We start from the raw sequence: 115343 nt of genomic DNA, 5'->3' as shown, positions 1-115343 counted from the left end.
AGACGCGAACGAGGGGTAGGCCGCGTACGGAAGGGTCCGCGTCGCGGCGTTCGAAGCGCTGGTGCAGACGGGTGTGGTCATGGCTCCACGCTAGGTTCGCCCCCTACTCTGGCGGATCGGCCGCAGGTCCCGAAGCGGTGTCCCCCTCAGGTTGTAGGAGTGGGGTAGGCCCCACCTCCTGAGGGTGGACAAACGGCGCCTGCACCCTGAGGGTTCATCCCTGAGGGACGACTACCGTGGCGGTACGCGGCCGCAGTACCGACGGCAGGCGGCAGGACAGAGTTCCGGGCGTCGGTCAGGCGTTCTCAGGACTTCTCAGCCTCTCTCGGGCCTTCTCACCGGTCCGCTCCGAGAATGACCCCCGAGGTGGGAACCCCCGTGCCCGCGGTGACCAGGACGCGGCCGGCCCCCGGTATCTGGTTCACAGACGTGCCCCTCAGCTGTCGTACCGCTTCCGCCAATCCGTTCATCCCGTGCAGATACGCCTCCCCGAGCTGTCCTCCATGTGTGTTCAACGGCAGCCGCTCCTCTGCGACGAAGTCCGCGGCCTCCCCCGGCTTGCAGAACCCGAACTCCTCCAACTGCATCAGCACGAACGGCGTGAAGTGGTCGTACAGAATCCCCACGTCGATGTCCGCCGGAGTCAGCCCGGCCGTCCGCCACAACTGACGGGCCACCACGCCCATTTCCGGCAGCCCCGTCAGATCGTCCCGGTAGAAACTGGTCATCTGCTCCTGCGCCCGGCCCGCACCCTGGGCCGCCGCCGTGATCACCGCGGGGGGATGCGGCAGATCGCGGGCCCGCTCCACCGAGGTGACCACCAGTGCCTGGCCGCCGTCCGTCTCCTGACAGCAGTCCAGCAACCGCAGCGGCTCGACGATCCACCGCGAGGCCGCGTGCTCGGCGAGGGTGATCGGTCTGCCGTGGAAGTACGCCGCCGGGTTCGTCGCCGCGTACTTCCGGTCCACCACCGCGACATGGCCGAACGCCTCGGGTGTCAGTCCGTACGTGTGCAGATAGCGCTGGGCCGCCATCGCCACCCAGGAGGCGGGCGTGAGGAGCCCGAACGGCAGGGACCAGCCCAGCGCCGCCCCCTCCGCCGACGGCTCCCGCTGCTGTACCCCCGAGCCGAATCTGCTGCCCGACCGCTCGTTGAACGCCCGGTAGCAGACCACCACGTCGGCCACCCCGGTCGCCACCGCGAGCGCCGCCTGCTGGACGGTCGCGCAGGCCGCCCCGCCCCCGTAGTGGATCCGCGAGAAGAAGGACAGCTCACCCATTCCGGCCGCCTGAGCGACGGTGATCTCCGGGCTGGTGTCCATCGTGAACGTGACCATCCCGTCCACGTCTCCCGGCGTCAGCCCGGCGTCGTCGAGCGCTGCCCGCACCGCCTCCACCGCCAGCCGCAGCTCGCTGCGCCCCGAGTCCTTGGAGAACTCAGTGGCCCCGATCCCCACCACTGCCGCCTTACCACCGAGGCCGTCCTTCGTCCGTACGCTCACGAGGCGCCTCCTGCGGGGAGGGAGGTAGCGGGGGTGGGAGCGGAGGTGGGGGTGCCGGCACTGGAACTGGCGGGTGCGCTGACGTGGGCGCCGGCGTCGGCACTGGAGCTGACGTGGGCGCCGGCAGGGACGGTGCTCGGGACTGTCACGGTCACCGTGCCGGTGACGTGCTTGCCGACGCCGTTGGCCCCGACGATCTTCACCGTGGCCGTGTCGCCGTCGACCTCCTCGACCGTGCCGGTCAACACCATCGTGTCGCCCGGGTAGTTGGGCGCGCCGAGCCGTATGGCCACCTTGCGCAGGACGGCGGCCGGGCCGAAGTGATCGGTGACGTACCGCCCGACCAGCCCGTTGGTCGTCAGGATGTTCATGAAGATGTCCGGCGAGCCCTTCGCTCTCGCCAGCTCGGCATCGTGGTGCACGTCCTGGTAGTCGCGCGACGCGATGGCGCCGGCGACGATCAGCGTGCGCGTGATCTCGATCTCCAACGGTGGCAGTCGATCGCCGCGTCTCACCAGGCCGCGGTCGGGGCGCGGGTCGCGTACGCCAGCCCCTCGCCTCGGCGCCATGTCGTCTCGTACGCCGTCACCCATGTCCGCCCTCACCACCCTCCGCGCCACCGTCGGCAGCACCAGACCCGCTGACCGCGGAGACCGCACCGATGGCACGGGTGTCGTCGGCTCGGAACACCAGCAGTTCCAACTCATCGTCGTACCGCCGGAATTCGAGCCGTACCGGCATCCCGATCCGCACCTTGTCGTACGGCACCCCGACCACATTGCTCACGATCCGTACGCCCTCGGCGAGTTCGATCAGCCCGACCGCGTAGGGAGGGTCGAAGGCAGGGAAGGGTGGGTGGTGCATGACCACGTACGAGAAGACGGCGCCCACGCCGCTCGCCTCGATCGTGTCCCACTCCGGACTGCCGCACGCGTTGCACCCCGGCAGCCAGGGGAATCTCAGCGCCCGGCAGCCTGTGCACCGCTGGATCAGCAGCCGGTGCCGCTCGACGCCCTCCCAGAATCCTGCGTTGTCCCGGTTGACCACCGGGCGTGGGCGTCTGGCCTTCGGTTTCCGGTGTGCGGGCGCGTACTTGAGGATCCGGAAGCGGTGCGTCCCCGCGAGCTCGCCTCCCGCCCGTACGTCCATCCGCGTCGTGACGAAGTGCCCCGTGCCCAGCTTGGTCGTCTTGCGCTCGGAGACCGACTCGATCACCGTGTCGAAGGTGATCTCGTCCCCTGGGCGCAGTGGCCGCACGTACTCCTGCTCGCTGTCGGTGGCGACCACCGAGGTGTACCCGGCGTCGTCGAGCAGCCCGAGCAGCTCGTCGTATGCGCCCGAGCGCCCCGCGTGTCCGGAGAGGCCTCCCATCGCCCACACCTGGAGCATGGTGGGTGGCGCCACGGCGTCCGGACCCTCGTACGCCGGATTGGTGTCGCCCATCGCCTCGCACCAGTGCCGGATCATGGGCTCGTTGACCGGGTCCTTGCCCACGCCCGCGACGGCGGCCGCGCGCCCCTCGAACGACTTGAGCCGCCCCGCCCAATCGCCAGGCCCGTCACGCCCTTGGCGCCGGTCACGCGGGGCACGGCGATCTCGCCCGCCGTACCGGTCACCCTGGTCATGACGGTCGCGCCCGTCGTGGCCGTCGCGCGCGTCCCGCCCCTCCCTCTCGCCGCTCACCGCCGCCCCCTCGTCGTCCCGAGCCGCTTCGTTGCCACAATCTCCCGCTGCACCCGCTCACCCCGCCCCAGCACGTGTTGCTCTGCGCCGCCCTGTTCATCCGTTCCAGCTCGCCGTCCCCGAACACCTCCGGCGAACTGGAGCGGACCAGTGCATCCGCTCCCACAATGTCCTGACACATCTGGTACACCGCGACGGCCGGATCGGTTCCCATTCGGTTCCCACGACTTTCACGCCGCTCGCATCGCCGGGCGCCAGTCGACCGGCCTCCACGTCCCTGGCGCTCGGTGGGGGCAAGGAGCACGGCCGCGACGTTCCCGGACCTCGTACGAACCGCGCCCCTCCTGGACCGCGCACGGACAAGGAAGGCTTTCTGACTAGGCTTTCTGACTACCCGTCAGATATACGACTGTCCCGTCAGGCCGGCTTCCCTGTCAAGGTCACCGGCCCCTCTCACACGACACCCCGCCCTCCTCCCGTAAACACACCTGCGCGGCGGCACCGAAGTACCGCCGCGCAGACGCGTTACACCCCCACACAGAGCACTACCCCACAAGGGAGCTTCCGGGCCGATGTGTGCGCATCGGCCCCCGGCTCACCAGAGCTCGGTGAAGTTGATGACGGTGTTCGACTGGTCGATGGCCGTGAACGCGGAGCCGTTCACCTGGGCGGTGTTGCTCTGGTTCGAGGCACCGGAGCCGATCGCCTGCTGCTGAGTGGTGGAGGAGTTGCCGTAGTTGTCGTTTCCGACCCCGCTGCCGCTGACGGTCGCCACGCCCGCGTTCGATCCGTCGTCCGCGAAGGAGCCGTTGTCCGCGGCCGCGACACCCGTGAAGAGGGCGGCGGCGAGGGGCAGGGCCGAGACGGCGGCGAGGACGCGGGCGGTACGGATGCTTGCCATGTGAATTCCTCCAGAACCGGGTTGTACGCACCGGCGTGAACCGGGATGTACGTGAAATACGGCTTGTTCCCAGGCAGTTGGCCGACCGCCTCGGCGTTGTTCACGACGTCGCGAGTCCAGAGTTGCCCACGGAATCCCCGGCGAACCACCCCGGAAGCCGTGATTCGCCCTCAAGCGTGAGGACATGTCGATAAACCCTCTTCACATCCACAAACCCCCTGCTCAACCCTTGGCAGGCGGCTCAATCCCAGGCGCCGCAAGGGCTGAAGCGTTCCGGCACATTTTCAGCCAATCCCCCTCAACGCCCATCCCGCGCCCTCGCGTGTCCGGTGAGCCCTTCCTTTTTTCGAACACTCGTACGAACATAGATGCATGGCCACCATCGACCGGCAGGCCACGACGCTGGCCCTGGCCCACGCCCTGTCCGCAGCCGAGCGCGGACTGGCGGTGATCCCGCTGTCCCGAACGAAGCTCCCGGCCCTGCGCTCCCCCCACCGGAACGACCCCGATCCCCTCCCCTGCCACGGCGAATGCGGCCACTTCGGACACGGCGTGTACGACGCCTCGACCGACCCCCGGCGCATCCGCGAACTCTTCGCCGCCGCCCCCTGGGCCACCGGCTACGGCATCGCCTGCGGACTGCACCCCCACCACCTCATCGGCATCGACCTCGACACCAAATCCGGTACGGACTCCTCGGCGGCCCTCCGCGAAATGGCGCTGCGCCACCTCTTCACGATCCCGGAGACGGTGGTCGTCCTCACCCCCAGCGGCGGCCGTCACCTCTGGCTGAGCGGACCGCCGGACGTGGTCGTCCCCAACTCGGCGAGCCGCCTGGCCCCCGGCATCGACATCCGCGGCGCCGGCGGCTACCTCGTCGGCCCCGGCTCACGCACCGATCACGGCGTGTACGGCACCGCTCCGGGCACCGCCCATCTGGCGCCCGCGCCCTGCCCGCGCGAACTGCTGCGTTTGCTCACGCCCCCGCCCCGTACGCACCACCGCACGCCCCCCACACCCACGACGACCGGCCAACACGGCCAGGGCCTGGTCCAGTTCGTGCTGGCCGCCCATGAGGGACAGCGCAACACCCGCCTGTTCTGGGCCGCCTGCCGCGCCTACGAGAACGGCATCGGCCCCCAACTGACCGACCCTCTCGCCGAAGCCGCGGTCCGCACGGGCCTCACCGAACGGGAGGCCCGCTCGACGATCGCGTCGGCGGCGCGCATGACAGGCCAACGGCCGGGGGCCGCGCGGCACTGAGCCGCAGCGCCCCCGGCCGGGAGCGCGGATCAGCCCGCGAAGCGGTAGCCGAAGTTACTGGCCCCACTGGGACCGCCGAGGGTGCCCAGGTGGAAGCTGGTGGCACCGGTGCCGGTCACCCCCGCGGCGCTGGTGGTGAGCTTCCAGACCCGGCCTTTGTAGGCGTCTTCGCCGTTGCCGCCGACGTAGACCTCCGGGCTGCCGTCCGCGTCGGCGTCGAGCACGGCGTTCGCGATACCGAAGTGGTCTTCGTTCTCCGAGGTGCTGGGTATGCCCTTGGCGTTCTGGGTGAACGACGTGGCGCCTGCGGTGGTGATCCCGGATGCGCTGCCCCGCAGCACGGTGATCGCACCCGCGTGGATGGTGGCCGCCGTGTCGGATCCCGTCTCGTGCGAAACACCGACGACCACGTCCGGGTAGCCATCCATGTCGGTGTCGCCGATGGCCACCGCCGTACCGAACTTGTCGCCTTGCTCGTCCGCACCCGGGACGCCACTGCTGGCCTGGGTGTAGGTGCGGGTGCTCACGGTTCTGCTGACGCCGTCCGGACCGCCGTACGCCACGTAGATCTTGCTCTGGCCCGGATATCCGGTGACCAGATCCTGATAGCCGTCCTTGTTCAGGTCACCGAAGGCGGCGGGATAGTTGTTGGTGCTGAAGCTGTGGTACGAGTACGGGCCCGCGTACGCGCTGCCCTTGACCAAGCCGGTGGCGGAGCCCTTGAGCACCACTCCTCCCACCGCGCCGCTGCCGCCCACAGTCTCGCCGCTCACCACGATGTCGGCGGTGCCATCCGCGGTCATGTCACCCACGTAGAGCGTGGACGTCGCGACGCCGTCCTGGCTCGGGGTGTCCCGGTGCCACACACCCGCCGGCTTGCCCGTGGCCCGGTCGAGCGGGCCGAGCAGGACGGAGGCGCCGTAGGAGGTGCCGTTGTTGCCACGGCTGACGAAGTCGTCGATCCCGTCGCCGTTAACATCGCCCACCCCGATGCCGCCGCCGAGCAGCTTCGGGGACGTCGAGGTGTAGTTGCCGGCCGGCAGCGTGGTGCCCGCGCCCGTGATTCCGTTCTCGCTGCCCCAAAGGATCATGTTCTTCTCGAGCCAGTGGACGACCAGGTCGTCGTACCCGTCACCATCCAGGTCGCCGAAGCTCTTGACCTCTCGCCATCTCTCGCCCTTCGCGGGGCCGCCCGGGACGCCGTCCGTGGCCTTGCTGAGGATTGTGGCGGTGTCGTACTTCAGGCCGGCCGGCGAGCCATAGGCGACGGTGACGGCACCGGCCTGCGAGACGTCGCCCACCATCGCCGTGTGGGCACTGATGGACAGGTCCGCATAGCCGTCGCCGTTGAAGTCGGCGAAACGGCCCTTGCTCACGGTCGGCGCGGCGCTCGCCGCCGGCGCCAGGGCAGTGAGGCCAAGAACGGTGACCGCACAGATGGCGGCCGTGGTCAGCGCTCCCTTGCGCATGAGAACCCCCCCAGGTTCTTCGGCAGCCTGATCGGCCGCCCAAAGATCATGTCCTCCGGATCATACGGACCGGCACTGACAAGAGGGACCCGTGGGGCACGAGCACGCAGAAGGGGCACCTCGCGAACGAGGTGCCCCTTCTCTTCAGCTGCGCTGAAGTACCGCGGTGGGTGTGGGATTTGAACCCACGGTGACTCGCGCCACGACGGTTTTCAAGACCGTTCCCTTAGGCCGCTCGGGCAACCCACCCTTCGCCCCACCCCCACCAGGGGCGGAGCGGGTACAGCGTACCGGCCTCGGGCGCTTTGCGGGGTCCGAGGGCTCACGCCGGGCTGGCCACAGCATCGCAGTCCTGTTCCGCTTCTCTGCCAAGGCCATTCATCGCAACCAAGCGAGGGCCGACCAGCAGATCCAACAGACCCTCGACGCGATCGACGAGTACGCCGACGAGTAGGCGGTAATCCGGCTCATGGGGCGTCCCATGTGGGGTGCCCCTGCTGCCCGTGGGCTCTGACCCACTTGTGTAATGATCTTGCCTTCTGCCCGTTCCGCACTTTCATCGGTCAAGCGTGCGAATCGTGCATCCGGGATAGCTCTTTCGTGCATTTTGATCACCCGATCGCCGGACAGCCCCCTTTCCGACCGCGCTCGTTATGCGGGCGTGGCAGCGACAGACGGTTGCGGAGAAATGATCTTTCCGCCGAGCGGAAAGATCCATGCACTGACCGGCAGCGGCAACTACTCAGACCTATTGGATGATTTCCTGAACGAGATCAGGAATATTGAAACTGAATACCTGCGAGCAGCCCGCGATTGGCCTGGCGGAGCTGACGCCGCGCCGGTGACACGGTCCGGGGCCCGTGCTCTAGACGGAACATCCTGAACGAGGGGCACGGAGGAATCCCAGATGGACAGGTATAACGATGGGGCACACTTTTACAGCCCGCAGTACCCCCTGAGAACAGAGCACGACACGCTGAGCCCATACGACAGCATCCCCATCCCTGCCCAGCAGCCTTGGGACAGCCCCATCCCTGCCGAGCAGCCCTGGGACAGCACGGCGCCAGACGTCACATTGAACGGATGGAACCTGGACGAGGAACTGGCTCAGATGCTGTCCACAGCATCGGCCCCGGAACCGGCTCCCGCCCCCCTGGACCGACCACTCGGCAGAAGCGAACGGCGGCGAATGCAGGAACAGCCGAATTTCCATATTGGCGGTCATCGCATCACGCAGGTCACGATCCTCTTCGCCGCTATCGCAGTGTGTGCGTGCTCCCTGCTCAGCTGGTCCACTATCTATACCTACGGCCAACTCCGCACGATCGCCGAGTTCGTGCTGCCCGCGAAACTGGCGCAATGGTGGCCGCTCACGGTGTACGGGCCGTGGTTCGTGGCGGCTCTCTCAATTTTGCGGGCGACCGTTCAACGCCAGCGTGCGCTCCGCTCCTGGGGCGTCCTCATCGTGGCCTCGGCCATGGCGGTTGCCCTGTGCGTCAGCCACTCGTCCCGCTCACTGCTGGCATTCGTGACGCTCGGAATTCCACCGATCACCGCCCTGGTGTGCTTCTGGGAACTTGTTGGCCAGGTCTCCTCCAAGTACCAAATCCGGAAAGGGGCTCATGCACAGCGGAATTCCAAAACGTAAGGAACTCCGAATGCATGCCTACTGCGGTTGAACTCGCAGTGGCGGGTGGGGATCTGACGTTTCATGATCGTTGCGGTATGCCGGAGCTATGAGGTACGCGCAGGGAGGCGGGCTGACACCGAAGAAGCAGGCTGCTCGTGAACAGCTGAGGCTGGAGGCCGCGGAGCGGTTCGCGCGGGGGGAGAAGACCAGGGACGTCGCGCGTGAGCTTCGGGTCGGGGAGCGCCAGGTGGAGAAGTGGCGCAGAACGTGGCGTGAGGGCGGGGCGGAGGCGCTGCGGTCGAAGGGGCCGATGTGCGTGGAGCTTTTGAGCCCTGCTCAATGGGAGCGTCTCGTGCGGGAGTTGGAGCGCGGCACCCTGGCGCACGGGTGGGATGAGGAGCAGGGCTGGACGCTGGTGCGGATCCGTGCGCTGATCATCCGGTTGTTCCTGGTGGAGTACACGGTGCAGGGGGTCTGGAAGCTGATGCGACGGCACGGGTGGTCCCCGCAGGTGCCGGCCCGGCGGGCGCTGGAGCGGGACGACGCGAGTGTCGAGCGGTGGCGGAGCGAGGTGTGGGAGACGGTAAAGCCACCGCGGCGGCCCAGGACGCCTACATCTGCTTCGAGGACGAGGCAGGACAGGGGCTGAGGCCGCCGAAGGGGCACACGTGGGCACCGAGAGGTCGGACACCGCAGGTGCGAGTGCGTGGCTCGAACCGGGGACGGGTCTCCGTGGCGGGCGTGGTCTGCTACAAGAGCGGCGAACGATCCCGCCTGTTCTACCGGTTGCACATGTACCGGGGGCGGAAGGGCGAGGCGAAGAGCTTCGGATGGCAGGACTACCGCGACCTGATCGTCGTGGCGCACAACCAGCTCAAGGCCCCCGTGGTCTGGGTCTGGGACAATCTCAACGTCCACCTGGTCGACGAGCTCGCGCTGTTCTTCATGGAGAACGAGGAGTGGCTGACGGTGTTCCAGTTGCCGTCGTACGCTCCTGAGCTCAATCCGCAGGAGGGCATCTGGTCGCTGGTCAAGCGTGGCCTGGCCGACTTCGCCGCCGCCAACCTCGACCACCTGTCCCGCATCATGAAGCGCAAGCTCAAGAAGATCCAGTACCGCCCGGAACTGATCGACGGCTGCCTCACCGAGACCGGGCTGATCATGAGTGCCGGATGATCGCCGGGCCCGCCACCGCGAGTTCAACCGCAGTAATACTCCGGCCGGATCCTTGGGTGAGGTCGGCACCTGCTCGGGTGGAGTTCGATGGCCAGGGCCCTCCCGTCACGTTGGACGGAAGGGCCCTGCGGGACTGCTATCGCTCGCCATCTGGGCCACTCAGGGTCAGCTGTCGCCCTCGCGCTGTCCCAGGGTGACGTCTACGGTGTGGGGCTTGCCGTCGCGCGTGTAGGTGAGCTTGACCGTGTCGCCCGGCTGATGGGTCCAGATCTCACCGATGAGGGTCGGGCCGCTGTCGATCACGTGGTCGTCGAGCTTGGTGATGACGTCGCCGGGCTTGAGGCCGGCCTTGTCGGCGGGGCCGCCGGAGGTGACCGCGTCGGAGCCGCTCGCGCCCTGTTCGGTGATCTTCGCGCCGCCGGTGCCCTCCTCGAGGGAGACCGACGCGCCGATCACCGGGTAGACCGGCTCGCCCGTCCTGATCAGCTGCTGGGCGACATTCTTCGCCTGGTTGATCGGGATCGCGAAGCCCAGGCCGATGGAGCCGGACTGGCTGGTGCCGCCGAGGCCGCCGTTGCTCGACGACTGAATCGCCGAGTTGATGCCGATGACCGCGCCCTGCGCGTCAAGGAGAGGGCCACCGGAGTTGCCCGGGTTGATCGAGGCATCCGTCTGCAGGGCGCTCATGTACGAGGCCTTGCTGCTGGAGCTGCCGTCGCTGGAGGCGACCGGGCGGTTCTTGGCGCTGATGATGCCCGTGGTCACCGTGTCGGACAGGCCGAAGGGGGCGCCGATCGCGATCGTGGAGTCGCCGACGGCCACCTTGTCGGAGTCGCCCAGGGCGAGCGGCTTCAGGTCCGACGGGGCGTCCTTGAGCTTGATGACCGCGACGTCGTAACCCTGTGCGTGGCCGACCACTTCGGCGTCGTACTTCTTGCCGTCGGGGAAGGTCGCGTTGAGCTTGCCGCCGTCGACCGCGTCCGCGACGACGTGGTTGTTGGTGAGGATGTGGCCCTGCTTGTCGAAGACGAAGCCGGTGCCCGTGCCGCCCTCACCGTTGACGCTCTCGGCCTCGATGGTGACGGTGCTCGGCAGCGCCCTGGCGGCCACGTTCGCGACCGTGCCCGCGGCGCGCTTCACATCGCCGCTGGTGCTCGGGGCGGAGACCGTCGTCGAGTCGGTGGAGCCGTCGTTGTTCTTGGCCAGTGAGTAGCCGATGCCGCCGCCGACGCCGCCCGCGACCAGCGCGGCCACCAGGGTCGCGGCGACCAGACCGCCACGTCCCTTCTTCGGCTTCGGCGTGGGCTGCTGGTAGGAGGAGCCCCAGCCTCCGGAGCCCGAGCCACCGCCGTCCGCGTACGAAGGGGTGGGCGGCGGCGGAGGAGGCCAGCCCGCCTCGGCGGCGGAGCCGGGGGTCCCGGCGCCCTGACCGTACGGGTCGGCACCCTGGCCGTGCGCGGCGGACGCGTACGCCGACTGCTCCGGGTGCGCCGGCGCCTGCTCCGGCGCACCGGGGGCGCTCGGGGGCACCACCGGGATCGGGGCGGTCGGTGCGCTCCCCTCGGGCGCGGCGTTCTGCGCGGAAGCAGCGGGAGTTTCCACCGGCACAGGAGGTGCGGACGGGGCCGGGGGTACCGCGGTGCCCTCGTTCTCGGTGCTCACAGCTCTTCTCCTCGATCCACGGCTGTTGTTTCTCGGTCACGCTCGGTCACGCGCATTCACGCTTGTCGACGGTCCGGCGCGATTCAGCTGTGCATGTGCTTTTGTACTCCGTCAGCTTTTCCCACCGGACGTCAGAGCACCATAAGCGGTGGCTGTGGGTCCAGGGCCACCGTTTACAACGGACCTGTCGGTTGAAATAGACAAAATACCGACCTCTCCGGCCTCACGCCTACCCGTGCGACGGTGGCACCATGACGCGGTGACCCTCGCACGACAGCATCCGATTCAGGTCGTCGCCCACCGTGGAGCCTCCGAAGAGGCCCCCGAGCACACGCTGGCCGCGTACAAGAAAGCGATCGAGGACGGTGCGGACGCCCTCGAGTGCGATGTACGGCTGACCGCGGACGGCCATCTTGTCTGCGTCCACGACCGCCGCATCAACCGGACGTCCAACGGTCGCGGTGCGGTCTCGGCCCTGGAGCTCGCCGAGCTCGCCGCTCTGGACTTCGGCTCCTGGAGGGGGCACGACGAGGCCCCTGACTGGGAGTACGGCCCCGGGGACCGGGAGGACACCTCCGTCCTCACCCTGGAGCGGCTGCTCGAACTCGTCGCCGACGCGGGCCGCCGCGTCGAGCTGGCCGTCGAGACGAAGCACCCGACCCGCTGGGCGGGCCAGGTCGAGGAGCGGCTGCTGCTCCTGCTGAAGCGTTTCGGCCTGGACGCTCCCGAGTCCGCCGCCGAGTCCGCCGTACGCGTCATGAGCTTCTCGGCGCGCTCACTGCACCGCGTCCGGGCCGCGTCCCCGAACTTGCCCACGGTCTATCTGCTGCAGTTCCTCACACCCCGGCTGCGCGACGGACGGCTGCCCGCGGGTGTCCGGATCGCGGGCCCCTCGATGCGGATCGTACGCACTCACCCCGCCTACATCGAACGGCTGAAACGAGCCGGACACCAGGTGCACGTCTGGACCGTGAACGAGCCCGAGGACGTCGATCTCTGCGTTGAGCTGGGCATCGACGCCATCATCACCAACCGCCCGCGCGCGGTGCTGCGCCAGCTGGGCCGCTGATCTCGCCGCCCCCTAGAGGGAGCCACCCTCCTCACCCCGGGAATCCACCGGCAACCTCGGAATCCGCCAGTCGAATTCAAGCCACGCGATTACAGGGAGTGCACCGGCGCGTTCGTTCCGTATTCGATCGTTACGAGTGCGTCAGCAGGCGTGGATTGGCCGGTTTCCGGTCCAGTCCAAAGGGGCATCCACACCGTGGCGTGGGCAAAGGAGGTCTCGGGGGTGGCGTTGGTGGTGGCACAGGACGTGCCCACGTCGTCGAGCATGGCCGTACCCCATGGCCCTGCGGGCGTGGGGAAAGCGAGACACCGGATGCGAGATCAGCTCCGTTCCGGTGGCATAGCGGAAGCGGTCATCGACGACGCCGTACTGATCCTTTCCGAACTACTCAGCAACGCTTGCCGGCATGGCAGACCCCTGGGCAACGCCCAGGTCGGGGACGGCGACGTCCGCGCGGCGTGGCGCGTCGATCCGTCCGGAAGGCTCATCGTCGAGGTGACCGACGGCGGCGGTCCGACCCGTCCGGTTCCGGCCACGCCCTCGGTCACCGCACACGGCGGCCGCGGGCTGAACATCATCACGGCGCTGGCCAAGGACTGGGGCGTACGGGACGACGCCCGCGGCGAGGTCACGGTGTGGGTCGTCGTCCAGGACGACCTGGAAATCGCGCGCCGTCGCGACGATTTCGCTACGCGCGTCGCGTCACCAACCGTATCCGGGATACCCGACCTCGACTTCGCGGACGCCTTCGACGAACTGGACTGAGACGGACGCCGGAGGGGACAGACACCGGGTGGGACAGACACCAGGTGGGACAGACACCGAGTGGGGTACACGCCGATTGCGGCAGACGCGGACCGCGGCAGGCACCGGCCGAGGCACACGCAATCCGAGGCAGGCGCAGACCGCCGCAGGCACACACGGATGAACCACCGGTTCCGCGAGGACTCGGTGCGTTGTCCACAGGGTCCCGTCGGCCCCCGTACGAACGGCTAGGCTCGCGCCCGTACGAGACGAGCCGTGATCGGGAGACACCCACGATGGCCAAGAAGCGACCCCAGACGAAGGCCAAGCAGCCTCAGCTGAAAGACGGGGCCCGCGCCGCAGGCGCTGATGGGCACGTTCCGGTTGTCGGCGCACGCGAGCCCTGCCCCTGTGGCAGTGGCCGCCGCTACAAGGCCTGTCACGGCCGAGCGGCCGCGCACGCCGTGACCGAGTTGGTGCACCGCCCCTTCGAGGGCCTGTCGGGCGAGTGCGACTGGGTCGCGCTGCGCGAGCTGGTGCCCGCCGCGACGGTCGAGCTGAAGCTCAAGGAGGACCTCCCCGAGGGCGTCCCGTCGGTCACGCTCGCCACCGTCCTGCCGATGGCGTGGCCCGCGCTGCGCCGCGACGACGGCTCGGTCCTGCTCGGCCTGCAGAACGACACGGCGTCCGGTGACATCAGCCGCGATCTGGCCGACACCCTCCAGCGCGCGCTCACGGCGAAGCCCGGCACTCCGGTCGAGGGCCGGCGCGCCCCGGCCGACGGTCCGCGGCTGCAGGATCTGCTCGACCCCGAAGGCGCGTTCGAGCCAGTTGTGCACACCGGCTTCGAGTTCTGGGTCCCGGACGCGGAGAACGCGACGCCGGAGGTGGCCGCCTCCCTGGAGCGGGCCAACGCCGCCGCCATCCCGACCGTGAAGCTCACCGGAGTCGACGCCGCCTACTGGTGCGAGACCCCCGACAAGAACCACCTGCGGTGGGTCATGCCGCATCCGGAAGAGCAGCTTCTGGACGCGCTGGCACGGCTGCACGCGGCCGGCCGGTCGAACCTCGGGGAGGGCACGCGGCTGGTCGGCTCCTTCCGCGCGCACGGGCTCACGGTGCCGGTCTGGGACCTGCCGACGGGCGTCACGGCGGACGACATCGAGAAGCCGGCGGCCGAGTTCGCCGAGCGCCTCGCCACCGCTCTGGCCACGGACGCACCGCTCACCGCGGAGGAGCGCCGGGCGCGCGGCGGCCTCACCAACCGACAGGTGACCCTCAGCTGACACACAGGGAGAGAACTGACCGACCGGTCAGCTGGTCGGCGCCTCCCGGAACGGGTGACTCCTGTCACAACTCCCCGTTGTGACAGGTAAATCCGTGTCCGAATAGCCGAGATCGAATTTGCGAACCGCCGATCTCTTGTTACGGTTCGAGTAGCCCGGTTGCTGGTGCATCCCCCGTCGCCAGCAACCGGGTCTTTCCATGCGCGGAATCTCGTACGTCCCCTGCGCGACAGCCCGTACGGCGTCAACTGCCTTGCTCAGGCTCCGAGTTGCTGCCCGAGCGCAGCAGCAGCGGCCCGCGGGCCCCGGCGCCCTTCGCGAACTCCGCGACCGCCGTGTACGCCCCCACGCCCCCCGTCACACGCTCCCTGGGCGTCTCGCACACTCCCGGATCGTCCTCCGCGCCCACCGCGCAGTTCATCTGCACCGTGCGGCCATCAGGACCCATGAGGCTCAGTACGGAACTCAGCTCGTCGCCGGTCGCGTTGCGGTAGTAGGTGCGCGCCCAGGTCTCCTCACCCTGCGTGAGAACACAGGTCTGCGCCTCGATGCCCTCGGGCGAGGTGAGTTCGGGTCCGCACCGGGCGGCGGTGGCGACACCGAGACCGAGCAGCCGGGGCGAGCGTGTGGGCGCGGGAGCCGCCGCCCCCTTGTCGTCGGGCGCGGAATCGTCGGGCGCGGAATCGTCGGGCGCGGAGCCCCCGCGTTCGGAGCCGCCCCCTTCGGACGCGCGTACGGTCACAGAGCCGTCATGGATGTCGTAGAGGTCGCCGACAGACCCCGCGGATGCCGCGGCCAGCTGAAGGGCCACCGCGACCGCGAGGGCGCCCACGAGGGCGAGCAGGCGAGCTCTTCGGGGGTCCGGCCCGCCGCGTCGCGGCGATGAGGCTCCGTGTCCCCCAGAATGACGCTGCATAAAGGGGAAGATAACGAGCGGGGGCGGGCGCGCGGTTCACCGCGCGCCGGGCGCCCCTACAACTCGGGCGCGCTCACACCCGTACGAGTGAGCGCCTCGACCACGGCGTCCACCACGGCCTCGACATCGGGCACCCAGGGGGCGGCCGAACCGGGCAGCGGAGCGCGCTCCCAGCGGATCTGGCCCTGGCCGGTCTCGGACGGCGGCAGCGCGATATAGCCGCCGTCGCCGTGGAAGCGGAGGGAGCCGGGAACGAAGTCCTTGGCGTAGAGCAGCTCGCCGAGCTGCTCCATGGAGTACGGGGCGACGAGGATCGCCCAGCGCGTGGGCGCCGCGACGACCGGGCCGAGGCGCATGCCCTTGCGGTCGAGGGCGTCCAGGGCGCGGGCCGCCGCGAGGGCGGGCAGGCTGACCGCGCAGGGGGCCTTGCCTCCGGTGGCCAGCACGACGGGAGCCGACGGCCGCTTGGTCCACCACCAGCGCACCATCCGCTCGTCGGTGGTGGCCGCGAGGAGACCGGGATCGAAGGGATGGGCACCGGGCACCGTGCACTCCGGGTCGGGGCACCCGCAGCCGGCGCGCCCCTGCGGGTCCGCCGCCACGCCCGGGAGTACGGGCCACCGCCATTCGGTCGCGAAGGTCACGGCCGCGCCGAGCACCTCAGTCCTCCCATTGTTTCGCCTGGACAGGAGCCTGCGTCGCCTTCCGAGGATCTCGCGCATCAGCGCTCGTTCCTTTCCGTTGCACGCCTGGCAACACCGAGGACCACATCACACCATGTGTCGATCACTTCACTGTGCGTACCTGCTGGCGCATCACACCCCTGCCGGAGACAAGGGGAACCCATCTGGGCCGAGCGTTTGGCTGCGTCCACGTCCATACTGCGTCCATCTCAAGCATGGGCATCGCGTGGGGTGGCGGCGCCTGGCGTTTTTCCGTCCCGCGTACTTCTTGCCGCCTCCGCCACGGGAGGATGGGGCACGGTCGTCGGTGGTTAAGACGCCCGGGTCCGCTGCCAGGTTCCGGGCGGATCCCAACCACCCCTGGCCTTACCGAGTACGTACCCATCACGACCGCTGTGACGCTCTGTCGAACTAGGCCAGTCGACCTCAACAAGCCGTTGCCCGAGTCAGTTTTAAGCCAACTTTGCTTTCCCGCAAGGGTTACCGGGAGTCTCACGGACACCAGGAATCCCAGCAGGACAATGCTGGACATCCCATCACGAGTGCGTGTACATGTGGAGACACTGCTAGCGGCGCAGAACGACATGGGGGTTTGCGATGCTATTGAGCAATACGCACCGGTCGGAAAGCCGGACGCCATGAACGCCCCTCACCTTCCGAAAGTGGCCGGAATCGATTCAACGGTTCCTTCGCCCGCACACACTGCCGCGCCGACGCCTGCCCCCACGGGTGCCTCTCCAGCCACCTCTTCCACCGGCCCTGGAGCGGTTCTCCAAGACCGTCTGGCGGGCTGGGTCTCGGATCTCACCACGCTGCACGAACTCACCGAGCGCCTGGTACGCACCGCGACACTGAACGACGCGCTCCAGGAACTGCTGCGCGCCGGAGCCGCCCTCGTGGGCGCCCGGCGCGGTCTCGTCGTCATGGAACCGGGCGACGGACTCGGCCCCGACACCACGATCGGCCTGGGGCTCGCACGGGCGGATCTCGGCCACATCGAGACCGTGCCGCGCAGCTCCATGTCGTACGGGAAGATCCTGGACGGACTGCCGGGCGGCGACGGCGAGATCGCGCAGCCGGATCTCCTCTCCGAGGACGGGCTCGACCCCCGCCACCGCGAGGTGGCCGCCCGTCTCGGCTACGCCGCGAGCTACGCACTCCCGCTGGCCACCGAGGCGGCGGGCCGCCTGGGCGCCGCCGTATGGCTCTACGACGAGCCCGCCGAGCCGGTCGAGCGCCGGCGCCATCTCATCGGCCTCTACGCCCGGTACGCGACCGAGCACCTGGCACGGCTGCTGGAACTCGAGCGCACGCGCGCGTGCATGACGACGGTCTCCGAGGAGCTGCTTCCCCCACGGCTTCCCCGGGTCTCCGGCGTCCAGCTCGCCGCCCGGCACCGCACCGGGCCGCGCGGCGGCGGCGACTGGTACGACGCGCTGCCGCTGCCCGACGCCGCACTCGGGCTCGCGGTCGGCTCCGTCACCGGGTCCGGGCCCAGCGCGGTCGCCGCGATGGGCCGCCTGAGAGCGTCGCTGCGCGCGTACGCCGTGATGGAGGGCGAGGACCCCGTCGCCGTCCTGTCCGACCTCGAACTGCTGCTGCGGCTGACCGAGCCCGCCCGCTCCGCCACCGCCCTCTTCACCTACTGCGAGCCGGCGCTGCGCAAGCTCACGCTCGCCGGCGCCGGACACAGCCCGCCCCTGGTGATCGGCGCGCGCCGCACGGAGTTCGTGGAGACCTCCCTCTCCGCACCCCTGGGGATGCTCGCCTGCTGGGAGGCGCCGAGCGTCGAACTGGTCGCCGAGCCCGGCGAGACCGTGCTGCTGTACACGGACGGCCTGTTGCACCGCACCGGCGACCCCATGGACCGCGCCTTCGCGCGGCTGCACACGGCAGCGTCGAGCGTCCCCAAGGCGGTGCGCCACGATCCCGGCGCGGTCGCCGATCACGTCCTGCGGAGTGTGCTGCCGGGCGGGCTCGACGAGGCCGACAGCGCGGAGGACGTCGTACTGCTGGCGGCGCGGTTCGAGTGAGCCGTGGGCAAGCGGTTCCGGTGAGTTGTGCGCAAGCGGTTCCCGTGAGTTGTGGGCAAACGGTTCGAGCGAGCCCTGCGTAACAGGTCTTCCAACCCTGGGCCCCCTTCAGTGCGACCGTACGATGGACGGGGTCCAGTGACGTATCCAAGGAGGATGACCGTGGCGGAGGAGCTCCCGGAGACCCCGGAAACTGTTCCTGATCATGCCGCTGACGCGGCGGGCGAAGAGCCGGTCAAGCAGCGCAAGAACGGCCTGTACCCGGGCGTGTCCGACGAGCTGGCCGAGAACATGAAGTCCGGCTGGGCTGACACAGAGCTGCGCGGCCTGCAGCCGATCGCACAGGCCGAGCACACCGCCGCCCGCCGCGCCGCGCTCTCCGCGCGCTTCCCGGGCGAGCGCCTGGTGATCCCCGCGGGCAACCTGAAGACCCGCTCGAACGACACGGAGTACCCCTTCCGCGCCTCGGTCGAGTACGCGTACCTCACCGGCAACCTGACCGAGGACGGCGTCCTCGTCCTGGAGCCGGCCGCCGGCGGCCACAAGGCGACGATCTACCTGCTGCCGCGCTCCGACCGCGAGAACGGCGAGTTCTGGCTGTCCGGGCAGGGCGAACTGTGGGTCGGCCGCCGCCACTCCCTCTCCGAGGCCGAGCAGCTGTACGGCATCCCCGCCTCCGACGTGCGCGAACTGGCCGACAAGCTCAAGGAAGCCACCGGTCCTGTCCGCGTCGTGCGCGGCTACGACGCCGGCATCGAGGCGGCACTGACCGACAAGGTGACCGCCGAGCGCGACGAGGAACTGCGGGTCTTCCTCTCCGAGGCGCGGCTCGTCAAGGACGAGTTCGAGGCCGATGAGCTGCAGAAGGCCGTCGACTCGACCGTGCGCGGCTTCGAAGACGTCGTACGGGTCCTGGACAAGGCCGAGGCGACCAGCGAGCGCTACATCGAGGGCACCTTCTTCCTGCGCGCCCGGGTCGAGGGCAACGACATCGGCTACGGCTCCATCTGCGCCGCCGGGCCGCACGCCTGCACGCTGCACTGGGTGCGCAACGACGGTCCGGTCCGCTCCGGCGACCTGCTGCTGCTCGACGCGGGCGTCGAGACGCACACGCTCTACACCGCCGACGTCACGCGCACGCTGCCGGTCAACGGCACGTACTCGGAGATCCAGAAGAAGATCTACGACGCCGTGTACGAGTCCCAGGAGGCCGGTATCGCGGCCGTGAAGCCGGGAGCCAAGTACCGCGATTTCCACGACGCCGCACAGCGCGTGCTCGCCGAGAAGCTGGTCGAGTGGGGTCTCGTCGAGGGACCGGTCGAGCGCGTCCTGGAGCTGGGCCTGCAGCGCCGCTGGACTCTGCACGGCACCGGTCACATGCTCGGCATGGACGTCCACGACTGCGCGGCCGCGCGCACCGAGACGTACGTCGAGGGCACCCTGGAGCCGGGCATGTGCCTGACCGTCGAGCCGGGCCTGTACTTCCAGGCGGACGACCTGACCGTGCCGGAGGAGTACCGCGGCATCGGCGTCCGCATCGAGGACGACATTCTCGTCACCGAGGACGGCAACCGGAACCTGTCCGCCGCGCTGCCCCGCCGGTCGGACGAGGTCGAGGCGTGGATGGCCGCGCTGAAGGGCTGATCGAAGGGCTGATACGAGGCCGATGGCCGGGTACCTGCGAGGTGCCCGGCCATTCTCGTTGCGTGTGGACCTGACGGTGAGGAGGGCGTCGAGCCGGCCGTACGGTTCGGGCGCGCCGGCTGAGCGGGCGGTGGTGAGCGCGTCCAACGCCCGCCGCACGCGCGGGAATCCGGCACGTGCCTCACCCCGCGATCCGCTTGGCGGCCGCGGTGACGGCGCTCCGCGGGACCTAGGCCGTCACCAAAGAAGGGTCCTTCTTCCACTTGAGGATCTTGTCGAAGCTGACCACCGCGCCGCCCCGCCCCGGCTCGTTGCCGATGTGGACGTGGTCGGCGAGTTCCTGGATCAGGCACAGGCCCCGGCCGTGCTCGGCATCGCCGCGCGCCGGGCGGAGGGCGGTGCGGACACGGCCGGACGGGAAACCGGGGCCGGAATCGGCGACTTCGATACGGCACTTCTCACCGTCTAGATAGGCGGTCACCCGGTAAGCCCCGGACGAGGTGCCGTGCACCGCGTCCCCGCCGTGCTCGACGGCGTTGGCGCAGGCCTCGCTGAGCGCGACGGAGAGGTCGTAGGAGATGTCCGGGTCGACACCCGCGCTCTCCATCGTGCCGAGCAGCAGGCGTCTGGCGAGCGGAACGCTCGCAGCTTCGCGACGCAAATGGAGGGACCACCAGATGCTCATGCTCCAGCCTCCTGGCCGCGGCTCGACATACCGTTACGTATTGCCGCAAGCACCGGTGCGCAATCGCCCACTTGACGTGATGCCGCCCATACGGCGGATGCGCGGCGAATGGGATCGGTGTATGTACGGCGAACGGATCGGTGTCGTGCGGCCGGCGGACCCTCGTCAGTGCGGCCGTCAGGTCGGTGTCAGCGCTGCGGAGGGATCGGATTATTCATGGTGAATTGCCCCGGAATGGCGATGGATCCAGACCGTGATCTTCCGGTCGTACGCCGCCCACTTCAGGTCGTAAGGCACCTTGCGGACCTGCCGTAGGGGCCGGGTAAGCCCAGTGCGATGATGAGCCAGCCATGAGTGCCCCCCGCCAGCGTTCGGCGCGCTCCGGATGTGACCTCCGGATCCTCAGGGCCGCGGTGTTCGCCGCGGTCTGCGTCGTGCTGGCCGCGGCCGGGCATGGGCTCGCCTCCTGCACCACCGTCCCGCTGTGGACGCAGGGCGTCGGCTTCCTCGCGGTCTTCGCCGTCGCCGCCGTGCTCGCGGGGCGCGAGCGTTCGCTGCTGGGCATCGCCGCGCTTCTCGCGGCCGGCCAGACAGCGCTGCACACGCTCTTCGGGCTCGGCCAGAGCAGCGGTACTGCCATGGCCTCGGGCACGGCGATGTCCGACGCCTCCCTCGTCGAGCGGGCCGCACGGCTCGTGTGCGGCACGACCGCCGCAGCGATCACCCCCGCGCAGGCCCAGAAGATCCTCGCCGACGCGCGGATCGACACGGGCATGACCTCGGGCATGGCCCCGGGCATGCACCACCCGACGGACGCCCTGTCAGCCACGGCGGGCTCCTCGATGCCGGTGATGCCCTCCCTGTCGATGCTGCTCGGCCACGTCCTCGCGGCCGTCGCCGCCGGATGGGTGCTGCGCCGCGGGGACATGGCGTTGCTGCGTCTCATCCGGCTGTCCGCGCACGGTGCGCATGGGGTGGCGGAAGGCGCGCTCGTACATTCCCTGCGCGCCGCGTTCGCACTCGTACGCGCCCTGCGCACCGGACTTCCGGGGGCGCCCGGCGTGGCGCGCACGCCCCGCACTGCACTTCTCGCGCCACCGCAGCCTCGTACGACCGTACTCGAGCACACCGTCATCCGGCGCGGACCGCCCTCCTCCACCGCACTCGTCCTCGCCGCCTGACACGACGCGCCACTCCACGAAGGGGCCGCCGTCGTGCGGCACGCGCGCGTGCACGCCGTTTCGCCCCAGGGGCACGCCTCAGGGTCACGGTGTCGCACACGCATCCCTGTTCCTCGTACTGAGAGTGGAGTGTTCCCTTCCATGAAGGCTTCCCGTATCGCCGCCGCCGGCGTCGTCGCCGCCTCGGCCGTCCTCGCCCTCTCCGCCCCCGCCTTCGCGCACGTCACCGTGCAGCCCGACGGCGAGGCCGCCAAGGGCGACTACGCCACCGTGAACTTCAAGGTCCCGAACGAGCGCGACAACGCCTCGACCACCAAGGTCGAGGTGAGCTTCCCGACCGACCACCCGCTCGCCTCCGTCATGCCGCAGGCGGTCGACGGCTGGAGCGTGAAGATCACCAAGTCCCAGCTGGACAAGCCGATCTCGATGCACGGCGAGACGATCGACGAGGCCGTCACCAAGGTCACCTGGAGCGCCACCGGCAAGGGCGTCGAGCCGGGCTTCTTCCAGAAGTTCCCCGTCTCCATCGGCGCGCTCCCCGAGGACACCGACGAACTCGTCTTCAAAGCCATCCAGACGTACTCCAACAAGGAGGTCGTGCGCTGGATCGAGGCTCAGCAGGAGGGCCAGGAGGAGCCCGAGTTCCCGGCTCCGGTGCTCGCGCTCTCCGCCGCGTCCGAGGACGGCCACCACGGCTCCTCCAGCGGCGAGGAGGCCTCCGACGACAAGGAGGCGGCCGCCAAGGAGACCACCGAGGCCGCGGCCCCCGCCGACAGCACTGACACCACCGCCCGCGTGCTCGGCATCGTCGGCATCGTCGTCGGCGCGGCGGGCGTGGCCTACGGCGTACTGGCCGGTCGTCGGCGTACGAACGCCTGACGCCCACACTCTCTGTTCCGGTGCGCACCGGGAAGCGCCTACGACCTCGCTGTTCGGGCGTCGTAGGACCCCGGTGCGCACCGGAGAAATCACATCTGGGACATTTTTCCATGCGCAAGAAGACGTATGCCGTAGCAGCCCTGTTCGCCGCCGCCACTCTGACGCTGTCCGCCTGCGGCAGCAGCTCCGACGGTGGCACGCCGGTCGCCGACGTGTCCGCCGAGACCGGCTCCGCCAAGGCCGCGACGGTGCTCGACAAGCCGTTCGAGAAGCCTGACCTCGTACTCACCGACACGAACGGGAAGAAGTACGACCTGCGCGCGCAGACCAAGGGCCGGCCGACGCTGATCTACTTCGGCTACACCCACTGCCCCGACGTCTGCCCGCTGACGATGAACAACCTCGCCGTCGCCAAGAAGCAGTTGCCCAAGGCAGAGCAGGACAAGCTCCGCGTCGTGTTCGTCACCACGGACCCGGGCCGCGACACGCCCGCCGCGCTCGGCACATGGCTCAAGGGCATCGACTCCGAGTTCGTCGGCCTGACCGGCGACTTCGCGACGATCCAGGCCGGCGCCCGCACCCTGGGCATCTCCATCGATCCGACGTCGAAGGACAAGAACGGCAAGCTCGTCTCCGTGCACGGCACCCAGGTCGTCGCGTTCTCGCCGAAGACCGACGGGGGCTATGTGCTGTACGGCGAGGACGCCACCGTCGACGACTACACCAAGGACCTCCCCCGGCTCATCAAGGGAGAGACCCCGTGAGGCGTCCCGGACGTGTGTCGAGGCCTCTCGCCGGTTGCGCGGGTGTCATAGCCGCGGCGCTGGCCCTGGCGGGCTGCGGCTCGGGCGACGGTGACGCGTCCTCGGCCGAGCCCGAACTGAAGATCACCGGCGCCTACATGCCCGCCCCGAGCATGGCCAGCATGGCGGCCGGCTTCTTCACCGTCACCAACACCGGTGGCGCCGACACCCTGACCTCGGTCACCAGCGACCTCTCAGACAATGTCACGCTGCACTCCACGGAGGGCGGCGCGATGGAGGAGGAGAAGTCGTTCGCCGTGCCCGAAGACGGCACGCTCGACTTCGCGAGCGGCGGCAACCACCTCATGTTCGAAAAGCTCACCCACACCCCGAAGCAGGGCGAGAAGGTGTCCGTGGAGCTGCACTTCGCCAAGTCCGGCACGGTAAAGATCTCCATGCCGGTGAAGTCACCGACGTACACCCCGAAGTCCGGGCACTGAGGGAGGGATCACCTTGACGCAGACCATCGCCTCCCGCTTCCCGAACTTCCGCGGCTTGCAGAACTTCCGCAGCTTCCGGACCTTCTTGCTGCTGTTCCTCGCCGTATCCGGCGCGCTCCTGGCGGGCGCGGCGCCCGCCTCCGCGCACGCCGCGCTGACCGGGAGCGACCCGAAGCAGGGATCGGTGGTCGACAAGGCGCCCGCCCAGGTCTCGCTCACCTTCTCCGAGAAGGTCGCGATCAGCGACGATTCGCTCCGCGTGCTCGACCCCAAGGGCAAGCGGGTCGACACGGGCGAGGCAACCAACCCGAGCGGCACCACGTACGCCGTGAAGCTGCACTCGGGGCTGCCCGACGGCACGTTCACCGTCACCTACCAGGTGGTGTCGGCGGACAGCCACCCCGTCTCGGGCGCCTTCACCTTCTCCATCGGCGCGCCTTCGCAGACCTCCGTCTCGGTGTCCGACCAGACGGTTGGCGGCGGGGTCGTCGGCGCGCTCTACGGATGCGCGCGCTATGTGTCGTACACCGGCTTCATCCTCCTCGTCGGCGGCGCGGCCTTCGTGCTGGCCTGCTGGCAGCGCGGCGCCGGGGTCCGGCCGGTGCAGCGGCTCGTGGTCGCCGGATGGCTCGCGCTGACCGGTGCCACGCTCGCGCTGCTGCTCCTGCGTGGTTCCTACGTCGGCTCCGGCGAGGTCCGCGACATCTTCGACCTGACGCTGCTCGGGCAGGTGCTGCAGACCAAGTCGGGCGCGGCGCTGGTCTCCCGGCTGCTGCTGCTCGCCGCGGCGGCGCTGTTCATCGCGGTGCTGTTCGGGGCGTATGTGAAGCGAGACGAAGACGACACGGCCGACACGGCCGACGGGTCCGAGGCGGTCGCCACCGACGGGTCCAACGCGGCTGCCGACAGGGCCGCCGAGCAGAAGGACCTCACCTTCGGGCTCGCGATCGGCGGCGCCGTCATCATGGCGGGCCTGGCCGCCACCTGGGCGATGGCCGAGCACGCCTCGACCGGCATCCAGGCGGGCATCGCGATGCCTGTCGACGTGCTGCACCTGTTGGCCGTCGCCGCCTGGCTGGGCGGGCTGGCCACGCTGTTGGTCGCCCTGTTCCGGGCGCCGGCGGACGCGCAGATCGAGGTGGCGGCCGTACGCCGCTTCTCGCGCGTCGCGTTCGGCAGCGTCCTCACGCTGGTCGCGACGGGGATCTACCAGTCGTGGCGGCAGCTCGGCTCCTGGACGGCACTCACCGACACGACGTACGGGCAGTTGCTGCTCGTCAAGATCGGCCTGGTGGCGGTCCTTGTGGGCATCGCGTGGATCTCGCGGCGCTGGACCGGGCGGCTGGCCGAGGGTGCGGCTCCGGAGGCCGTGGCGGCGGCCGTGGTCGAACGGCGCGGAAGGGCGGGGGCGACGGCGGGGACGAAGGTCCTCACGGACTCCGGCGACTCGCGGCGCGGGAGCTCTTCAAGCTCTTCGAAGGGCTCTTCGGGCTCTGCGAAGGACTCTTCGGGCTCCTCGAAGGGCTCTTCGAACTCCGCGGACTCCAGGCGCGCCGCCCAACTCGCCCGGCAACGGGCCGCCATGGCCACCGCGCGCGACAAGCGCATCCGCGAGGCCGACCCGCACCGCTCGGGCCTGCGCCGCTCGGTGCTCACCGAGGCGGGCGTCGCCATCGTCCTGCTCGCGGTCACGACCGCGCTGACGACCGCCGAACCGGGGCGCACGGAGGAAGCGGCCGAGCAGGCCACCGCCTCGGCCTTGCAGCGCTCAGGACCGCTGTCACTGCAGATCCCGTTCGACACCGCCGGCGAGGACGGCAAGGGCACTGTGGAGGTCACTCTCGACCCGGCCCGCGTCGGCGGCAACGAAATGCACCTCTTCGTGGAGCGGCCGAACGGCAAAGCCTTCGACGTGCCCGAGGTTAAGGTCGCTTTCACGCTCGCCGCGAAGAACATCGGCCCGCTGCCGGTGACCCCCGACCGCATCTCCACCGGACACTGGTCGGCGAGCGGCGTGCAGCTCCCCATGGCGGGCGACTGGAAGATCGCGGTGACCGTGCGGACCTCCGACATCGACCAAGTGACCGTGAACAAGAACGCGCAGATCGGCTGAACCTCACCATGGCTGACCAGTCCACCCCGGAGGCATCCGTCCAAGGTCCTAGGAAGGCCGATGCGGAAAACGTCTCTCCTAGGGAGGCCGTTTCCCAGGAGTCGTCTTCGGAGCACTCTTCACACGCCGTCTTTTCGCGGCGGCGGCTGCTCGGCACCGCGGGCGCCACCGGTCTCGTCCTGGGCGCGGCCGGAGGCGCCGCGGGATACGCGGCGGCGCCCTCCGCCGAGAAGGCCACACCGCTGACCTCACTTGGCGCGGACACGGTGATGTTTCACGGGAAACATCAGCCCGGCATCACCACCGCCCTCCAGGCCCGCGGCCACCTCGTCGCCTTCGACCTGGCCGCGGGCGCGGGCCGCAAGGAGGCGGCCGCGCTCCTGCGCCGCTGGTCGACGACGGCCCAACGGCTGATGGCGGGCGAGGCGGCCGCGCACGACGACACGGATGTCGCCCGCGACGCGGGCCCATCGTCGCTGACGGTCACCTTCGGCTTCGGACACAGCTTCTTCGCGCGTACGGGGCTGGAGAAGCAGCGCCCGGTCGCCCTGGACCCGCTGCCCGACTTCTCCTCCGACCACCTCGACAAGGCCCGCAGCAACGGCGACCTGTGGGTGCAGATCGGCGCGAACGACGCCATGGTCGCCTTCCACGCCCTGCGCGCGATCCAGAAGGACGCGGGCAGCGCGGCCCGTGTGCGCTGGCAGATGAACGGCTTCAACCGCTCGCCCGGCGCCACAGCCCAGCCGATGACGGCCCGCAACCTGATGGGCCAGATCGACGGCACCCGCAATCCGAAGCCGTCCGAGTCCGACTTCGACCAGCGCATCTTCGTGCCGGCCTCCGGCGACCCTGCGTGGATGGCGAACGGCTCATTCGCCGTCGTACGCCGCATCCGCATGCTCCTCGACGACTGGGAGAAGCTCCCGGTCAAGGATCAGGAGAACGTCATCGGGCGGAAGAAGTCCACCGGGGCGCCGCTCAGCGGCGGCACCGAGACGACCGCGATGGACCTCGACAAGACCGACGCCGACGGCAACTACGTCGTCCCCATCAACGCGCACGCCCGGATCACCCGGCCCGACCAGAACGGCGGCGCCGCGATGCTGCGCCGGGCGTTCTCCTTCCATGACGGCGTCGACACGGACGGGGTGCCCGACGCGGGCCTGCTCTTCATCTGCTGGCAGGCCGATCCGCTGCGCGCCTTCGTCCCCGTCCAGCGCAAACTCGACCGCGGCGACGCGCTCTCCGCGTTCATCCGCCATGAGTCGAGCGGGCTGTTCGCGGTGCCGGGCGGGGCGGCCGAGGGGGAATACGTGGGGCAGCGGTTGCTGGAGGGGTGAGGGGCGCCGTTCGGGGCCGTGGTTGCCGGTCGGGCGGAGGTCGCCGCTCGGTGCGGCGGTCGCCGTTCGGAGCAGCCGTTGCTGGTCGGGCGAAGGTCTCCGTTCGGGGTAGTGGTTTCCACAGGCATGAGCCGGGTTGGACACGGCCCATTAGGGTGACGGTATGTCGGCGACGCGCTACACCTATCTCGGCCCCGAGGGAACGTTCACCGAGGCCGCCCTCCGCACGCTTCCGGAAGCCGCCACGCGGGAGCTGGTCCCCATGGTGTCCGTCCCGGCCGCGCTCGACGCGGTACGCGGCGGCGAGGCCTCGGGCGCGCTCGTGCCGATCGAGAACTCGGTCGAGGGCGGTGTCACCGCCACCCTCGACGAACTCGCCAAGGGCGAGCAGCTGATGATCTACCGCGAGGTCGTGCTGCCCATCGCCTTCGCCCTGCTGGTCAGGCCCGGCACGACCCTGAAGGACATCAAGACGGTCACCGGGCACCCGGTCGCCCAGCCGCAAGTACGCAACTGGCTCGGCGCGCACCTGCCGGACGCCTTGTGGGAGTCGGCGGCGTCGAACGCGGACGGCGCGCGCCTGGTCCAGGAGGGCCGGTACGACGCGGCTTTCGCGGGCGAGTTCGCGGCGGCGACATACGGGCTCGAACCGCTGGTGACCGAGATCCACGACGCGGCGAACGCCGAGACCCGCTTCGTGCTGGTAGGCCGCCCTGCCCGGCCCGCGGCCCCGACCGGCGCCGACAAGACGTCCGTGGTCATCTGGCTCAGCGACGACCACCCGGGCGCGCTGCTCGAACTCCTCCAGGAGTTCGCCGTACGCGGCGTCAACCTGATGCGGATCGAATCGCGGCCGACCGGCCAGGGCATCGGCAACTACTGCTTCTCCGTGGACGCCGAGGGCCACATCACCGACCGTCGCGTGGGCGAGGCGCTGATGGGCCTCAAGCGGATCGCTCCCCAGGTGCGCTTCCTCGGGTCGTATCCGCGGGCCGGGGTCGCCCTGGAGGACGTACGGCCGTTGCGGCCCGGGACGTCCGACGGCGCGTTCTCGGACGCGTCGGACTGGCTGGCGCGCTGCCAGGACGGCCGGTTCTAGCACTGCCAGTGCGGCCGGTTCCAGACAGGTCGTAAGCCGCCGCCACAGGGGCGTAAGCCGCCGGTGCGGCTGTTTCCCCAGCTGATCTCCACCGGTCCTATCTGCTGATGTTCTTCATCCACAGGCGTTATCCACAGGGCTGCTTCTCGACCTGGGGACAAGTCGACAGCGAAGCACTACATCGTCGACAAATCGGCCTACAGGACCCAACTTTGCCCACAGCCCCGCACGTCACCCCTCGTCCACTCTTTTCCCTTGATCAATCCTTTGGAGGGAGCCATTTCCACTCGAACGTGGGTGTAGGGATGGTTTGAACCGGGAATTCTTCGTCCCGCATGCAGCTTTCGGAATGATCACTTCCGCCATCCACAGATCTTCCACACAGCCTGTGGATAACTCTGGCGGGGCGCGGATTCCTGTGGACAACCCCAGGTCCAAGTCCCGCCCTCCACAAGGAGGTCCGGTCAACCCGTAGACTCCGCTCTGCCCCGTTTCAGGGAGCGGCGCCCTTTTTATTGACGCTGCCGACCGCCCGTCGGCGCCCCATTGGCGATCAAGAGATCGATCAAGAAAATCAACCCGGCATTTCACTCATAACGCGACAGAAGCCACGCACCGGAATATCGAGTCGTTGGCCGGAACCGCGCACCGGTAGCCTTGAGGGGTGATTGACCTTCGCCTGCTCCGTGAGGACCCCGACCGTGTTCGCGCCTCCCAGCGCGCCCGTGGAGAGGACGTCGCCCTTGTCGACGCCCTCCTCTCCGCCGACGAGCGGCGCAGGTCGTCCGGCGTCCGCTTCGACGAGCTGCGTTCCGAGCAGAAGGCGCTCGGCAAGCTGATCCCCAAGGCCTCGGGTGACGAGAAGGCCGAGCTGCTGAAGAAGGCGGGCCAGCTGGCTGCCGACGTCAAGGCGGCTGACGCCGAGCAGCACGATGCGGACGAAGAGACCAAGCGGCTCCTCCTCCAGCTCGGCAATCTCATCCACCCGGACGTCCCGGTCGGCGGCGAGGAGGACTTCGTCGTCCTGGAGACGCACGGCACGATCCGCGACTTCGGCGCCGAGGGCTTTGAGCCCAAGGACCACTTGGAGCTCGGCGAGGCGCTCGGCGCCATCGACGTCGAGCGCGGCGCCAAGGTGTCCGGCTCGCGCTTCTACTACCTGACCGGTGTCGGCGCGCTCCTTGAGCTCGCCCTCGTCAACGCGGCGATCGCGCAGGCCACCGAGGCCGGCTTCATCCCGATGCTGACCCCGGCGCTGGTCCGTCCGCGCGCCATGGAGGGCACCGGCTTCCTCGGCCAGGCCGCGGACAACGTGTACCACCTGGAGAAAGACGACTACTACCTGGTCGGCACATCCGAGGTCCCCCTCGCGGCGTACCACATGGACGAGATCCTCGACGCCGACCAGCTGCCGATGCGCTACGCCGGCTTCTCGCCGTGCTTCCGCCGCGAGGCCGGCACGTACGGCAAGGACACCCGCGGCATCTTCCGGGTGCACCAGTTCGACAAGGTCGAGATGTTCTCGTACGTCGCTCCCGAGGACGCGGAGAACGAGCACAAGCGGCTCCTGGACTGGGAGAAGCAGTGGCTGACCAGCCTCGAGCTGCCCTTCCAGGTCATCGACGTGGCGTCGGGCGACCTCGGCTCCTCCGCGTCCCGTAAGTACGACTGCGAGGCGTGGATCCCGACCCAGGGCAAGTACCGCGAGCTGACCTCGGCCTCGAACTGCGACGGCTTCCAGGCCCGCCGCCTGTCCGTGCGCATGCGCGACGGCAAGAAGGTCCAGCCGCTGGCGACGCTGAACGGCACGCTGTGCGCCGTGCCGCGCACGATCGTCGCGATCCTGGAGAACCACCAACTCGCCGACGGCTCCGTGCGGGTGCCGGAGGTGCTGCGTCCGTACCTGGGCGGTCGTGAGGTCCTGGAGCCGGTCTCCAAGTGACCGGCACGACTGGGTCCGACGGATCCACCGGGTCCTTCCCGTACAAGCTCATCGCGACCGATCTCGACGGGACGCTGCTGCGCTCCGACGAGACGGTCTCGCGACGCACGCGTGAGGCGCTCACCGCGGCGTGTGCCGCGGGTGCCGCGCACATCGTCGTCACCGGGCGCGCGGTGCCCTGGACCCGGCACATCCTGGACGACCTCGGCTACGAGGGGCTCGCGGTGTGCGGTCAGGGCGCGCAGGTGTACGACGCGGGGGAGCACAGACTGCTCACCTCGGTGACGCTGGACCGGCAGCTGGCCGGTCTGGCGCTCGCCAAGATCGAGGCGGAGGTCGGCCCGCTGCTGCTGGCCGCGAGCCGTGACGGACTCGACGGCGACGTGCTGGTGGGCCCGGGCTACCGGGTGCAGGACGGCCCGCTCCCGGTCGTGCCGATCAAGGACGCGGGGGACCTCTGGTCGGCTCCCCTGAACAAGGTGTACGTCCAGCACCCGACGCTCTCCGACGACGAACTCGCCGCGGTTGCCACGCAGGTCGCGGGCGGACTCGTCGGCGTCACGATGGCCGGCGCGGGGATAGTGGAACTCCTCCCCCTCGGCCTTTCGAAGGCGACGGGGCTGTCCCTGGCGGCCCGCCGTCTCGGCGTGAAGGCCGCGGACACGATCGCCTTCGGCGACATGCCGAACGACCTCCCCCTGTTCGCCTGGGCGGCACGCGGGGTGGCCATGTCCAACGCCCACGACGCCCTCAAGGCGATCGCGGACGAGGTGACGTCCTCGAACGAGGAGGACGGAATCGCGGTGGTGCTGGAGCGGTTGCTCGCCTGAGCCTTGCGGCAGGAGGGCGGCGATGCGGCCGTACGTCTTGAGTTCGGCCGTACGTGTCGTACGTCTTGAGCGTCGGTCGTCTTGAGGAGGATGCGCGGATCGAACGCGCGCGGGGTGTGACCCCCGACCACGGCTTAGCAAGCCGGTGCCTTACCTCTCGGCCAATCCTCCGGGTGGGCGGCCCGCGCGAGATGCGCGCTCGAAGCGGCCGCCCCGGGCAGCCCCCCGTGCGGGCGGGCTCGACGGAGGGTAACTACTCCGGAGCCTGCCGCGGGCTGCCCTGTCGGGAGCTCGACGGACTGCTGCTGATAAACATCGTCGCGCTCCTCTCCCAGAATGTGGCGCCGGCTCGATGCGGCGGCGTGGACAGAACTACTGTGCCCGTCCGCCGACTTGGGCGCCACTGAATTAACCGCTCCCCGCAGGGAGTTACCGGCGGCGCCACCTGCGCCGACGCCCCTTGCTGAAGAACCACCCCGCGGGCGGCTCGTCCGAGCGCCAGGGCTGCGGATCGGGTCCTCCGTCGCGCCAGCGGGCGGCGAGCATCCGCGCGCGGGCCGACTGCTCGGCCGTCTCCGCGGACCGTATGAAGTCCTCGTCCAGCACCAGGTCGTCCCAGACGTCCTCAGGCTCCCGCGGTTCCTCACCCTTCGGTTCTGCCATCCCCGTTCCTCCTGGCCGTGCGTCCCCGTTCGCCCAGTGTGCCCGTACGCAGGTGAAGCCGGTGTCAAGAAATAAGGGGCTCCACGCGCGCGTGGGGGGCGACTCCCGGCATCCCGGCACGCGCGCGTGCAGCCCCCGGTCACTCCTCGCCCGCCAGCGTCAGCGCCCGCAGCCTCTGCCCGGCGTACCAGGTGGCGAGTACGGTGACCGCGACCAGCAGCACCGTCGCGGTCGGCAGGCCGACGTCCGAGGTGACGAGGTCGCCGCCGGTGACCTTGTGGCCCACGGCGAGCGCCCACTGCTGGACGCTGAGCGTGCGCGCGCCGGACACCAGCGACCCGAACAGGGCCTCCCAGACCAGCGCGTAGACGAGTCCGAAGACCACCGCGTGCCGGGTCACGGTTCCCAGGAGCAGGAACAGGGCGGCGTACGCGATCGAGGCGACCAGCGCGGCCACGGTGTAGGCGACGGCGATCTGCTGGCCGTTGCCGTTCAGGATCATGCCCGCGATAAAGGTCGGCACCGCCGAGAAAGCCATGGTGACGGCGATCGCGACGATCAGCTTGGTGAAGATGATCGTGGGCCGCTTGAGGGGCTTGGCCAGCAGATACACCACCGAGCCGTCGTCGATCTCGGGCCCGATCGCGCCCGTGCCGGCGATCACGCCGATGATCGGCACCATGGTGGCGAGCGCCAGCCCGCCGAGCAGGTCCGCGGCCACCTGGTCGTCTGCCCCCGTGAGGGCGCGTACGGCCGCGGAGATCACGATGAGCAGGGCGGGCAGCGCGCTGAGAATGAGGGCTCGGCGGCGGCCGAGCAGGGCCCGGTACGTGAGCCGGGCGACTGTGGGGTCGTACATCTTCGGCCTCCTACGCCGCGACGAGATACGAGAAGACGGACTCGAGGGACTCGTCGGACGGCGAGACCGTGAGCAGCCGGATGCCGTGCTCGCGCGCGACGCGCGGCAGCAGCGCGGTGAACCGGCCGAAGTCGACCGTCTGGATGCGCAGCGCGTCCTCGGCCAGGTCCACTTCGATGCCGGACGTCGACGGGTCAGCGATCAGCGCGGCGGCCAGCACCCGGTCGTCGCTGGAGCGGACGAGGTAGCGGTGCGGGCGGTCGGTCATCAGGCGGCGGATGCGCCGGAAGTCGCCGCTCGCCGCGTGCCGCCCGGCGACGATCACCTCGATGTGGGCGGCGAGTTGCTCGACCTCTTCGAGGATGTGGGACGAGAACAGCACCGTGCGGCCCTCGTCGCCCATGCGCCGCAGCAGGTCCATGAGCTGCATGCGCTGGCGCGGGTCCATGCCGTTGAAAGGCTCGTCGAGCAGCAGCAGGGACGGGTCGTGGACGAGCGCGGAGGCCATCTTCACGCGCTGTCGCATGCCCTTGGAGTACGTCGAGATCTTGCGGTCCTGCGCGTACTCCATCTCGACCGTGGCGAGCGCACGCTGGGCTTCGCGAGCGCCCAGTCCGTGCAACTCGGCGTTGGCGACGACGAATTCGCGGCCGGTGAGGAAGTCGTACATCGCCTCGCGCTCGGGGACGATGCCGATGTGCCGGTAGATCTGTTCGTTGCGCCAGACCTGTTGGCCGTCGAGGGTGACGGTGCCCGTGGAGGGGGCGAGGAAGCCGCCCATCATGTTGATGAGGGTGGACTTGCCGGCGCCGTTCGGGCCGAGCAGGCCGGTGACGCCGGGGCCGATCGTCATCGTGATGTCGTTGACCGCCACCACGTTGCCGAACCAGCGTGAGACGTGGTCGATGTTGAGCGTGGTCACAGCCCGGCCTTTCGGTAGCGGCGCATCAGAAGGCCGTAGCAGCCCGCGATGAGACCCAGGACGACGATGAGGTAGACGACGCCCTGCCCGGACGAGGGGCCTTCCCCTCCGGGGAAGGCGGAGGTGGCGCCGAGGAAGGCCGTCTGCACTCCGTCGATGAGCGTGATCGGCGAGAGGAGTCCGATCCACGGGACGGCGTCCGTGCTGGACTGCTCGAAGGCGATCGCCTGGACGGTGGACACGGCTCCGTAGGAGATGGTCAGGGCGGCGATGACGGCCGCGATACCGAAGCCGCGGCGCGGGGTGACCGCCGAGATGACCAGGCCGATCCCGGCGAAGAGGAGCGACAGCAGCGCCACGGAGACCAGTCCCTGCCCGAATCCCTTCGTCTGGTCGGCGAAGTCGAGCTTCGCCAGAAGCGCCCCTACGTAGAGCACGATCAGCGGCGCGGCCGTGAGGATGAACATCGCCGAGGCCAGGGCGGCGTACTTGGCGCGTACGTAGTCGGCGGTCTCGATGGGACGCGAGAAGTACAGCGGCACGGTCTTGAAGCGCAGGTCGCGGGAGACGGACTGGGGTCCCTGGGAGGCGACGTACAGCCCGATGACGGCCTGCATGATGACCGCGTAGCGCGTGTAGTCGACGGGCAGGTCCTTCGCCTTGGTGGCGACGGCGACGGCCACCATGATGAGTGCGGGGACGCACATCACCACGAAGAGCAGCATCGGCAGCACCTTGGACTTGACCGAGCGGCCGAGGCCGTAGGCGCCGCGCAGGGACTGCGAGTACAGCGAGCGGCGGGCGTAGGCGCGGCCCAGGCGCGGGCCGTCGTAGTTCCGGTAGCCGATGTTGTGGATACGGGTCTGCTCACCGGGCTGGGTGAGGGGCTGCTCAACTGCCATGGCGGACCGCCTCCTTCCGCTGGTCGTCGCGCCGGCCCTGTTCATCGCGCTGTCGCTGTTCGTCGCGCTGTCGTTGTTCGTCGTTGTCCTTGAAGACCTCGGCGATCTGGTGCCTGCGCTGTTCCATCCGCACCAGGCCGAGGCCGAGGTCGGTGACGACGTCGCGGACGAGGTCGTAGGTCTCCTCGCCCTCGGCGGTGAGCAGCAGGATGTGTCCGGCGCCGGGCAGGCCGCTGCCGTCGTGTGTCTCGATCCCGCGCGCGTGCAGCGCCTCGCGCACCGCGCCGGTGCCGTCCGGGTGCTCGTCGGTGTCGGTGACCTCGATGGCGAGGGTGGTCGTGGTCTGGGTGAAGTCCGTGGTGGAGCTGGACCGCAGCAGCTTGCCGCCGTCGATGACGACGACATGGTCGCAGGTGCGCTCCAGCTCGCCCAGGAGGTGCGAGGTGACCAGGACCGAGATGCCGAAGTCGGTGTGGATGCGGCGGATCAGGCCGAGCATCTCGTCGCGGCCGACCGGGTCGAGGCCGTTGGTCGGCTCGTCAAGGAAGACCAGCTGCGGGTCGTGGACCAGCGCCTGGGCCAGCTTCACGCGCTGCTTCATGCCCGTCGAGTAGCCGCCGATGGGGCGGTAGCGCTCCTCGTACAGGCCCACGTGGCGCAGCGTGTCCGCGGTGCGCTCGCGGGCCGCGGCCGGTGGGAGCCCGGACATGCGCGCCATGTGCACGACGAACTCGGTGGCCGAGACGTCGGGCGGCAGACAGTCGTGCTCCGGCATGTACCCGACCCGCTCGCGGATGGCGGCGCCCTTGGTGGCGACGTCGAGTCCGAGCACTTCGGCGCGGCCCTCGGTGGCGGGGGACAGACCCAGCAGGATCTTGATCAGTGTGGACTTGCCGGCCCCGTTGGCTCCGACGAGTCCCGTCACACCGGGCCCGACGTCCACAGAGAGCCGGTCAAGCGCGGTCACCCTGGGGAACCGCTTGCTCAGGCTTTCGGTCGCGATCACAGTCACGATTCGAAGGTAGTGGCACCCGCCACAGCGGTCGTCACCCCTGGGAGCTGGATTCGCGTCCGACTCCAGTCGTACGGGCCCGTAGGGGTCCCCCTGAGGTCGAACATCGCGCGAGAGGTTATCCACATCGGGCCGGTTGTCCACAGGCGTCGCGCACGTCTATTGACGCAGCCTCTAACAACTGTCACATTCGCCAGTGTCAAGTTACGGACACGTACCGCAGTCAGAGTGGACAAGGTGGGCGGTGGCATGACGACGGCAGTGACAGGTGAACTCTCCGCGGAACTGCGGGGGTTCAGGGAGGTGCAGCGCCTCGCGTACGAGTGCGCGCAGGCCGTGGCCGCCCAGCTGAAGCCCGGCGTGACCGAGCGCGAGGCGGCCCGTATGCAGCGCGCGTGGCTGCGCGAGCGCGGGGTGCGGGACTGGTTCCACCTGCCCTTCGCCTGGTTCGGTGACCGCACGGCGTTCGTCAACTTCCGGATCCCTCTGCAGTTCTTCCCCACCAACCGCCGCCTGGAGCCGGGGATGCCGTTCATCCTCGACATGGCCCCGGTCTACAAGGGATACACAGCGGACATCGGCTACTCGGGCTCGCTCGGGCCGAACCTCGTGCAGGACAAGCTGCTCGCCGACCTGGAGGCGCACCGCGAGCTGATCCTGCGCGAGGTGCGCGAGCGGCGCCCGCTGCGCGAGATCTACGAGGACGTGGACCGGCTCATGGTCCGCCAGGGCTATGCCAACCGGCATCGCGCGTACCCCTTCGGCGTGATCGCGCACAAGGTGGACCGGGTCAAGGAACGCCCCTGGTATCCGTATCTGTTCGGGTTCGGCACACAGTCCCTGAAGGGCCTCGCGAGCGACGCGCTCCACGGGCACCGCGACGGCTGGTCGCCGCTGTGGTCGCCGTACAAGTTCTCCGACCACCCGCCCCAGCCGGGGCTGTGGGCGGTCGAACCCCACCTCGGCTTCCGGGGTACGGGCGCGAAGTTCGAGGAGATCCTGGTCGTCACCGACTCCAAGGATCCTGAGGCGAGCGCGTTCTGGCTGGACGACGATCTGCCGCATGTGCGGCGCTGGGCGGAGGACAAGTGAGTCTCGAAGGCGCGCGCGAGCGCTGGGTGCGGACGGGCGGAGTCGAGCTGTGCGTCGCCGAGCTGGGCGACGAGACACAGCCCACCGTCGTCCTCGTACACGGCTATCCGGACTCCAAGGAGGTGTGGTCCGAGGTCGCCGTGCGGCTCGCCGAGCACTTTCATGTGGTGCTGTACGACGTACGGGGACACGGCCGGTCGACGGCGCCGCAGCCGCTGCGCGGCGGGTTCACGCTGGAGAAGCTGACGGACGACTTCCTGGCCGTCGTGGACGCGGTCAGCCCCGACAAGCCGGTGCACCTGGTCGGGCACGACTGGGGTTCGGTGCAGTCGTGGGAGTTCGTCACCGTCCGGCGCACCGAGGGCCGGATCGCGTCCTTCACGTCGATGTCCGGGCCGTCGCTCGACCACTTCGGGCACTGGATCAAGCAGCGCGTGAAGCGGCCCACCCCCCGCAGGGTCGGTCAACTCCTGGGCCAGGGCGCCAAGTCCTGGTACGTGTACATGCTGCACACGCCCGTCCTGCCCGAACTGGCCTGGCGCGGACCCCTCGGCAAGCAGTGGCCGAAGATCCTCCAGCGGTTCGAGAAGGTCCCCTCGGACGGCTATCCGACCCGGTCGCTTCCTTCGGACGCGGCACACGGAGCCTGGCTGTACCGCGACAACGTACGGGCCCGGTTGACCAGGCCACGCACAGACGTGTACGCGCACGCGCCCGTGCAGCTCGTCACGCCCCTGGGCGACGCGTTCCTGTCGGAGAAGCTCTACGACGAACTGGAGCAGTGGGCTCCGCGGTTGGTACGCCGGACGCTCCCGGCCAAGCACTGGATTCCGCGCACGCGGCCCGACCAACTGGCCGCCTGGATCACCGAATTCGTGACAGCCAACGAAGGCGGACGGTCCGCTCCGGTCGCGAGCGGCCCGTACGCGGACCGGTTCGGCGGCCAGCTCGTGCTGGTCACCGGCGCGGGCAGCGGCATCGGGCGGGCCACCGCCTTCGCGTTCGCCGAGGCCGGCGCGCGCGTGGTGGCCGTCGACCGGGACGCCGAAAGCGCCGCCCGCACTGCGGAGATGGCCCGGCTGATCGGCTCCCCCGAGGCCTGGGCGGAGACGGTGGACGTCTCCGACGAACAGTCCATGGAGAAGCTCGCCGAGAAGGTCGCCACCGAGTACGGCGTGGTGGACGTGCTGGTGAACAACGCCGGGATCGGGCTGTCGGGATCCTTCTTCGACACGTCCACGGAGGACTGGAAGAAGGTCCTCGACGTCAACCTGTGGGGCGTGATCCACGGCTGCCGGCTCTTCGGGAAGCAGATGGCCGAGCGCGGCCAGGGCGGCCACATCGTCAACACCGCGTCGGCGGCGGCGTACCAGCCCTCGAAGGCACTGCCCGCCTACAGCACCTCCAAGGCGGCCGTCCTGATGCTCAGCGAGTGCCTGCGCGCCGAGCTGGCGGGCCAGGGCATCGGCGTCTCGGCGATCTGCCCCGGCTTCGTCAACACGAACATCACCTCGACCGCGCGCTTCGCCGGAGTCGACGCGATCGAGGAGAAGCGGCGCCAGAAGAAGTCGGCGCGCATGTACGGGCTGCGCAACTACCCGCCGGAGAAGGTGGCCGACGCGATCCTGCGCGCGGTCGTACGCAACCAGGCGGTCGTCCCCGTCACCCCGGAGGCACGCGGCGCGCACCTCATGTCCCGCTTCACGCCGAAGGCGCTGCGCGCGATCGCACGGCTGGAGCCGCCGCTGTGAGCGGGACTCCGGCCGACGGACGTCGGGCGGCGACCGCGTAGCGACATCCGCCGCAATGGGGGAGGGCAGGGGGCGTGAACGACGAGTCGGCCGGTGTCGCGTACGGGAATGAGGACCCGGCGCGGCACAGCGGCGCGGCGTACCTGGACGAGAACCCGGTGCACCACAGCGGCGCGGCGTACCGGATCGAGGATCTGGCGCACCACAGCGGCGCCACGGTCCGCACGATCCGCGCCTATCAGGACCGCGGGCTGCTCCCCCGCCCCGAGCGGCGCGGACGTGCCAACGTGTACGCGGACGTGCACCTGGCCCGGCTGCGGCAGATCGCCGAACTCCTCGACCGCGGTTACACGCTGGCCTCGATCAAGGAGCTCCTGGAGGCCTGGGACACGGGCCGGGGTCTCGGCGGGGTCCTCGGCCTGGTCGCGGAGGTCGACGGGCCGTGGACCGACGAGGAGGCGGGCCGGATCTCGCGGGCCGAGCTCGACGAGCGGTTCGGGGGCAGCCCGGACGCCGCGGCGGTGGCGGATGCCGTGGAGCTCGGCGTGCTGGAGCCAGTTCCCGGGGACGAGGACTCCTTCCTGGTCCCGAGTCCTCAAGAGCTGGCCGTGGCCGTCGAGTTGCACGCGGCGGGCGTTCCCCTGTCCGCGATCTCCAGCCATTTGCGGGAGTTGAGAGGCGAGGTGGAGAACATCGCCTCCCATTTCCTGGAGTTCACGACCGAGCACGTCTTCGCGCGCTATCTGGGGGAGCACCTGCCGAGCGACGCGGACGCGGCCGAGGCGGCCTCGCTCGTACGACGGCTGCGACCGCTCGCGCAGCAGACGGTGGACGCCGAACTGGCCCGCGCCATGCGGCTGTTCGCCACCCGGCATCTGCGTCAGCACCTCGGACAACGGCAGCCTCCGGAGCGCAGGGATGTACCCCATTCCGTGGAGATCCCCGCGGACACAATGCGGGCCGTACAGCGGTTGGTTGGCGCAGAGCAAGTGGCAGCGTTCGTCGCTTCGGCCACTGAACGGGAGGTGCAGGCCCGGACCTTGGATCGCCTCACCTCAAACTACGGAAGCAAGCCAATGTTGACGAACCATCCTAAATGGCCTGCGGGTTGTCCACAGAATCGCCAATTCCCCTGTGGATAACACCACTTGGTTGTGGATCAAACATCGGAACCAAAATCAAATGCGTGATCCGTCTCTCGCCAGGCACCCTGGAGCGATGGATGAAAGACGCACCGTGAAAGTGTCGAAGTACCTCTCGAAGCATCTACGGCACCAGCCCGAGCGGATCGGGCTCACGCTCGGCGAGGGCGGCTGGGTCGAGATCGAGACGCTGATGGCGGCGGCGGCCGCGCACGGCTTCCGGTTCACGCGCGAAGAGCTGGATCACGTGGTGGCCACGAACGACAAGCGGCGCTTCGCGATCGAGGGGACCCGGATCCGCGCCAGCCAGGGCCACTCCGTCGAGGTCGACCTCGGGCTGCCCCCGGCGACCCCGCCCGCGTACCTCTACCACGGGACCGTGGCCCGCAATCTGGACGCGATCCGCGCCGAGGGCCTGCACCCCATGGAGCGACACGACGTGCACCTCTCGCCGGACCGGGAGACCGCCACCCGCGTCGGCGCCCGCCGCGGCCGGCCGGTCGTGCTCTCCGTGGACGCCGCCGCCATGCACCGCGACGGCCATGTCTTCCGCGTCAGCGCGAACGGGGTCTGGCTCACCCAGGCCGTACCGCCGCAGTACCTGCAGTTTCCCGAGGCGCACTGAGGGGCCTGCCGAGGGGCACGCTGAGGGGCACGCTCGAAGCTGCACTCGGAGCCGCGCCCGGATCCTGCCGGGCGCTGGGCGCGACCACTTCGCGGTTCCGCTTACGCTCGATGCATGAGTCTGCGTCTGAGCACTGTGATCCTGCCGTACGTCCGCTGGCACGAGGGCGGGCGTTCCGCCTGGCAGCGAGCCGAGCAGCTCGGCTTCCACACCGCGTTCACGTACGACCATCTCTCGTGGCGAAGCTTCCGCGACGGCCCATGGTTCGGGGCCGTGCCGACGCTGACCGCCGCGGCCGCCGTCACCGACCGGATCCGCCTCGGCACGCTCGTGACCTCGCCGAACTTCCGGCACCCGGTGACCCTCGCCAAGGAACTGATCTCCCTCGACGACATCTCGAACGGCCGGATCACCCTCGGCATCGGCGCGGGCGGCACCGGCTTCGACGCCACGGCGCTCGGCCAGGACCCCTGGACCCCGCGCGAGCGGGCCAACCGCTTCGGCGAGTTCATCTCCCTGCTCGACCGGCTCCTCACCGAGGACTCCGTCTCGTACGGCGGCGACTACTACTCGGCGCACGAGGCGCGCAACATCCCGGGCTGTATCCAGCGCCCCCGGCTGCCCTTCGCGGTGGCCGCCACCGGCCCGCGCGGACTGAAGCTCGCCGCCCAGTACGGGCAGGCATGGGTGACGACCGGCGACCCGAAGCTGTACGAGACGGGCACCCCGCAGCAGTCGGTCCAGGCCCTTCGCGGGCAGGTCGACAAGCTGGCCGACGCCTGCGCCAGTATCGGCCGGGACATGGACGAGCTCGACAAGGTCCTGCTCACCGGCTTCACCCCGGACCGTGGCCGTCCGCTGGAGTCCCTCGACGCGTTCGTCGACTTCGCGGGCAGGCACGCGGAGCTGGGTTTCACGGACATCGTGATCCACTGGCCGATCCCCGACTCGGACTTCGCCGCCGACGAGAAGGTCTTCGAGCGGATCGCCATGGAGGCCTCGGCGCAGCTGCCGTAGGTGTCCCGGCACGGATGCCGCGGGTTCCTCGGCGCGGATGCCGTGGGTGTCGCGGCACGGAGGCCGCGGGTTCCCCCCGCGCGGATGCCGCGGGTGTCACGGCACGGAGGCCGTCGGTGGTCGGCATGGCCGTGGTGGATGTTCCAGCACGGCCGCCCCGAGTTCCACGCGGTGTAACGGCCCTGGTGAGAGCGGTAGCCACGCACCCGTGCGGACCGCCGCACGGCCGTGCGTGCATATGCGCGAGAATGGGCCCGTGACCTCAGCGACTCGACGGCCCGAGACCCCGGCCTCCACCGTTCCGCCCCGGCTGATCGCCACGGATCTCGACGGCACCCTGCTGCGCGACGACAAGTCGGTGTCGGAGCGCACGATCGCCGCCCTCGCCGCCGCCGAGCAGGCAGGCATCGAGGTCTTCTTCGTCACCGGCCGCCCGGCCCGCTGGATGGACGTCGTCAGCGAACATGTCCACGGACACGGCCTGGCGATCTGCGGCAACGGCGCCGCCGTGGTCGACCTGCACGGCGGCCCCGGCGCCCACCGCTTCGTCAAGATCCGCGAGTTTGCGCCCGGCATCGCGCTGGACGTCATCCAGCTGCTGCGCTCTGCCGCGCCCGGCACCGTGTGCGCCGTCGAGCGGACGTACGGACTGCACCTGGAACCGGAATACCCGTCGCTGCACATGGAGCCCCCGGAGACCATCGCGCCGGCCGAGAAGCTCCTCGCCGAGGACGCCCTGGACGCCGACCAGCCGGTGCTCAAGGTGCTCGCGTACCACCCCGAGATGGATCCGGACGGCTTCCTCACCGTTGCCCGCCTGGCCATCGGCGACCGGGCCAACGTGACCCGGTCAAGTCCCAGCGCCCTCCTCGAGATCAGCGGCCCCGGTGTCTCCAAGGCCAGCACCCTCGCGCTGTGCTGCGCCGAGCGGGGCATCTCCCACGAGGAGGTCGTCGCCTTCGGTGACATGCCGAACGACGTCGAGATGCTCACCTGGGCAGGCCAGTCGTACGCGATGGGCAACGCCCACCCCGAGGTGATCGCCGCGGCCTCCGGGCGCACGGTCGCCAACAACGAGGACGGGGTGGCGGTAGTGATCGAGCAGATGCTCGCGGAGCGGTTGTAGGACGGGGCAGGAAACGTTCCTGCGCCGACCGCTGCCGCGCGCCCTGGTCGACGCCGGCGGCGGCGAGGTGCGCGTAACGACTGCCGACCGCGCCCCGTGTCGGCCACGGGGCTCTAATGCAGCCCGACCCGCGGCACGTAGGGCGCCTGCCACACCACCGTCGTACCGCTCCCGTCCTCGCCGATCCCAGGCCCGTACCAACTGTCGCCGCCCAAGGACTCGGCGCGCCGCCTGAGGTTGCGCAGACCGCTGCGCCGGCCGCCGTCCGCGATGCCGACGCCGTCGTCGGCGACGGTGAGCCGTACGCCCTGCTGACCGTCCGGCAGCGGGACGGTCGCGTCGACGACGACATCAATGCGGGAGGCCCCTGAGTGTCGGAAGGCGTTGGAGAGGGCCTCGCGCAGGGCGGCGATGAGGTTCTTGGCGGTGAGTTCGCCGACCATCGTGTCGACGGGGCCGACGAAGCGGTGGCCCGGCTTGAAGCCGAGGGGCACGGCAGCCATGTTGATCTCGCGCAGCACGCGGGTGCGCAGCCCGGACGGCACTTCTGCGGGGCCTTGCTGGAGCGCGAAGACGGCGGTGCGGATCTCCTGGATGGTGACGTCGAGTTCATCGACCGCCTTGGCGACGCCCTCCCGCACCTCGGGCACGACCGACCGCCGCTGGGCGCTCTCCAGCATCATCCCCGTGGCGAACAGCCGCTGGATCACGAGGTCGTGCAGGTCACGGGCGATCCGGTCGCGGTCCTCGTACACCGCGAGCCGCTCCCGGTCGCGCTGGGCCTCGGCCATCATCAGCGCGAGCGCGGCCTGGGAGGCGAACTGCGCGGCGAGGGTCCGCTCGGCCTCCGTGAACGGGCGGCCGTCGCGGGCGCGCGGTGTGACGAGGGCCCCGAGCAACCGGTCGTCGCTCTGCAACGGCAACATCATCATCGGCCCGTAGTCGCGGGCGAGACCGGTGAGCATGCGCGGGTCGGTGGTGGCGTTCTCGACGAACACCGGCCTCCCGCCGAGGAGTTCGGCCACGAGCTCGCTCTCCGGCGGGATGACCACGCCGAGCGCCTTCGGCGGGCGCTCCGAGGCCACGGCGGCGATCTCCAGTCCGCCCTCCTCGGCGGGCAGCAGCACGATCCCGGCCGCCGAGCGGGAGAGTCGCCTGGCTTGTTCGGCGACGACCTGGAGGGCGTCCTCGGCGTCGCCGCCCGACAGCAGCGCCGTGGTGACGGCCACCGAGCCGTCGATCCAGTGCTCGCGCTGCTGGGCGGCCTCGTACAGTCGAGCGTTGCCGATGGCGATGCCCGCCTCCGTGGCCAGCACCCGGACCATGTTGAGGTCGTCGTCGTCGAACGGGCCGCCGCCGCGTTTCTCGGCCAGGTACAGATTCCCGAAGATCTCCCCCTGGACCCGGATCGGGACGCCGAGGAAGCTCCGCATCCGCGGATGGTGCTCCGGGAACCCGCACGAGCGCGGATCGTCCGTCACGTTCGCGAGCCGCACCGGCTCCGGATCGTGGATGAGCGACCCGAGCAGCCCTGTGTGCCCGTCGGGCAGCCGCCCGATCCGCCGCGCGGTCCCCTCGGCGGCCCCGTGGAAGATCAGGTCCGCGATTCCCTCCCCGTCCTCCGGCACGACCCCGATGGCCGCGTACCGCGCGCCCGTCAGCTCGGCCGCCGTCTCGCAGATCCGGTCCAGCGTGGAGTGCAGCTCCAGACCCGACCCGACCGACCGCATCGCCTGCAACAGCTGCGACACCCGCGCGGTCAGCTCCGTGGACAGCCCCTGCAGGCTCCGGGTCGCCCGAGCATCCGTGCCCGGGCGGCCTCCCGGGTCGGGCGAGGCGGGAACTCCTGACATGCCTTGAGCGTAGTTAGTCCGATTTGCGAGGGAAAGCCGGGTCCGCGCCGGGAAGCGCGCGGTGCTATGCCCTACGCCTCTCCCGCGAAACCCTCAGTGCGCCGCGCCGCCGTTCCCGGCACCGGCACCGGCCCCCGCCCTGGCTCCAGCGCCGGTCAGCAGATCCCCCGCCGCCTCCCGCTCCACCATGTCCCGCAGCGGCCCGTCGCCCGCCGCCAGCTCCGCGTACGGACCTCGCTGGATCACATGCCCCTCCGCGAGCACGAGCACCTCGTCCACCGCATCGAGCCCGGCCAGCCGGTGCGTGATCAGCAGCGTCGTACGGCCCTCGGTCACGGCCAGCAGATCGGCGGTGAGCGCGTCGGCCGTCGGCAGGTCGAGGTGTTCCGCGGGCTCGTCGAGGACGAGAACGGGGAAGTCGGCGAGCAGCACCCGGGCCAACGCGAGCCGCTGCCGCTGGCCGCCGGACAGCCGTGCCCCGTGCTCGCCGATCAGCGTGTCGAGCCCGTCGGGCAGTCCGTCCGCCCAGTCGAGGAGCCGGGCCCGCCGCAGCGCGTCGCGCAGCTCGGCCTCGGTCGCGTCCTTCCGGGCGAGCAGCAGGTTCTCGCGCACCGTGGTGTCGAAGAGGTGCGCGTCCTGGGCACACAGCCCGACCAGACGGCGTACGGCGTCCCCGTCCATCGCGTACGCGTCCACACCGCCCAGCGTGTACGTCCCCGAGCCCGGGTCCAGGAACCGCAGCAGCACCTGCGCGAGCGTGGTCTTGCCGGACCCGGAGGGGCCGACGACGGCGATCCTGCGCCCCTGCTCGAGGGTCAGGTCGAGCCCGGCGAGCGCGTCAACGTCCTGTCCGGCGTGCCGGGCCCGAAGCCCGCGCACGCACAGCGGGAACGCCGACGCGGGCGCCGGCTGCGGACGCTCCGGTTCGCGTACGGGGTCGGCGGCGTCCAGCACTTCGTACACGCGCTCCGCGCTCTTGCGCACCCTCTGCCGGTACTGAACGGCGAGCGGCAGCCCCAGGACGGCCTCGAGCGCGGCCAGCGGTGTGAGGACGACAACGGCCAGGGCCACACCGCTCAGTCGCCCGTCGGCGACCGCCTGCGCGCCCACGACCGCGGCCGCCGCGACGGTCAGCCCGGACGCGAGTGCCATGAGCCCGTCGCCCAGCGCGGTCGCGCTGGCGGCCCGGGAGGCAATGCGAGTGAGCACCGTGTCGGCCCGCCCTGCCTCTGCGGTCCGGGCGGGCAGCGCGCCCGCGACGGTCAGCTCGGCCGTTCCCGTGAGCAGATCGGTCACCCGTGTCGCGAGGACGCCGCGCGCGGGAGCCAGCCGCCGCTCGGCGCGGCGCGCCACGGCGCCGGTGACGAGCGGGACGCCGACCCCGGCCGCCAGCAGCCCTGCGGCGAGGACCGCACCGGCCTCCGGCAGCAGCCAGGCGGTGAAGCCGACGGACGCGGCGGACACCATAACCGCGGCTCCGGCGGGCAGCAGCCACCGCAGCCAGTAGTCCTGCAGCGCGTCCACGTCGGCGACGAGCCGCGACAGCAGATCGCCGCGCCGCGTCGTCCGCAGCTCCGCGGGCGCGAGCCGCTCGAGGCGCCGGTACACGGCGACCCTCGTGTCGGCCAGCATCCGCAGCACCACGTCGTGCGAGACGAGCCGCTCCGCGTACCGGAACACGGCCCGGCCGATTCCGAACGCCCGCGTGGCCGTCACGGCCACCATGAGATAGAGCACCGGCGGCTGCTGGGATGCCCGCGAGATGAGCCACCCGGAGGTGGCCATCAGCCCGACGGCACTCCCGAGCGCGAGACTGCCGAGGAGCAGAGCGAGCACGAGCGGCCCTCGCCGGGGTGCCGCCATGGCACGGACGCGGGCAAGCACACCGCCACGCTGACGCTGCTCCGGGCGGGGCTCTTCTCCGTCGGCCGCGCCCACGCCTTCGGGTGAGGCCTCGACCGTCCAGAGCGACTGCACACGGCCGGATTCCGCGGGGCCGATCGCCTCGACGGACGCCACGGATTCCACGGCGCCGAACGGCTCGACGTGCGCCGCGGGCTCCACGGCGCCGGATGCCTCGACGGACGCCACAGGCTCCAGTCGCACCACCCGGTCCGCCACGGCCAGCAGCGCCGGCCGGTGCACCACCAGCAGCACCGTCCGCCCCACGGCGAGCCGTCGCACCGCCTCCACGACTTCCGCCTCCGTTGCCCCGTCCAGCGAAGCCGTCGGCTCGTCGAGGAGCAGTACGGGCCGGTCCGCGAGGAAAGCCCGGGCGAGGGCGAGGCGCTGGCGCTGCCCGGCCGACAGCCCGGCGCCGTCCTCGCCGAGGACCGTGTCGACCCCGTCGGGGAGCGCGTCGAGAAAGCCCGCGGCACCAGCGTCGGCCAGCGCCCGCCGCAGCGCGGTGTCGTCCGCGTCGGGCCGCGCCAGCCGTACGTTCTCGGCGATGGACCCGGCGTACAGATGGGGCCGTTGCGGCACCCAGGCGACCCGCGAACGCCACTCGGCCAGATCGGCCTCGGCAAGATCGACGCCCCCGACCCGCACCCTGCCCTCGGTGGGCTCCACGAACCCCAGCAGGACGTTCAGCAGCGTCGACTTTCCCACGCCGCTCGGCCCGACGAGGGCCACCGTCTCACCGGGCTCGACCGTGAAGGAGACGTCCGAGACCGCGTCACTGGAGCGCTCCGGGTAGCGCACGGTCACGCCCTCGAAGCCGATCTCCCCCGTCGGGGCGTGCAGCGAGCCTGAGGCCGGGACCGGCGTCTCCAGCACCGAGAAGATCTCCTCGGCCGCCGCAACCCCTTCGGCGGCGGCGTGGTACTGCGCCCCCACCTGCCGCAGCGGCAGATATGCCTCGGGCGCGAGGACGAGGATGACGAGTCCCACGTACAGATCCATCTCGCCGTGCACGAGGCGCATCCCGATGGTCACCGCGACCAGCGCGACCGAGATGGTGGCGAGCAGTTCCAGCGCGAAGGACGACAGGAAGGCGATCCGCAGCGTCCGCATGGTCGCGTGCCGGTACTCGCCGGTGATCTTCCGGATCGACTCGGCCTGCGCCTTGGTCCGGCCGAACACCTTGAGTGTGGGCAGCCCCGCCACGACATCCAGGAAGTGGCCGGAAAGACGTGACAGCAGTTGCCACTGCCGGTCCATCTGGGACCGCGTGGCCCAGCCGATCAGCATCATGAAGACCGGGATCAGGGGCAGCGTGCCGACGATGATCGCCGCGGACACCCAGTCCTCGGTGACGATCCGTGCGAGGACGGCCACCGGAACCACCACCGCGAGCCCCAGCTGCGGCAGATAGCGCGAGAAGTAGTCGTCGAGCGCGTCGACGCCCCGCGTGGTGAGGGCGACCAGCGAGCCCGTCCGCTGCCCGCTCAGCCATCCGGGGCCGAGCAGGGCGGCCCGCTCCAGCAGCCGCCCCCGCAGCGCCGACTTCACCGCGGCGCTCGCCCGATGGGCCGCCAGCTCGGTGAGCCAGGAGACCAGCGCACGGCCGCCTGCCACGGCCACCAGCAGCATCAGGGGAGTGCGGAGTTCAGCGACCGACAGCCCGTGCTGGAACACTCCGACCACCACTTCGGCGATCAGCATCGCCTGGGCGATGACCAGCGCCGCTCCGACAGCACCCAGCCCGACGACCGCCACCAGAAAGAGCCGGGTGGCGCGGGCGTACCGGAGCAGACGCGGGTCGATCGGTTTCACGTGAAACACCCTCTTTTCATGGGGCACGTTTCACGTGAAACGTGCCCCAATGCGGACTCAGTGCGCGGTTCCGGCAGCCGTGTCGGCGGCGATGTGGTGTGTACCGATTCGCTTGCGGAACACCCAGTATGTCCACCCTTGGTACAGCAGGACGATCGGCATGGCGATACCAGCACCCCAAGTCATGATCTTCAGGGTGTAAGGGCTGGACGAGGCGTTGGTCACCGTGAGACTCCAGTCCTCGTTGAGCGAGGACGGCATGACGTTCGGGAAGAGCGCCAGGAAGAGCATCGCGACGGCAGCCACGATGGTGACGCCGGACAGCGCGAACGACCAGCCCTCACGACCAGCCTGATTCGCCGCCAGCGCCACGACCAGTGAGGCGACCGCCACGATCAGCGCGACCAGACTCTTGCCGTCACCGCTGTCGACCTGAGTCCAGAGCAGGAAGATCAGCGCCAGCACGGCCGCTACCAGGCCGACTCGCAGCGCAAGCGTCCGCGCCCGGGTCCGGATGTCCCCGACGGTCTTGAGTGCCGTGAACACCGCGCCGTGGAAGGTGAACAGCGTCAGAGTCACCAGGCCGCCAAGGAGCGCGTACGGATTGAGCAGATCCCAGAGGTTGCCGACGTACTCGAGGTTCCGGTCGATCTTGACGCCGCGCACGATGTTGCCGAAGCCCACGCCCCACAGGAACGCCGGGATCAGCGAGGCCCAGAAGATCGCGGTCTCCCAGTTGCGCTGCCAGTGCTCCTCGGGCCGCTTCGCCCGGTATTCGAAGGCGACACCGCGCACGATCAGGCAGACCAGGATGATCAGCATCGGCAGATAGAAACCGGAGAGGAGCGTGGCGTACCACTCGGGGAAGGAGGCGAAGGTCGCGCCGGCCGCGCTGAGCAGCCACACTTCGTTGCCGTCCCAGACGGGACCGATCGTGTTGATCAGTACCCGCTTCTCGGTGCGGTCGCGGGCCAGCAGCTTGGTGAGGACACCGACCCCGAAGTCGAAGCCCTCCAAGAAGAAGTAGCCGATCCAGAGGACCGCGATGAGTACGAACCAGACGTCGTGAAGTTCCATGACTCAGCAGCTCCCTGGGCCTAGTAGGAGAAGGCCATCGGCTTGTCGGCGTCACGGGAGTCGCCGCCGATCCTGGTGGGCGGGTTGAGGTCGGCCTCGGTGAGCTCGGGGGGTCCGGCCTTGACGTACTTCACGAGCAGCTTGACCTCGATGACGGCGAGGATCGCGTAGAGCGTCGTGAAGACGATCATCGAGGTGAGGACCTCCCCCTGCGAGACACCGGGGGAGACCGCGTCGCGGGTCTGGAACAGGCCGTAGACGACCCACGGCTGACGGCCCATCTCGGTGAAGATCCAGCCCCAGGAGTTGGCGATCAGCGGGAAGCCCAGGGTCAGGATCGCGATGCGCCAGTACCACTGGGTAAGCGTCGGGCCGAGCGCCTTGCTCCTGAACAGGACGAGATGCGGCACCTCGTCGTCACCGACCCTCAAGTGCTGCGGCAGCATGAACTTCTTGCGCGTCAGCCAGAGTCCGACCAGTCCGATGGTGAAGGACGCCATGCCGAAGCCGATCATCCAGCGGAAGCCCCAGTAGGCGACGGGGATGTTGGGCCGGTAGTCGCCGGGCCCGAACTGCTCCTGCTCGGCCTTGTTCACGTCGTTGATGCCAGGGACGTGCGAGCTGAAGTCGTTGTTGGCCAGGAAGGACAGCAGGCCGGGAATCTCCATGGCGACCTTGTTGTGGCCGGCGTCGACGTCCCCGTAGGCGAAGACCGAGAAGGGCGCGGGAGCCTCACCTTCCCAAAGGGCCTCGGCCGCCGCCATCTTCATCGGCTGCTGCTTGTACATGACCTTGCCGAGGAAGTCGCCGCTGACCGCGGTGAGCAGTCCGCCAATGATGACGGTGATCAGGCCGAGCCGCAGCGAGGTCTTCATCACGGGGATGTGCTTCTTGCGGGCCAGATGGAAGGCGGCTATGCCGACCATGAAGGCGCCGCCCGTGAGGAAGGCCGCGGAAAAGGAGTGGAAGACCTGGGTGAGGGCGGTGTCCTGGGTCAGGACGCGCCAGAAGTCGGTGAGTTCGGCACGCCCCTTCGCCTCGTTGATCCTGTAGCCGACGGGGTGCTGCATCCAGGAATTGGCCGCAAGGATGAAGTACGCCGACAGGATCGTGCCGATGGAGACCATCCATATGCAGGCCAGATGGATCTTCTTGGGGAGCTTGTCCCAGCCGAAGATCCACAGGCCGATGAAGGTCGACTCGAAGAAGAAGGCGATCAGGGACTCGAAGGCGAGCGGGGCGCCGAAGACGTCACCGACGAAGCGTGAGTAGTCGGACCAGTTCATGCCGAACTGGAACTCCTGCACGATGCCTGTGACGACACCCATGGCTATGTTGATCAGGAAGAGCTTGCCCCAGAACTTGGTCGCCCTGAGGTACTTCTCCTTCTCCGTGCGCACCCAGGCCGTCTGCAGGCCGGCGGTAAGCGCGGCGAGCGAGATCGTCAGAGGGACGAAGAGGAAGTGGTAGACGGTGGTGATGCCGAACTGCCATCGCGCCAGAGTCTCCGGCGCCAAAGCCAATTCCACGTCGTCACTCTCCTTACGCCGCCGTGGCGCGGCGGCAGTTTGCCCCCTTTGTCACGCACATACCGGGAGGAATCAGGGGCGCTTGTGAACGCGTTCACATTCACAAGCAATTATGACGCATGGCCGTTCGACGGTTGACGGGAGGGGGGTACCCCAAGCATGGACAGGCCGACCCCGGTTGCCTTTCGGGCCGACGGCGGCCCCCTCGCGCACACTCGCCACCGTGCGCGAGGGGTCTCCTACGCGGAGAACTCCTGAGGGGCTAGAGCTCCTTGAGGAACCCGTCCGTCGCCTTCAGGAAGATGTCGTTCGCCTCGCACTCGCCGATCGTCACGCGAACCCCCTCGCCGGCGAAGGGCCGCACGACGATCCCGGCCTGCTCGCAGTGGGCGGCGAAGTCGAGCGTGCGCTCCCCCAGCCTCAGCCAGACGAAGTTGGCCTGCGTCTCGGGCACGGTCCAGCCCTGACCGCGCAGTGCCTCGACCACGCGCTGCCGCTCACACACCAGCGAGCCGACCCGGCCGATCAGTTCGTCCTCGGCGCGCAGGCTCGCCACGGCGGCGTCCTGAGCCAGCTGGCTCACGCCGAAGGGCACCGCCGTCTTGCGCAGCGCCGCGGCGACCGGCTCATGAGCGATCGCGAAGCCGACCCGGAGGCCGGCGAGCCCGTACGCCTTGGAGAAGGTGCGCAGCACACAGACGTTGGGCCGGTCGCGGTAGATCGCGACGCCGTCCGGCACCTCGACGTCGCGGATGAACTCGCGGTACGCCTCGTCCAGCACGACCAGCACATCACTGGGCACCCGGTCGAGGAACCGCTCCAGCTCGGCACGTCGCACCACGGTGCCGGTCGGGTTGTTGGGGTTGCAGACGAAGATCAGCCGCGTCCGGTCGGTGATCGCGTCCGCCATGGCGTCCAGGTCGTGCACCTCGCCCGGCGTCAGCGGCACCTTCACCGAGGTCGCCCCGCTGATCTGCGTGATGATCGGGTACGCCTCGAAGGACCGCCAGGCGTAGATGACCTCGTCACCGGGCCCGCTGGTGGCCTGTAGCAGCTGCTGCGCGACACCGACCGAGCCGGTGCCCGTGGCCAGGTGCGACAGGGGGACCCCGAAACGGTCCGACAGCTCGCTCATCAGCCCGCTGCACGCCATGTCCGGGTAGCGGTTGAAGGACCCGGCCGCGGCGGTCACGCTCTCCATCACGCCGGGCAGCGGCGGATACGGGTTCTCGTTGGAGGACAGCTTGTACGCCACCGGACCGCCGGCCGCAGCGGGCTTGCCGGGCTTGTAGGTGGGGATACCCGCCAACTCGGCACGCAGCTTGGGGCTCGTCTCGCTCACCGCAGTCCTCCTCGCGACCACCAGCGGCTCATGACCGCCATCGGCTACCAATGCTTCTCACCTTATGAGGATTCGCCGCCGGTGCGAATGGGCTGTGGACAACCGAACGGCACGCGGCCCGCGGTTTCGCGATCATCTCTGTGGGGCGTATCAGCCACCCTCGTACGCCGTGGTGGCCGTCCTCCTGGGAACACGTACGCATCGTGCGACCCAGGGGCCGTCCTCGTACGAACGCGTACGCATCGCACGGCGCGGGGTCCGTCCTCGTACGAACGCGTACGAAATGGGGGGCGCGCCACCCAGTGGCGCATGCGCCGGTGGCTCACGCCGTAGCGCGCATCCCCCGTGAAGGTGAGTTGAGACCTCTTCGAAACATGACCCACTTGGCAGGCCCATGCGTGCCGACAAGTCACGTACTGCCATTGGATCGCTCAACTGCCTTTGTTTCCAAGGATGTTGATCCATTTAGACCATGCAGAAACGTGCCTGTCAACGAGTGCATATGCGTCCGCACTACCCCACCGCATGAGCCCTACTATCGGCTCGCCATGACAGCAGCAGGGAAGCACCAGGTGAGCCGGGCAGAGACCTCCCGCCGAGGCGGTCGACCGGGCCGGGCGGGCATCAGAGACGTGGCCGCGGCCGCAGGGGTCTCCATCACGACTGTGTCCGATGCCCTCAACGGCAAGGGCCGGCTCCCGGACGCCACCCGACGCCACGTCCGCGAGGTCGCCGACCGGCTGGGCTACCGCCCGTCGGCCGCGGCCCGAACCCTTCGTACCGGCAAGTCAGGACTCATCGGCCTGACCGTGACGACGTACGGGGATGAACCTTTCACCTTCACGGAGTTCGCGTACTTCGCGGAGATGGCCAGAGCCGCCACCTCGGCCGCGCTCGCCCGGGGCTACGCCCTGGTCATCCTCCCCGCGACCTCGCGCCACGACGTGTGGTCGAACGTCGCCCTGGACGGAACCGTGGTCATCGACCCGTCCGACCAGGACCCGGTGGTCAGCGAACTGGTCCGGCAGGGCTTACCGGTCGTCTCCGACGGCCGCCCGGCCGGCGCGCTCCCGGTCACCGCCTGGGTGGACAACGACCACGAGGCCGCGGTCCTGGGCATCCTCGACCACCTGGCCGACGCCGGCGCCCGCAGGATCGGCCTTCTCACCGGCACCACCACGGACACGTACACCCATCTCTCCACCACCGCATACCTGCGCTGGTGCGAGCGTGTGAGCCAGGATCCAGTGTACGAGGCCTACCCGGCGCACGATCCGTGCGCGGGAGCCGTCGCCGCCGACCGGCTGCTCGCCCGGCCCGACCGCCCCGACGCCGTCTACGGCCTCTTCGACCCGAACGGCACCGACCTGCTGGCCGCGGCCCGCCGCTACGGCCTGCGCGTACCGGACGACCTGCTGCTGGTCTGTTGCAGCGAGTCCACCGTCTACGCCAACACCGAGCCGCCCATCACGACACTCTCCCTCAAACCGCGCCGGATCGGCACAGCCGTCGTCCAGCTCCTCATCGACGCCATCGAAGGGGTCGAATCGGACCAACCGGTCGAGCAGGTGATACCGACGGAACTGATCGTGCGGACGTCCTCCGAACGCCGTTCGCCCCGTACGACGGTCAGTCCGCCCCGATCACCCGAGGAGGGTTGACGCCCGGTGTCGGAAGGGCGGGGAAAGCCCCGCCCAATTCGGGCGAAAACCGCGGTGAACTGGGCTCCTCCTCCGATTCACCACCCCTGGGTCATCACATGGCGCGATCCGCATTCCTATGATGGGCGGACGACACCGCGGGCCGCTGCGACCAGGCAGTCCGATCCGGTGCAGATGCGGCGCGATGGTGGTGGAGGGGTCGATGACTCAGGGGGCCGGTCAGGGACCCGAGGTGATGCGGACGGCGACGTTGCGCGACTTCCGGGTGCCCGCGTACGTCCACGAGACCGGCCCGTATGCGCCGAGCACGCCCCCCGGTGAGCGCGCAAGACCCGCCGAGAAGCCCGCGGAACACCCGTCGCCGCCCGCGGACTACAGCGCGGAGTACACGCCCACACAACGCGATCTGCCCGTCATCAACCGGGGTGACACCCTTCAGGTCGCCGTCGACCCCGCCGCCGTGGCCGCCCCGGCGCCCGCCGACGGGCCGGGGCCCCTCTACGTCGTCGGCGACGTGCACGGCTATCTCGACCAGCTGGTCGCCGCGCTCCAGGAACAGGGCCTCATCGACGCCGCGGGCAACTGGTCCGCCGGGACCGCGCGCCTGTGGTTCCTCGGCGACTTCACCGACCGCGGCCCGGACGGCATCGGTGTGATCGACCTCGTGATGCGGCTGTCCGCCGAGGCGGCCGCGGCCGGCGGCTACTGCAAGGCGCTCATGGGCAACCACGAGCTGCTGCTGCTCGGCGCCAAGCGGTTCGGCGACACCCCCGTCAACTCCGGGGCGGGCACCGCCACCTTCCAGGCCGCCTGGCTGCTCAACGGCGGCCAGAAGACCGACATGGACCGCCTCCAGGACCACCATCTGCAGTGGATGGCCCGCCTCGACGCCATGGAGCAGGTCGACGGACACCTCCTGGTGCACTCCGACACCACCGCCTACCTCGACTACGGCGACTCCATCGAAGCGGTCAACGACACCGTCCGCGAAACCCTCACACGCAATGACGCGGACGAGTGCTGGGACGTCTTCCGCAAGTTCACCAAGCGCTTCGCCTTCCGCGACGACGGCGGCGCCGAGGCCGTACGCGAACTGCTGAGCACCTACGGCGGCACACGCATCGTCCATGGCCACAGCCCCATCCCGTACCTCCTGGGCGAGGTCGGCTCGGAGGACGGCGAGGGCGGCTCGGGCCCCGTGGTCGAGCGGCCGCATCTGTACGCCGACGGGCTGGCCATCGCGATGGACGGCGGCGTGACCATGGCCGGAAAGCTGCTGGTCCAGCAACTGCCCCTGGATAGCTGAGCGTTCACCGGGCAGGCGTCCCCCACGGAGGACTGCGTCGGCCAGGGGGCAATTCTGGAAACCCCCTGTCACGGCGTGCCGTCACCGCTCTACCATCGGCTTATCCGTAGCAGGCTCCCCTCCGTTTCTGCCCGACGGCTCGTCAGCGTGCGAGCCACCAGCCCTACGGAGCATCGGGGGATGCACATGAACAGCGTTCCGCAGCACCTGCTGAGCGAGGACCGCCAGGAATACGAGCGGATCCTCGATGAGGCGCTGCGCTCCGCACCACACCGCCCGGAACTCGCCGCTGTCGGCCAGCGGCTCAACCCAGAACAACTGCGCACCATGGCGCTCAACGCCACCGCGCTCATCACGGCGGCCGCGACGGCCGAGTATCAGCACTATGTGAAGGTCCGCGAGGAACTGCGCCAGCCGGCGCCGTCCACCCCTGTCGCGAGCGAGAAAACCGGTTCCGCGGAGCCGGGCACGACCGCGATGGGGCTCGCCGCCACCGTGGGAGAGGTCACCGAGACCGCCGGAGCCGGCGCCATCGCCGTCGTCGCGGTGCTCGCTCCTGTCCTCGCCGGGACAGCCGCGGTGATCTTCCTGCTCGTGGGCTACATCCTGAAGATGCTCGACCCCGAGCCCGCGTTCGCCAAGACCCTCCAGACCACCGGATGGGTCTTCGGCGCGGTCACGGCGGCCGCGATTCTGGTCGCCGCGGTCGGACTGCTGCTGACCGCACTGCGCAACAGCTCGTCCTCGGTCCAGGCCGGAGCGCGCGGCGAGCTGGACGAACAGGTGGCACGGGCCAGGAAAGCCTGGCGCGAGGCCCTGCTGGAGCGCGGCATCCTGCCGTTCCTCCAGGAGGCCCTCGCCGACCCGGGCTCCGCGGCAGTGGGCCGTCCGGCACCGGCACCGGCACCGACCAGCCGCATCCCGCAACTCGGGTACAACCGGCCGGGGTTCAGCAGCCCCGAAGGCGGACCCGCGGCCGGCCCGCGCCCGAGCTTCACCAGCCCTGACTTCACCAGCCCCGACTTCGGAGGTCCGGAACACCGGCCGGAATGACACCCGGGCCGACCGCGTGGCTCATGCCCGGGCTGACCGCCGGATGTGGGGGAGGCAACCGAGGCCCGCGCCGATGCGGCGCGGGTCCGAACGGGCTGGCCACGTACGCTCGTGCGCTCCCCGCGGGGCGCCGTGCACCGTACGGTCCCCCCGCGGGGCGTTACGCCCGTACGCTCCCGGCAGCGCGCCGTCAGATGATGCCCAGCCGCCGGGCCGCCGTCACCCAGGCCGGGAACTGGGACAGAAGCCGGTCGTACAGCTCCGGGTCGGGGACGTTGCTGATGTCGGCGACGGCGAAGAAACCCACGTTGTCGACACGTCGGCCCGACAGCGTGTCGAACCGCTCCAGCACGCCGTAGTTGGACCGGCCCAGGCCCACGAACTGCCAGAAGATCGGCTCCTCCACCGCTTCCCGCAGCTCCTTCTCGATCTCCCTGTTGCGATAGACACCTCCGTCGGAGAAGAACAGCACCAGCGTGGGGTCCGCGGCCGGGTGCTCACGGACGAACGTCCGTACCTCGGCGATCACCTTCTGCTCCTCGTTCTGGATCCCGACCGCGCGCATGTCCACCTGCCCCGGCCGCAGCCCCTTCCGCGGCTTCTTGCTCCGTCGGAACAGGCTGAGCTCACCGACCCGGACGTGGAGTTCCAGCCACTCGGGCAGTTCCCCCAGAACGAGATCCGGCAGCCGGGCGGCATGAGACGCGAACGTCCATGCCTGCATCACTCCGTCGTCGTCCAGCTGCGCGGCCACCGCGGCCATCCGCTCGATCACATCGGCCACGACGCCCTTCGAGTACAGGAAGGACATCGAACCGGAGGCGTCGAGCACCAGGACGACGCGCGCCGTGACCCCCTCCGCCCCGTGCTTTCGCAGACTGACCGCCACCTGCTCCTTGCGCAGCGAGAGCCGCTTGCGCATGTCCACGGGCAACTGCTCCTCGCCCTTGGTGAGGCGAGGCGCCAGGCCCCGGGGCGCGGACGGAACCTGGAACGCAGGCGCGGTCGCGGGTCCGGGCGGCGGGACGAGAGCGGCCACAGGGGCGGGCGGCACGGCAGGTGCGGGCGCAGGCGCAGGCGGCGCGACGTGTGGAACTCCGCTGGTACCCCCAGGACTCCGCAGCCTGACCGCGCTCAGACTCCCGGTCCGGGTGGGACACGCCCCGGACCGGGACCCTCGGAACGAGCTCAGCCGGCCACTGGGCCGCGTCAGTCCGCCCTGGGCAGGTACACCCGGTTCCCGCTCGCCGCGAACTCCTTCGACTTCTGGAGCATCCCCTCAGCGATCTCCTCGGGCGAGGCTCCCTCAGCCGCCGCACCGCCGAACTGCTCTGTGATGCTTTGGCTGATCTTCATCGAGCAGAACTTCGGCCCGCACATGGAGCAGAAGTGAGCCGTCTTGGCGGGTTCGGCCGGCAGGGTCTCGTCGTGGAACTCCCGTGCCGTGTCCGGGTCGAGAGCCAGGTTGAACTGGTCCTCCCACCGGAATTCGAAGCGGGCGTCGGACAGCGCGTCGTCCCATTCCTGCGCACCTGGGTGCCCCTTGGCGAGATCGGCTGCGTGGGCGGCGATCTTGTAGGTGATGACGCCGGTCTTGACGTCGTCACGGTTGGGCAGGCCCAAGTGCTCCTTGGGCGTGACATAGCAGAGCATGGCCGTGCCCCACCAGGCGATCATCGCGGCACCGATGCCGGAGGTGATGTGGTCGTACGCCGGCGCGACGTCCGTCGTCAGCGGGCCGAGCGTATAGAACGGAGCTTCATCACAGATCTCCTGCTGAAGGTCGATGTTCTCCTTGATCTTGTGCATCGGGACATGTCCCGGGCCCTCGATCATGGTCTGAACATTGAAACGCTTCGCGATCGTGTTGAGTTCCCCGAGCGTCCTCAACTCCGCGAACTGCGCCGCGTCGTTGGCGTCCGCGATCGACCCGGGCCGCAGACCGTCGCCGAGCGAGTACGTGACGTCGTACGCGGCGAGGATCTCGCAGAGCTCCTCGAAGTTCTCGTACAGGAACGATTCCTTGTGGTGCGCCAGGCACCAGGCCGCCATGATCGAGCCGCCGCGCGAGACGATGCCGGTCTTGCGGTTCGCGGTGAGCGGCACATACGGCAGGCGTACGCCCGCGTGGACCGTCATGTAGTCCACGCCCTGCTCGGCCTGCTCGATGACCGTGTCCTTGTAGATCTCCCAGGTCAGTTCCTCGGCGCGGCCATCGACCTTCTCCAGCGCCTGATAGAGCGGCACCGTGCCGATGGGGACGGGGGAGTTGCGCAGCACCCACTCGCGGGTGGTGTGGATGTTGCGCCCGGTGGACAGGTCCATGACCGTGTCGGCGCCCCAGCGGGTCGCCCAGGTCATCTTCTCGACCTCTTCCTCGATCGAGGAGGTGACCGCCGAGTTGCCGATATTGGCGTTGACCTTCACCAGGAACCGCTTACCGATGATCATCGGCTCGATCTCCGGATGGTTCACGTTCGCGGGCAGCACCGCGCGACCGGCGGCGATCTCCTCCCGTACGACCTCGGGGTCGACGCTCTCGCGGACGGCCACGAACTCCATCTCGGGCGTGATCTCACCGCGTCGGGCATACGCGAGCTGCGTGACCGCCTCTCCCGCGCGGCCTCGGCGCGGCTGACGCGGCCGCCCCGGGAAGACGGCGTCGAGGTTGCGCAGTCCTCCGCGCGGCGAGGTGTGCTTGATTCCGTCGTCCTCGGGACGGACCGGGCGGCCCGCGTACTCCTCGATGTCGCCGCGGGCGATGATCCAGTTCTCGCGCAGCGGCGCCAGCCCCCTGCGGACATCGGTGTCGACGGTCGGATCGGTGTACGGGCCGGAGGTGTCGTACAGCGTGACGGACTGCCCGTTGGTGAGGTGCACCTGACGGACCGGCACCCGCAGATCGGGGCGCGAACCCCCGACATACGCCTTGTGCCAGCCGACTGACTTCCCGGCCTCGCCGTTCTCGGTCGGGGCGGTCGCCCCACCGTTCTCGCCCGGAGCAAGCGCCCCGTCCGTCTGGCTGGAGGCAGGCTTACGTGCGTCCTTGTTGGTCATGAGACCTACTCCCTACGCCGGCATTACCCGGTAACAGGTTCGGCGGTCGACGCAGCGGCTTCCGTCCGCCGATGTTTCATGTGAAACATCGCTAAGACGAAGGTCAGCGCCCTCTCAGCCCGGTGCTCCGAGCTCCCGCGTGTGCAAAGGTGGCTCCACGCTAGCGTCCTGTCTGGCGCGGTGACCAGATGGCCCCCCGCCGTTCTTGCGATGATCGGTCGGTGACCACGATGCAGCAGCCCCCGTTTCCACCATCCGAGCCACCGCGCGGCGGCTCCGGCAACGGCCATGGACATGGCTCCGGCGACGGCCCCGGGCATGGGCCGGGCGGTAGCGGCCATGGCGCCGGACCCGGCGGCGGGCACGGCCCCGGCGACGGTCCCGGGCACGGCCACTCGCACAGTCACAGCCATGGCCCCGCCGCCCCCGTCTCCAAGCACCTACGCAAGGTCATCGCCGCGGTGCTGGTCCCCTTCGCCACGGCGGTCGTCGTGGGTCTCGTCGTGCTCTGGCCCGGCGGCGCCCCGTCCCACGAGCGCACCGGCGTGGGTTTCGACCGGCAAACCCAGCAGGCGACCGTCACCAAGGTCGACAAGGTGGACTGCAAGTCCGTGAACGCCTCGGGGGAGACCCCGACGGGCGACACCTCCACCGCCGAGGGGTCCTCCGCGCAGCAGCAGGCGACGGGCGAATGCAAGAAGGCGACGATCCGTGTTGACACCGGCAAGGATCAGGGCCGTACGTTCACCGAGATCGTCCAACCTGACCAGTCGCGGCAGTTGCACGAGGGCCAGAAGGTCGTGGTCGCGTACGAACCCTCCGCGCCCAAGGATCTGCAGTACTCGGTCACCGACGTGAACCGGAAGTTCCCGTTGGCGCTGCTCGCCGGGATCTTCGCGCTGGTCGTCGTGGTGGTGGGCCGGATGCGCGGCGTCATGGCGCTGATCGCACTGGCGGTCAGCTTCCTGATCCTGACCTTCTTCATCCTGCCCGCGATCCTGCAGGGCTCGAACCCGCTGATCGTGGCGGTCGTCGGGGCCAGCGCCATCATGCTGATCGCGCTCTACATGTGCCATGGCCTCTCGGCCCGTACGTCGGTGGCAGTCCTCGGCACGCTGCTCTCGCTGATCCTGATCGGTGTACTCGGCTCCCTGTTCATCGGCTGGGCAGCTCTGACGGGCAACACCGACGACAACACCGGCCTGATCCATGGCCTGTACCCGTCCATCGACATGAGCGGCCTGTTGCTCGCGGGCGTCATCATCGGTTCGCTCGGTGTCCTCGACGATGTGACGGTGACGCAGACGTCCGCGGTCTGGGAGCTGCACGAGGCGAATCCCGCGATGGGCTGGCGTGGCCTGTACAGCGCGGGCATCCGCATCGGCCGCGACCACATCGCGTCCGTCGTCAACACGCTCGTCCTGGCGTACGCGGGCGCCGCGCTGCCGCTGCTGCTGCTCTTCTCGATCGCCCAGAGCAGCGTGGGCACGGTCGCCAACAGCGAGCTGGTCGCCGAGGAGATCGTGCGCACCCTGATCGGCTCGATCGGTCTGGTCGCTTCGGTGCCGGTGACCACCGCGCTGGCCGCCCTGGTGGTCTCCGCGGACCGCCCGGGGACCGCGGCCGGCCCGGTGCAGGCCACGGCGGCCAGGACGCCGGTGCGCAGCGGGAAGGGCCGCCGCCGCAAGCACTGAGACCATCCGGCGCCCGCACCTGTCGAGAGGAAGCGTTACTCCCCTTGGCGGTACCGGCGCTTCATCCGGCGCTCTGTTCCTCCGCCAGGATGCGGTCCAGCGCCTCGTCGAGATGCGTGTCGAAGTCGGCCAGGGCACGCTCCTGCCCCAGCGGCACCAGCTTGTCCGTGCGGTCCAGGAAGGCCACGAGTGGCGCCGCCCCGGACCGGAACAGCGCGTGATCGCCGCCCACCTGAAGCCGGATCAGCACCTCGCCGAACGACTCCGGGTCGGCGGGCGCGATATGCACATCACCGTCACCGCACGGCCGCCCCACGCCGTCGATCAGCAACTCCCGCCCGAACGCCCAGGTCACCGGGGCGTCGCCGGGCAAATGGAAGGTCAGCCGCACGGCGTACGGATCACAGGTCTCATATCGCAGCTCCACCGGAATGCGGAAGGACAGCTCCTCCGACACGAGGAAGCTCATCATGACCTCTGCCTGTACCGACTCGCGCATCGCCTACCCCGTCGTTTGCCCTCGGCTGGCCAGGAATCGTCCCCCTGACACTGCTGGAATCTTGCTCAACGTGCACACCAAATCACAAGGAGTGAGTTTTCAGATACTGATAGAGATGGCGAGTGTCCCTAGCAGCCTGCCGATCTCGTTCTGCAACTGACGTGCGGCGGGCAGCAGGCGCTCGGCCTGGTGACAGGGCAGGGAAATGGCCATGGCCCCGGCGGTTGTGCCCGCCGTGACGGGGATGGCGGCGCACACCGTGCCCAGCGCGTACTCCTGCCGCTCGACGACGGGCTCCATTCGTCCCGCACGTTCCAGGCGCCGCAGCAGACTGTCGTCGTCGCGCACCGTGTACGGAGTGATCGACTGCACCGGATAACGGTCGAGGTGGTCCCGGCGGGCCTTCTCGTCCAGCTGGGACAGCAGGCACTGGCCGATCGCGTGCGCGTGCCCGGTCTCCCGGAAGTCGGCCCACTCCTCGACCGCGGGATTCCCCGGGGTGTCGGCGATGCACATGACCTCGATCTCGCCGTCGCGGTAGATCGCGTAGTACACGGGGACGCCGATCGAATCGTGCCAGTGCGCGAGCGCGTCGCTCACCGTGCTGCGACGTTTCTGCTGTGCTCCGCTGCTGCTCAGCCGCTCGGCGGCCTCTCCCAGAAAGAACAGCCCCTTGTCGCGGCGCAGGTAGCCCTCGTGGACCAGGGTGCGCAGCAGGTGGTACGCCGTCGGCAGCGCGACCCCGGCCTCCCTGGCGAGCTGTTTGGCGGGTGCCCCGTGCTCGCGCGCAGCGACGGCCTCCAGCAGGCGCATCGCCCGCTGCACGGAGCCGATCAGGGTCGTGGGGTGCGGCTCCGGGGGTACGGCCTCCGTGGCAGCGGTGCGCGGAGCGCATGTCTCCCCGGATGTGGTGCGTCGAGCGCGTGTCTCGCCGGGCGTGGTGTGCGGCTGGGCGGGCGGGACGCGTGATCCAGCAGGCACACCCGACCGCTGGACGGGTGGAGTGTGTGCATGTGCGGGTGCGGTGTCAACCGTGGCCAAGGGGCACTCCCGAAGCGCGAGGGGGACCGCCCGTGCGGGGAAACACGGGAGGGAGCTGTGCGCTGCCCGCGGGGGGTCGACCCCGCGTCGAATTCCGGACTTTAACCGTCCGCCACCGCTCGCATACGGTCTCGCCGGAAAACTTCCCTCGGCCGAGGGAACCTCAGGTTCTCTTTGCCGGCCCGCCGTTACCGATCGCTCACCCTCGCGTGCCTCACCAGTCGCCGCGCGACGACGAACTCGATGTGAACTTCCGCACGATGTAGATCAGCCCGCCGACCAGCGCGACGAAGATCAGGGCCTTGAAGAGCAGGCCTATGACCACACTGAGCACGCTGACTATCACCGTGCCGAACACGACGAGGGCGATGACCGGCACCGCGACCCACTTCACCCACCACGGCATACCGTTGAAGATCTCTCGCATCGCCCTAGTCCTTACCTCTCCGCCCGTGGCCCCAACTCCAGGGCGCCGATTCCGGGTTCTCCGATGTCCTGCATTCGATGCTAGGGCCGGCAAGGGCCGGACGGGGCCCTCGCGCCCCTTGTCCTCCCCTGACCGTTCCCCTAGGGAACCCTGAGGCCGGGGTCAGCTCTCCGGCGGAGAGAACATCACCAGAACCCTCAGGTCCTCGGTGATGTGATGGAACTTGTGGGCGACCCCTGCGGGCACGTAGACGACGCTGCCGCGCGCCACCTGCGTGGTCTCGAGGCCGACGGTGATCGAGGCCCGACCGCTCACCACGAAGTACACCTCGTCCTGCTGGTGCGGCTTCTGCGGGTCGAGTTCGCCCGCGTCGAGCGCGTACAGGCCCACCGACATGTTCCGCTCGCGCAAGAACTGCAGGTAGGCACCGTCATTGGCGGCGCGTTCCGCCTCCAGTTCATCCAGCCGGAATGCCTTCATCGCCCTCGTCCGCTCTCGTAGGCCGTGGGCTGTATCCACAGCCCCGCCTCGCCAGTCGATCTCTTCTGCCACGATCAGACACATGAAGAATTTCGTAGTCAAGACGATCGCCAACGCGGGGGCCCTGGCCGTAGCGGTGTGGCTGCTCGACAAGATCACCCTGCCGGGCGACAGCACCGGCAAGAAGGTCGGCACGCTGCTGCTCGTCGCCCTGGTCTTCGGACTGGTGAACTTCCTGGTCAAGCCGGTCGTGAAGGTGCTGACCTTCCCGCTTTTCATCCTCACGCTCGGCCTGATCACCCTGGTGGTCAACGCCCTGATGCTGCTGCTCACTTCATGGCTTGCCGACAAGCTCGACCTGAGTTTCCACGTCGAAGGCTTCTGGACCGCCGTCGTCGGTGGCCTGATCATCTCCATCGTGTCCTGGGCGCTCAACGTGATACTGCCCGACGGCAAGGACTGATGCCCCGATGTCCTACCGCGTCTGCTTCGTCTGCACCGGCAACATCTGCCGCTCCCCGATGGCCGAGGCCGTCTTCCGCGCCCGCGTAGAAGAGGCCGGGCTCGACGGCCTGGTCGAGGTCGACAGCGCGGGCACGGGCGGCTGGCACGAGGGCGACGGCGCCGACTCGCGCACCGTCGCCGTACTGGAGGCGGGCGGCTACGAGAGCGACCACGCGGCCCGCCAGTTCCAGGCCTCCTGGTTCTCCCGCCTCGACCTCGTCATCGCCCTCGACACCGGCCACCTCAAGGCCCTCCGCCGCCTCGCGCCCACCCCCGAGGACGCGGACAAGGTCCGCCTGCTTCGGTCGTACGACCTCGCCACGGGCAACGATCTGGACGTACCCGATCCGTATTACGGACATATCGAGGGCTTCGACGAGTGTCTTGAGATGGTGGAGGCAGCGAGCCCCGGACTGCTCGCCGCGATACAGGAACAAGTGGAGGGACGTGCAGCATGACGTCAGGGGATTTCGTCACGGCCAGCGGTGACGGCACACGCGCGGTTCGGGCCGGATTGCCCGAACCCGTCAAGTACGAGCCGACTCTCCCGGGCCCGGTCTTCGCCGCGCACTTCCACCTGCCGGGCGAGCCCACCGGTCCGTACACCTACGGTCGTGACGAGAACCCGACGTGGACGCTCCTGGAGCGCGCCATCGGCGAGCTGGAGGCCCCCGGACAGGAAGGCGTCGAAACGCTCGCCTTCCCGTCGGGCATGGCCGCCATCTCGGCGGTGCTCTTCTCCCAGCTGCGCGCCGGCGACATCGTGGTCCTGCCCGACGACGGCTATCAGGTGCTGCCGCTCGTGCGTGAGCAGCTGACCGCGTACGGCATCCAGGTGCGCACCGCCCCGACCGGCGGCGACGCCCAGCTGGAGGTGCTCGACGGCGCCAAGCTGCTGTGGATCGAGACCCCCTCGAACCCGGGCCTCGACGTGTGCGACATACGACGGCTCGTCGCCGCGGCACACGCACAAGGCACCCTCGTCGCCGTCGACAACACCCTGGCGACCCCGCTCGGACAGCGCCCGCTGGAGCTGGGCGCCGACTTCTCCGTGGCCAGCGGCACCAAGATGCTCACTGGGCACGGCGACCTCCTCCTGGGATACGTCGCCGCACGTGAGGCCGCTCTGATGACTCCCGTACGACGCTGGCGGAAGATCGTCGGCGCGATCCCCGGCCCGATGGAGGCCTGGCTGGCCCACCGCTCGCTCGCCACGCTCCAGCTCCGCGCCGACCGCCAGACCGCCAACGCCCTGGCAATCGCCGAGGCACTGCGGGAGCGGCCGGAGGCGACCGGGCTGCGCTATCCGGGACTGCCCGACGACCCCTCTCACAAGATCGCTTCGCAGCAGATGCGGCGCTTCGGGTGCGTGGTGTCCTTCACGCTGCCCACGCGCGCCCGTGCCGACCGCTTCCTCGAAGCGCTGCGTCTGGTGGACGACGCGACGAGCTTCGGCGGCGTCCGGTCCACGGCCGAACGGCGCGGCCGGTGGGGCGGGGACGCGGTGCCGGAAGGCTTCGTCCGCCTCTCGGCCGGTGCCGAGGATCCCGAGGACCTGATCGCGGACATTCTGCGGGCACTCGACGAATCGGCGGGGTGATCCCTTCCTGAGCGACCGGTGCGTACGCTGCGCCGCACCCCCGGTCCGCGGGATTAGTACCGAGCTACGCACAACGGACGGTCCGAGCCTCCCCCCTCATGGCTCGGACCGTCCCGGTTCTGCGCGCGAAGAACCGCGCGACCAAGGCTAGTTGACTCTGCGTCAGTGTCCAATCACGGTAGCGACAGAGACCTATCGACTTATTTATAGTTAGGGTTCACGCGTGGGTGCTGGGAGGGGAGGGGCACCATGGACTTGGCTTTGCTGCGCACTTTTGTGACTGTGCACCGGGCCGGTTCCTTCACCCGCGCCGCCGCGCTGCTCGGGCTCTCGCAGCCGGCCGTCACCTCACAGATCCGCACGCTGGAGCGACAGTTGGGGCGGCCCCTGTTTCTGCGTCAGGCGCGCGGAGTGACCCCGACGACCATCGGCGACGAGCTCGCCCACAAGGCCGCGCCGCATCTCGACGCGCTCGTGGAAATCGCCGAAACCGGCCTCGACGAGGACTCCTCGCTACGTACCCTGCATCTGGCCGGGCCGCCGGAGTTCACCGCGGAACGGGCGCTGCCCGCCCTCACGGAGGTGTCGGGCGACGCCGGTCAGGGCTTCGCGCTGCGCGCCTCCTTCGGCAACGCGGAGGAGACCTTGGAGGGGCTTGCCGCCGGACATCATGATCTGGCCATTACGACGGCCCGCCCGCGCGGTGCGCTGCTCACCGCGACTCCGCTGTGCGACGAAGAGCACGTCCTGGTCGCCGCCCCGCGCTGGACCGCCTGCGTCGGACCGGGCAAGCTGCGCCGCAAGGGCGCTCACGCACTGGAGAACTTCCCCGTCGTCGAGGTGCACGAGTCGCTGCCGCTCGTCTCCCGCTACTGGGCCTCCGTGTTCGACTCCCGTCCGGCCGCCTCGGGCACCGTCGTCGTCCCCGATCTGCGCGCGGTTCTCGCCTGTGCCGCCGCGGGCGCGGGCCTCGCGGTGCTGCCCCGGTATCTCTGCGCGGCGGCACTGGAACGTGGCGACGTCGTGGCGCTGCTCGACCCGGCGGTTCCTCCGCTGCGTACGTACTTCCTGGTGGTCCGCACCGGAACGCTGGCGATGCCGCATATCGCGCGGGCCCATGACTGGCTGCTGAGGGCAGCCGTCGACTGGTGCTGAGGCCGGAGCGACTGTCGACGGGTTCCGAGCCCCGTGTGGCCACTGAGCGATCCCCGTGTCGGGCCGCCGACCGGTTCTGAGACCGCTTCTGGCGCTCTCGGGGCCTCCCGATGTTTCACGTGGAACCAGCCGGGCCACATTTCTCCCATGACCGTCCGACCCGTGGTCAAACGCACCGCCCGCGCCATCCTGCTCGATGGCGACGACCTGATTCTGATCAAGCGCACCAAGCCCGGCGTCGATCCCTACTGGCTCACCCCTGGTGGCGGGGTCGAGCCGGAGGACACGACAGTCGTGGACGCGCTCCACCGTGAGGTGCACGAGGAACTCGGCGCCAAGATCACAGACGTCGTGCCCTGCTTCGTCGACACCGTCGAGCACATCGGCGAAGACGGCGGAGCGACCGGCGTGAAAGTGCAGCACTTCTTCGTCTGCCGTCTGGAGTCCATGGATCCGGCCCAGCGGCACGGCCCCGAGGTGGACGAGCCGTGCGGCGAGTACGAGATCGTGCGAGTGCCGTTCACCCGGGTCGGGATCGCTTCCGTCCACCTCGTACCGCTGTCCCTGCGGCACTACCTCGACGGGAACATCGAGGGCGTACGGGCAATGCACGCCCCCGACCTGGGCTGACGTACGATGCCGGGACTCGTCCAAAGGGGTCCTTGGTCAGTCCCCGGCCGCGACGAGCTCCTCCAACGAGTCGTGGCGTATGCGATCCGACGGGATGCCGATGTCCATCAGAGCGTCCACGCCGCTGCGGATCATCCCGGGCGGGCCCGAGAGATACGCGTCGTACTCGTTCCATGGCCCGTACTCGCGGACGACATCCGGCAGCTGGAGATGGGCCTGCTGGTCCACGACGGGCCGCACGGCGAGCCAGGGGTGGCTCTGCTGGAGCCGCAGCATCGTGTCGATGTCGTACAGGTCGTGATCGGTGCGAGCCCCGTAGAAGACCTCGACCGGGCGGCGCTCACCGTGCTCGGCGACATCCTCGACCAGGGCCTTGATGGGCGCTATGCCGGTGCCTCCGCCCAGACAGAGCAGTCCGCTGTCGGTGCTGTGGTCGACGGTCATCGATCCGGCGGGCGGACCGAGCCGGAGGATGTCTCCGGGCCGGGCACGATGCACGAGCGCGTTGGACACCCAGCCCGCCGGAACCGCCTTCACGTGAAACGACAGCAGCCCGTCGGAGCGGGGTGCCGAGGCGAACGAGTAGTGGCGCCAGACGCGTGGCCACCACGGCGTCTCCAGGCTCGTGTACTGCCCGGCGAGGAAGGGGTACGGCTGGTCGGGGCGGACGGTGAGGACCGCGATGTCCGGGGTCCTGAGATCGTGCGAGACCACCTCGGCGTACCACCAGGCCGGAGCGCGCAGCTCGTCGGCAGCCGCCGCGTCGATCATGACCTGCGAGATCGTCGTGTAGGCGCGCACCCAGGCCGCCTCCATCTCGTGGTCCCAGACTGCCGAGGCGTACCGGCTGAGCGAGCCGATGAGGCACTCGCCGACGGCCGGGTAGTGCTCGGGCCGGGTGCCGTACTTGCGGTGTCCACGGCCGAGGTTCTGCAGATACTCGACTAGGACCGGGGTGTTGTCGATGTGCTCGGCGGCCGTTAGCAGCGCCTTGAGCAGTCGGTCCCGCTGGGTGTCCATCGCGGCGGGGAACAGGGAGCGCAAGTCCGGGTGGCGGACGAAGAGCAGCGCGTAGAAGTAGGAGGTGACCTTGTCGGCGACGGGGCCGACCTCGGCCATGGTCCGGCGGATCAGCACGGCGTCGGGGGACGCCTCCGGAGCGGGAGCCGGCGCCGGGACGGACTCCGGAGCGGGCCTTTGGACGGGCACCCGGGGCTCCTGGCCGGCAACGGGCTGGGGAGAGCCGTGGCCAGGATGCGCGGGACCTGATTGCGGCCGGACGGCTTCATGGGGGTTGTAGGCGGGTTCCGGCTCCCGGCGCCGCGCCTCGGGCTGCGGGGTCTGGTAGGGGCGCGTCTCCGTCGGTACTGCCTCACGGGGCCGCGTCCCGGTCGGCGCTACCTCACGGTGCGTCGGCGCCGCCTGGGGCGAGGGGGGTGCCGCTTCCACGGCCGGGGATATTCGTTCCTGCTCCGGCGTTCCCTGCCCAGGCGCTTGCTGCCCCGTGGCCGGACGGCCGACCGGACGCATCGCGGCCAGCCGACGGCCGTCGCCTGCCCCCTGCTCCTCGCCGGAAGGCGCCGGCTCTTTGCGCGGCGTGAACCAACCGCCCCCTCCGTTGCCGCCGGAAGTGCCGTTGTCGGCCGACGCGGTGGTCGGAGCGTCCATGGTGTGCCTCGCCTCGAACATCTTTCGGTCGGTCTGAGCACTTCCGTGGTCGGAAGATGCCTGCTTTCCCCCGCAGACGGCTTGCTTTCTTTCCCGGTTCAGTCCCCGTCGGCCAACGCGGCCACATTGAACCCGGATTCCCGCCCCCTACGGACAAGTAAGGCGAGACTGTGACATTGGCCGCAGCACTCTCACCGCAGCATCCCACCCCGCGTCAACCCCCGGCCGCATAACGGAAAATGCGGGTCTTCGATCTCTCCGTCCCGTTAGGCTGCATTGGCCTGCGTTCGCGCCCTCCACAGAACGTGCGTACATCTCGGCGGACGCGAACCGGACTCGACCCTACCGGCAGCCGCTCCACACACAAGTCCCCCCTTCCGTCATCACGAATTGGCGGGGGGGGGTCGAACCATCAATTGCCTCAATTACCGGGCGCGGCGAACCAATTCATAGGCATCCCACAGATCCCGCCCCACGTAGGAGTGGGTGGCGAGGCCCTCCAGATACCGATCCGCATTGATCGCGACGGATACCGGCACGGCACCGAACAGGTCCTTGTCCGACAATGAGTCGCCATAGACGACGCAATCGGCCTGGCTCACCCCCAACTTTTCACAGAGCCGGTCCGCGATCTGCACTTTGGCCGCGCTGCTCAGAACACCCGCCGGATCGAGGGGCTCGGTGAACGGCACGGCCGGGAAGCGCGAGCCGTACGCCGCGTGCGCTCCCCACGCCGTCAGCCGCTCCACGAAGAAGGAGCGTGACAGCGAGATGACGGCGCAGTAGTCGCCATTCGTCCGGCTCTCGGCCCAGACATCCTGGATGCCGGACATCCAGGGCGCCCCCTCGAACGCCGCCGTCACATGTGCGGCGGTGAGCTCCACCCACAGGGCATGCACCTGCGTGGCGTACTCCGGCGGACCTATAAGCCCCGCGGAGATCGCCTGCTCGAGCGCCACGGTCTCGGTCTCCAGCCCGAGTTGCCGTGAGATCTCCACCGGTGCGGTGCTCCCGTGCAGCAATATCCCGTCGAGATCGAAGAGATGAAGTCGTGCCATGTCCGCCGAGGCTAGTGGTGCTGGCTGCCTCGTTAGCGACGAGCCCCGTTGTTGATCCGCGCCGTTTCACGTGAAACATCTGTCCGCCCTCTGCGCGGTTGTGGACGACATGGCCAAAAGCGCATACGGGTGCCCGCAAACCAGTGGCCGTCAGGGGTCCGTGTCAGACAGCCTGACCTGCGTGTCGACACCATCCCTCGCCGCTCTGCCCATCCGCCGCCTGACGCCTCGCGATCTCACCGCCTGCGCCGACCTGTCCGAGGACCGGGGCTGGCCCCGCGAGGAACACAAGTGGAGTCTGCTCCTCGCGGCAGGAACCGGTTACGGCATCGACGACCCCGACGGCGGGCTCGTCAGCGCCTGCGTCGTGACCGACTACGGACCGCGGGAGCGCCCTGATCTGGGTGCGATCGGCATGGTGTTCGTCGCCGAGAGGCATGCCCGCCGGGGCGTCGGCCGCCGACTGATACGGCATGTGGTCGCGGAGATGGGGACCACTCCGCTGACCCTGCATGCGACGCAGTATGGCCTCCCGCTCTATGAGGAACTGGGCTTCAAGGTCACAGGTCACGCCGAGATGGTCCGAGGACACTTCGTCCCCAGCGGCTCGGAGCCCCGGGTCATCACCCGCCCGGCCACGGCCGAAGATCTCACCGCCGTGCTCCGGCTCGACAAGGAGGTCTTCGGAGCCGACCGTACGCATGTGATCACGCGGCTGCCCGCCTTCTCCGACCAGCTGCGCGTCGCCGAGGAGAACGGCCGGATCACCGGATACGCGTCGGCCTGGCCCAACATGGACAACCATGTCGTGGGTCCGCTGATCGCCCGTGACACCGAGACCGCGAAGGCACTCATCGCCTCGCTGGCCGCCCACACCGACCAACCGCTGCGCACCGACATCGACGTACGGCACGAGAAGCTGCTGTCCTGGCTGAAGGAGCGCGGCCTGGCGTCCATCGCCTTCAACGCGGTCATGACGTATGGGATCTCGGAGCTGCCCGGTGATTGGACACGACGCTTCGCTCCGTTGACGGTGGCGGCGGGCTAGCCGCCGTAGGGAACTGCCTCAACGCCCAAAGCGCGGCCTGAACACGCCCAGAAGACACGAAGTGCCGGTCCCCTACGAGTGGTGGGGGCCGGCACTTCTCTGCTGCCGCAGGTTCAGGCGAGGTTCTCGACGGCGGCGAGGGCGAAGCCGTGGTCCTGGTCGGGCATGCCGCCGCCGACACCGATCGCCCCGATCAGTCGGCCGTCGCGGTGGACCGGCACGCCGCCCGCGATGAACAGCAGGGGTCGGTCGAGCGCGGTGGGCAGGGTGTGGAAGAGGCCGCCGGGCTGGACCGCGTCCACGAGGTCGGCGGTCGCGGAGTCCAACTGGAGCGCTTTTAGGCCTTCCGGGTGCTCGTCTCGCCGGAGATCAGTACGGCCTGGTCGTCGCGCCGGAAGGCGAGCAGGTGACCGCCCGCGTCGAGGACGGTGACGCTGACCCTGACTCCGGCGGATTCGGCGGCGCGGCGGGCGGCGGCGACGAGGACCTCGGCGTCCTCGATGGTCAGTGGGGCGACTGCGGTGGTGGTGCTCATGAGGGGGTTTCTCCTTGTGGGTTGTGCTGAGTCGTAGGGGTGTGTCGTAGGGGTGTGCTGAGTCGAATGTGCGGGTGGGCTCAGTCGAGTTGCAGGCGGTACTGAGTCGGCGCGGTGCGGGGACGGCCCTGGCCCCGCACCTGGCTCGACCTCGGTCAGGAGTGGACGGTGGCCCGCTGCTCGGCCGGGGGGCCGCCGGCGACGACGACGCTGGGGGCGTCCGCGCGGCGCTCCAGGACGGCCGAGAGGACGGCGAGGACGAGCGCGCTCGCGGCGAGGACGGCGCCGACCCAGTTGGGGGCGGTGTAGCCCAGGCCCGCCGCGATGACGAGGCCGCCGAGCCAGGCGGAGAGAGCGTTGCCGAGGTTGAAGGCGCCGATGTTCACTGCCGAGGCCAGCGTGGGCGCTCCGTGCGCCTGGTCGAGGACGCGCTTCTGCAGCGGCGGCACGGTCGCGAAGCCCAGAGCGCCGATCAGGGCGATCGAAACAGCCGCGAGGATCTTGTTGTGCGCGGTGACGGTGAACAGGGCGAGCACGACGGCGAGGCCGCCCAGGGACACGCAGAGCATCGGCATCAGCGCGCGGTCGGCGAACTTGCCGCCGATGAGGTTCCCGCCGACCATGCCGAGGCCGAAGAGGACCAGCAGCCAGGTGACGGAGCCGTCGGCGAAGCCCGTGACGTGCGTCATCATCGGCGCGATGTAGGTGATGGCCGCGAAGACACCGCCGAAGCCGAGCACGGTCATCGCCATAGCCAGCAGAACCTGGACATTCTTGAAGGCGGCCAGCTCGTGACGCAGGTGGACGCCTTCGGGCTTCGGCATCTCGGGGACGAGCTTGGCGACACCCAGCAGGCCGATCACACCGAGCGCGGCGACACCGGCGAAGGTGACACGCCAGCCTGCGGACTGCCCGATCAGTGTGCCCAGCGGAACGCCGACAACGTTGGCGATCGTGAGCCCGCTGAACATCATGGCGATCGCACCGGCCTTCTTCTCGGGCGCGACGAGTTCGGCAGCGACCACCGAGCCGATCCCGAAGAAGGCGCCGTGGGCGAGCGAGGCGACCACGCGGCCAGCCAGCATCAGCCCGAAGGCCGGGGCGACGGCAGAGAGCAGATTGCCGAACACGAACAGCCCCATGAGCAGCATCAGCATCCGCTTGCGGGACACCTTCGTTCCGAGCGCGGTCATGATCGGGGCGCCGATCACCACGCCGAGGGCATAGCCGGTCACCAGCAGTCCGGCGGTGGGGATGGAAACTCCGAAGTCACCGGCGACCTCGGGCAGCACACCCATGATCACGAACTCGGTGGTTCCGATTCCGAAGGCCCCGATCGCGAGGGCCAGAAGCGCGAGAGGCATGGTGGGGTACACCCTTCCCAGACGATTGCAGGAGCGCTTTGCGTGCGCCAACAATAGTTGCAGACGCGGGCTATCTGCAACAGCGGGCTATTGCGCCCGTGCTCTATCCTGGTTTCAGCCGCTCCGGGACGGAGGAAAACGCCATGACAGCCACAGACCCCGCACTCACTGCCCTCGCTCAGGGCTGGTGTGCTCTCTCCCTGCTGCACGGGAGGATCGAGGCTCAAATCGAGCGGGCCCTACAGGCCAAGCACGGCCTGAGTGCGCGGGAGTACTCCCTGCTCGACGTGCTCAGCCGACAGCACGACGGCAAGGGCGGTCATCTGCAGATGAAGCAGGTCGCGGACGCTGTCGTCCTCAGCCAGAGCGCCACCACGCGGCTCGTCACCCGCCTCGAGGACCGAGGGCTGCTCTCCCGCTATCTGTGCCCGACCGACCGGCGCGGCATCTACACGAACGTCAGCGAGGCCGGCCTCAAGCTGCTCGAAGAGGCGCGACCCACCAATGACGCCGCCCTGCGCGAGGCGCTCGACAAAGCGGCCAAGAACCCGGAACTGGCCCCGCTGGTCCGGGCCGTGGAGTCGGCAAGCGTGCCCGCGTCAACCGTGGGCGCCATGAACGTGCCCGCCTAGGCTGTGGGCATGGGAGATCTTGAAATACGAGCCGCTGTCGCTGCCGACGTGCCCGCCATCGTCGCGATGCTCGCGGACGACCCCCTGGGCGCCCAGCGGGAGTCTCCGGAGGACCTGACCCCGTATCTGGCCGCGCTCGAGCGCCTGAGCAACGACCCGAACCAGCACCTGGTCGTCGCCGTACGCGAAGGCCGCGTGGTCGGCACGCTTCAGCTCACCATGATTCCCGGACTGTCCCACAAGGGAGCGACCCGCTCCGTCATCGAAGGCGTACGCGTCCACGCGGACGAGCGCGGCAGCGGCCTCGGCACCCAGTTCATCGAGTGGGCGATCGACGAATCCCGGCGCCAGAAGTGCCAGTTGGTACAGCTGACCTCCGACGCCACCCGTACCGACGCCCATCGCTTCTACATGCGGCTCGGCTTCACGGCCTCGCACGTGGGTTTCAAGCTGCCGCTCTGAGGCGCGCCCTGCATGCGAAAGGCGGCCTGTTTCACGTGAAACAGGCCGCCTCCTCACGATGGCGCCGTCTACTGGATCCCTCGCCAGCCCTCGGGATCCACCCCACCTGGCACAGGAGCCCCCTCGTCGTAGGGCTGGCGCGTGAAGACGAACGACCCGAGGTCGAGATGGCTCACGGAGCCGTCCGGGTGCCGCACGGCCCGCAGAAGCTCCCCTGCGTAATAGCCATCGAGCCCCGTCCAGGTCCCGTCACCGTTCGCCCGGAAGTGCGAGCGCCTTCCGACGCCGGACAGTGGGTCCAACGCGACCTCGCCGCCGACCAGCAACCGCAACCCGAAGCCCTGAGTCCCCCAGTACCACTGCCCCACCAGCTCCAGTACGGCACTGTCAACTTCGGTCATCGGCCGCCACGGTTCGGGAATCCTAGGCTCGGCCTCCGCGACGATCTGTACGAGATCCGCGGCGACGGTGAACGCGGACGGACCCGAGGTGCAGTTGGTCAGCACGACCGCCGCCACATCGTCCTCCACGCCGATCACGAGACCGGCAAGGAAGCCCGGCAGAGAGCCGGAGTGCCCGACCAGCATCCGGCCGTCACGGTGCATGAGCTGCATGCCGAGGCCGTAGGCGGAACCAGCAGCCAGTTCCTCCGTCTCGGGCGGCGCGGCAGGCGTACGCATCTCCCGTACGGATTCCGCGCTCAGCACCCGGTCGTCGCCCTGGGCCAGGAAGACGGCGAAGCGCGCCAAGTCACCGGTGGTGGACCACAGTTGTCCGGCTGGGGCCATCCGGCCGAGATCCTCCGCGGGCTCGGGCATCATCACGTGCGCCCAGGGATGGACGGCCCAGCCGCCCGCGTGCGGCGCCTGCGGCTTACCGCTCGTACGGTGCAGGCCCAGCGGTTCGAGCACCTCGCGCCGCAGCACCTCTTCCCAGGGGGCACCCCGCACCTCCTCGACCAGCGCGCCCAACAGCGTGAAGCCGGGGTTCGAGTAGTGATGCCGGCGCCCGACCGGGTGCCGGAAGGGCTGCTCGCCCAGCACATCGGCCAGCTCCGGGCGCAGCGAGCCGGGCGTACGCTCCCACCAGGGCCCGGGCGACTCGGCGGCCAACCCGCTGGTGTGCGCGAGCAGTTCGGCGATGGTGACCTCCCCCGCGCCGGTGCCCGGCAGATGCTTTTCCAGCGGGTCACCGAGATCCAGCACGCCCTCGTCGCGCAATCGCAGCACCAGTACGGCGGTGAAGGTTTTGGTGATGGAACCGATCCGGTACTGCACGTTCTCGTCGGGCCCGTGCCCATCCACGGACGTCCGCGCCCCGTTCCAGACTGTCTGCCCGCCCCGCACGACCGCCGCGACCAGCGACGGCGTCCGTCCTTCGGCCTGCGCGACAGCGATACGGTGCAACAAGGCCCGGCGCGTAGCGGGAAGCACATCTTCCTGAAGTGTCGTCATCCCCCCAGTCCACCTGCCCAGCTACCGCACGTCGAGCGCATTTCCCCAGCGCCTTAATAGCCCGCGAGGTGTGTAGGTTTCGGAGTCGGCTGCCCCCCGCCATGGCGGTTACACATCCATCGACGAAGCAGCCGACAAGTTGGGACAGGGAGGCGAGTGAGCACTTCCAGTCGCGTGACAGGCTTGTCAACTGCCGTTATGACCGCAGCGGCTCCGCGACGCCACCGTCCGACAGCGCCCGCAGTGGCGCCGGAACCGGCACGGTCCGCTTCGTTCTCCCTCTGGACCGTGCCGGCTCGCTGCGGCCCGCAGTACAGTCGGCTGACCGCAGTCCCGACCGGGCGGTGCGGCCCGGGGCGCCACCGCGCCTCACCTATCTGGTCGGGACCGGCAGCCGCTGCACCGCACGCCGCGGCAGGGCCGTCGGCTCAGCCGACCTTGGAGGCGGCTCGCTCGACGAGCCCGGTGACGACGCCCGGGTTGCTGACATGGACCGCGTGCGGAGCGTCGATCTCGATGGTGTGGGAGCCCGCGCGCTCGGCCATGTAGCGCTCAGCGGCCGGCGGGATGACGTGGTCCTCACTGGCGACCAGGTACCAGGAGGGGATGGTCTTCCAGGCCGGGGTGCCCGAGAGGTCCCCGGCCGCCTGGGCACTGATCGGGCGCTGGGTCGCGGCCAGGGAGGCGGCGGTGGGGGCCGTGAGGCGGTTGCTGAGGAAGACGTCGCGGAACTTGTCCGGCTTGATGTAGAGGTCCACCCCCGTCGTGCCGTCGGCCTCGGGGAAGGGAACAGCGTTGAGCGCGGTGGGCACCGGCGCGGCCGGGTCGTCGGTGAGGTGCGAACCCGGGAACTTGGCGAACATCTCGTTGCCGCTCTCGCCCTTCTCGAGGGCGAAGCCGGCGACGTAGACAAGGGCCTTGACGTTGGAACTCTGGGTGGCCGCGTTGGTGACCACTGCGCCACCGTACGAGTGGCCGACCAGGACGACCGGGCCGGGGATCGTCTTGAGATAAGCGGCGAGGTAGGCGGAGTCGCTGGCCAGGCCGCGCAGCGGGTTGGCCGGGGCGGTCACCTTGTAGCCGTCCGCCTGCAGGCGCTTGACCACACCGTCCCAACCGGCGGAGTCCGCCCAGGCGCCATGAACCAGGACGACGGTCGGCCGGGGCTCGGCCGACTGCTGCCCGGGGGCTGCGGTGGCCATGGGGGTGACCACCGCGGCTGTGCCGAGTGTGACGGCCAGGGTGGTGAGAAGAGCGCGGCGCAAGCGCCTGGACGTACTGAACATGGAGTCCCTCCAAGGGAAATTGGCGGTCGTCGGCCTGCGGTGACCTGGAGTGCCGCAGGGCCGGAGACGATCCGGTTGGAAGATGGAACCTGCTGGCGGTTCCACACCATTGATGAAATAGCTGGACGAAATGTGACAGGGAGAGCTGCTGAATTGATACGACGTGCGCCCAATCCGCAAGAAGCTCGGGCCAATCAGGCCCAGGAGAAACCCGCCGCGGGCCGCTGCAACGTTGGCTGAGCGGGTGGGATGATCTTCGGGTTGATCACGCCGGGAAGGGGGTCTGGCTGTCTGGGGTGAGTACATCGCCGTCGCGCAACGGGCACCGATATCCGGTCCAGGTGAATTCCCACTGTGCGTGCTCACTTCCGGTTCCCGTTGTCGTTCCGCCTCGGCCTGGATCGCGGGGAACTCCTGGCCCGCCACAGTGGCCGCTGACGTGATAGACCCAGCTTGCGCGGCAGCCGCCCGACACTGACCGCGGACAGGACGACCCCGAAGTCACGGCGGATCAGTTCCCGAACCGGTCGCGGGTCCACAGGTCGAAGTCGGACCTGAGCTGACACGGGTTGCCGCCGACGATCAGCCGGTACAGGCTGTCCAACTGCTGTCCGGTGGGCTTCGAGCGGCGACCCGGGACCGGGCTTGGCCCGCAACGCGTCCTCCCCCCTCACGGCAGGCGGACAGCTTGAAGACCGTCGACCGCGGTAGCCCAAGCGCCTGCGCGGCCTCATCCGGGTACAGGCACTCGTCCTCGATCTGCCGAGCCGTCCGGATCCGTGTGGTGCTCCCTTTCAGCGCTCGGAACGGACAAATGCCGACCTGAACGCGTAGCGGGCACGGCTCAGGAGTGGGCGAGCGCCCAGTCAAGGGCGTAGTCGGCGATCTCCTCCCAGCCGTCCTGGACGGGCATCAGGTGGGAGCGGCCGGGAAACACCTTGACCTCGGGGGTAGTGCCCTCTGCCTTGTAGTGCTTGGCGTTGGACTTCTGGACCTTCGCCGGCATGAGGTGGTCGTACTCGCCGGAGAGGAACAGCAGGGGTGCCCGGTCGGCGTTGTGGAAGTCCACGTACGTGTCAGTGTGGCCGGGGTGAAGGTTGGCCTGCGCGCTGCTCCAAACGATGCTGCCTGGTGCGGGGATGTGGTAGCGCTCATACGTGGCGCGGGCCTGGTCCTCGGGAAGCGTGTTCACAAAGGCGTAGCGCCATTGGTCGAAGTCCAGTCCGACGGCGCGGTGCCGGTTGGCCGGGTTCTTCAGGACGGGGAAGAGGGACCGGATCTGGGACAGCGGTACGACCGGCACGCCCTCGACGGGCGCGGAGTTGATCGCCACTCCGGCGGCGCCGAGGCCGCGGTCCAGGAGGATCTGGGTGAAAGTGCCGCCAGCGGAGTGACCCATCACTATGGGCGGCCGGTTCAACCCCGTGATCAGCCTCTCGAGGCTGGAGATGATTGCCGGAACGGTCACAGTCTCGATCGGGGTCGGGTCGGCGTTGAGGGCCTCGACCTCCACCTCGAATCCGGGGTACGGCGGCGCGATGACACGGAAGCCCCTGTTCTCGTAGTGGGCGATCCAGCTCTCCCAGGCCCGCGGCGTCACCCAGAAGCCGTGGACGAGGACGATGGTGTCGGGTTGCATCAGTGTGCTCCTTAGCGGATGGGCCGATGGCCGGTCATGATCTGTCGGAGGACGACGCGAGGCGCAACTTCACTACCGGATGCGACGGCCGGGATGTCGTTGTCCGCGGTCGGAATGACGCACCAGGACGGCGGCTCTTACGCACTGCCCCACCGCTGAGGCCGGTCACCCCGTCGACTCTGTCGAGACGTGGGCGGCGGTCATCGGCCGAAGCCCAGAAGTCGAGAAGGCCGACGACGGACACATTGCTGGCCTTCGCGGAATGCATTCGTCGATTCCCGTGCGGCCGAGACCTGTCCGACTCGCCTGTAGCCGGCGCGAAAGGGGGCCAAGCCTGATTTCGTTGCCGCGTTCGCCACGAGTCTCCGCCACCTCTCTGTCCCGGCGTTCCGATCTCGAACTCTCAGACCGAACGGGGCCGGCAACTGTGACAGCAGGGCCGCGAATTTGCCTCTGTGGCAAGTAAGCTGATCCCGGTTTCGTTGATGTTGTGCACGCCGAGGGCTGCGCGGTAGCCGATGAGCATGGACTGAAGGTGGCGGAGGGCTCCGCCGGGCAGCCACATGCCGGGCCACAGGCGGATCTGGTCGATGAAGTCGTAGACGTCCGAGCACTCCTGCCAGTGCTTGACAGTGGTCTACGGTCGGTCTTCGGTCGGCATGGTGAGCCTACGTCGCGGTCTCCTATGAGGGCCCCGGAGTCGCAGGCCAGACAGGCACCGGAAATCGTCCGAGTAGTGCTGCTGTCCCTTGTACCAGCGAAACGTCCACCACGGCCCGGCCTCCCGCAGCAGCCCGAGCGGCACCGACGGCCACTCCAGATCCTCCTCCACGGCCTCGTCACCACGCCGGACACTCAGCCGTACCGCTGTGGCCACCGCTCTACCCCACCAACCCCGCGTTTCCCCAGACAGCCCCGCCGGCTGCTGGGGTCCTGCCCCGGCCACGCATGGAGACGACGACCGGGACGATCCTCAAAGAGGGGAACTACTCGTTAACGGGGCATGATTCCCATCCCCCTGTCGACGCGGTGGACATCGCCGGCGGGAAAAGGACACGGGATCTGGGAACCTACAAGGGGGGATCAGGTCTGCGCCATGTCCACGAAGCGTGAGTAGTGGCCCTGGAAGGCGACCGTGATCGTCGCTGTCGGGCCATTACGGTGCTTGCCGACGATGATGTCCGCCTCGCCCGCGCGCGGTGACTCCTTCTCGTAGGCGTCCTCGCGGTGCAGCAGGATGACCATGTCCGCGTCCTGCTCGATCGAGCCGGACTCACGCAGGTCCGAGACCAGCGGCTTCTTGTCCGTGCGCTGCTCGGGGCCACGGTTCAGCTGCGACAGCGCGATGACCGGCAGCTCAAGCTCCTTGGCCAACAGCTTCAGGTTTCGCGACATGTCCGAGACTTCCTGCTGGCGGCTCTCGGACCGCTTGCCACCCGACTGCATCAGCTGGAGATAGTCGATGACCACCAGCTTCAGGTCGTTGCGCTGCTTGAGGCGACGGCATTTGGCGCGGATCTCCATCATCGACAGGTTCGGGGAGTCGTCGATGTAGAGCGGGGCGGCCGAGACGTCGGGCATGCGGCGCGCGAGGCGGGTCCAGTCCTCGTCGGTCATCGTGCCGGACCTCATGTGGTGCAGGGCCACGCGCGCCTCGGCCGACAGCAAACGCATCGCGATCTCGTTGCGCCCCATTTCGAGCGAGAAGATCACGCTGGGCATGTTGTGCTTGATCGAGCAGGCCCGTGCGAAGTCCAGAGCCAGCGTCGACTTACCCATGGCGGGACGGGCCGCGATGATGATCATCTGGCCCGGGTGCAGGCCGTTGGTGAGCGAGTCGAGATCGGTGAAGCCGGTCGGCACGCCGGTCATCTCCCCCGACCGCGAACCGATCGCTTCGATCTCGTCGAGCGCGCCCTCCATGATGTCGCCGAGCGGCAGGTAGTCCTCCGTGGTGCGCTGCTCGGTGACCGCGTAGATCTCGGCCTGGGCGCTGTTGACGATCTCGTCGACGTCGCCGTCGGCCGCGTATCCCATCTGGGTAATGCGCGTACCCGCCTCGACGAGGCGGCGCAGGACCGCCCGCTCGTGCACGATCTCCGCGTAATACTCGGCGTTCGCCGCGGTCGGGACCGTCTGCACCAGGGTGTGGAGATACGGCGCGCCTCCGACCTTGGTGATCTCGCCCCGCTTGGTGAGCTCGGCCGCGACCGTGATGGGGTCGGCCGGCTCCCCCTTCGCGTACAGATCGAGAATCGCCAGGTAGATGGTCTCGTGCGCCGGCCGGTAGAAGTCATGGCCCTTGAGGACCTCGACGACATCGGCGATGGCGTCCTTGGACAGGAGCATGCCACCCAGGACGGACTGCTCGGCGTCCAGATCCTGGGGCGGTACGCGCTCGAAGGACGAACCTCCGCCCTCCCACGGACCGTTGTCCCGGTCGCGGTCGTGCTGCTCGTCGCGACTGCGGCCGCCATTGCCGTGCCGACGGGAAGAAGGCAGACGATCGCTGGGGCTGCTGTCGGCCCAGGGGTCGTCCAAGGGCTCGGAAATACTCACCGAGCCACCTCCTCCCGTCCGCCAGGCGGACCTAGCCGTGCCTCTCATTTCTACGGCACGGCACTGACAACTGAGATGCCCAACTCCGGTTCTGAGGCGTCGGATTTGCCAGGTTTCCGAGGACCAAGGAGAGAGCGGGCGCCGCACCACGTTAGGGCCGCGGGCACCGTCAGCCAATCTGGTTATCCACAGGCCATGTGGACGACGACCCGGATGCTGTGGAGAACCCCACAAAACCTGTGCACGACCCGGTGGACAGCGCTGTGAACAAGCCCTCACACCCCCAGGAAAACCCGCTCTGATCTGCAACTTTCCCATCCACCGGCTGTGCAGAAGAAAAACTTCCCCAGTCGGACCAAGATCACTGCTAACCGTGCACGGCGGCGCGTGTCACCAGACCCTAGGTAAGGGGCCTTTCGACATTGCATCTCTTACCTGTGGAAGATTAGATTGGTGCTCATGACACAGGCTCCCGCGGCACCCAGGGCCGCCCGACGTCGGCACGACCGAGAGATCGTCGCGCTGGCCGTTCCGGCCTTCGGCGCACTCGTCGCCGAGCCTCTCTTCGTGATGGCCGACACCGCCATCGTCGGCCATCTCGGCACCGCGCAACTGGCCGGTCTCGGCGTCGCCTCAACCCTGCTCGTGACGGCCGTCGGCGTCTTCGTCTTCCTCGCCTACGCCACCACGGCCGCCGTCGCCCGCCAAGTCGGTGCGGGCGATCTGCGGGCCTCCATCCGCCAAGGCATGGACGGTATCTGGCTCGCCCTGCTGATCGGCGCAGCCGTCATAGCCGTCGTCCTGCCCACCGCACCCGCCCTGATGGAGCTCTTCGGCGCCTCTGACACCGCCGCCCCGTATGCGACCACCTATCTGCGTATCTCAGTTCTCGGCATTCCGGCCATGCTCGTCGTGCTCGCCGCCACCGGTGTCCTGCGCGGTCTCCAGGACACCAAGACCCCGCTGTACGTCGCCGTCGGGGGTTTCGTCGCCAATGCCGCCCTCAACGCCGGCCTTGTCTACGGCGCGGACCTGGGCATCGCAGGCTCCGCTTGGGGCACCGTCATCGCCCAGTGCGGCATGGCCGTCGTCTATCTGTACGTCGTCATCCGCGGAGCCAGGAAGCACGGCGCCTCGCTGCGACCGGATGCCGAGGGGATACGGGCCTGCGCTCAGGCCGGTGCACCCCTGCTTGTGCGCACGTTGTCGCTGCGGGCGATCCTCGTTATCGCCACGGCGGTCGCAGCCCGGCTCGGGGACGCCGACGTGGCGGCTCACCAGATCATCCTGACGCTGTGGAGTCTCCTCGCCTTCGCCCTCGACGCGATCGCCATCGCCGGGCAGGCCATCATCGGGCGCTATCTCGGCGCGGACGACGCCCAGGGTGCCCGGGAGGCCTGCCGCCGCATGGTGCAGTGGGGCATCGCTGCCGGGATCGTGCTCGGCCTGCTGGTCATCGCCGCCCGCCCGCTCTTCCTTCCCCTGTTCAGCAGCGACTCGTCCGTGCAAAACGCCGCGCTGCCCGCCCTGCTGGTGGTGGCCGTCTCGCAGCCGATCTGCGGCATCGTCTTCGTTCTGGACGGAGTCCTGATGGGGGCTGGGGACGGACCGTATCTGGCGTGGGCCATGCTGCTGACCCTGGCGGTCTTCACTCCCGTCGCGCTGCTCGTCCCCACGCTCGGCGGCGGGCTCACCGCCCTGTGGGCAACGATGACGCTGATGATGACGATGCGCATGCTGACCCTGTGGCTGCGCTCTCGCTCAGGGCGCTGGATCGTCACAGGCGCGACGCGCTGACCGTTTCACGTGAAACCCCGGTAGCCCCCGTTTCACGTGAAACGACGAGAGTCACGTGAAGCGGCGAGAGCCAAGATCCGCGCGAAGCCCGGCGACCTCTCGTGAACGCAGAAGGGCCGCACCCCGAGGGGTGCGACCCTTCTCTCAGCTATGCCGAGCGCTGCACTCAGGCAGCGACAACCTCGATGTTGACCTTGGCGGCAACCTCGGGGTGCAGACGCACGGACGTCTCGTGGGCCCCCAGAGTCTTGATCGGCGAGCCCAGCTCGATGCGGCGCTTGTCGACCTCGGGGCCACCGGAAGCCTTGATCGCCGAGGCGATGTCGGCCGGGGTGACGGAACCGAAGAGACGACCGGCGTCGCCGGAGCGAACGGCCAGACGGACCTTCACACCCTCGAGGCGGGCCTTGATCTCGTTGGCCTGCTCGATGGTCGCGATCTCGTGGATCTTGCGAGCACGACGGATCTGCTCGATGTCCTTCTCGCCGCCCTTGGTCCAGCGGATCGCGAAGTTCCGCGGGATCAGGTAGTTGCGAGCGTAACCGTCCTTGACGTCGACGACGTCGCCCGCGGCACCGAGGCCGGAGACCTCGTGGGTGAGGATGATCTTCATGTGTCGGTCACCCTTCCCTTATCGCGCGGTGGAGGTGTAGGGCAGCAGCGCCATCTCACGGCTGTTCTTCACGGCCGTGGCGACGTCACGCTGGTGCTGCGTGCAGTTGCCGGTCACGCGGCGGGCACGGATCTTGCCGCGGTCGGAAATGAACTTCCGCAGCATGTTCGTGTCCTTGTAGTCCACGTACGTGACCTTGTCCTTGCAGAAAGCGCATACCTTCTTCTTCGGCTTGCGCACAGGCGGCTTCGCCATGGTGTTTCTCCTGTGTGATCAAGAAGTTGGGGTACGAACCCGCCCCTAGAAGGGGGGCTCGTCCGAGTAGCCGCCGCCACCGCCGCCGGAGTTTCCACCCCAGCCACCGCCGCCGCCACCCTGGCTACCACCGGCGGGAGCGCCGGTCGCCCAGGGGTCGTCGGCCGGAGCGCCGCCCTGCTGCTGGCCGCCGGAGCCTGCGCCCCAGCCACCACCCTGCTGGCCGCCGCCACCGCCGCCGTAACCGCCCTGGCCGCCTCGGCCCGTGGTCTTGGTGACCTTGGCCGTGGCGCTCCTCAGGCTGGCGCCGACTTCCTCGACATCCAGCTCATAGACCGTGCGCTTGACGCCCTCACGGTCCTCGTAGGACCGCTGCTTCAGCCGGCCCTGCACGATGACGCGCATGCCTCGCTGGAGCGACTCGGCGACGTTCTCCGCCGCCTGACGCCAGACCGAGCAGGTCAGGAACAGGCTCTCGCCGTCCTTCCACTCATTGGTCTGCCGGTCGAACGTGCGGGGGGTGGACGCGACACGGAACTTCGCGACCGCCGCACCGGACGGGGTGAAGCGCAGCTCGGGGTCGTCGACAAGATTGCCGACGACCGTGATGACGGTCTCGCCTGCCATGGGGGAACCTCTCGGCGGGTTTGCTGCTGGCTGCTTGTGCTACTCGATGCCCGAGATCAGCTGAGCGAAGCTCAGTGGGTCTCGGGACGGAGGACCTTGGTCCGGAGGACCGACTCGTTCAGGTTCATCTGGCGGTCGAGCTCCTTGACGACCGCAGGCTCGGCCTGCAGGTCGATGACCGAGTAGATGCCCTCGGGCTTCTTCTTGATCTCGTACGCGAGACGACGACGGCCCCAGGTGTCGACCTTCTCGACCTTTCCGTTGCCCTCACGGACGACGGAGAGGAAGTTCTCGATCAGCGGGGAGACAGCGCGCTCCTCGAGATCGGGGTCGAGGATGACCATCACCTCGTAGTGACGCATGTGGAACCCACCTCCTTTGGACTCAGCGGCCACGGTCGTTCCGTGGCAGGAGGGTTGTGATGCGTACGCAACGGTATCGGCCGCCACTGACAATCGGGCTCCCCGATCGGTGGACCGAGCGGGATTTCCTGTCGTGACCTGGCCTTGGCCTGGGCAGACACCGGTGCAGACGCTACAGACTACCCGCACAGCGGCTTCCGGTTGAAATCCGGCCGGGTTGACCGTCAATCTGTACACATCGGGTGTGTATGGCGCTACGATGCGCCGCCTTCCGCAGGAGGTGCCCTATGGCACAGGTATTGCGACCCAACACCACCGGCTCCCTCTTCGCCACGGACGGCAAGCCCCATCCGCTCCAGGACACCTTGCTCGCGGTGACCCTGGCGCTTGGGATCCTGTCCTTTGTCACGGCGATGTTCCACAGTCTGCATCTGATCAGCTCCTGGGCCGGCCTCGTCGGGATCGTCACCGGCGCGTACGGGCAGTTCATCTCCGAGACGACGCGTGAGCGCTTCGGACTGGTTCTGGGTCTCGGCGCCTCCGCTGTCGGCTTCTTCCTCGGAATGGCTCACGGAGGCCTCTTCGGCGGCCTGTTCTGATCCGAACGTCCGTTTTCCCCTGACCCCGGGACACTTCTTCCGCCATGCCCGGGGCCCAGGTTCCATACGGCCAGACGGGGCGCTCGCGGGGCGCAGTAGGCTTCGGCGCGAGAGCCGGAGCCCCTGTACCCATGGGGACACACCAGCCCGAGGAGCGCCCCGAATGAGCCTGACCCTGAGGACCATCAGTCGAGAGCAGCATCTGGCATACATCCAGAGCCTGCCCGCGGCGAGCCACATGCAGGTCCCGGCCTGGGCAGATGTCAAGGCGGAGTGGCGCTCCGAGAACCTCGGCTGGTTCGACGACAGGACCGGCGAGATGGTCGGCGCGGGGCTCGTGCTGTACCGCCAGCTGCCCAAGATCAAGCGTTATCTCGCCTATCTGCCCGAGGGCCCGGTCATCAACTGGTTCGCGCCGAATCTGGACGACTGGATCCAGCCGATGCTGGCACACCTCAAGCAGCAGGGTGCGTTCTCTGTGAAGATGGGCCCGCCGGTGATCATCCGGCGCTGGGAGGCCACGTCCATCAAGGGCGGCATCCAGAACCCGGACGTGAAGCGCCTGCGCGACATCGAGGCGGACTTCATCGAGCCGCGCGCCTTCGAGGTCGCCGACAAGTTGCGCCGCATGGGCTGGCAGCAGGGCGAGGACGGCGGCGCCGGCTTCGGCGACGTACAGCCCCGCTATGTCTTCCAGGTGCCGCTCGCCAACCGCTCCCTGGAAGAGGTCCACAAGAACTTCAACCAGCTCTGGCGCCGCAACATCAAGAAGGCCGAGAAGGCGGGCGTCGAGGTCGTCCAGGGCGGCTACCAGGACCTCGAGGAATGGCAGCGGCTGTACGAGATCACGGCCGTGCGCGATCACTTCCGGCCCCGCCCGCTGTCGTACTTCCAGCGCATGTGGACGGCCCTTAACACCGAGGACCCCAACCGCATGCGGCTGTACTTCGCGCGCCACAACGGCGTGAACCTGTCGGCCGCGACGATGCTGGTCGTCGGCGGGCACGTCTGGTACTCGTACGGCGCCTCGGACAACATCGGTCGTGAGGTCCGGCCCTCGAACGCGATGCAGTGGCGGATGCTGCGCGACGCGTACGCCCTGGGGGCGACGGTCTACGACCTGCGCGGCATCTCTGACTCGCTGGACGAGACCGACCACCTTTTCGGCCTGATCCAGTTCAAGGTAGGCACGGGCGGCCAGGCAGCCGAGTACCTCGGTGAGTGGGACTTCCCGCTGAATAAGCTGCTCCACAAGGCGCTCGACATGTACATGTCGCGCCGCTGAGCCGGCCGGCCTCGCATGCCGAGCCGCTGATCCGGCCCGGTATCGCCCCGTCGGTCCGGCGGATCCGCCACAATTTCCGTTCATACCTCTGATACACCGCAGCCACGAGAAAGGTTCCGGGACCGGCCATGGCGCTCACGCTCTACGTCGACACCGCGCGCTGGCGGGCACACCACAAGCACGTGTCCCAGCAGTTTCCGGGGCTGGTCCCCGTCTGCAAGGGCAACGGCTATGGCTTCGGCCACGAGCGGCTCGCGGACGAGGCCACCCGCCTGGGCTCGGACATCCTCGCCGTCGGCACCACGTACGAGGCCGCACGGATCAAGGACTGGTTCGGCGGCGACCTGCTGGTCCTGACGCCGTTCAGGCGGGGCGAGGAGCCCGTGCCGCTGCCTGACCGCGTCATCCGCTCCGTATCGTCCGTGGACGGCGTGTACGGCCTCGTGGGCGCCCGTGTCGTCATCGAGGTCATGTCCTCGATGAAGCGGCACGGCGTGAGCGAGCAGGAGTTGGCGCATCTGCACTCCGCCATAGAGAACGTCCGGCTCGAAGGCTTCGCGATTCACCTGCCGCTGGACCGCACTGACGGCTCGGACGCCGTCGAGGAGGTCATCGGCTGGATGGACCGCCTCCGCGCCGCCCGTCTGCCGCTGCACACGATGTTCGTCAGCCACCTCAAGGGCGAGGAGCTCGCGCGGCTTCAGCAGCAGTTCCCGCAGACCCGCTTCCGCGCCCGCATCGGCACGCGGCTGTGGCTGGGGGACCACGAAGCGACCGAGTACCGCGGGGCCGTCCTGGACGTCACGCGCGTCTCCAAGGGCGATCGCTTCGGCTACCGGCAGCAGAAGGCGGCCTCGGACGGCTGGCTCGTCGTCGTGGCGGGCGGTACGTCGCACGGGGTGGGCCTGGAGGCCCCGAAGGCGCTGCACGGCGTCATGCCGCGCGCCAAGGGCGTCGCCCGCGCCGGCCTCGCGACGGTCAACCGGAACCTTTCTCCGTTCGTCTGGGCTGGCAAGCAGCGCTGGTTCGCGGAACCGCCGCACATGCAGGTCTCGATCCTCTTCGTGCCCGCGGACGCCACGGAGCCGAAGGTCGGCGACGAGTTGGTGGCCCATCTGCGGCACACCACCACGCAGTTCGACCGCGTCGTCGAACGCTGATCCCGGGGTTCGCCCCGCTCGGTGACAGCCGAAAGGCCGTACACAGACACCGTGTACGGCCTTTCGCGTCGCTTGCCTACGCCCTGTTCGCTCAGGGCGAACCGTCTCCGGTTGCGGCGTTGCGGCTGCCCCACTCCACCTGCGGGCCGTCGAAGTAGGACGCGTGCCGCGGCGGATGAGCGGCGGCACCGAGCACGAACACGTCCTCCGCACCGTCCAGCACACCGCCCGACGGGTCATCGTCCCCGGCTCGGCGCACCATGTCGCGCTCCGGCATGAAGATGTCGCGTACGACCACGGCACACAGGTACAGCGTCCCCAACAGGTGGACGGCGATGGCGACTTGGTACCCGTCGGTCGGCAGGCCCTTGTGGGCGTCGCCACTGGTCGTATACGCGAGGTACATCCAGATCCCCAGGAAGTACGCGACCTCGCACGCCTGCCAGATCAGGAAGTCCCGCCAGCGCGGCCGGGCCAGCGCGGCGAGGGGGATCAGCCACAGCACGTACTGGGGCGAGTAGACCTTGTTGGTGAGGATGAAGGCCGCGACGATCAGGAAGGCGAGCTGGGCGAAGCGGGGGCGGCGCGGGGCGGTGAGCGTGAGTGCGGTCAGCCCCACGCAGATGATCACCATCATGACCATCGCCCACGTATTCGCCATCTCGAAGCTGATCGTGATCTTCAACCACTGCGAGAGGAACAGGAAGACCGAACCGAAGTCGACCCCGCGGTCATGGCTGAAGCTGTAGAACTTCGACCACCCTTCCGGCGCGAAGTACATCACCGGAAGATTCACGGCGAGCCAGGCGCCCACGGCGCCGAGCAACGCCGTTCCGACCTCGCGCCACTTGCCGGCCCGCCAGCAGAGCACGAAGAGCGGCCCCAGCACCAGGAACGGATAGAACTTGGCGGCCGTGGCAAGCCCGATCAGCACACCGAACGCCAGAGCGCGCCCCCGCGACCACATGAGGATCGCGGCGGCCAGCAGGGCCACGGCGAGGAGATCCCAGTTGATGGTGGCCGTGAGCGCGAAGGCGGGCGCAAGGGCCACCAGGAGGCCGTCCCAGGGACGCCGACGGTGGGTGCGAGCGGTGCATACGGCGATGACCACCGCGCACACCATCAGCATCCCGGCGTTGACCATCCAGTAGATCTTCTCTTGGTGCTGGATGCTCCCGCTGCCCGGAGTGAGCCAGGCCGCGACCTCCATGAACACGCCGGTCAGCACCGGGTACTCGAGGTACTCCATGTCGCCGGGGATCTTGTCGAAGTACGGCACGAGGCCGTCGGCGAAACCGCGCCCCTGGTACAGGTGCGGGATGTCCGAGTAGCACGCGTGCGTGTACTGCGAGCTGGCTCCGAAGAACCAGGCACCGTCATAGCAGGGCAGCTTCTGCACCATGCCAAGGGCGAACATACCGATCGCGACGAGCGCGACGACCCGTACCGGCGTCCACCAGGACGTCCCGAGCAGGGCCCGTCGTCCGATGGGGCCACCGATCAGCTCACTGCCGGCCGCGGCGACCTCGTCCTCTTTGGTCGGCCGTACCGGCTCCGGCTCGTGCGCGCTCGCTCGCGTCGTCTCTGCAGTGGGCATGCCGCACATCCTGCCGTACGCACCTACGGATACGCCGAGGGCCGCCACACCTGGTCGGTGCGACGGCCCTCGTTTCACGTGAAACGGCGTGTTTCACGTGAAACAGACACGGAGGCGGCTATCCGGTCGACCCTCCGAAGAGTCCTCCGTTGCCGTTGCCATTGCCATTGGAACTCCCGTCGGTTGCGGTCTCCGTCGGTGTAGCGGTCACTCCTCCGTCCGTTCCGCCGGTGTCCGTGCCACCCGTGTCCGTGCCACCCGTGTCCGTGCCGCCGGTACTGGCGCAGCTGAAGTCCCACTTCTTGCAGGTTTCACTCGCCGAAGGCGAGGTAGACAGGCTCTCGCTGGGCGTCGGAGACGGCGTCGCACTCTCCGTCGCGCTTTCGCTGGCCGTGGGGGTCGCGCTCGGACTCGGGGTGTCGTTGAGGACCTCCCCGATTTCCTCGGGCTTGGGGAAGGCTTCCGCCTTCTCGCCCTTGAGTGCTACCTCCATGTAGTCGTGCCAGATCTCGGACGGGAACGAGGCACCGTGGATCGTCTCCTCGCCGCCCGTGCCGTACATCTCCAGGAACTCGCGATTCTTGTTGGTCTCGTTGTCGTCCATGCGGTACATGCCGATCGCGGTCGACAACTGAGGGGTGTACCCGACGAACCAGGCGGACTTGTTGCCATCGGTGGTACCGGTCTTACCGGCCACTTCACGACCGGTCAGCTGGGCGTTGGTACCGGTTCCGTCCTCGACCACGGTCTTCAGGACGTCGGTGACGTTGTCGGCGACCTTCTCGGTGAAGGCCTGCTTGGTCTTCGCGATGTCGTCGTGCCGGAAGACCGTGCCAGTCTTGTCAGTGACCTCGTCGACCGAGTACGGCTCGCGCTGCTTGCCGCTGTCCGCGAAAGTGGCGTACGCGCCTGCCATACGGATCGCGCTCGGGGAGGACGTCCCCAGGGAGAAGGAGGGATAGTTCGCGCTGGCGAGGCTCGACTCCTTGATGCCCGCGTCCAGGACGGCTTCCTTGACCTTGTCCAGGCCTACGTCCATGCCCAGCTGGACGTACGCGGAGTTGACGGACTCGCGCATCGCCTCACGCAGGTCGATCTTGTAGCTGGGCGGGTTGTACGACTCATCGCCGTCGTTCCGCTGCAGCCACACCTTTTCGTCCTTGTCCGTCCAGATGGTGTGGTCGTAGTCCTCGATCTTCAGCTTGTTCTTGCCGCTGTACAGGCTCTTCGGAGAGACGATGGTGCGCTCGTCCTGCGCCTGAACCGGGTCGCCGTCGGGGTCTCGCGCACCCCACGACATGGCGGCCGCGAGCACGAAGGGCTTGAACGTCGAACCCACCTGGGCACCGGTCTGGTCGGCGTTGTTGGTGAAGTGCTTGGTCGCGTCCTCACCGCCGTATATGGCCTCGATCGCCCCGGTGTCCGGGTTGACCGAGGCTCCGCCGAACTGAACGTGGGTGTCCGTCTCGGGGCGCTGCTTGGGCTTGATGTTGTCCTTGCGGACCTTGTCCACGGCCTTCCTGAGCGCCTCGACCTTGGTCTTGTCGAAGGTTGTGTGGATCGAGTAGCCGCCCTGTTGAAGCTGGTTCGCCGTGATGTCCGTGTTGTTGATGATGTAGCCCTTGGCGAGATCGACGAGATAGCCGATCTGGCCGCTGAGCTGGGTGTTCGACCGCGGGTTCTGCCACTTGGGGAGTTCCGTGTACTTGGCCCGCTCGGTGGCGCTCAGGTGGCCGTACTCGACCTCTTTGTCCAGGGTGTCCGCCCACTGGGCCTTGGCCCGCTTCCGGTTGGCGTCGGCCGTGGCAGTCGGGTCGACCTCCGTCGCGCCCGCCGGGTCGTAGTACGTGGCGCCCTTGAGCATCGCCGCCAGGAAGGCGCACTCACTCGGGTTCAGATCCTTGGCGTCCTTGTCGAAGTACGCGCGCGCGGCCGCCTGGATCCCGTACGCCCCGCGACCGTAGTACGCGGAGTTCAGGTACCCGGCCATGATGTCCTCCTTGGACACCGAGGCACCGACCTTGATGGAGACGAACAGCTCCTTCAGCTTCCGGGAGATCGTCTGCGACTGGTCGTCCAGCATCGCGTTCTTCACGTACTGCTGGGTGATGGTGGAGCCACCCTGCGTCTGGCCGCCCTTGGCCATGTTGACGAAGGCGCGAGCGATGCCCTTCGGGTCGATGCCGCTGTCGGTCTCGAAGGTCTTGTTCTCCTGCGAGATGACGGCGTACCGCATCGCTTCGGGGATCTGCGCGTAGTCGATGATCTGGCGGTTCGTCTCACCACCGGTGGCAACCATCTGGCTGCCGTCTTTCCAGTAGTAGACGTTGTTCTGTGCCCTGGCGGTATCGGCGACCTTCGGGACGGACACCATCGCGTACGCGATACCGGCCGCCGCGAGCATGCTGCCGCAGAAGCCGATGAACAGGCCCGTCACGAGCCTCCAGGACGGGACCCACCGCGCTGCGCCGTACTTGCCGGCGCGCGGGTAGTCGATGAAGCGCTTCTTGACAGGCACGGGAGGACGGCCTCGGCCGCGTCCCGGCCCGTTCGGGGGGCCCGCGGGGCCGCCTCGTCGGCCACCACCGCCACCCGGGCCGCCTCGCCCAGAGCCGTCGACAGCTCTGCGTCGGCCTCCGCCACCACTCCTCTGGGCAGCACGGCGGGCCTCGGCACGGCCACCGTACGGGCGCTCCTCTTCACCCCCCGACTCGTAGGAAGCGGAAGGAGACCCGGTGGCGCCTCGCGGTGCCGCGCGGCGACCGGAGGACGACCCGGACTGACCGCGTCGGGCCGCGGCACGTCCGCCTTCCTGCGGCTGCGGCAGTTTGCGACGGTGCTCGCTCATCGAACGATTACTCCTCGGGCAGGCGCACCCGTGCGCGCCTGGAAACGGCGGCTGGTTTCCGGTCCCCCCCAAGTACGGATGCGGTCGTTTGCGCATTCATCCGTACTGCACCAAAGACGATGACGTACTCACGCGTCACTCGGTTCCCGGCGGTGTGCATGCCGCACAGACTACGCACGCTCAAAACCTGCCCAGCACCAAAGTTCACCCCAAATCAGGCAACTAGCTTCGTATGAATCAGTGATGTGACGCCGCTCACCATTGCCCCTCTTGTCGCATCCGGATGGCCGTTCTATCGTGCTGATGTATCGAGTCGATACATCAGCACGGCATAAAGGCCGTGCTGACGAGGCAGCGACAGGGAGGAGGCGACGATGAGCCGGCGTTCCGGGATCCTTGAGTTCGCCGTACTCGGCCTGCTCCGCGAGTCCCCGATGCACGGCTATGAGCTGCGCAAACGACTCAATACGTCACTGGGTGTGTTCCGTGCCTTCAGCTACGGGACGCTCTACCCCTGCCTCAAGACTCTGGTCGCCAACGGCTGGTTGATCGAGGAATCGGGCTCCACGCCCGACGCCCTCGCAGCTCCACTCACAGGGCGTCGCGCCAAGATCGTCTACCGGTTGACGGCGGAAGGTAAGGAGCACTTCGAGGAGCTGCTCTCGCAGACGGGCCCCGACGCGTACGAGGACGAGCACTTCGCCGCTCGCTTCGCGTTCTTCGGGCAGACGTCGCGCGACGTACGCATGCGCGTACTGGAGGGCCGCCGCAGCCGGCTGGAGGAGCGCCTGGAGAAGATGCGCGCCTCTCTGGCGCGCACCCGGGAGCGCCTCGACGACTACACGCTTGAGCTCCAGCGCCACGGAATGGAGTCCGTGGAGCGCGAAGTGCGCTGGCTGAACGAGCTCATCGAGAGCGAGCGGGCGGGACGGGACGTCAAGCGTTCCGGCTCCGAAGGCACCTCCCGAGGTACTTCCGAAAGCTCCGCTCAGCGGGACAACACATCTGGAGAGACGGGCGGCCTGCCCCGGCACCGGGACAGCACCCGGCCGGATCCGTCCGACGACACCACCACGTGAGGCCCATTCGGGGTTTCACCGAGTACACACAGGGAGCAACCGGAATGGGTTCGGTTCGCGTAGCCATCGTCGGCGTGGGCAACTGCGCCGCCTCGCTGGTGCAGGGCGTCGAGTACTACAAGGACGCCGACCCGGCGTCCAAGGTCCCGGGCCTCATGCACGTCCAGTTCGGCGACTACCACGTGGGTGACGTCGAGTTCGTCGCCGCCTTCGACGTCGACGCGAAGAAGGTCGGCCTCGACCTCTCGGACGCCATCGGCGCCAGCGAGAACAACACCATCAAGATCTGCGACGTCCCGAACAAGGGCATCACGGTCCAGCGCGGCCACACCCTCGACGGTCTCGGCAAGTACTACCGCCAGACCATCGAGGAGTCCGCCGAGGCCCCGGTCGACGTCGTCCAGGTCCTCAAGGACAAGCAGGTCGACGTCCTCGTCTGCTACCTGCCCGTCGGTTCCGAGGACGCGGCGAAGTTCTACGCCCAGTGCGCCATCGACGCCAAGGTCGCCTTCGTCAACGCCCTCCCTGTCTTCATCGCCGGCACCAAGGAGTGGGCGGACAAGTTCACCGAGGCCGGTGTCCCGATCGTCGGCGACGACATCAAGTCGCAGGTCGGCGCGACCATCACGCACCGTGTGATGGCGAAGCTGTTCGAGGATCGCGGCGTCCGTCTTGAGCGCACCATGCAGCTCAACGTCGGCGGCAACATGGACTTCAAGAACATGCTGGAGCGCGACCGCCTCGAGTCCAAGAAGATCTCGAAGACGCAGGCCGTCACCTCCCAGATCCCCGACCGCGACCTGGGCGAGAAGAACGTCCACATCGGTCCCTCGGACTACGTGGCCTGGCTGGACGACCGCAAGTGGGCGTACGTCCGCCTCGAGGGCCGTGCCTTCGGCGACGTCCCGCTGAACCTGGAGTACAAGCTCGAGGTCTGGGACTCCCCGAACTCGGCGGGTGTCATCATCGACGCCCTGCGCGCCGCGAAGATCGCCAAGGACCGCGGCATCGGCGGCCCGATCCTCTCCGCGTCGAGCTACTTCATGAAGTCCCCGCCGGTCCAGTACTTCGACGACGAGGCCTACGACAACGTCGAGAAGTTCATCAAGGGCGAGGTCGAGCGCTAAAGCGCCGGCTTTCCGGCCTGGTGAGGGTCCCCGGGGTGTACGCCGCGGGGACCCTCCGCATATGTGAGGCTGTGCCCCATGGCTGTCGTGCGTGACCTGCGCGTCCTGCTGCGCTTCCAGGGCTTCAGACGCCTGCTCGGCGTACGGCTGCTGTCCCAGGGTGCCGACGGGGTCTACCAGGTCGCGCTCGCCACCTACGTCGTCTTCTCGCCGGAGAAGCAGACCTCGGCGGCCGCGATCGCCTCCGCCATGGCGGTCCTGCTGCTCCCGTACTCCCTCGTCGGCCCCTTCGCCGGCGTCCTGCTGGACCGCTGGCGGCGCCGTCAGGTCTTCCTGTATGGCAACCTCCTGCGGGTGGCACTGGCCTGCGTGACAGCCGTGCTGATGCTGAGCAACGTGCCCGACTGGCTCTTCTACGCCTCCGCGCTGTGCGTCACCGCGGTCAACCGCTTCGTCCTGGCCGGGCTTTCGGCCGCGCTGCCCCGCGTCGTCGACTCAAAGCGGTTGGTGATGGCCAACTCCCTGTCGCCGACCGCCGGAACACTCGCCGCGACCGCGGGCGGTGGTCTCGCGTTCGTCGTACGGCTGGTCGTCTCGGACTCCGACGCGGCGGTCGTCCTCGCCGGGGCAGCCCTGTATCTGTGCGCGGCGCTCGCCTCCCTGCGCATTGCTCCGGAACTGCTCGGGCCCGATCAGGAATTGGTGCAGCCACGTGTGACGGCGGCGCTCGTCGGCACCGCACGCGGCCTCGCGGCGGGTGTGCGCCATCTCGCCGAGCCCGCGCGACGCAACGCAGCCTGGGCGCTCATGGCGATGACACTGATGCGCTTCTGCTACGGCGCCCTGACCGTCATGGTGCTGATGCTCTGCCGGTACGCCTGGGCGCCCGAATCCGGTGCGGACTCGGGACTCGCGCTGCTGGGGCTGGCCGTGGGGGTCTCCGGGGCGGGCTTCTTCGCCGCGGCCGTCATCACGCCCTGGGCGGCGGGGCAGCTGGGCCCCGGCGGTTGGATCGTCGCGTGCGCGGGTGCCGCCGCGATCCTGGAGCCCGCGCTCGGCCTTCCGTTCGCCCCCGCACCCATGCTGGTCGCTGCCTTCGTCCTGGGCCTGACCACACAGGGCGCGAAGATCGCCACGGACACGATCGTGCAGTCCTCGGTCGACGACGGCTTCCGCGGCCGGATCTTCTCTGTCTACGACGTCCTGTTCAACGTCGCCTTCGTCGGCGCGGCCGCAGTAGCCGCTCTGATACTGCCTCCTGACGGACGCTCGGCTTCCCTCGTCGTCATCGTGGCAGTGCTCTACACAACAATTGCTGTCACTATGGCCCGTTTTCAACTGCCCTAAGTGTCACATCAGTGCCACAGAGCCCCTCCGGACTACTGCGTTGTCACAGGGTCCCGATAGCTTACGTGCGTCTTATTCGCGTCACACGCCTACGTTCCAGGGGGGACCCCCAAGTGACCACTCCGCCGCCCCAGGGCCAGAACCCGTTCGCTCAGGGCCAGCAGCCCTACGGCCAGCCGCCCCAGGGGCAGAACCCGTACGGCCAGCAGCCCGGCCAGCCCGGCTTCCCGCAGCAGGGAGCCCCGTACGACCCGGTCCCGCCGCAGCGACCGAAGCGCGGCATCAAGCAGTACCTGCGCATCGCCGTCATCGTCTTCGCCGTCATCGCCGCCGGTGTCGGCTGGATAGCGAGCCGTGATGATGCGAACACCGCCAAGGTCGGCGACTGCATGAGCATCAGCAACCCAGAGAGCACCACCGACCCGGGCCTCGAGGTCGTGGACTGCAGCAGCTCCAAGGCCAAGTACAAGGTCGAAGAGAAGAAGAGCGACAACTCCGGCTGCGACCGCACCAAGTACTCCGAGTACACCGAGACCGGCAAGAACGACTTCACCCTTTGCCTGTCGGAGTACTCCGCCAAGTAAGGGCTGATCGGTGCACAAAGGGGCGGTGTTTCACGTGAAACACCGCCCCTTCGCGTTGCCCGGGGGTCATGTTTCACGTGAAACATGACCCCGCAGCACGCACCTCAGACCTGCGCCTGACCGTCTGACCGCGAGGCCCACCACTCCTTGAGAGCCGCCACCGCCGCGTCATGCTCCATGGGGCCGTTCTCCAAGCGCAGCTCCAACAGGAACTTGTACGCCTGGCCGATCACTGGGCCCGGACCGATACTCAGGATGTCCATGATCTGGTTGCCGTCGAGGTCCGGGCGGATCGCGTCCAGCTCCTCCTGCTCCTTGAGCTGGGCGATGCACTCCTCCAGACCGTCGTACGCACGGGAGAGCGCGGTCGCCTTCCGCTTGTTCCGCGTGGTGCAGTCCGAGCGGGTCAGCTTGTGGAGCCGGTCGAGGAGCGGGCCGGCGTCACGCACGTAGCGGCGCACCGCGGAGTCCGTCCACTCACCGGTTCCGTATCCATGGAAGCGCAGATGAAGTTCGACCAGACGCGAGACGTCTTTCACGAGATCGTTCGGGTACTTGAGCGCGGTCATCCGCTTCTTGGTCATCTTGGCGCCCACCACCTCGTGGTGGTGGAAGGAGACCCGCCCGTCCTTCTCGAAGCGACGCGTCCGCGGCTTACCGATGTCGTGCAGCAGCCCGGCGAGCCGCAGGGTCAGGTCGGGGCCCTCCTCCTCCAGCGCCATCGCCTGCTCCAGGACGATCAGCGTGTGCTCGTAGACGTCCTTGTGCCGGTGGTGCTCGTCACGCTCCAGCCGCAGGGCGGGAAGCTCCGGCAGCACATGGTCAGCAAGCCCGGTTTCGACGAGCAGCGCCAGGCCCTTGCGCGGGTACGCGGAAAGGATCAGCTTGTTCAGCTCGTCCCGCACCCGCTCGGCCGAGACGATCTCGATGCGTCCGGCCATGTCCGTCATCGCGGCGACGACCTCGGGAGCCACCTCGAAGTCGAGCTGCGCGGCGAACCGCGCGGCCCGCATCATCCGCAGTGGATCGTCGGAGAAGGACGCCTCGGGGGTGCTCGGGGTGCGCAGAACACGAGCGGACAGGTCGTCCCGGCCGCCGTACGGGTCGATGAACTCCTTCTCCGGCAGCGCCACGGCCATCGCGTTCACCGTGAAGTCCCGGCGCACGAGGTCATCCTCGATGGAGTCGCCGTAGGACACTTCGGGCTTGCGCGAGGTCCGGTCGTACGCCTCGGAGCGGTACGTCGTGATCTCGATCTGGAACGACTGCTGCACGTCGCCCACGCGAGCGTCCTTCTGCGCGCCCACCGTGCCGAAGGCGATCCCGACCTCCCACGTGGCATCCGCCCAGGGCCGCACGATCTTCAGTACGTCGTCGGGGCGGGCGTCGGTCGTGAAGTCCAGGTCATTACCGAGCCTGCCAAGGAGTGCGTCCCGGACCGAGCCGCCGACCAGGGCAAGCGAGAACCCAGCCTCCTGGAAACGGCGGGCGAGGTCGTCGGCGACAGGCGATACCCGCAGCAGTTCACTCACCGCGCGGTGCTGCACCTGACTCAGGGCACTGGGATTTTCTTCGTTGGCGTTCGGCACAACAGAAAAGGGTACGTGGCCGAGGCACCCGCGAGCGCCTCCATAAAACGTGCACAGGCGCCCCCCTCTTTTTAAGGGCATCAATACGCGCATATACAGGACAGTCGGCCCGGTCCCACGATCTTGTGAAGCACTCCGCGGCACTTCCCCTCCGCGCACATCGTTACCATGCGTGGACGCACATTCCGACGACCACTGACGACGAGGGACGGGCGAGCGCGTGGCCGAGGCGGCAGACTTCCAGGGGATGAGTCCCTCACCTGCCCGTCGGTGGCTCCGGCGCAGCGGCGCGCTGCTGGCCGGGGTGCCCCTGCTGGCCGGGCTGCTCCAGCTGCCCGGCCACACGTCCGCGTACGCCGCGGACAAGACCTCCGTGGCCAAGGCCACCGGGTCCAGCACGGTGGACGTCTCCGTCGACTCGCTCAGCCCCAGCGCCCCCACGGACGGCGACACGCTCACCGTCTCCGGCTCGGTCACCAACAACGGCAAGCAGACGGTCACGGACGCTCACGTGGGCCTGCGCGTGGGACCGTCCCTCAACAGCCGCTCCGCCATCGACAGCGCGGCCAAGCGCACTGGGTTCCAGGCGGGCCTCGACCCGTCGGAGGTCGGCGGCAAGTACGTCGCGAAGTTCTCCAAGCTCGCCTCGGGCGTCTCGCAGCGCTTCAGCATCTCGGTACCCGTCAAGGAGCTGGACCTCGGCTCCGAAGGGGTCTACCAGCTCGGTGTCTCCCTCGCGGGCCGGACCGCTGCCCAGCCGTGGGAACAGATCCTCGGCATCCAGCGGACGTTCCTGCCCTGGCAGCCCGGCGAGGTGGACACGAAGACGAAGACGACCTACCTCTGGCCGCTCATCTCCACGGTCCACCTCACGGCGGAAACCGGATCGGACGAACAGCAGACGCCCGTCTTCCAGAACGACGACCTCGCCAAGGAGATCTCCCCAGGCGGCCGTCTGGACCAGCTCCTGTCCTTGGGCAGCGCCCTCGACGTCACCTGGGTGCTCGACCCGGATCTGCTGGCCTCCGTCGACGCGATGCGGGACAGCTACCGGATCCAGGGCGAGAACCGCACCACCACGCCGGGAAGGAACCAGGCGGTCGCCAAGGCCTGGCTCGACAGGCTGGAGAAGACGGTCCAGGACAAGAAGGTCGTCGCCCTCCCCTTCGCCGACCCCGATCTCGCGTCGCTGGCCCACAACGGCAAGAACGTCACCGGCTCCCTGAGCCACCTCAAGGACGCCACCGATGTGGCGTCCAGCACGGTGGACACGATCCTTCACGTCAAGCCGAGCACTGACTTCGCCTGGCCGGCGGACGGTGCTGTCGACCCGTCCATCGTCAAGGTGGCCACCTCGGCCGGCGCCGACAAGGTGATCGCGCGCAGCGACAGCCTGCGGGAGACGGACGGACTGCCGTACACGCCGAGCGCGGCCCGCCCCATCGGCGGCGGAACAACGGCGGTCGTCGCGGACGCCCGGCTGTCGACCGCCTTCCAGGGCGACATGACGAAGGCCGACAGCTCCACGCTCGCCGTCCAGGAGTTTCTCGCCCAGAGCCTGATGATCAACCTGCAGGATCCGGACGCCCAGCGAAGCATCGTGGTCGCCCCGCAGCGCATGCCCTCCGCCAGCCAGGCCCAGACGATGGCGCAGGCACTCGGGGCCCTCCAGGACGGAAACTGGTCGGAGGCCCAGGACCTGTCCACGGCCGCCAAGGCCAAGCCGGACCCGGGCGCCACCACGAAGGTGCCCTCCGGCTCCTCGTACCCGTCCTCCCTGCGCAAGCAGGAGCTGCCCCGAGCGGCCTTCGAGCAGATCCAGGCCACGCAGACCAGGCTTGACAACTTCCAGGTGATCCTCACGGACAAGTCCCGGGTGGTCACCCCGTTCGGCCGGGCCATAGACCGCGGGATGTCCACCTCCTGGCGCGGCGCCGCCTCCCAGGCCGAGACCTTCCGCAAGGGCGTGAAGTCCTATCTCGACGGCCTCACCGGCCTGGTCCATCTGATCGACAAGTCCGACGCGAAGCTGTCCGGTCGCAGCGCCACGATCCCCGTGACCGTGCAGAACAACCTCGTGCAGGGCGTCGACAACTTGGTGCTGCGCCTCACCTCGAATAAGCCCAACCGTCTCAAGATCGGTGACGGTCCCTACGCCGAGCAGCCGATCAGGGTCGCGGGCGAGCACAGCCAGTCGGTGAAGTTCACCACCTCGGCGGAGGCCAACGGTCCGGTGGAGGTGGTCGCCCAGCTGTACACCGAGGACGGCCAGGCCTACGGGCCCAAGGTCACCTTCGAGGTGAAGGTTACTGAGATCACCGCCACGGTGATGCTGGTCATCGGCGGTGGCGTCCTCCTGCTCGTACTCGCGGGTTTCCGGATGTACACGCAGCGCAAGCGTGCCGCCGCCCGGCAGGCCGAGGAGCCGGCGAACAGCCCCGAGGCCGAGGCCGTGAACACGGACGCGGCCGGCACCGTAAACACTGAGGACACCGAAGGCGACGCCGACGGCCCCTCAGGAAAATCCGGCGCGGAGCCCGGGGCAGACGGGCCGGAGCACCCGAGTGACCCGACACCGGACACCGCACCGGAAAGCACCGACCCGTCCGGCACGGGTGAGAGAGTGGACCGTTGAGCGATGTCGTGGCCGGTGGGCCCGGGGACGATGAGGTGGGGCAACCATGAACGCGCCGTACGACGGTGACCGCGGCCAGGGCGCGGACAGCTCGGGCTATCCCGAGGGCTACCCGGATCAGGGCGCGGGCTACTCCGGCTACCCCGAGGGCCCACCTCCGGAGCACGGCCAGAGTCCGCCGGGGCCCCCCGCGGACATGTACATCCAGGACGCCTACGCCCAGGATCCCTACCGGGCTCAGGATCTCTCCGCCCAGGACCCGGTGACCGAGGCGCTCTACGACCGTGCCGCGCACCCCCCGCCGCCCCCCGGCGCGTACTACCCGCAGCAGCCGCTCTACGCCCAGCCGCCCACGCCGCACAACGCCCCCGACCCGCGTGTGTGGGCCCAGACACCCCCTCCGGAACCTGCCGGCCCGATGCGGCACCTGCCGTACGGCGAAGACGCCCGCACCACCCAGTTCGTGGGCGTCGACGACCTCGTCACCCAGGCCGCCGACGAGCGCCGCGAGCCCGACGCCTTCGCACACCTCTTCCGGGACCAGGGACAGGCCGCCGGCCAGCCCCCCGTCGGCCCGCCCGGCGTACCGTCGCCGACCCCTGAACCGACTCCGGTCGCCACCGAACCCCCGGCTCCCGCAGCCGCGCCCGCCCCGAAGAAATCCGGCGGGCGCGCGGCAGGTCTGCTGAAGTCGAGCGCGGTGATGGCGGCGGGCACGCTGGTGTCCCGGCTCACCGGCTTCGTCCGCACCGTGGTCATCACGGCCGCTCTCGGCGCGGCGACACTCGGTGACGCCTGGACCGTGGCGTACACGCTGCCGACGATGATCTACATCCTCACCGTCGGCGGTGGGCTCAACTCGGTCTTCGTGCCTCAGCTGGTGCGATCCATGAAGGACGACGAGGACGGCGGCGAGGCCTACGCCAACCGTCTGCTGACGCTCGTCATGGTCGCCCTCGGAGTGATCGTCGCCGTCGCGGTCTTCGCCGCGCCGCTGCTGATCCAACTGATGTCGGACGCCATCGCGAGCAACCCGGCATCGAACAACGTCGCCGTCTCCTTCGCCCGCTACTGTCTGCCCACGATCTTCTTCATGGGCGTGCACGTGGTCATGGGCCAGATCCTCAACGCCCGCGGGAAGTTCGGCGCGATGATGTGGACTCCGGTCCTGAACAACATCGTCATGATCTTCACGTTCGGGATGTTCCTCTGGGTCTACGGGACCGCCGGGGACTCCGGCATGACGGTGAACAACATCCCGCCGGACGGCATCCGTCTGCTGGGCATCGGTACCCTGCTCGGCCTGGCCGTGCAGGCGCTGGCCATGATCCCGTATCTGAGCGAGACAGGGTTCCGCTTCCGCCCGCGCTTCGACTGGAAGGGTCACGGTCTCGGCAAGGCCGTCAAACTCGCCAAGTGGACCGTGCTCTTCGTCCTCGCCAACCAGGCGGGCGTCCTCGTCGTCACGCAGCTGGCCACAGCGGCGGGCGAGGCCTCGGGCAAGAGCGGCACGGGCATCCTGGCCTACTCCAACGCCCAGTTGATCTGGGGCATGCCGCAGGCGATCATCACGGTCTCCGTCATGGCGGCCATGCTCCCGCGGATCTCCCGGGCCGCCCACGACGGCGACCCGGGCGCGGTCCGCGACGACATCTCCCAGGGACTGCGCACCTCGGCAGTGGCGATCGTCCCGGTCGCCTTCATGTTCGTCGCCCTGGGCATCCCCATGTGCACCCTGCTCTTCGGCTCCGGCGGCATCGCGCCCGCCCAGTCCATGGGCTACGTCCTGATGGCCTTCGGCCTCGGCCTGATCCCGTTCTCGGTGCAGTACGTGGTCCTGCGTGGCTTCTACGCCTACGAGGACACCCGCACCCCCTTCTACAACACGGTCATCGTGGCCGCCGTCAACGCAGCGGCATCGGCCCTCTGCTACGTGGTTCTGCCCTCCCAGTGGGCGGTCGTCGGCATGGGTGGCGCGTACGGCCTGGCCTACGCCGTGGGCGTCGGAGTGGCCTGGCAGCGCCTGCGCAGGCGGCTGGGCGGCGACCTCGACGGCGCGCGCGTGATGCGGACCTATGCTCGCCTCTGCCTGGCGTCCATCCCGGGCGCCCTGGCGGGCGGCGTGGTCGGCTTCGCCATCACCCGGGCCCTCGGGCACGGGGCCCTCGGATCGATGGCGGCGCTCCTCGCCGGATCCATCGTCCTGCTCGGCGTCTTCTACGTCGCCGCGCGGAAGATGCGCATCGAAGAACTCAACTCAATGGTCGGAATGGTCCGCGGGCGCCTGGGGCGCTGAGGCGGGGGTACGCGCACAACCATCGTCCGCCACCGCGTGTCGTGCATAGCGGCGGACTGTGGGCACAATTGGTTTCGGCGTCGGAGAGCGCGCAAGGATGGGGAGGCAGGAGCGACGGTGGCGGAACGGAGCACGGCTGCCGTCGACGTGGCAGACAACAGCGGTGACGAGCCGCTGACCGCCAAGGCGGACCAGTCCACGGCCGACGGGGTGGCCCAGAAGCGGGAGCGGGACACGGAGAGCGAAGAGGCACAGGGGAGCGGCGGGACCGAGCGTCCCGGAAAGGCCTCACCGCCCGAGTTGCACAGCGGCCACAAGCTCGCCAGACGCTACCGGCTTGAAGAGTGCGTCACCCGTCTGGACGGTTTCAGTAGTTGGCGTGCGGTGGACGAGAAACTCCGCCGCGCCGTCGGTGTGCACTTGCTGCCCGCCGACCATCCGCGGGCCCGCTCCGTACTGGCAGCGGCCCGTTCCTCCGCCCTGTTGGGCGATCCCCGCTTCGTCCAGGTCCTGGACGCGGTGGAGGAAAACGACCTCGTCTACGTGGTGCACGAGTGGCTGCCGGACGCCACGGAGCTGACGGCGCTCCTGGCCTCGGGGCCGCTGGAGGTGCACGAGGCGTACCAGATGGTCAACCAGGTCTCCCAGGCCATGGCCGCCGCGCACCGTGAGGGCCTCGCGCATCTGCGGCTGACTCCGAGCGCCGTGCTGCGCACCTCGTCCGGCCAGTGGCGCATCCGCGGCCTTGCCGTGAACGCGGCGCTGCGCGGCATCAGTTCCGACACCCCGCAGCGCACCGACACGGAGGCCATCGGCGCGCTCCTGTACGCCGCGCTCACCCAGCGCTGGCCGTACGAGAACGACGCGTACGGCCTGTCCGGGCTGCCCAAGGGCGTCGGTCTCATCGCGCCGGACCAGGTGCGTGCCGGGGTCCACCGGGGCCTGTCGGAGCTCGCCATGCGTGCGCTCGTCAACGATGGCGCGACCGCCTCCCGCCATGAGTCCCCGTGCACCACGCCGGAGGAACTGGTGAAGGCGATCAGCGAGATGCCCCGCATCCGCCCGCCAGAGCCCTCTTTCACCGCCCCGCCGGAGTACCAGCGCACGACGTATCAGCAGGGCACGTACGGCCGGCAGGCACCGCGTCCGGGTGCCACCCAGCCCGTACCCACTCCACCGCCCCCGCTGCAGAGCCGTACCGGCAAGGCCCTCAAGTGGGCTGTGTCGGCGCTCCTCATCGCCGCGTTGGGCCTTGGCAGTTGGCAGCTCGCGGACGCGCTCATGGACCAGGGCAACAAGTCCGACGACACGAAGCAGACGCAGACGACGGACGACAACGACAAGGGCGGCAAGACCAAGCCGGTCAAGCCGATCACCATTCAGGGGGCGCAGGAATACGTCGCGAAGGGTGACGCCCAGGCACCCGAGGACGTGGCCAAGACCTACGACAGTGACAGCTCGACGTACTGGCGGACCAAGAGCTTTGTGGACGGTCCGGAGATGAAGCCGTCCTTCAAGCCCGGCGTCGGCATCGTCTACGACCTCGGCTCGCAGAAGACGCTCTCGGCCGCCTCGATAGGGCTTCTATACCCCGGTGATCACACGACCATCACCCTCTACGCGACGGACTCGACCGGTTCTGGGACGCCGGTGGACTCGATGACGACGATCGGGACCGTGACGACGAGCGGAACCACCGCGAAGATCACGGTCGACAAGAAGGTGACGAGTCAATACGTGCTGCTGTGGATCACGGCGATGCCCCACGCATCCGGTGACGAGTACAGCAACGCCGGCTACAAGCAAGCCATCACGGACGTGAAGTTCACCGGCTGACGCTCGTCGACGAAGGGGAGGGGGTCCGGTGGCCGACGAAGCCGCGTACGGCGAAGCGAGCGACCAGGCCCTCCTCGCCCGCCATGTAGAGGGCGATCCCGATGCCTTCGGCGAGCTTGTACGGCGTCACCGCGACCGGTTGTGGGCGGTGGCGCTACGAACCCTGGGAGACCGCGAGGAGGCCGCTGACGCCGTCCAGGACGCGCTCGTCTCCGCCTACCGGGCCGCCCACACCTTCCGCGGCCAGTCGGCCGTCACAACCTGGCTGCACCGCATCACGGTGAACGCATGCCTGGACCGTGCCCGCAAGGCCGCCTCCCGGAAGACGTCCCCTGTCGATGACACCGAACGCCTGGAGCAGCTCCTCGAACCGCACGAGGCCGCCTCCGCTCCGGCCGAGCGCAACGATCTCCACCGCGAGCTCCTGGCAGCACTGAGCACGCTCCCTGCCGACCAGCGTGCGGCTCTCGTCTTGGTGGACATGCAGGGCTACCCCGTAGCGGAAGCAGCCCGCATCCTCACCGTGCCGACCGGCACGGTGAAGAGCCGCTGCGCACGCGGCAGAGCCAGACTGCTCCCACTGCTCACCCATCTCCGTACGGAGAACGGTGGCGGCGAGGACGGCAAGAAGTCCGGCGGCGGAAGGAACCGGACGCAGGGGACATCCGTCCCACCGGCAGCAGGACCTCACGATGCAGGTCCGCACGATGCCGGACCAAGCGATTCAGCTGCTGTGAAGGGCGGAGGTGGGCGAGCGTGACATCCACGACGGATACGGCCGGGCACCCGGACGTCGCGGAGATCTCCGACCTCGCCGAGGGCCTGCTCCCACCCTCCCGTACGGCAGACGTGCGACGGCATCTCGATGACTGCGGGCTCTGCACCGACGTGTACGACTCGCTGGAGGAGATCCGGGGTCTGCTCGGCACGTTGCCGGGGCCGACACGCATGCCCGACGATGTGGCCGGACGCATCGATGCCGCGCTGGCCGCGGAGGCTCTGTTGAGTGCCGTGTCGCCGGATCGCACATCGGGCGCGGAGGACGACGGCGTGAGTGTTTCACGTGAAACATCGACCGCTGACATCTCCTTCAAGTCGGACGACTCGGACTCCGCTTCAGCCGGGGACCGCCCCTTGGGTCATCCTCGCGCGGCCACCGGGCCCGGCCGTGGCCGCCGGGCGCGCCGTGGGCGCCGCAGGGCAGTCGTTGTCGGGACGGTCTTCACGGCTGCCGCCCTGGGCCTGGGCACCATCCTCGTGCAGTCGATGGGCGGCGAAGGCAAGGGCCCGGGGACGGCGACGCAGCAGGAGTCCGGCTCCAAGGTCACCTTCTCCGAGGAAACGCTGAAGCACCAGGTGGCGGATCTCCTCGCGAAGGACAAAGACACGGGTGACCGTTCCGGCACCGGGAAGCCCTGGGGCATCGAGTCCCAGGACGCGGGGGGCGAGTCCGGCGGAGTCGACACCTTGGGCACACCCACCGTGCCCGTTCCTGACTGCGTCCAGCAGGGGACCGGCGACAGCGGGGCAGTCCTCGCCGCCAAGGAGGGCACCTTCAAGGGGACGAGGGTCTATCTCGTCGTACTCCCCGACGACTCGGACAGCGCGAAGGTCACGGCCTACATCGTCGACGCCGCCTGCAAGAAGCAGGACTCGCCGTCCCCCGGAAAGCTGCTCCTGACGCGTTCGTACGCCAAGTCCTGAGCACGTCAGCGCCCAACGGTCTCCTCCCCAGATACCGCATGGCATCTCTGTGCGGTACCGCGTCTCCGTGTGCCCTGCCGCACCGGGAATTGAAGCCCCTTAGGATCCGTTGGGTGGGGTGAGAGTAGTGAGCGAGGCTCCCACCGGTACGCAGCATTCTCCAGAGACGAGGAATCAAGCCGTGAGCGACGTCCGTAACGTGATCATCATCGGCTCCGGGCCCGCCGGCTACACGGCGGCGCTCTACACCGCGCGCGCGTCGCTGAAGCCGCTGGTCTTCGAGGGCGCCGTCACCGCGGGCGGTGCCCTGATGAACACCACCGAGGTGGAGAACTTCCCCGGTTTCCAGGACGGCATCATGGGCCCCGAGCTCATGGACAACATGCGCGCTCAGGCCGAGCGCTTCGGTGCCGAGCTGGTTCCGGACGACGTCGTCGCCGTCGACCTCTCGGGCGAAATCAAGACCGTCACAGACACGGCGGGCACCGTGCACCGCGCCAAGGCCGTCATCGTCTCGACGGGCTCGCAGCACCGCAAGCTCGGCCTGCCCAACGAGGACGCCCTCTCCGGACGCGGCGTCTCCTGGTGCGCCACCTGTGACGGCTTCTTCTTCAAGGACCAGGACATCGCTGTGATCGGCGGAGGCGACACCGCGATGGAGGAGGCCACCTTCCTCTCCCGCTTCGCCAAGTCCGTGACGATCGTCCACCGCCGGGACTCACTGCGCGCCTCGAAGGCGATGCAGGAGCGCGCGTTCGCCGACCCGAAGATCAAGTTCGTCTGGGACAGCGAGGTCGCCGAGATCAAGGGCAGCCCCAAGCTCGAGGGCCTGACGCTGCGCAACCTCAAGTCCGGGGAAACCTCCGAGCTGCCGGTGACCGGTCTGTTCATCGCGATCGGTCACGACCCGCGAACCGAGCTCTTCAAGGGCCAGCTCGACCTGGACGACGAGGGCTACCTGAAGGTCGAGGCGCCCTCCACTCGCACGAACCTGACCGGTGTCTTCGGCTCCGGTGACGTGGTCGACCACACGTACCGCCAGGCGATCACCGCCGCCGGTACCGGCTGCTCCGCCGCTCTCGACGCCGAGCGCTACCTCGCCGCCCTCACCGACAGCGAGGCCGCGGCGGCGACTGCCACCGTCTGATCCCCCATCCGCCCCACCGCACCAACGAGTTAAGGAGCCCGCCGTGGCCGGCACCCTGAAGAATGTGACTGACGCCTCCTTCGAGCAGGACGTCCTCAAGAACGACAAGCCCGTCCTGGTGGACTTCTGGGCCGCCTGGTGCGGTCCCTGCCGCCAGATCGCGCCGTCCCTGGAGGCGATCGCCGCGGAGTACGGCGACAAGATCGAGGTCGTCAAGCTCAACATCGATGAGAACCCTGGCACGGCCGCCAAGTACGGCGTCATGTCGATTCCGACCCTGAACGTCTACCAGGGTGGCGAGGTCGCCAGGACCATCGTCGGTGCGAAGCCGAAGGCCGCGATCGTGCGCGACCTCGAGGACTTCATCGCCGAGTAGTCGGTGACGGCCGCACGAGCGGCCTATGTTTCACGTGAAACACGAATGGGCCAGCCCGGAAGGGCTGGCCCATTTGCTCTATAGGGACAGGGCGCCGGTTATAGGGGACGGAGCGCCGGTTCCTTCTGTACGGCTCCCAGAAGGCGGTCCAGCGCGAGCTCGACATCTTCCTTCCAGGAGAGCGTCGAGCGCAGCTCCAGCCTCAGTCGCGGATAGGTGGGGTGCGGCCGGACCGTCTTGAAGCCGACGGCCAGCAGATGGTCAGCGGGCAGCACACAGGCCGGTTCCTTCCACCGCGCGTCCCCGAATGCCTCGATGGCTTTGAAGCCCCGGCGCAGCAGATCCTTGGCGACCGTCTGCACCATCACCCGGCCGAGTCCCTGTCCCTGATAGCCGGGCATGATGAAGGCGGTCATCAGCTGAACCGCGTCCGGCGACACCGGACTTGTGGGAAATGCCGTGGAGCGGGGGACATAGGCGGGAGGCGCGTACAGCACGAAGCCCACTGGCACGTCGTCCACATAAACGACACGGCCGCAGGATCCCCAGTCCAGGAGTACCGCAGAGATCCAGGCTTCCTTTTCCAGTGCGGGCGTACCCGCCTTTACCGCGGCCTCGCCGCTGACTGGGTCCAGCTCCCAAAAGACACACGCGCGACAGCGCTTGGGAAGGTCCTGAAGGTTGTCCAGCGTGAGCGGTACGAGCCGGCGCCCCATGAAGGCTGTTCCTCGCTTCCTTCGCCCGCGGCGTCACGGGCGGCTGTCAGAGCGCTCCGCTCCCTGAGCAGGCTGCCGACGAATCCGCCGACCGCTCCCAGGCCCAGGCCCGCGGTCACCAGTCCGGTACGGCTCACGGTATGCATGGCCCCCGCCTCCCCATTGAAGGTGCCGCCAGGTGGATGCGCCATACCCGTTTGCATCGTATCCATGATGCGATTCCATCGAAACCGCCAGAAAGCAAAGAGCGGGCCGTGTTCCGGTACACACCGGACACGGCCCGCTCTTATGGTCGGCCGCTGGGAGAGCGTGCCGCCGTGAGGCGATCAGGCATCCGTGTCCTCGGAGTCGTCGTCGAGGAGGCTCTTCTGAAGGACCGGACCCTCGCCCGGGGCGAGGCTGCCGAGGATGCGCTCGAGGTCCTCCATCGAGGCGAACTCGACGGTGATCTTGCCCTTCTTCTGCCCCAGGTCGACCTTCACCCGCGTCTCGAAGCGGTCCGAGAGACGCGTGGCCAGATCGCTCAGCGCCGGGGAGAGCCGAGCGCCGGCCCGCGGCCCCTTGGAACGCGGCGCGGCCTGAGGCCGCGACCCCATGAGGGTGACGATCTCCTCGACGGCCCGCACCGAAAGCCCCTCGGCCACGATCCGGTGAGCGAGCCGGTCCTGCTCCTCCGAGTCCTCGACGGAGAGCAGCGCCCGTGCATGCCCCGCGGAAAGGACTCCGGCGGCCACACGGCGCTGAACCGCTGGCGAGAGCTTGAGCAGACGCAGGGTGTTGGAGACCTGCGGGCGCGACCGGCCGATACGGTCCGCCAGCTGGTCGTGCGTGCAGTTGAAGTCCTTGAGCAACTGGTCGTAGGCGGCCGCCTCTTCCAGCGGGTTCAGTTGGGCGCGGTGCAGGTTCTCCAGCAGCGCGTCCAGGAGGAGCTTCTCGTCCTCCGTGGCCCGTACGATCGCCGGAATGGCCTCCAGCCCCGCCTCACGGCAGGCCCGCCAGCGCCGCTCGCCCATGATGAGCTCGTAGCGCGCCGGGCCCAGCTGCCGTACGACGACAGGCTGGAGGAGCCCGACCTCCTTGATGGAGGTGACAAGCTCAGCCAGAGCGTCCTCGTCGAAGACCTCACGGGGCTGACGCGGGTTCGGGGTGATGAAGTCGAGGGGCAGCTCGGCGAAGTGAGCACCGACAGGCGCCGGGGGCGCCTCCACGGCTCCGTTCGGCGACGGCTCCTCCGTTTCATGTGAAACAGGCGGCAGCGTGGCCACCTTCGCCGCCGCTACGCCGCGCTCGGCAGTCAGCACGGGTACCGCCGCCGGCGAGGTGGACACGCCACCCGGCGCCGAGGAAGCCGTCTTCTCTCCTGTCGGAGCCGCAGGGATCAGTGCGCCAAGGCCACGCCCCAGCCCCCGTCGTCGCTCGCTCACTGGATCCCCTCCACCAAGTTCTGATCATTCTGTGCGCCCATGTGGGCGGGTTGCACGTCGTACGCCACTCCGACTCCCCGGAGGGCGATTTCCCGTGCGGCCTCAAGATACGAGAGAGCACCGCTCGAACCTGGATCGTAAGTCAGCACCGTCTGCCCATAGCTCGGAGCCTCGGAGATACGGACCGAGCGCGGAATGCTCGTTCGCAGCACCTCGTCGCCGAAGTGGCTGCGCACCTCGTCCGCGACCTGGGACGCGAGGCGCGTCCGACCGTCGTACATGGTGAGCAGGATCGTCGATACATGCAGGGCGGGATTCAGGTGCCCTCGCACCAGATCGACGTTGCGCAGGAGCTGCCCCAGGCCTTCCAGTGCGTAGTACTCGCACTGGATGGGGATGAGCACCTCCGCGCCGGCGACCAGCGCGTTGACCGTGAGGAGGCCGAGCGACGGCGGGCAGTCGATGAGGATGTAGTCCAACGGCTGCTCGTACGCCTGGATCGCTCGCTCCAGTCGGCTCTCTCGCGCCACCAGGGACACCAGCTCGATCTCCGCACCGGCGAGATCGATCGTGGCAGGGGCGCAGAAGAGACCCTCGACATCGGGGACCGGCTGAACGACTTCAGAGAGCGGCTTGCTGTCGATCAACACGTCGTAGATGGATGGAACTTCGGCGTGGTGGTCGATACCCAGCGCGGTGGATGCATTGCCCTGAGGGTCGAGGTCGATCACCAGAACACGGCCACCGTGCAGGGCCAAGGAGGCAGCGAGATTGACTGTGGTCGTGGTCTTTCCCACCCCGCCCTTCTGGTTGGCGACCACGATGACACGGGTCTGCTCAGGCCGTGGCAGGCCCTCACCGGCACGACCCAGCGCCTCCACCGCCAGTTGGGCAGCACGACCAATGGGAGTGTCGTCCATCGGGGGCGGTGTTTCACGTGAAACATCCTCCCCCATCGACTCGGTACGGGGACCGGGGACCGGATCGGTCATCGGTCCCGCGATGTTGGCGTCGGACCGCAAGGATTCACTCTCCTCGACTTCAGGCTCGCAATGAACAGAGCCTCCCATGTCTTCGGGGTCGTGAACCAGCGAGGCCCGGTCTTCTGTGGAGAAATCCACCTCTGTGGACAACTCCGCACCCTCTCCGAGTGAACCGAGAGGTTTCCGGCCGCGGGGTTCGGCCGCGGCGCGGCCGCGACTGATGATGCCATGCAACAGTGAGCGACGTTTCACGTGAAACACGATGCATAGCGGCCCTGGCCATCACGGCGCGACACTCCGAGATGCGTAGGTTTGGCAGCTTGTGTGGAGTACGGCTCCTCGTCAGGACGGATCAGCGGGAGTGAGGAAAAACTCCCCGCCAGAATCAGAAAACTCCCGACTGCGCCCTGCGAAGCCGGGAGTCCACGATCCACATCGCGCCCAGGATCAGCGGCGGCGCCGCGCCCGCCCCGTCCGGGCCGCCTTGGCCCGCTTCGCCGCGAAGCGCACTCCACCCGGGCTCTCCCCTACCTCGACCCGCACCACGGTGGACAGCGGGTCCACGACGCCCTCACCGACATGCAGGATCGACGTCTCCACCGCTCCGAGCTTGCTGAGAGCCGTGGCAGCAGCCTTCAGCTCCTCCTCGGCCGTGTCGCCCTTGAGCGCGAGCATCTCGCCGTAGGGGCGAAGCAGCGGGATGCCCCAGGTCGCCAGCCGGTCCAGCGGAGCGACCGCCCTGGCCGTCACCACATGGACCGGTTGCAGCTTCCCCATGACCTCCTCGGCGCGGCCCCGCACGACGGTCACATGGTCGAGACCGAGCAGCTCGACGACCTCCGTGAGGAAGTTCGTCCGGCGCAGGAGCGGCTCGAGCAGGGTGATCTTGAGATCCTCCCGGACGAGAGCCAGCGGGATGCCGGGCAGCCCGGCGCCGGAGCCGACGTCGCACACGGTCACGCCCTCAGGCACGACCTCGGAGAGCACGGCGCAGTTCAGCAGGTGCCTCTCCCACAGCCTGGGCACCTCACGCGGGCCGATCAGCCCGCGCTGCACTCCCGCCTCGGCCAGCAGTTCCGCGTATCGCACCGCGTCCTCGAAGCGATCGCCGAATACCTCGCGTGCCTGCTCGGGCGCAGGGGGAAGCTCTGCTGCCTCCGTCACGGGGACCGTCCTTCCGTACCGCATGAGCGCACTGGGCGCTGAGTTCCAGAACCATCAGGGACCACAGCCGCCGGGGACCAGCGGCTGCGTGACTACCAGGCTGACAAAGTTCGGCCCCGTCTGCGCAACAGACGGGGCCGGAGGAACGTACGTAACCGATCAGGCTGGAAGCACAACGACGAAGCGCTGCGGCTCCTCGCCCTCGGACTCGCTGCGCAGGCCCGCGGCCTTGACCGCGTCGTGAACGACCTTGCGCTCGAACGGCGTCATCGGCTTCATCTTCACCGGCTCGCCGGAGCTCTTGACCTCGGCCGCGGCCTTGGCGCCCAGCTCCGACAGCTCCTCGCGCTTCTTGGCGCGGTAGCCGGCGATGTCGAGCATCAGACGGCTGCGGTCCCCGGTCTCCCGGTGCACGGCCAGTCGCGTGAGCTCCTGGAGCGCCTCCAGCACCTCACCGTCACGGCCGACCAGCTTCTGCAGGTCGCGGCTGCCCGCGTCGCTGATGATCGAGACAGCGGCGCGGTCGGCCTCGACGTCCATGTCGATGTCACCGTCGAGATCGGCGATGTCCAGCAGACCTTCGAGGTAGTCCGCCGCGATCTCGCCTTCCTGCTCCAGGCGAGTCAGGGTGTCGCCCTCGGTGGCGGCGGAGGTGGTGCCTTCCGTCACGGGATGGACTCCTTCTTACTTCTTGGACGGGGACTTGGGCCGCTGCGGACCCTTGCGCTGTCCGGACTGGGCCTTGCTGCGGGTGCCGGTGCCGGGCTTGTTGCCAGCGCCGGCCGGCTTGGCGGCGGAGGGCTTGGCGTCCTGCGGCTCCTCGGACTTGCTCAGCGAGGTCTTCGGCTCGGACTCGCCGGCCGCCTTGGCCGCGCCCGACTGGCGCTGCGACTTGGACTGCCGCTTCGGCTGCTGGCGCTTGGGGGCGCCGCCGCCCGTCGTCGTCGGCGTACCGTCCTCGGCCTCGGTGACGGCAGCGCTCTCGCTCTTCGTCACAGTGCCGTCGGCCTGGGCCGCCAGGCCTCCCTTGGTGAGGCTGTTGATGAACTTGCGCTCGAACTCGTTGCGGTCACGGCCCTTGGCGACGATCGCCTTGACGACGGTCTTTTCACCGCGGCCACGGGTCTTGCCGTGGTGGAGGACGTGCTTCTGCAGACGCTCCAGGTACGCGGCCTGAGCCTTGCTGCCCGGCGTCGGGTTGTTGTGGATGACGTACATCTGCTGGCCCATGGTCCACACGTTGGTGGTCAGCCAGTAGACGAGGACACCGACCGGGAAGTTGATACCGAAGACGGCGAACATGACCGGGAAGATGTACATCAGCATCTTCTGCTGCTGCATGAACGGCGTCTTCACCGTGGTGTCGACGTTCTTCGTCATCAGCTGACGCTGGGTGTAGAACTGCGACGCCGACATCAGGACGATCATGATCGCGGTGATGACACGGACGTCGGTCACCGAGGCACCGAGCTGGGCGACCTTGTCGGCGCTGTCGGTGAACTTCGCCGCGAGCGGAGCTCCGACGATATGCGCCTGACGAGCGCTGCCGAGCAGCTGGTCGTCGATGAAGCCGATCGTCTTGCCGGTCGCGATGCTGTTGAGCACGTGATACAGGGCGAAGAAGAACGGCGACTGGGCCAGGATGGGAAGGCACGAGGAGAGCGGGTTGGTACCCGACTCCTTGTACAGCTTCATCATCTCTTCGGACTGGCGCTGCTTGTCGTTCTTGTAGCGCTCCTGGATCTTCTTCATCTCGGGCTGCAGCGTCTGCATGGCCCGAGTGGCCTTGATCTGCTTCACGAAGAGCGGGATCAGGCAGATTCGGATCAGGATCACCAGGGACACGATGGACAAGCCCCAGGCCCAGCCCGTGTCGGGACCGAAGATCGCCCCGTACACGGAATGGAACTGGACGATGATCCAGGAAACGGGTGTCGTGATGAAGCTGAAAAGACTGGCAATCGTGTCCACTAATCAGGCTCCTTGAGCATGGGACGGAGTCTCGGCGGCCGGGCTCGAGGGGTGCTCGGACATACCGTGCCTCTCGGTGGCCGGTTCGGCGGCGGAGTTCCCGCCCTTGCGTGCACGCCAGGCGTTACGCAGCATTTCGTGCCATCGCGGACGCTTGCGCGGCGGGACATGGTCCACGCCGCCCAGCGACCACGGATTGCACCGGAGGATGCGCCAGGCGGTGAGTGCCGTTCCCTTGATCGCACCGTGCCGGTCGATGGCCGTGTAGCCATAGTGGGAGCACGACGGGTAGTACTTGCAGACCGGCCCGAGCAACGGGCTGATCGTCCACTGGTACAGCTTGATAAGAGCCAGCAGCGGGTACTTCATCGCGCGCCCCCTCCCAGCAGCCGCTGAAGGGCGGCATCCAGGTCTCGGGCCAGCTGTTCATGGTCGGCGTCGCCCGCACCGGGCAGCGCTCGTACGACTACCAGGCTACCGGGGGGCAACTGGGCCACTCGGTCACGCATCAGATGGCGAAGTCGGCGCTTCACCTTGTTGCGTACGACCGCTCCACCCACGGCCTTGCTCACGACGAAACCCGCACGCGTCGGGGGAGCGCTCTCCCCAGGCGCGTGCGGGTCCGTTGCACCGCTACTTAGATGGACGACGAGAAGCGGGCGTCCGGCCCGACGTCCTCGGCGTACCGCGGTCGCGAAGTCTTCGCGCCGCCTCAGCCGATGCTCGGTAGGCAGCACGACATCATGACCTGTAAGTAATCAGGCGGACAGGCTGGCGCGACCCTTGCCACGGCGGTTCGCGAGAATCGCGCGGCCGGCACGGGTGCGCATCCGCAGGCGGAAGCCGTGGGTCTTGGCGCGACGACGGTTGTTCGGCTGGAAGGTGCGCTTGCTCACTCGGGGGCTCCAGAAAGAATCGGTAGTGGCGGGGTGCCGTCCTGGCTGTCACCGTGCGCCCACGAGTAGCTCGTATTAACGCCCGAGTGCACCGCTTCCCGATCACTCTTACGCGATCTGTGCCCATCGGAGGCAGGCGGCAGCAGCCATCGACAACTCGACCTGGTTACGGTACGCGCGGCTGAGCCATCCGGTCAAACCAGCTCCGACCAAGAGACACTATCCACAGGCTGGGGACAACAACTTGAACCGCACCGGTCGCCCTGACTACCGTGGCTGGACTCCGATTCGTTCCCTTCCCACCGCCCCAGCGGTTTTGTTCCCCCCGCCCCACCCGACTGACTTCCCAACCCGTTCCCAGAACCACACGTTCGTGGGACCCGTGAGAGAGCGTGCCCTGTGGCTGACGTACCTGCCGATCTTGCCGCAGTGTGGCCACGAGTACTGGAACAGCTCCTCGGTGAGGGCCGTGGACAGGGTGTTGAGGCGAAGGACGAGCACTGGATCAAGCGCTGCCAGCCGCTGGCCCTGGTAGCCGACACCGCCCTGCTCGCGGTCCCGAACGAGTTCGCGAAGAACGTACTGGAAGGGCGCCTCGCGCCGATCGTCAGCGAAACCCTGAGCCGCGAGTGCGGCCGCCCGATCCGCATCGCGATCACCGTCGACGACTCCGCCGGAGAGCCCCCGGCGCCGTCCACCCCGCCCCGCTACGAGGAGCCCGAGGTCTCCTCCGGGTCCGGGCAGGGACGTGATCCCTACGACAACGGTTCGCTCCAGGGCCGTGACGCATACGACAGCCAGGCTCGCGACGAGCGCAGCGGCTACGACGCCCAGGGCCGTGACGGGCGCGACGCCTACGACGCCCAGCGACGCGAGGGATACCAGGGGTACGGCCGCCACCGCGCCGAC

Annotated in this window: 98 protein-coding genes, 2 tRNA genes and 5 pseudogenes (2 of these 105 cut by a window edge); 51 read left to right on the top strand and 54 right to left on the bottom strand. The window is 68.8% G+C overall.

Translation table 11 applies throughout. The annotated features are described in order from the left end of the window. From C4B68_RS20535 to C4B68_RS20510, 6 genes and pseudogenes are all read right to left on the bottom strand, one after another. A protein-coding gene (locus C4B68_RS20535) for a SigE family RNA polymerase sigma factor (protein ID WP_099506317.1) crosses the window boundary here: on the bottom strand, positions 1–81 show its beginning. Its footprint begins 474 nt before the window's first position; the window shows 81 of its 555 coding nt (coding positions 1–81); the start codon lies at positions 79–81; the stop codon falls past the left edge of the window. A gap of 254 nt (positions 82–335) precedes the next feature. Next, positions 336–1502 (bottom strand): lipid-transfer protein, encoded by a 1167-nt coding sequence (locus C4B68_RS20530; RefSeq protein ID WP_099506316.1) that lies wholly within the window; start codon positions 1500–1502, stop codon positions 336–338. Further along, positions 1499–1990 carry a MaoC/PaaZ C-terminal domain-containing protein gene (locus C4B68_RS20525; protein WP_240634420.1) on the bottom strand — a complete coding sequence of 164 codons (492 nt, stop codon included), beginning with the start codon at positions 1988–1990 and terminating at the stop codon, positions 1499–1501. Before C4B68_RS20525 ends, C4B68_RS20530 begins: the two co-directional genes overlap by 4 nt. A gap of 97 nt (positions 1991–2087) precedes the next feature. Continuing rightward, entirely contained in the window at positions 2088–2996 is a 909-nt protein-coding gene (locus C4B68_RS20520; RefSeq protein WP_099506352.1) for a bifunctional MaoC family dehydratase N-terminal/OB-fold nucleic acid binding domain-containing protein, read from the bottom strand. Between the two features lie 185 nt (positions 2997–3181). Then, positions 3182–3461 (bottom strand): annotated as a pseudogene (locus C4B68_RS43380) (acyl-CoA dehydrogenase family protein); the annotation flags it as partial. Between the two features lie 319 nt (positions 3462–3780). Beyond that, complete coding sequence (locus tag C4B68_RS20510) at positions 3781–4086, bottom strand: hypothetical protein (RefSeq protein WP_099506315.1); 306 nt, start codon at positions 4084–4086, stop codon at positions 3781–3783. A 372-nt stretch (positions 4087–4458) separates the two neighbouring features. Here C4B68_RS20510 and C4B68_RS20505 point away from each other — a divergent pair, with 372 nt between their 5' ends. Beyond that, positions 4459–5349, top strand: a complete 891-nt coding sequence (locus tag C4B68_RS20505; RefSeq protein ID WP_099506314.1) for a bifunctional DNA primase/polymerase — start codon at positions 4459–4461, stop codon at positions 5347–5349. 29 nt (positions 5350–5378) lie between these two features. Here the strand turns inward: C4B68_RS20505 and C4B68_RS20500 are convergent, their stop codons facing one another. Both C4B68_RS20500 and C4B68_RS20495 read right to left on the bottom strand, forming a co-directional pair. After that, positions 5379–6818 carry an FG-GAP repeat domain-containing protein gene (locus tag C4B68_RS20500; RefSeq protein ID WP_099506313.1) on the bottom strand — a complete coding sequence of 480 codons (1440 nt, stop codon included), beginning with the start codon at positions 6816–6818 and terminating at the stop codon, positions 5379–5381. A 164-nt stretch (positions 6819–6982) separates the two neighbouring features. Beyond that, positions 6983–7067, bottom strand: a tRNA-Ser gene (locus C4B68_RS20495). 658 nt (positions 7068–7725) lie between these two features. Here C4B68_RS20495 and C4B68_RS20490 point away from each other — a divergent pair. Both C4B68_RS20490 and C4B68_RS44770 read left to right on the top strand, forming a co-directional pair. Next, complete coding sequence (locus tag C4B68_RS20490; RefSeq protein WP_240634419.1) at positions 7726–8466, top strand: DUF2637 domain-containing protein; 741 nt, start codon at positions 7726–7728, stop codon at positions 8464–8466. An 88-nt stretch (positions 8467–8554) separates the two neighbouring features. Next, a protein-coding gene (locus tag C4B68_RS44770) for an IS630 family transposase (protein ID WP_420824026.1) occupies positions 8555–9624 on the top strand; the annotation gives its coding sequence in 2 pieces (ribosomal slippage) (positions 8555–9019 and positions 9022–9624; 1068 coding nt in all). Positions 9625–9789: 165 nt separating this feature from the next. On the opposite strand, the gene C4B68_RS20475 is transcribed toward C4B68_RS44770, so the two are convergent. Further along, positions 9790–11286 carry a S1C family serine protease gene (locus C4B68_RS20475; RefSeq protein ID WP_099501960.1) on the bottom strand — a complete coding sequence of 499 codons (1497 nt, stop codon included), beginning with the start codon at positions 11284–11286 and terminating at the stop codon, positions 9790–9792. A gap of 259 nt (positions 11287–11545) precedes the next feature. On the opposite strand from C4B68_RS20475, the gene C4B68_RS20470 reads away from it, so the two are divergent. The 3 genes and pseudogenes from C4B68_RS20470 to C4B68_RS20460 all read left to right on the top strand — a co-directional run bounded on the left by C4B68_RS20470 (position 11546) and on the right by C4B68_RS20460 (position 14385). Beyond that, on the top strand, positions 11546–12355 hold the full coding sequence (locus tag C4B68_RS20470; RefSeq protein WP_099501961.1) for a glycerophosphodiester phosphodiesterase: 810 nt from the start codon (positions 11546–11548) through the stop codon (positions 12353–12355). Positions 12356–12491: 136 nt separating this feature from the next. Then, a pseudogene (locus C4B68_RS20465) lies at positions 12492–13120 on the top strand (ATP-binding protein). 275 nt (positions 13121–13395) lie between these two features. Then, positions 13396–14385, top strand: coding sequence for a DUF5926 family protein (locus C4B68_RS20460; protein WP_099501963.1), 990 nt, complete (start codon positions 13396–13398; stop codon positions 14383–14385). 244 nt (positions 14386–14629) lie between these two features. Here C4B68_RS20460 and C4B68_RS20455 read toward each other — a convergent pair whose 3' ends face one another. Continuing rightward, positions 14630–15301, bottom strand: coding sequence for a hypothetical protein (locus C4B68_RS20455; RefSeq protein ID WP_099501964.1), 672 nt, complete (start codon positions 15299–15301; stop codon positions 14630–14632). Between the two features lie 56 nt (positions 15302–15357). Next, positions 15358–16023 carry a bifunctional DNA primase/polymerase gene (locus tag C4B68_RS20450; RefSeq protein ID WP_099501965.1) on the bottom strand — a complete coding sequence of 222 codons (666 nt, stop codon included), beginning with the start codon at positions 16021–16023 and terminating at the stop codon, positions 15358–15360. A 482-nt stretch (positions 16024–16505) separates the two neighbouring features. Here C4B68_RS20450 and C4B68_RS20445 point away from each other — a divergent pair, with 482 nt between their 5' ends. Together C4B68_RS20445 and C4B68_RS20440 are read left to right on the top strand one after the other, a co-directional pair. Beyond that, a complete protein-coding gene (locus C4B68_RS20445; RefSeq protein WP_099501966.1) occupies positions 16506–18017 on the top strand; it encodes a PP2C family protein-serine/threonine phosphatase in 1512 nt (503 codons plus the stop codon). 156 nt (positions 18018–18173) lie between these two features. After that, a complete protein-coding gene (locus C4B68_RS20440; RefSeq protein ID WP_099501967.1) occupies positions 18174–19661 on the top strand; it encodes an aminopeptidase P family protein in 1488 nt (495 codons plus the stop codon). A gap of 63 nt (positions 19662–19724) precedes the next feature. Here the strand turns inward: C4B68_RS20440 and C4B68_RS44765 are convergent. Both C4B68_RS44765 and C4B68_RS20430 read right to left on the bottom strand, forming a co-directional pair. After that, a pseudogene (locus C4B68_RS44765) lies at positions 19725–19859 on the bottom strand (triphosphoribosyl-dephospho-CoA synthase); the annotation flags it as partial. A gap of 31 nt (positions 19860–19890) precedes the next feature. After that, entirely contained in the window at positions 19891–20346 is a 456-nt protein-coding gene (locus C4B68_RS20430; protein ID WP_099501968.1) for an ATP-binding protein, read from the bottom strand. 350 nt (positions 20347–20696) lie between these two features. On the opposite strand from C4B68_RS20430, the gene C4B68_RS20425 reads away from it, so the two are divergent. The 9 genes from C4B68_RS20425 (at position 20697) to C4B68_RS20385 (ending at position 30976) form a co-directional block, all read left to right on the top strand. After that, a complete protein-coding gene (locus tag C4B68_RS20425; protein WP_099501969.1) occupies positions 20697–21527 on the top strand; it encodes a hypothetical protein in 831 nt (276 codons plus the stop codon). A gap of 141 nt (positions 21528–21668) precedes the next feature. Further along, a complete protein-coding gene (locus C4B68_RS20420) occupies positions 21669–22406 on the top strand; it encodes a YcnI family copper-binding membrane protein (protein ID WP_099501970.1) in 738 nt (245 codons plus the stop codon). Between the two features lie 110 nt (positions 22407–22516). Then, a complete protein-coding gene (locus C4B68_RS20415) occupies positions 22517–23170 on the top strand; it encodes an SCO family protein (RefSeq protein WP_099501971.1) in 654 nt (217 codons plus the stop codon). 14 nt (positions 23171–23184) lie between these two features. Continuing rightward, positions 23185–23649: a copper chaperone PCu(A)C gene (locus tag C4B68_RS20410; protein ID WP_180289254.1), complete on the top strand. Its 465-nt coding sequence runs from the start codon at positions 23185–23187 to the stop codon at positions 23647–23649. A 13-nt stretch (positions 23650–23662) separates the two neighbouring features. Then, the gene (locus C4B68_RS20405; RefSeq protein WP_373682222.1) at positions 23663–25762 is read left to right on the top strand and encodes a copper resistance CopC/CopD family protein; all 2100 of its coding nucleotides are present in this window, start codon (positions 23663–23665) and stop codon (positions 25760–25762) included. Between the two features lie 8 nt (positions 25763–25770). After that, positions 25771–27105: an iron uptake transporter deferrochelatase/peroxidase subunit gene (efeB, locus tag C4B68_RS20400; RefSeq protein WP_099501972.1), complete on the top strand. Its 1335-nt coding sequence runs from the start codon at positions 25771–25773 to the stop codon at positions 27103–27105. A gap of 163 nt (positions 27106–27268) precedes the next feature. Next, positions 27269–28204: a prephenate dehydratase gene (gene pheA, locus C4B68_RS20395; RefSeq protein WP_099501973.1), complete on the top strand. Its 936-nt coding sequence runs from the start codon at positions 27269–27271 to the stop codon at positions 28202–28204. Between the two features lie 664 nt (positions 28205–28868). Next, positions 28869–30146: a serine--tRNA ligase gene (gene serS, locus C4B68_RS20390; protein ID WP_099501974.1), complete on the top strand. Its 1278-nt coding sequence runs from the start codon at positions 28869–28871 to the stop codon at positions 30144–30146. After that, the gene (locus C4B68_RS20385; RefSeq protein ID WP_099501975.1) at positions 30143–30976 is read left to right on the top strand and encodes an HAD family hydrolase; all 834 of its coding nucleotides are present in this window, start codon (positions 30143–30145) and stop codon (positions 30974–30976) included. Before serS ends, C4B68_RS20385 begins: the two co-directional genes overlap by 4 nt. Positions 30977–31060: 84 nt before the next feature. Here C4B68_RS20385 and C4B68_RS20380 read toward each other — a convergent pair. The 6 genes from C4B68_RS20380 to C4B68_RS20355 form a co-directional block, all read right to left on the bottom strand. Then, positions 31061–31147 (bottom strand) — tRNA-Ser (locus tag C4B68_RS20380). A gap of 258 nt (positions 31148–31405) precedes the next feature. Then, on the bottom strand, positions 31406–31639 hold the full coding sequence (locus C4B68_RS20375; RefSeq protein WP_099501976.1) for an SGM_3592 family protein: 234 nt from the start codon (positions 31637–31639) through the stop codon (positions 31406–31408). 139 nt (positions 31640–31778) lie between these two features. Next, positions 31779–32498, bottom strand: a complete 720-nt coding sequence (locus tag C4B68_RS20370) for an ABC transporter permease (RefSeq protein WP_099501977.1) — start codon at positions 32496–32498, stop codon at positions 31779–31781. Positions 32499–32508: 10 nt separating this feature from the next. Beyond that, entirely contained in the window at positions 32509–33420 is a 912-nt protein-coding gene (locus C4B68_RS20365) for an ABC transporter ATP-binding protein (RefSeq protein ID WP_099501978.1), read from the bottom strand. Next, positions 33417–34322, bottom strand: coding sequence for an ABC transporter permease subunit (locus C4B68_RS20360; RefSeq protein WP_099501979.1), 906 nt, complete (start codon positions 34320–34322; stop codon positions 33417–33419). Before C4B68_RS20360 ends, C4B68_RS20365 begins: the two co-directional genes overlap by 4 nt. Beyond that, positions 34312–35328, bottom strand: a complete 1017-nt coding sequence (locus C4B68_RS20355; protein WP_099501980.1) for an ABC transporter ATP-binding protein — start codon at positions 35326–35328, stop codon at positions 34312–34314. Before C4B68_RS20355 ends, C4B68_RS20360 begins: the two co-directional genes overlap by 11 nt. A 255-nt stretch (positions 35329–35583) precedes the next feature. Here C4B68_RS20355 and C4B68_RS20350 point away from each other — a divergent pair, with 255 nt between their 5' ends. The 6 genes from C4B68_RS20350 to C4B68_RS20325 all read left to right on the top strand — a co-directional run bounded on the left by C4B68_RS20350 (position 35584) and on the right by C4B68_RS20325 (position 42087). Next, complete coding sequence (locus C4B68_RS20350; protein ID WP_099501981.1) at positions 35584–36426, top strand: M24 family metallopeptidase; 843 nt, start codon at positions 35584–35586, stop codon at positions 36424–36426. Then, positions 36423–38177 (top strand): SDR family oxidoreductase, encoded by a 1755-nt coding sequence (locus C4B68_RS20345; protein WP_099501982.1) that lies wholly within the window; start codon positions 36423–36425, stop codon positions 38175–38177. Before C4B68_RS20350 ends, C4B68_RS20345 begins: the two co-directional genes overlap by 4 nt. A 158-nt stretch (positions 38178–38335) precedes the next feature. Further along, on the top strand, positions 38336–39319 hold the full coding sequence (locus C4B68_RS20340; protein WP_099502149.1) for a MerR family transcriptional regulator: 984 nt from the start codon (positions 38336–38338) through the stop codon (positions 39317–39319). Between the two features lie 76 nt (positions 39320–39395). Further along, a complete protein-coding gene (locus tag C4B68_RS20335) occupies positions 39396–39944 on the top strand; it encodes an RNA 2'-phosphotransferase (RefSeq protein ID WP_099501983.1) in 549 nt (182 codons plus the stop codon). A 114-nt stretch (positions 39945–40058) separates the two neighbouring features. Further along, positions 40059–40961 carry an LLM class flavin-dependent oxidoreductase gene (locus tag C4B68_RS20330; RefSeq protein ID WP_099501984.1) on the top strand — a complete coding sequence of 301 codons (903 nt, stop codon included), beginning with the start codon at positions 40059–40061 and terminating at the stop codon, positions 40959–40961. Positions 40962–41199: 238 nt separating this feature from the next. Beyond that, positions 41200–42087, top strand: a complete 888-nt coding sequence (locus C4B68_RS20325; RefSeq protein ID WP_180289259.1) for a Cof-type HAD-IIB family hydrolase — start codon at positions 41200–41202, stop codon at positions 42085–42087. A gap of 113 nt (positions 42088–42200) precedes the next feature. Here the strand turns inward: C4B68_RS20325 and C4B68_RS20320 are convergent, their stop codons facing one another. The 5 genes from C4B68_RS20320 to hisC form a co-directional block, all read right to left on the bottom strand. Continuing rightward, entirely contained in the window at positions 42201–43940 is a 1740-nt protein-coding gene (locus tag C4B68_RS20320) for a sensor histidine kinase (protein WP_099501986.1), read from the bottom strand. Positions 43941–44033: 93 nt separating this feature from the next. Then, the gene (gene cydD, locus C4B68_RS20315) at positions 44034–47657 is read right to left on the bottom strand and encodes a thiol reductant ABC exporter subunit CydD (protein ID WP_099502150.1); all 3624 of its coding nucleotides are present in this window, start codon (positions 47655–47657) and stop codon (positions 44034–44036) included. 57 nt (positions 47658–47714) lie between these two features. Beyond that, positions 47715–48734 carry a cytochrome d ubiquinol oxidase subunit II gene (gene cydB / locus C4B68_RS20310; RefSeq protein ID WP_099501987.1) on the bottom strand — a complete coding sequence of 340 codons (1020 nt, stop codon included), beginning with the start codon at positions 48732–48734 and terminating at the stop codon, positions 47715–47717. Positions 48735–48754: 20 nt separating this feature from the next. After that, positions 48755–50263 carry a cytochrome ubiquinol oxidase subunit I gene (locus C4B68_RS20305; protein ID WP_099501988.1) on the bottom strand — a complete coding sequence of 503 codons (1509 nt, stop codon included), beginning with the start codon at positions 50261–50263 and terminating at the stop codon, positions 48755–48757. Positions 50264–50525: 262 nt separating this feature from the next. Beyond that, on the bottom strand, positions 50526–51605 hold the full coding sequence (gene hisC, locus C4B68_RS20300) for a histidinol-phosphate transaminase (RefSeq protein ID WP_099501989.1): 1080 nt from the start codon (positions 51603–51605) through the stop codon (positions 50526–50528). Positions 51606–52153: 548 nt separating this feature from the next. Here hisC and C4B68_RS20295 point away from each other — a divergent pair. The 3 genes from C4B68_RS20295 to C4B68_RS20285 all read left to right on the top strand — a co-directional run bounded on the left by C4B68_RS20295 (position 52154) and on the right by C4B68_RS20285 (position 55625). Then, on the top strand, positions 52154–53266 hold the full coding sequence (locus C4B68_RS20295) for a LacI family DNA-binding transcriptional regulator (protein ID WP_099501990.1): 1113 nt from the start codon (positions 52154–52156) through the stop codon (positions 53264–53266). A gap of 202 nt (positions 53267–53468) precedes the next feature. Continuing rightward, positions 53469–54572: a metallophosphoesterase gene (locus C4B68_RS20290; RefSeq protein WP_099501991.1), complete on the top strand. Its 1104-nt coding sequence runs from the start codon at positions 53469–53471 to the stop codon at positions 54570–54572. Positions 54573–54752: 180 nt separating this feature from the next. Next, entirely contained in the window at positions 54753–55625 is an 873-nt protein-coding gene (locus tag C4B68_RS20285) for a hypothetical protein (RefSeq protein WP_099501992.1), read from the top strand. A 190-nt stretch (positions 55626–55815) separates the two neighbouring features. Here the strand turns inward: C4B68_RS20285 and C4B68_RS20280 are convergent. Continuing rightward, positions 55816–56718: pseudogene (locus C4B68_RS20280) on the bottom strand (vWA domain-containing protein); the annotation flags it as partial. A gap of 116 nt (positions 56719–56834) precedes the next feature. Then, positions 56835–58682, bottom strand: coding sequence for a phosphomethylpyrimidine synthase ThiC (gene thiC / locus C4B68_RS20275; RefSeq protein WP_099501993.1), 1848 nt, complete (start codon positions 58680–58682; stop codon positions 56835–56837). A 221-nt stretch (positions 58683–58903) separates the two neighbouring features. Between thiC and C4B68_RS20270 the strand changes: the two genes are divergently transcribed. Beyond that, positions 58904–60376 carry a YibE/F family protein gene (locus C4B68_RS20270; protein WP_099501994.1) on the top strand — a complete coding sequence of 491 codons (1473 nt, stop codon included), beginning with the start codon at positions 58904–58906 and terminating at the stop codon, positions 60374–60376. A 61-nt stretch (positions 60377–60437) separates the two neighbouring features. On the opposite strand, the gene C4B68_RS20265 is transcribed toward C4B68_RS20270, so the two are convergent. The 4 genes from C4B68_RS20265 to C4B68_RS20250 all read right to left on the bottom strand — a co-directional run bounded on the left by C4B68_RS20265 (position 60438) and on the right by C4B68_RS20250 (position 62823). Beyond that, positions 60438–60875: an SsgA family sporulation/cell division regulator gene (locus C4B68_RS20265; protein ID WP_099501995.1), complete on the bottom strand. Its 438-nt coding sequence runs from the start codon at positions 60873–60875 to the stop codon at positions 60438–60440. A gap of 99 nt (positions 60876–60974) precedes the next feature. Then, positions 60975–61916, bottom strand: a complete 942-nt coding sequence (locus C4B68_RS20260) for an IclR family transcriptional regulator (RefSeq protein WP_373682223.1) — start codon at positions 61914–61916, stop codon at positions 60975–60977. A 214-nt stretch (positions 61917–62130) separates the two neighbouring features. After that, positions 62131–62343: a DUF5326 family protein gene (locus C4B68_RS20255; RefSeq protein WP_099501997.1), complete on the bottom strand. Its 213-nt coding sequence runs from the start codon at positions 62341–62343 to the stop codon at positions 62131–62133. Between the two features lie 162 nt (positions 62344–62505). Beyond that, positions 62506–62823 carry a cupin domain-containing protein gene (locus C4B68_RS20250; RefSeq protein ID WP_099501998.1) on the bottom strand — a complete coding sequence of 106 codons (318 nt, stop codon included), beginning with the start codon at positions 62821–62823 and terminating at the stop codon, positions 62506–62508. 82 nt (positions 62824–62905) lie between these two features. Between C4B68_RS20250 and C4B68_RS20245 the strand changes: the two genes are divergently transcribed. The 5 genes from C4B68_RS20245 to C4B68_RS20225 all read left to right on the top strand — a co-directional run bounded on the left by C4B68_RS20245 (position 62906) and on the right by C4B68_RS20225 (position 66712). Next, positions 62906–63286 carry a phage holin family protein gene (locus tag C4B68_RS20245; protein ID WP_099501999.1) on the top strand — a complete coding sequence of 127 codons (381 nt, stop codon included), beginning with the start codon at positions 62906–62908 and terminating at the stop codon, positions 63284–63286. A 7-nt stretch (positions 63287–63293) separates the two neighbouring features. Then, positions 63294–63785, top strand: coding sequence for a low molecular weight protein-tyrosine-phosphatase (locus C4B68_RS20240; RefSeq protein WP_099502000.1), 492 nt, complete (start codon positions 63294–63296; stop codon positions 63783–63785). Further along, complete coding sequence (locus tag C4B68_RS20235; RefSeq protein WP_099502001.1) at positions 63782–64927, top strand: cystathionine gamma-lyase; 1146 nt, start codon at positions 63782–63784, stop codon at positions 64925–64927. Before C4B68_RS20240 ends, C4B68_RS20235 begins: the two co-directional genes overlap by 4 nt. Positions 64928–65176: 249 nt before the next feature. Then, positions 65177–66082 carry a LysR family transcriptional regulator gene (locus tag C4B68_RS20230; RefSeq protein WP_099502002.1) on the top strand — a complete coding sequence of 302 codons (906 nt, stop codon included), beginning with the start codon at positions 65177–65179 and terminating at the stop codon, positions 66080–66082. A 147-nt stretch (positions 66083–66229) separates the two neighbouring features. Then, positions 66230–66712, top strand: coding sequence for an NUDIX domain-containing protein (locus C4B68_RS20225; protein ID WP_099502003.1), 483 nt, complete (start codon positions 66230–66232; stop codon positions 66710–66712). A gap of 36 nt (positions 66713–66748) precedes the next feature. Here the strand turns inward: C4B68_RS20225 and C4B68_RS20220 are convergent, their stop codons facing one another. Then, positions 66749–68401, bottom strand: a complete 1653-nt coding sequence (locus C4B68_RS20220) for a globin domain-containing protein (protein WP_099502004.1) — start codon at positions 68399–68401, stop codon at positions 66749–66751. 404 nt (positions 68402–68805) lie between these two features. After that, complete coding sequence (locus tag C4B68_RS20215) at positions 68806–69438, bottom strand: HAD family hydrolase (protein WP_099502005.1); 633 nt, start codon at positions 69436–69438, stop codon at positions 68806–68808. A 181-nt stretch (positions 69439–69619) separates the two neighbouring features. Between C4B68_RS20215 and C4B68_RS20210 the strand changes: the two genes are divergently transcribed. Beyond that, positions 69620–70486: a GNAT family N-acetyltransferase gene (locus tag C4B68_RS20210; RefSeq protein ID WP_099502006.1), complete on the top strand. Its 867-nt coding sequence runs from the start codon at positions 69620–69622 to the stop codon at positions 70484–70486. A gap of 113 nt (positions 70487–70599) precedes the next feature. Here C4B68_RS20210 and C4B68_RS20205 read toward each other — a convergent pair. Beyond that, positions 70600–71021 (bottom strand): annotated as a pseudogene (locus tag C4B68_RS20205) (GlcG/HbpS family heme-binding protein). 155 nt (positions 71022–71176) lie between these two features. Continuing rightward, on the bottom strand, positions 71177–72385 hold the full coding sequence (locus tag C4B68_RS20200; RefSeq protein ID WP_099502151.1) for an MFS transporter: 1209 nt from the start codon (positions 72383–72385) through the stop codon (positions 71177–71179). 143 nt (positions 72386–72528) lie between these two features. On the opposite strand from C4B68_RS20200, the gene C4B68_RS20195 reads away from it, so the two are divergent. Beyond that, positions 72529–73017, top strand: a complete 489-nt coding sequence (locus C4B68_RS20195) for a MarR family winged helix-turn-helix transcriptional regulator (RefSeq protein ID WP_099502007.1) — start codon at positions 72529–72531, stop codon at positions 73015–73017. 9 nt (positions 73018–73026) lie between these two features. Continuing rightward, on the top strand, positions 73027–73479 hold the full coding sequence (locus tag C4B68_RS20190; protein WP_099502008.1) for a GNAT family N-acetyltransferase: 453 nt from the start codon (positions 73027–73029) through the stop codon (positions 73477–73479). 68 nt (positions 73480–73547) lie between these two features. Here C4B68_RS20190 and C4B68_RS20185 read toward each other — a convergent pair whose 3' ends face one another. The 4 genes from C4B68_RS20185 to dnaB form a co-directional block, all read right to left on the bottom strand. Beyond that, on the bottom strand, positions 73548–74933 hold the full coding sequence (locus C4B68_RS20185) for a serine hydrolase domain-containing protein (RefSeq protein ID WP_099502009.1): 1386 nt from the start codon (positions 74931–74933) through the stop codon (positions 73548–73550). Between the two features lie 428 nt (positions 74934–75361). Continuing rightward, the gene (locus C4B68_RS20180) at positions 75362–76219 is read right to left on the bottom strand and encodes an alpha/beta fold hydrolase (protein ID WP_099502010.1); all 858 of its coding nucleotides are present in this window, start codon (positions 76217–76219) and stop codon (positions 75362–75364) included. 844 nt (positions 76220–77063) lie between these two features. Further along, positions 77064–77858 (bottom strand): alpha/beta hydrolase, encoded by a 795-nt coding sequence (locus C4B68_RS20175; protein ID WP_099502011.1) that lies wholly within the window; start codon positions 77856–77858, stop codon positions 77064–77066. A 1083-nt stretch (positions 77859–78941) separates the two neighbouring features. Then, a complete protein-coding gene (gene dnaB / locus C4B68_RS20170) occupies positions 78942–80417 on the bottom strand; it encodes a replicative DNA helicase (protein ID WP_099502012.1) in 1476 nt (491 codons plus the stop codon). A 459-nt stretch (positions 80418–80876) separates the two neighbouring features. Between dnaB and C4B68_RS20165 the strand changes: the two genes are divergently transcribed. Beyond that, positions 80877–82214, top strand: a complete 1338-nt coding sequence (locus tag C4B68_RS20165; protein WP_167459117.1) for an MATE family efflux transporter — start codon at positions 80877–80879, stop codon at positions 82212–82214. Positions 82215–82380: 166 nt separating this feature from the next. On the opposite strand, the gene rplI is transcribed toward C4B68_RS20165, so the two are convergent. The 4 genes from rplI to rpsF form a co-directional block, all read right to left on the bottom strand. Continuing rightward, positions 82381–82827 carry a 50S ribosomal protein L9 gene (gene rplI, locus C4B68_RS20160; protein WP_099502014.1) on the bottom strand — a complete coding sequence of 149 codons (447 nt, stop codon included), beginning with the start codon at positions 82825–82827 and terminating at the stop codon, positions 82381–82383. Between the two features lie 18 nt (positions 82828–82845). Further along, positions 82846–83082: a 30S ribosomal protein S18 gene (gene rpsR, locus C4B68_RS20155; protein WP_003949403.1), complete on the bottom strand. Its 237-nt coding sequence runs from the start codon at positions 83080–83082 to the stop codon at positions 82846–82848. Between the two features lie 45 nt (positions 83083–83127). Beyond that, complete coding sequence (locus C4B68_RS20150; protein ID WP_099502015.1) at positions 83128–83709, bottom strand: single-stranded DNA-binding protein; 582 nt, start codon at positions 83707–83709, stop codon at positions 83128–83130. A 71-nt stretch (positions 83710–83780) separates the two neighbouring features. Continuing rightward, positions 83781–84071: a 30S ribosomal protein S6 gene (rpsF, locus tag C4B68_RS20145; RefSeq protein WP_004950685.1), complete on the bottom strand. Its 291-nt coding sequence runs from the start codon at positions 84069–84071 to the stop codon at positions 83781–83783. Between the two features lie 287 nt (positions 84072–84358). On the opposite strand from rpsF, the gene C4B68_RS20140 reads away from it, so the two are divergent. The 3 genes from C4B68_RS20140 to C4B68_RS20130 all read left to right on the top strand — a co-directional run bounded on the left by C4B68_RS20140 (position 84359) and on the right by C4B68_RS20130 (position 87115). Further along, entirely contained in the window at positions 84359–84670 is a 312-nt protein-coding gene (locus C4B68_RS20140) for a hypothetical protein (protein ID WP_099502016.1), read from the top strand. A 163-nt stretch (positions 84671–84833) separates the two neighbouring features. Further along, positions 84834–85955: a peptidoglycan bridge formation glycyltransferase FemX gene (gene femX / locus C4B68_RS20135; protein WP_099502017.1), complete on the top strand. Its 1122-nt coding sequence runs from the start codon at positions 84834–84836 to the stop codon at positions 85953–85955. A 128-nt stretch (positions 85956–86083) separates the two neighbouring features. Next, positions 86084–87115: an alanine racemase gene (locus tag C4B68_RS20130; protein WP_099502018.1), complete on the top strand. Its 1032-nt coding sequence runs from the start codon at positions 86084–86086 to the stop codon at positions 87113–87115. 91 nt (positions 87116–87206) lie between these two features. Here the strand turns inward: C4B68_RS20130 and C4B68_RS20125 are convergent, their stop codons facing one another. Then, positions 87207–88712 (bottom strand): glycosyltransferase family 87 protein, encoded by a 1506-nt coding sequence (locus C4B68_RS20125; protein WP_099502019.1) that lies wholly within the window; start codon positions 88710–88712, stop codon positions 87207–87209. A gap of 118 nt (positions 88713–88830) precedes the next feature. Beyond that, positions 88831–91560, bottom strand: a complete 2730-nt coding sequence (locus C4B68_RS20120; protein WP_099502020.1) for a transglycosylase domain-containing protein — start codon at positions 91558–91560, stop codon at positions 88831–88833. A gap of 374 nt (positions 91561–91934) precedes the next feature. Between C4B68_RS20120 and C4B68_RS20115 the strand changes: the two genes are divergently transcribed. The 4 genes from C4B68_RS20115 to C4B68_RS20100 all read left to right on the top strand — a co-directional run bounded on the left by C4B68_RS20115 (position 91935) and on the right by C4B68_RS20100 (position 95697). Continuing rightward, entirely contained in the window at positions 91935–92639 is a 705-nt protein-coding gene (locus tag C4B68_RS20115; RefSeq protein WP_099502021.1) for a PadR family transcriptional regulator, read from the top strand. A 44-nt stretch (positions 92640–92683) separates the two neighbouring features. Continuing rightward, complete coding sequence (locus C4B68_RS20110) at positions 92684–93766, top strand: inositol-3-phosphate synthase (RefSeq protein ID WP_099502022.1); 1083 nt, start codon at positions 92684–92686, stop codon at positions 93764–93766. A gap of 78 nt (positions 93767–93844) precedes the next feature. Further along, positions 93845–95113: an MFS transporter gene (locus C4B68_RS20105; RefSeq protein ID WP_099502023.1), complete on the top strand. Its 1269-nt coding sequence runs from the start codon at positions 93845–93847 to the stop codon at positions 95111–95113. Positions 95114–95226: 113 nt separating this feature from the next. Further along, the gene (locus C4B68_RS20100) at positions 95227–95697 is read left to right on the top strand and encodes an LppU/SCO3897 family protein (RefSeq protein WP_099502024.1); all 471 of its coding nucleotides are present in this window, start codon (positions 95227–95229) and stop codon (positions 95695–95697) included. A gap of 104 nt (positions 95698–95801) precedes the next feature. Here C4B68_RS20100 and C4B68_RS20095 read toward each other — a convergent pair whose 3' ends face one another. Beyond that, complete coding sequence (locus C4B68_RS20095; protein WP_099502025.1) at positions 95802–97286, bottom strand: CCA tRNA nucleotidyltransferase; 1485 nt, start codon at positions 97284–97286, stop codon at positions 95802–95804. Positions 97287–97506: 220 nt separating this feature from the next. On the opposite strand from C4B68_RS20095, the gene C4B68_RS20090 reads away from it, so the two are divergent. From C4B68_RS20090 to trxA, 7 genes are all read left to right on the top strand, one after another. Continuing rightward, on the top strand, positions 97507–99921 hold the full coding sequence (locus C4B68_RS20090) for a DUF6049 family protein (protein ID WP_099502026.1): 2415 nt from the start codon (positions 97507–97509) through the stop codon (positions 99919–99921). A gap of 46 nt (positions 99922–99967) precedes the next feature. After that, the gene (gene murJ, locus C4B68_RS20085) at positions 99968–102217 is read left to right on the top strand and encodes a murein biosynthesis integral membrane protein MurJ (RefSeq protein ID WP_099502027.1); all 2250 of its coding nucleotides are present in this window, start codon (positions 99968–99970) and stop codon (positions 102215–102217) included. Between the two features lie 117 nt (positions 102218–102334). Beyond that, positions 102335–104053, top strand: coding sequence for a protein kinase family protein (locus C4B68_RS20080; RefSeq protein WP_099502028.1), 1719 nt, complete (start codon positions 102335–102337; stop codon positions 104051–104053). Between the two features lie 28 nt (positions 104054–104081). After that, positions 104082–104813 carry an RNA polymerase sigma factor SigM gene (gene sigM, locus C4B68_RS20075; protein ID WP_099502029.1) on the top strand — a complete coding sequence of 244 codons (732 nt, stop codon included), beginning with the start codon at positions 104082–104084 and terminating at the stop codon, positions 104811–104813. Further along, positions 104810–105757 carry an anti-sigma factor family protein gene (locus C4B68_RS20070; RefSeq protein WP_099502030.1) on the top strand — a complete coding sequence of 316 codons (948 nt, stop codon included), beginning with the start codon at positions 104810–104812 and terminating at the stop codon, positions 105755–105757. The genes sigM and C4B68_RS20070 overlap by 4 nt, the downstream gene beginning before the upstream one ends. Before the next feature lie 181 nt (positions 105758–105938). Further along, positions 105939–106904 carry a thioredoxin-disulfide reductase gene (gene trxB / locus C4B68_RS20065; protein ID WP_099502031.1) on the top strand — a complete coding sequence of 322 codons (966 nt, stop codon included), beginning with the start codon at positions 105939–105941 and terminating at the stop codon, positions 106902–106904. Positions 106905–106947: 43 nt separating this feature from the next. Beyond that, complete coding sequence (gene trxA / locus C4B68_RS20060; protein ID WP_099502032.1) at positions 106948–107280, top strand: thioredoxin; 333 nt, start codon at positions 106948–106950, stop codon at positions 107278–107280. Positions 107281–107378: 98 nt separating this feature from the next. Here trxA and C4B68_RS20055 read toward each other — a convergent pair whose 3' ends face one another. The 9 genes from C4B68_RS20055 to rpmH all read right to left on the bottom strand — a co-directional run bounded on the left by C4B68_RS20055 (position 107379) and on the right by rpmH (position 114434). Then, positions 107379–107996 carry a GNAT family N-acetyltransferase gene (locus C4B68_RS20055; RefSeq protein ID WP_099502033.1) on the bottom strand — a complete coding sequence of 206 codons (618 nt, stop codon included), beginning with the start codon at positions 107994–107996 and terminating at the stop codon, positions 107379–107381. A 326-nt stretch (positions 107997–108322) separates the two neighbouring features. After that, positions 108323–109420, bottom strand: coding sequence for a ParB/RepB/Spo0J family partition protein (locus tag C4B68_RS20050; RefSeq protein ID WP_099502034.1), 1098 nt, complete (start codon positions 109418–109420; stop codon positions 108323–108325). Continuing rightward, positions 109417–110490, bottom strand: coding sequence for a ParA family protein (locus tag C4B68_RS20045; RefSeq protein WP_099502152.1), 1074 nt, complete (start codon positions 110488–110490; stop codon positions 109417–109419). Before C4B68_RS20045 ends, C4B68_RS20050 begins: the two co-directional genes overlap by 4 nt. A 360-nt stretch (positions 110491–110850) precedes the next feature. Beyond that, a complete protein-coding gene (rsmG, locus tag C4B68_RS20040; RefSeq protein WP_099502035.1) occupies positions 110851–111567 on the bottom strand; it encodes a 16S rRNA (guanine(527)-N(7))-methyltransferase RsmG in 717 nt (238 codons plus the stop codon). A gap of 159 nt (positions 111568–111726) precedes the next feature. Next, on the bottom strand, positions 111727–112236 hold the full coding sequence (locus tag C4B68_RS20035) for a Jag family protein (protein WP_099502036.1): 510 nt from the start codon (positions 112234–112236) through the stop codon (positions 111727–111729). 15 nt (positions 112237–112251) lie between these two features. Continuing rightward, complete coding sequence (yidC, locus tag C4B68_RS20030) at positions 112252–113538, bottom strand: membrane protein insertase YidC (RefSeq protein ID WP_099502037.1); 1287 nt, start codon at positions 113536–113538, stop codon at positions 112252–112254. A gap of 3 nt (positions 113539–113541) precedes the next feature. Then, positions 113542–113907, bottom strand: a complete 366-nt coding sequence (yidD, locus tag C4B68_RS20025; protein ID WP_099502038.1) for a membrane protein insertion efficiency factor YidD — start codon at positions 113905–113907, stop codon at positions 113542–113544. After that, positions 113904–114275: a ribonuclease P protein component gene (gene rnpA / locus C4B68_RS20020; RefSeq protein ID WP_099502039.1), complete on the bottom strand. Its 372-nt coding sequence runs from the start codon at positions 114273–114275 to the stop codon at positions 113904–113906. The genes yidD and rnpA overlap by 4 nt, the downstream gene beginning before the upstream one ends. 21 nt (positions 114276–114296) lie before the next feature. Continuing rightward, positions 114297–114434: a 50S ribosomal protein L34 gene (rpmH, locus tag C4B68_RS20015; protein ID WP_006381191.1), complete on the bottom strand. Its 138-nt coding sequence runs from the start codon at positions 114432–114434 to the stop codon at positions 114297–114299. 399 nt (positions 114435–114833) lie between these two features. Between rpmH and dnaA the strand changes: the two genes are divergently transcribed. Beyond that, on the top strand, positions 114834–115343 hold the start of the coding sequence (gene dnaA / locus C4B68_RS20010; RefSeq protein WP_099502040.1) for a chromosomal replication initiator protein DnaA. Its footprint extends 1446 nt past the window's final position; the window shows 510 of its 1956 coding nt (coding positions 1–510); its start codon is at positions 114834–114836; its stop codon lies off the right edge, out of view.

The sequence above is a fragment of the Streptomyces dengpaensis genome, from assembly GCF_002946835.1.
GTDB classification, from domain to species: domain Bacteria; phylum Actinomycetota; class Actinomycetes; order Streptomycetales; family Streptomycetaceae; genus Streptomyces; species Streptomyces dengpaensis.
This window is presented reverse-complemented; position numbering and strand designations above follow the sequence as displayed.

Excerpts from the sequence above, each read along its gene's own strand:
- C4B68_RS20510 (WP_099506315.1), bottom strand. The coding sequence starts at position 4,086 with ATGGCAAGCATCCGTACCGCCCGCGTCCTCGCCGCCGTCTCGGCCCTG.
- C4B68_RS20505 (WP_099506314.1), top strand. The coding sequence starts at position 4,459 with ATGGCCACCATCGACCGGCAGGCCACGACGCTGGCCCTGGCCCACGCC.
- C4B68_RS20500 (WP_099506313.1), bottom strand. The coding sequence starts at position 6,818 with ATGCGCAAGGGAGCGCTGACCACGGCCGCCATCTGTGCGGTCACCGTT.
- C4B68_RS20490 (WP_240634419.1), top strand. The coding sequence starts at position 7,726 with ATGGACAGGTATAACGATGGGGCACACTTTTACAGCCCGCAGTACCCC.
- C4B68_RS20460 (WP_099501963.1), top strand. The coding sequence starts at position 13,396 with ATGGCCAAGAAGCGACCCCAGACGAAGGCCAAGCAGCCTCAGCTGAAA.
- C4B68_RS20455 (WP_099501964.1), bottom strand. The coding sequence starts at position 15,301 with ATGCAGCGTCATTCTGGGGGACACGGAGCCTCATCGCCGCGACGCGGC.
- C4B68_RS20450 (WP_099501965.1), bottom strand. The coding sequence starts at position 16,023 with ATGCGCGAGATCCTCGGAAGGCGACGCAGGCTCCTGTCCAGGCGAAAC.
- C4B68_RS20445 (WP_099501966.1), top strand. The coding sequence starts at position 16,506 with ATGCTGGACATCCCATCACGAGTGCGTGTACATGTGGAGACACTGCTA.
- C4B68_RS20440 (WP_099501967.1), top strand. The coding sequence starts at position 18,174 with ATGACCGTGGCGGAGGAGCTCCCGGAGACCCCGGAAACTGTTCCTGAT.
- C4B68_RS20430 (WP_099501968.1), bottom strand. The coding sequence starts at position 20,346 with ATGAGCATCTGGTGGTCCCTCCATTTGCGTCGCGAAGCTGCGAGCGTT.
- C4B68_RS20425 (WP_099501969.1), top strand. The coding sequence starts at position 20,697 with ATGAGTGCCCCCCGCCAGCGTTCGGCGCGCTCCGGATGTGACCTCCGG.
- C4B68_RS20420 (WP_099501970.1), top strand. The coding sequence starts at position 21,669 with ATGAAGGCTTCCCGTATCGCCGCCGCCGGCGTCGTCGCCGCCTCGGCC.
- C4B68_RS20415 (WP_099501971.1), top strand. The coding sequence starts at position 22,517 with ATGCGCAAGAAGACGTATGCCGTAGCAGCCCTGTTCGCCGCCGCCACT.
- efeB (WP_099501972.1), top strand. The coding sequence starts at position 25,771 with ATGGCTGACCAGTCCACCCCGGAGGCATCCGTCCAAGGTCCTAGGAAG.
- pheA (WP_099501973.1), top strand. The coding sequence starts at position 27,269 with ATGTCGGCGACGCGCTACACCTATCTCGGCCCCGAGGGAACGTTCACC.
- C4B68_RS20375 (WP_099501976.1), bottom strand. The coding sequence starts at position 31,639 with ATGGCAGAACCGAAGGGTGAGGAACCGCGGGAGCCTGAGGACGTCTGG.
- C4B68_RS20370 (WP_099501977.1), bottom strand. The coding sequence starts at position 32,498 with ATGTACGACCCCACAGTCGCCCGGCTCACGTACCGGGCCCTGCTCGGC.
- C4B68_RS20360 (WP_099501979.1), bottom strand. The coding sequence starts at position 34,322 with ATGGCAGTTGAGCAGCCCCTCACCCAGCCCGGTGAGCAGACCCGTATC.
- C4B68_RS20350 (WP_099501981.1), top strand. The coding sequence starts at position 35,584 with ATGACGACGGCAGTGACAGGTGAACTCTCCGCGGAACTGCGGGGGTTC.
- C4B68_RS20335 (WP_099501983.1), top strand. The coding sequence starts at position 39,396 with ATGGATGAAAGACGCACCGTGAAAGTGTCGAAGTACCTCTCGAAGCAT.
- C4B68_RS20330 (WP_099501984.1), top strand. The coding sequence starts at position 40,059 with ATGAGTCTGCGTCTGAGCACTGTGATCCTGCCGTACGTCCGCTGGCAC.
- C4B68_RS20325 (WP_180289259.1), top strand. The coding sequence starts at position 41,200 with ATGCGCGAGAATGGGCCCGTGACCTCAGCGACTCGACGGCCCGAGACC.
- C4B68_RS20320 (WP_099501986.1), bottom strand. The coding sequence starts at position 43,940 with ATGTCAGGAGTTCCCGCCTCGCCCGACCCGGGAGGCCGCCCGGGCACG.
- cydB (WP_099501987.1), bottom strand. The coding sequence starts at position 48,734 with ATGGAACTTCACGACGTCTGGTTCGTACTCATCGCGGTCCTCTGGATC.
- C4B68_RS20295 (WP_099501990.1), top strand. The coding sequence starts at position 52,154 with ATGACAGCAGCAGGGAAGCACCAGGTGAGCCGGGCAGAGACCTCCCGC.
- C4B68_RS20290 (WP_099501991.1), top strand. The coding sequence starts at position 53,469 with ATGACTCAGGGGGCCGGTCAGGGACCCGAGGTGATGCGGACGGCGACG.
- C4B68_RS20285 (WP_099501992.1), top strand. The coding sequence starts at position 54,753 with ATGCACATGAACAGCGTTCCGCAGCACCTGCTGAGCGAGGACCGCCAG.
- thiC (WP_099501993.1), bottom strand. The coding sequence starts at position 58,682 with ATGACCAACAAGGACGCACGTAAGCCTGCCTCCAGCCAGACGGACGGG.
- C4B68_RS20265 (WP_099501995.1), bottom strand. The coding sequence starts at position 60,875 with ATGCGCGAGTCGGTACAGGCAGAGGTCATGATGAGCTTCCTCGTGTCG.
- C4B68_RS20255 (WP_099501997.1), bottom strand. The coding sequence starts at position 62,343 with ATGCGAGAGATCTTCAACGGTATGCCGTGGTGGGTGAAGTGGGTCGCG.
- C4B68_RS20250 (WP_099501998.1), bottom strand. The coding sequence starts at position 62,823 with ATGAAGGCATTCCGGCTGGATGAACTGGAGGCGGAACGCGCCGCCAAT.
- C4B68_RS20245 (WP_099501999.1), top strand. The coding sequence starts at position 62,906 with ATGAAGAATTTCGTAGTCAAGACGATCGCCAACGCGGGGGCCCTGGCC.
- C4B68_RS20240 (WP_099502000.1), top strand. The coding sequence starts at position 63,294 with ATGTCCTACCGCGTCTGCTTCGTCTGCACCGGCAACATCTGCCGCTCC.
- C4B68_RS20235 (WP_099502001.1), top strand. The coding sequence starts at position 63,782 with ATGACGTCAGGGGATTTCGTCACGGCCAGCGGTGACGGCACACGCGCG.
- C4B68_RS20230 (WP_099502002.1), top strand. The coding sequence starts at position 65,177 with ATGGACTTGGCTTTGCTGCGCACTTTTGTGACTGTGCACCGGGCCGGT.
- C4B68_RS20225 (WP_099502003.1), top strand. The coding sequence starts at position 66,230 with ATGACCGTCCGACCCGTGGTCAAACGCACCGCCCGCGCCATCCTGCTC.
- C4B68_RS20220 (WP_099502004.1), bottom strand. The coding sequence starts at position 68,401 with ATGTTCGAGGCGAGGCACACCATGGACGCTCCGACCACCGCGTCGGCC.
- C4B68_RS20215 (WP_099502005.1), bottom strand. The coding sequence starts at position 69,438 with ATGGCACGACTTCATCTCTTCGATCTCGACGGGATATTGCTGCACGGG.
- C4B68_RS20200 (WP_099502151.1), bottom strand. The coding sequence starts at position 72,385 with ATGCCTCTCGCGCTTCTGGCCCTCGCGATCGGGGCCTTCGGAATCGGA.
- C4B68_RS20195 (WP_099502007.1), top strand. The coding sequence starts at position 72,529 with ATGACAGCCACAGACCCCGCACTCACTGCCCTCGCTCAGGGCTGGTGT.
- C4B68_RS20190 (WP_099502008.1), top strand. The coding sequence starts at position 73,027 with ATGGGAGATCTTGAAATACGAGCCGCTGTCGCTGCCGACGTGCCCGCC.
- C4B68_RS20185 (WP_099502009.1), bottom strand. The coding sequence starts at position 74,933 with ATGACGACACTTCAGGAAGATGTGCTTCCCGCTACGCGCCGGGCCTTG.
- C4B68_RS20180 (WP_099502010.1), bottom strand. The coding sequence starts at position 76,219 with ATGTTCAGTACGTCCAGGCGCTTGCGCCGCGCTCTTCTCACCACCCTG.
- C4B68_RS20175 (WP_099502011.1), bottom strand. The coding sequence starts at position 77,858 with ATGCAACCCGACACCATCGTCCTCGTCCACGGCTTCTGGGTGACGCCG.
- C4B68_RS20165 (WP_167459117.1), top strand. The coding sequence starts at position 80,877 with ATGACACAGGCTCCCGCGGCACCCAGGGCCGCCCGACGTCGGCACGAC.
- rplI (WP_099502014.1), bottom strand. The coding sequence starts at position 82,827 with ATGAAGATCATCCTCACCCACGAGGTCTCCGGCCTCGGTGCCGCGGGC.
- rpsR (WP_003949403.1), bottom strand. The coding sequence starts at position 83,082 with ATGGCGAAGCCGCCTGTGCGCAAGCCGAAGAAGAAGGTATGCGCTTTC.
- C4B68_RS20150 (WP_099502015.1), bottom strand. The coding sequence starts at position 83,709 with ATGGCAGGCGAGACCGTCATCACGGTCGTCGGCAATCTTGTCGACGAC.
- rpsF (WP_004950685.1), bottom strand. The coding sequence starts at position 84,071 with ATGCGTCACTACGAGGTGATGGTCATCCTCGACCCCGATCTCGAGGAG.
- C4B68_RS20140 (WP_099502016.1), top strand. The coding sequence starts at position 84,359 with ATGGCACAGGTATTGCGACCCAACACCACCGGCTCCCTCTTCGCCACG.
- femX (WP_099502017.1), top strand. The coding sequence starts at position 84,834 with ATGAGCCTGACCCTGAGGACCATCAGTCGAGAGCAGCATCTGGCATAC.
- C4B68_RS20130 (WP_099502018.1), top strand. The coding sequence starts at position 86,084 with ATGGCGCTCACGCTCTACGTCGACACCGCGCGCTGGCGGGCACACCAC.
- C4B68_RS20125 (WP_099502019.1), bottom strand. The coding sequence starts at position 88,712 with ATGCCCACTGCAGAGACGACGCGAGCGAGCGCGCACGAGCCGGAGCCG.
- C4B68_RS20120 (WP_099502020.1), bottom strand. The coding sequence starts at position 91,560 with ATGAGCGAGCACCGTCGCAAACTGCCGCAGCCGCAGGAAGGCGGACGT.
- C4B68_RS20115 (WP_099502021.1), top strand. The coding sequence starts at position 91,935 with ATGAGCCGGCGTTCCGGGATCCTTGAGTTCGCCGTACTCGGCCTGCTC.
- C4B68_RS20110 (WP_099502022.1), top strand. The coding sequence starts at position 92,684 with ATGGGTTCGGTTCGCGTAGCCATCGTCGGCGTGGGCAACTGCGCCGCC.
- C4B68_RS20105 (WP_099502023.1), top strand. The coding sequence starts at position 93,845 with ATGGCTGTCGTGCGTGACCTGCGCGTCCTGCTGCGCTTCCAGGGCTTC.
- murJ (WP_099502027.1), top strand. The coding sequence starts at position 99,968 with ATGAACGCGCCGTACGACGGTGACCGCGGCCAGGGCGCGGACAGCTCG.
- C4B68_RS20055 (WP_099502033.1), bottom strand. The coding sequence starts at position 107,996 with ATGGGGCGCCGGCTCGTACCGCTCACGCTGGACAACCTTCAGGACCTT.
- C4B68_RS20045 (WP_099502152.1), bottom strand. The coding sequence starts at position 110,490 with ATGGGAGGCTCTGTTCATTGCGAGCCTGAAGTCGAGGAGAGTGAATCC.
- yidD (WP_099502038.1), bottom strand. The coding sequence starts at position 113,907 with ATGAAGTACCCGCTGCTGGCTCTTATCAAGCTGTACCAGTGGACGATC.